General features: G+C 63.4%; 108 protein-coding genes and 3 tRNA genes (2 of these 111 only partly in view). 77 read left to right on the top strand and 34 right to left on the bottom strand.

The features are described from left to right. The 3 genes in view from ASD04_RS02175 to ASD04_RS02165 are tightly spaced (at most 44 nt apart) and all read left to right on the top strand, a layout consistent with a single transcriptional unit that may run on beyond the window. Positions 1–2888, top strand: the 3' portion of a protein-coding gene (locus tag ASD04_RS02175) for an AsmA-like C-terminal domain-containing protein (protein ID WP_056251837.1). It extends 511 nt beyond the left edge of the window; the window shows 2888 of its 3399 coding nt (coding positions 512–3399); its start codon lies off the left edge, out of view; its stop codon occupies positions 2886–2888. Between the two features lie 44 nt (positions 2889–2932). Further along, positions 2933–3199 (top strand): type II toxin-antitoxin system ParD family antitoxin, encoded by a 267-nt coding sequence (locus ASD04_RS02170; RefSeq protein WP_156461096.1) that lies wholly within the window; start codon positions 2933–2935, stop codon positions 3197–3199. A gap of 2 nt (positions 3200–3201) precedes the next feature. Continuing rightward, positions 3202–3498 carry a type II toxin-antitoxin system RelE/ParE family toxin gene (locus ASD04_RS02165; protein ID WP_056251829.1) on the top strand — a complete coding sequence of 99 codons (297 nt, stop codon included), beginning with the start codon at positions 3202–3204 and terminating at the stop codon, positions 3496–3498. Here the strand turns inward: ASD04_RS02165 and tyrS are convergent. Both tyrS and ASD04_RS02155 read right to left on the bottom strand, forming a co-directional pair. Next, on the bottom strand, positions 3495–4745 hold the full coding sequence (tyrS, locus tag ASD04_RS02160; RefSeq protein ID WP_056251825.1) for a tyrosine--tRNA ligase: 1251 nt from the start codon (positions 4743–4745) through the stop codon (positions 3495–3497). The genes ASD04_RS02165 and tyrS overlap by 4 nt on opposite strands. Positions 4746–4910: 165 nt before the next feature. Beyond that, positions 4911–5573, bottom strand: a complete 663-nt coding sequence (locus ASD04_RS02155) for an alpha/beta hydrolase (RefSeq protein WP_056251822.1) — start codon at positions 5571–5573, stop codon at positions 4911–4913. A 287-nt stretch (positions 5574–5860) separates the two neighbouring features. Here ASD04_RS02155 and ASD04_RS02150 point away from each other — a divergent pair, with 287 nt between their 5' ends. The 8 genes from ASD04_RS02150 (at position 5861) to aroA (ending at position 14295) form a co-directional block, all read left to right on the top strand. Then, complete coding sequence (locus ASD04_RS02150) at positions 5861–7000, top strand: aminotransferase class V-fold PLP-dependent enzyme (protein ID WP_082530967.1); 1140 nt, start codon at positions 5861–5863, stop codon at positions 6998–7000. 68 nt (positions 7001–7068) lie between these two features. Continuing rightward, positions 7069–8568 (top strand): Fe-S cluster assembly protein SufB, encoded by a 1500-nt coding sequence (sufB, locus tag ASD04_RS02145; RefSeq protein ID WP_056251816.1) that lies wholly within the window; start codon positions 7069–7071, stop codon positions 8566–8568. 215 nt (positions 8569–8783) lie between these two features. Then, complete coding sequence (sufC, locus tag ASD04_RS02140; RefSeq protein WP_056252810.1) at positions 8784–9533, top strand: Fe-S cluster assembly ATPase SufC; 750 nt, start codon at positions 8784–8786, stop codon at positions 9531–9533. Between the two features lie 3 nt (positions 9534–9536). Continuing rightward, positions 9537–10745: a Fe-S cluster assembly protein SufD gene (gene sufD / locus ASD04_RS02135; RefSeq protein WP_056251813.1), complete on the top strand. Its 1209-nt coding sequence runs from the start codon at positions 9537–9539 to the stop codon at positions 10743–10745. Between the two features lie 45 nt (positions 10746–10790). Beyond that, positions 10791–12011, top strand: a complete 1221-nt coding sequence (locus ASD04_RS02130) for a cysteine desulfurase (RefSeq protein ID WP_056251810.1) — start codon at positions 10791–10793, stop codon at positions 12009–12011. A 13-nt stretch (positions 12012–12024) separates the two neighbouring features. Further along, positions 12025–12414 carry an SUF system Fe-S cluster assembly protein gene (locus ASD04_RS02125; RefSeq protein ID WP_056251807.1) on the top strand — a complete coding sequence of 130 codons (390 nt, stop codon included), beginning with the start codon at positions 12025–12027 and terminating at the stop codon, positions 12412–12414. A gap of 51 nt (positions 12415–12465) precedes the next feature. After that, positions 12466–12846 (top strand): iron-sulfur cluster assembly accessory protein, encoded by a 381-nt coding sequence (locus ASD04_RS02120; protein ID WP_244488223.1) that lies wholly within the window; start codon positions 12466–12468, stop codon positions 12844–12846. Between the two features lie 180 nt (positions 12847–13026). Further along, the gene (aroA, locus tag ASD04_RS02115; RefSeq protein WP_056251801.1) at positions 13027–14295 is read left to right on the top strand and encodes a 3-phosphoshikimate 1-carboxyvinyltransferase; all 1269 of its coding nucleotides are present in this window, start codon (positions 13027–13029) and stop codon (positions 14293–14295) included. On the opposite strand, the gene ASD04_RS02110 is transcribed toward aroA, so the two are convergent. From ASD04_RS02110 to parE, 3 genes are all read right to left on the bottom strand, one after another. Next, entirely contained in the window at positions 14292–15362 is a 1071-nt protein-coding gene (locus tag ASD04_RS02110; RefSeq protein WP_056251798.1) for a GGDEF domain-containing protein, read from the bottom strand. The genes aroA and ASD04_RS02110 overlap by 4 nt on opposite strands. A gap of 150 nt (positions 15363–15512) precedes the next feature. Then, on the bottom strand, positions 15513–17033 hold the full coding sequence (locus ASD04_RS02105; protein ID WP_056251796.1) for a DEAD/DEAH box helicase: 1521 nt from the start codon (positions 17031–17033) through the stop codon (positions 15513–15515). A 451-nt stretch (positions 17034–17484) separates the two neighbouring features. Beyond that, entirely contained in the window at positions 17485–19509 is a 2025-nt protein-coding gene (gene parE, locus ASD04_RS02100) for a DNA topoisomerase IV subunit B (protein ID WP_056251793.1), read from the bottom strand. Between the two features lie 194 nt (positions 19510–19703). Here parE and ASD04_RS02095 point away from each other — a divergent pair, with 194 nt between their 5' ends. From ASD04_RS02095 to ASD04_RS02080, 4 genes are all read left to right on the top strand, one after another. Further along, positions 19704–20027: a hypothetical protein gene (locus ASD04_RS02095; protein ID WP_056251790.1), complete on the top strand. Its 324-nt coding sequence runs from the start codon at positions 19704–19706 to the stop codon at positions 20025–20027. Positions 20028–20700: 673 nt separating this feature from the next. Next, complete coding sequence (locus ASD04_RS02090; protein ID WP_056251787.1) at positions 20701–22227, top strand: ATP-binding cassette domain-containing protein; 1527 nt, start codon at positions 20701–20703, stop codon at positions 22225–22227. A 138-nt stretch (positions 22228–22365) separates the two neighbouring features. Beyond that, positions 22366–23013, top strand: a complete 648-nt coding sequence (locus tag ASD04_RS02085) for a PilZ domain-containing protein (RefSeq protein WP_156461095.1) — start codon at positions 22366–22368, stop codon at positions 23011–23013. A 129-nt stretch (positions 23014–23142) separates the two neighbouring features. Next, complete coding sequence (locus ASD04_RS02080; protein WP_056251783.1) at positions 23143–23826, top strand: PilZ domain-containing protein; 684 nt, start codon at positions 23143–23145, stop codon at positions 23824–23826. A gap of 49 nt (positions 23827–23875) precedes the next feature. On the opposite strand, the gene glnA is transcribed toward ASD04_RS02080, so the two are convergent. After that, positions 23876–25285, bottom strand: a complete 1410-nt coding sequence (glnA, locus tag ASD04_RS02075; protein WP_056251779.1) for a type I glutamate--ammonia ligase — start codon at positions 25283–25285, stop codon at positions 23876–23878. A gap of 71 nt (positions 25286–25356) precedes the next feature. Next, positions 25357–25695, bottom strand: a complete 339-nt coding sequence (locus ASD04_RS02070) for a P-II family nitrogen regulator (RefSeq protein WP_035079039.1) — start codon at positions 25693–25695, stop codon at positions 25357–25359. A 349-nt stretch (positions 25696–26044) separates the two neighbouring features. On the opposite strand from ASD04_RS02070, the gene ASD04_RS02065 reads away from it, so the two are divergent. The 3 genes from ASD04_RS02065 to ASD04_RS02055 all read left to right on the top strand — a co-directional run bounded on the left by ASD04_RS02065 (position 26045) and on the right by ASD04_RS02055 (position 29174). Further along, a tRNA-Leu gene (locus ASD04_RS02065) sits at positions 26045–26129 on the top strand. A gap of 37 nt (positions 26130–26166) precedes the next feature. Next, positions 26167–27555, top strand: a complete 1389-nt coding sequence (tig, locus tag ASD04_RS02060) for a trigger factor (protein ID WP_244488222.1) — start codon at positions 26167–26169, stop codon at positions 27553–27555. A gap of 146 nt (positions 27556–27701) precedes the next feature. Further along, complete coding sequence (locus ASD04_RS02055) at positions 27702–29174, top strand: bifunctional ADP-dependent NAD(P)H-hydrate dehydratase/NAD(P)H-hydrate epimerase (protein WP_056251776.1); 1473 nt, start codon at positions 27702–27704, stop codon at positions 29172–29174. Positions 29175–29337: 163 nt separating this feature from the next. On the opposite strand, the gene ASD04_RS02050 is transcribed toward ASD04_RS02055, so the two are convergent. Further along, the gene (locus ASD04_RS02050; RefSeq protein ID WP_056251773.1) at positions 29338–30594 is read right to left on the bottom strand and encodes a cytochrome P450; all 1257 of its coding nucleotides are present in this window, start codon (positions 30592–30594) and stop codon (positions 29338–29340) included. A gap of 127 nt (positions 30595–30721) precedes the next feature. On the opposite strand from ASD04_RS02050, the gene ASD04_RS02045 reads away from it, so the two are divergent. From ASD04_RS02045 to clpX, 3 genes are all read left to right on the top strand, one after another. Then, positions 30722–30964: a hypothetical protein gene (locus ASD04_RS02045; RefSeq protein WP_056251771.1), complete on the top strand. Its 243-nt coding sequence runs from the start codon at positions 30722–30724 to the stop codon at positions 30962–30964. Between the two features lie 376 nt (positions 30965–31340). After that, complete coding sequence (locus tag ASD04_RS02040) at positions 31341–31970, top strand: ATP-dependent Clp protease proteolytic subunit (RefSeq protein ID WP_056234110.1); 630 nt, start codon at positions 31341–31343, stop codon at positions 31968–31970. A gap of 174 nt (positions 31971–32144) precedes the next feature. Further along, complete coding sequence (gene clpX, locus ASD04_RS02035; RefSeq protein WP_056251769.1) at positions 32145–33422, top strand: ATP-dependent Clp protease ATP-binding subunit ClpX; 1278 nt, start codon at positions 32145–32147, stop codon at positions 33420–33422. Between the two features lie 287 nt (positions 33423–33709). On the opposite strand, the gene ASD04_RS02030 is transcribed toward clpX, so the two are convergent. Continuing rightward, positions 33710–34789 carry a citrate synthase/methylcitrate synthase gene (locus tag ASD04_RS02030; RefSeq protein WP_056251767.1) on the bottom strand — a complete coding sequence of 360 codons (1080 nt, stop codon included), beginning with the start codon at positions 34787–34789 and terminating at the stop codon, positions 33710–33712. Between the two features lie 78 nt (positions 34790–34867). On the opposite strand from ASD04_RS02030, the gene ASD04_RS02025 reads away from it, so the two are divergent. Continuing rightward, a complete protein-coding gene (locus ASD04_RS02025) occupies positions 34868–36001 on the top strand; it encodes a citrate synthase (RefSeq protein ID WP_056251764.1) in 1134 nt (377 codons plus the stop codon). 334 nt (positions 36002–36335) lie between these two features. Next, positions 36336–38768, top strand: a complete 2433-nt coding sequence (gene lon / locus ASD04_RS02020; protein ID WP_056251761.1) for an endopeptidase La — start codon at positions 36336–36338, stop codon at positions 38766–38768. 252 nt (positions 38769–39020) lie between these two features. On the opposite strand, the gene ASD04_RS02015 is transcribed toward lon, so the two are convergent. Continuing rightward, complete coding sequence (locus tag ASD04_RS02015; RefSeq protein WP_056251758.1) at positions 39021–39659, bottom strand: TetR/AcrR family transcriptional regulator C-terminal domain-containing protein; 639 nt, start codon at positions 39657–39659, stop codon at positions 39021–39023. Positions 39660–39749: 90 nt separating this feature from the next. Between ASD04_RS02015 and tet the strand changes: the two genes are divergently transcribed. Beyond that, complete coding sequence (gene tet, locus ASD04_RS02010; protein ID WP_056251756.1) at positions 39750–40934, top strand: Tet(A)/Tet(B)/Tet(C) family tetracycline efflux MFS transporter; 1185 nt, start codon at positions 39750–39752, stop codon at positions 40932–40934. 111 nt (positions 40935–41045) lie between these two features. Here the strand turns inward: tet and ASD04_RS02005 are convergent, their stop codons facing one another. Next, positions 41046–41279 (bottom strand): hypothetical protein, encoded by a 234-nt coding sequence (locus ASD04_RS02005; protein WP_056251751.1) that lies wholly within the window; start codon positions 41277–41279, stop codon positions 41046–41048. Between the two features lie 172 nt (positions 41280–41451). Here ASD04_RS02005 and ASD04_RS02000 point away from each other — a divergent pair, with 172 nt between their 5' ends. The 30 genes from ASD04_RS02000 (at position 41452) to ASD04_RS01855 (ending at position 71719) form a co-directional block, all read left to right on the top strand. Further along, the gene (locus ASD04_RS02000) at positions 41452–42651 is read left to right on the top strand and encodes a TCR/Tet family MFS transporter (RefSeq protein WP_056251746.1); all 1200 of its coding nucleotides are present in this window, start codon (positions 41452–41454) and stop codon (positions 42649–42651) included. Between the two features lie 206 nt (positions 42652–42857). After that, entirely contained in the window at positions 42858–43130 is a 273-nt protein-coding gene (locus ASD04_RS01995) for an HU family DNA-binding protein (RefSeq protein WP_056234092.1), read from the top strand. A 149-nt stretch (positions 43131–43279) separates the two neighbouring features. Beyond that, a tRNA-Val gene (locus ASD04_RS01990) sits at positions 43280–43355 on the top strand. 225 nt (positions 43356–43580) lie between these two features. Further along, positions 43581–43657, top strand: a tRNA-Asp gene (locus ASD04_RS01985). Between the two features lie 229 nt (positions 43658–43886). Then, positions 43887–44924 (top strand): LacI family DNA-binding transcriptional regulator, encoded by a 1038-nt coding sequence (locus ASD04_RS01980; RefSeq protein WP_056251744.1) that lies wholly within the window; start codon positions 43887–43889, stop codon positions 44922–44924. After that, positions 44921–46534, top strand: coding sequence for an FAD-dependent oxidoreductase (locus ASD04_RS01975; protein WP_200940212.1), 1614 nt, complete (start codon positions 44921–44923; stop codon positions 46532–46534). Before ASD04_RS01980 ends, ASD04_RS01975 begins: the two co-directional genes overlap by 4 nt. Positions 46535–46559: 25 nt before the next feature. Beyond that, a complete protein-coding gene (locus ASD04_RS01970; RefSeq protein ID WP_056251741.1) occupies positions 46560–47828 on the top strand; it encodes a sugar ABC transporter substrate-binding protein in 1269 nt (422 codons plus the stop codon). A 159-nt stretch (positions 47829–47987) separates the two neighbouring features. Further along, a complete protein-coding gene (locus ASD04_RS01965; RefSeq protein WP_056251738.1) occupies positions 47988–48908 on the top strand; it encodes a sugar ABC transporter permease in 921 nt (306 codons plus the stop codon). Then, the gene (locus ASD04_RS01960; protein ID WP_056251736.1) at positions 48898–49740 is read left to right on the top strand and encodes a carbohydrate ABC transporter permease; all 843 of its coding nucleotides are present in this window, start codon (positions 48898–48900) and stop codon (positions 49738–49740) included. Before ASD04_RS01965 ends, ASD04_RS01960 begins: the two co-directional genes overlap by 11 nt. 4 nt (positions 49741–49744) lie before the next feature. Further along, on the top strand, positions 49745–50791 hold the full coding sequence (gene ugpC / locus ASD04_RS01955) for a sn-glycerol-3-phosphate ABC transporter ATP-binding protein UgpC (RefSeq protein WP_056251733.1): 1047 nt from the start codon (positions 49745–49747) through the stop codon (positions 50789–50791). Between the two features lie 100 nt (positions 50792–50891). Beyond that, entirely contained in the window at positions 50892–51605 is a 714-nt protein-coding gene (gene msrA / locus ASD04_RS01950) for a peptide-methionine (S)-S-oxide reductase MsrA (RefSeq protein WP_056251730.1), read from the top strand. 248 nt (positions 51606–51853) lie between these two features. Then, positions 51854–52405: an outer membrane beta-barrel protein gene (locus ASD04_RS01945; RefSeq protein ID WP_056251728.1), complete on the top strand. Its 552-nt coding sequence runs from the start codon at positions 51854–51856 to the stop codon at positions 52403–52405. A gap of 309 nt (positions 52406–52714) precedes the next feature. Beyond that, the gene (locus ASD04_RS01940) at positions 52715–53296 is read left to right on the top strand and encodes a hypothetical protein (RefSeq protein WP_056251725.1); all 582 of its coding nucleotides are present in this window, start codon (positions 52715–52717) and stop codon (positions 53294–53296) included. Positions 53297–53678: 382 nt separating this feature from the next. Beyond that, on the top strand, positions 53679–54044 hold the full coding sequence (locus tag ASD04_RS01935; protein ID WP_056251722.1) for an NADH-quinone oxidoreductase subunit A: 366 nt from the start codon (positions 53679–53681) through the stop codon (positions 54042–54044). After that, a complete protein-coding gene (locus tag ASD04_RS01930) occupies positions 54035–54616 on the top strand; it encodes an NADH-quinone oxidoreductase subunit B (protein ID WP_056251719.1) in 582 nt (193 codons plus the stop codon). Before ASD04_RS01935 ends, ASD04_RS01930 begins: the two co-directional genes overlap by 10 nt. 11 nt (positions 54617–54627) lie before the next feature. Beyond that, positions 54628–55245: an NADH-quinone oxidoreductase subunit C gene (locus ASD04_RS01925; protein ID WP_056251717.1), complete on the top strand. Its 618-nt coding sequence runs from the start codon at positions 54628–54630 to the stop codon at positions 55243–55245. Beyond that, entirely contained in the window at positions 55242–56435 is a 1194-nt protein-coding gene (locus ASD04_RS01920; protein WP_056251715.1) for an NADH-quinone oxidoreductase subunit D, read from the top strand. Before ASD04_RS01925 ends, ASD04_RS01920 begins: the two co-directional genes overlap by 4 nt. Then, on the top strand, positions 56435–57736 hold the full coding sequence (gene nuoE / locus ASD04_RS01915) for an NADH-quinone oxidoreductase subunit NuoE (protein WP_056251710.1): 1302 nt from the start codon (positions 56435–56437) through the stop codon (positions 57734–57736). The genes ASD04_RS01920 and nuoE overlap by 1 nt, the downstream gene beginning before the upstream one ends. A gap of 11 nt (positions 57737–57747) precedes the next feature. Continuing rightward, positions 57748–59055 carry an NADH-quinone oxidoreductase subunit NuoF gene (gene nuoF, locus ASD04_RS01910; RefSeq protein ID WP_056251708.1) on the top strand — a complete coding sequence of 436 codons (1308 nt, stop codon included), beginning with the start codon at positions 57748–57750 and terminating at the stop codon, positions 59053–59055. Between the two features lie 4 nt (positions 59056–59059). Beyond that, a complete protein-coding gene (gene nuoG, locus ASD04_RS01905; RefSeq protein ID WP_056251703.1) occupies positions 59060–61162 on the top strand; it encodes an NADH-quinone oxidoreductase subunit NuoG in 2103 nt (700 codons plus the stop codon). A 9-nt stretch (positions 61163–61171) separates the two neighbouring features. Further along, a complete protein-coding gene (nuoH, locus tag ASD04_RS01900; protein ID WP_056251700.1) occupies positions 61172–62269 on the top strand; it encodes an NADH-quinone oxidoreductase subunit NuoH in 1098 nt (365 codons plus the stop codon). After that, a complete protein-coding gene (nuoI, locus tag ASD04_RS01895) occupies positions 62269–62757 on the top strand; it encodes an NADH-quinone oxidoreductase subunit NuoI (RefSeq protein ID WP_046170135.1) in 489 nt (162 codons plus the stop codon). The genes nuoH and nuoI overlap by 1 nt, the downstream gene beginning before the upstream one ends. Before the next feature lie 11 nt (positions 62758–62768). After that, positions 62769–63377: an NADH-quinone oxidoreductase subunit J gene (locus ASD04_RS01890; protein WP_056251698.1), complete on the top strand. Its 609-nt coding sequence runs from the start codon at positions 62769–62771 to the stop codon at positions 63375–63377. Positions 63378–63392: 15 nt separating this feature from the next. Continuing rightward, a complete protein-coding gene (nuoK, locus tag ASD04_RS01885; RefSeq protein WP_056252801.1) occupies positions 63393–63701 on the top strand; it encodes an NADH-quinone oxidoreductase subunit NuoK in 309 nt (102 codons plus the stop codon). Positions 63702–63712: 11 nt separating this feature from the next. Beyond that, positions 63713–65764 (top strand): NADH-quinone oxidoreductase subunit L, encoded by a 2052-nt coding sequence (nuoL, locus tag ASD04_RS01880; RefSeq protein WP_056251695.1) that lies wholly within the window; start codon positions 63713–63715, stop codon positions 65762–65764. After that, a complete protein-coding gene (locus ASD04_RS01875; RefSeq protein WP_082530915.1) occupies positions 65764–67338 on the top strand; it encodes an NADH-quinone oxidoreductase subunit M in 1575 nt (524 codons plus the stop codon). Before nuoL ends, ASD04_RS01875 begins: the two co-directional genes overlap by 1 nt. A 12-nt stretch (positions 67339–67350) precedes the next feature. Continuing rightward, positions 67351–68796 carry an NADH-quinone oxidoreductase subunit NuoN gene (nuoN, locus tag ASD04_RS01870; protein WP_056251693.1) on the top strand — a complete coding sequence of 482 codons (1446 nt, stop codon included), beginning with the start codon at positions 67351–67353 and terminating at the stop codon, positions 68794–68796. Continuing rightward, positions 68797–69627: a biotin--[acetyl-CoA-carboxylase] ligase gene (locus tag ASD04_RS01865; RefSeq protein ID WP_056251691.1), complete on the top strand. Its 831-nt coding sequence runs from the start codon at positions 68797–68799 to the stop codon at positions 69625–69627. Between the two features lie 74 nt (positions 69628–69701). Then, positions 69702–71375, top strand: a complete 1674-nt coding sequence (locus ASD04_RS01860; protein WP_056251686.1) for a ribonuclease J — start codon at positions 69702–69704, stop codon at positions 71373–71375. A 95-nt stretch (positions 71376–71470) separates the two neighbouring features. After that, positions 71471–71719 (top strand): DUF1467 family protein, encoded by a 249-nt coding sequence (locus tag ASD04_RS01855; protein WP_056251683.1) that lies wholly within the window; start codon positions 71471–71473, stop codon positions 71717–71719. On the opposite strand, the gene ASD04_RS01850 is transcribed toward ASD04_RS01855, so the two are convergent. Then, the gene (locus ASD04_RS01850) at positions 71682–72056 is read right to left on the bottom strand and encodes an MmcQ/YjbR family DNA-binding protein (RefSeq protein ID WP_056251681.1); all 375 of its coding nucleotides are present in this window, start codon (positions 72054–72056) and stop codon (positions 71682–71684) included. The genes ASD04_RS01855 and ASD04_RS01850 overlap by 38 nt on opposite strands. A gap of 326 nt (positions 72057–72382) precedes the next feature. Here ASD04_RS01850 and proS point away from each other — a divergent pair, with 326 nt between their 5' ends. The 3 genes from proS to ASD04_RS01835 are packed head-to-tail and all read left to right on the top strand — an operon-like array spanning position 72383 to position 75793. Continuing rightward, positions 72383–73732: a proline--tRNA ligase gene (gene proS / locus ASD04_RS01845; protein ID WP_056251678.1), complete on the top strand. Its 1350-nt coding sequence runs from the start codon at positions 72383–72385 to the stop codon at positions 73730–73732. A 59-nt stretch (positions 73733–73791) separates the two neighbouring features. After that, entirely contained in the window at positions 73792–75114 is a 1323-nt protein-coding gene (locus ASD04_RS01840; RefSeq protein WP_082530965.1) for an ABC transporter permease, read from the top strand. Then, the gene (locus tag ASD04_RS01835) at positions 75107–75793 is read left to right on the top strand and encodes an ABC transporter ATP-binding protein (protein ID WP_056251673.1); all 687 of its coding nucleotides are present in this window, start codon (positions 75107–75109) and stop codon (positions 75791–75793) included. The genes ASD04_RS01840 and ASD04_RS01835 overlap by 8 nt, the downstream gene beginning before the upstream one ends. A gap of 10 nt (positions 75794–75803) precedes the next feature. Here ASD04_RS01835 and ASD04_RS01830 read toward each other — a convergent pair whose 3' ends face one another. The 7 genes from ASD04_RS01830 to ASD04_RS19570 all read right to left on the bottom strand — a co-directional run bounded on the left by ASD04_RS01830 (position 75804) and on the right by ASD04_RS19570 (position 81516). Beyond that, a complete protein-coding gene (locus tag ASD04_RS01830; protein ID WP_056251670.1) occupies positions 75804–76220 on the bottom strand; it encodes an HIT family protein in 417 nt (138 codons plus the stop codon). A 4-nt stretch (positions 76221–76224) separates the two neighbouring features. Beyond that, a complete protein-coding gene (locus tag ASD04_RS01825) occupies positions 76225–77349 on the bottom strand; it encodes a hypothetical protein (protein ID WP_056251667.1) in 1125 nt (374 codons plus the stop codon). A gap of 55 nt (positions 77350–77404) precedes the next feature. Then, the gene (locus tag ASD04_RS01820; protein WP_244488240.1) at positions 77405–78532 is read right to left on the bottom strand and encodes a GNAT family N-acetyltransferase; all 1128 of its coding nucleotides are present in this window, start codon (positions 78530–78532) and stop codon (positions 77405–77407) included. Positions 78533–78662: 130 nt separating this feature from the next. Further along, positions 78663–79421, bottom strand: a complete 759-nt coding sequence (locus ASD04_RS01815; protein WP_056251665.1) for a glycerophosphodiester phosphodiesterase family protein — start codon at positions 79419–79421, stop codon at positions 78663–78665. A gap of 62 nt (positions 79422–79483) precedes the next feature. Next, a complete protein-coding gene (locus ASD04_RS01810; protein WP_056234006.1) occupies positions 79484–79942 on the bottom strand; it encodes a RidA family protein in 459 nt (152 codons plus the stop codon). Then, entirely contained in the window at positions 79939–81264 is a 1326-nt protein-coding gene (locus ASD04_RS01805; protein WP_056251662.1) for a DNA polymerase IV, read from the bottom strand. The genes ASD04_RS01810 and ASD04_RS01805 overlap by 4 nt, the downstream gene beginning before the upstream one ends. A 3-nt stretch (positions 81265–81267) precedes the next feature. Continuing rightward, on the bottom strand, positions 81268–81516 hold the full coding sequence (locus ASD04_RS19570) for a DUF3572 family protein (protein WP_162245091.1): 249 nt from the start codon (positions 81514–81516) through the stop codon (positions 81268–81270). A gap of 128 nt (positions 81517–81644) precedes the next feature. Here ASD04_RS19570 and ASD04_RS01795 point away from each other — a divergent pair, with 128 nt between their 5' ends. Together ASD04_RS01795 and ASD04_RS01790 are read left to right on the top strand one after the other, a co-directional pair. Next, the gene (locus ASD04_RS01795) at positions 81645–82016 is read left to right on the top strand and encodes a response regulator (RefSeq protein ID WP_056233995.1); all 372 of its coding nucleotides are present in this window, start codon (positions 81645–81647) and stop codon (positions 82014–82016) included. A gap of 92 nt (positions 82017–82108) precedes the next feature. Further along, positions 82109–83479, top strand: a complete 1371-nt coding sequence (locus tag ASD04_RS01790; RefSeq protein ID WP_056251656.1) for a PleD family two-component system response regulator — start codon at positions 82109–82111, stop codon at positions 83477–83479. 390 nt (positions 83480–83869) lie between these two features. Here ASD04_RS01790 and rpmG read toward each other — a convergent pair whose 3' ends face one another. The 3 genes from rpmG to rnr form a co-directional block, all read right to left on the bottom strand. Further along, positions 83870–84037 carry a 50S ribosomal protein L33 gene (gene rpmG / locus ASD04_RS01785; protein WP_056233989.1) on the bottom strand — a complete coding sequence of 56 codons (168 nt, stop codon included), beginning with the start codon at positions 84035–84037 and terminating at the stop codon, positions 83870–83872. 243 nt (positions 84038–84280) lie between these two features. After that, positions 84281–84670: a DUF983 domain-containing protein gene (locus ASD04_RS01780; RefSeq protein WP_056251652.1), complete on the bottom strand. Its 390-nt coding sequence runs from the start codon at positions 84668–84670 to the stop codon at positions 84281–84283. Between the two features lie 3 nt (positions 84671–84673). Next, positions 84674–86908 carry a ribonuclease R gene (gene rnr / locus ASD04_RS01775; RefSeq protein WP_244488221.1) on the bottom strand — a complete coding sequence of 745 codons (2235 nt, stop codon included), beginning with the start codon at positions 86906–86908 and terminating at the stop codon, positions 84674–84676. 281 nt (positions 86909–87189) lie between these two features. Between rnr and ASD04_RS01770 the strand changes: the two genes are divergently transcribed. Continuing rightward, positions 87190–88230: a dipeptidase gene (locus ASD04_RS01770; protein WP_244488220.1), complete on the top strand. Its 1041-nt coding sequence runs from the start codon at positions 87190–87192 to the stop codon at positions 88228–88230. Between the two features lie 116 nt (positions 88231–88346). Further along, positions 88347–88634, top strand: a complete 288-nt coding sequence (locus ASD04_RS01765; protein WP_056251646.1) for a GIY-YIG nuclease family protein — start codon at positions 88347–88349, stop codon at positions 88632–88634. Between the two features lie 51 nt (positions 88635–88685). Here ASD04_RS01765 and topA read toward each other — a convergent pair whose 3' ends face one another. Next, positions 88686–91280, bottom strand: a complete 2595-nt coding sequence (gene topA / locus ASD04_RS01760) for a type I DNA topoisomerase (protein ID WP_056251644.1) — start codon at positions 91278–91280, stop codon at positions 88686–88688. 275 nt (positions 91281–91555) lie between these two features. Here topA and ASD04_RS01755 point away from each other — a divergent pair, with 275 nt between their 5' ends. After that, entirely contained in the window at positions 91556–92581 is a 1026-nt protein-coding gene (locus ASD04_RS01755) for an aldo/keto reductase (protein ID WP_056251640.1), read from the top strand. Positions 92582–92642: 61 nt separating this feature from the next. Here ASD04_RS01755 and dprA read toward each other — a convergent pair whose 3' ends face one another. From dprA to ruvX, 5 genes are all read right to left on the bottom strand, one after another. Next, positions 92643–93761, bottom strand: a complete 1119-nt coding sequence (dprA, locus tag ASD04_RS01750) for a DNA-processing protein DprA (RefSeq protein ID WP_056251637.1) — start codon at positions 93759–93761, stop codon at positions 92643–92645. Between the two features lie 2 nt (positions 93762–93763). Beyond that, on the bottom strand, positions 93764–94372 hold the full coding sequence (gene plsY, locus ASD04_RS01745; protein WP_156461092.1) for a glycerol-3-phosphate 1-O-acyltransferase PlsY: 609 nt from the start codon (positions 94370–94372) through the stop codon (positions 93764–93766). 257 nt (positions 94373–94629) lie between these two features. Further along, positions 94630–95922, bottom strand: a complete 1293-nt coding sequence (pyrC, locus tag ASD04_RS01740) for a dihydroorotase (RefSeq protein ID WP_056251634.1) — start codon at positions 95920–95922, stop codon at positions 94630–94632. Continuing rightward, on the bottom strand, positions 95919–96917 hold the full coding sequence (locus ASD04_RS01735; RefSeq protein ID WP_056251630.1) for an aspartate carbamoyltransferase catalytic subunit: 999 nt from the start codon (positions 96915–96917) through the stop codon (positions 95919–95921). The genes pyrC and ASD04_RS01735 overlap by 4 nt, the downstream gene beginning before the upstream one ends. A gap of 79 nt (positions 96918–96996) precedes the next feature. Next, complete coding sequence (gene ruvX / locus ASD04_RS01730) at positions 96997–97470, bottom strand: Holliday junction resolvase RuvX (RefSeq protein WP_056251628.1); 474 nt, start codon at positions 97468–97470, stop codon at positions 96997–96999. Between the two features lie 49 nt (positions 97471–97519). Here ruvX and ASD04_RS01725 point away from each other — a divergent pair, with 49 nt between their 5' ends. The 6 genes from ASD04_RS01725 (at position 97520) to ASD04_RS01700 (ending at position 101405) form a co-directional block, all read left to right on the top strand. Then, a complete protein-coding gene (locus ASD04_RS01725; RefSeq protein WP_056251622.1) occupies positions 97520–98053 on the top strand; it encodes a hypothetical protein in 534 nt (177 codons plus the stop codon). 88 nt (positions 98054–98141) lie between these two features. Next, positions 98142–98429: an Asp-tRNA(Asn)/Glu-tRNA(Gln) amidotransferase subunit GatC gene (gene gatC / locus ASD04_RS01720; RefSeq protein ID WP_056251621.1), complete on the top strand. Its 288-nt coding sequence runs from the start codon at positions 98142–98144 to the stop codon at positions 98427–98429. Continuing rightward, positions 98429–98911 (top strand): GNAT family N-acetyltransferase, encoded by a 483-nt coding sequence (locus ASD04_RS01715; RefSeq protein ID WP_056251617.1) that lies wholly within the window; start codon positions 98429–98431, stop codon positions 98909–98911. The genes gatC and ASD04_RS01715 overlap by 1 nt, the downstream gene beginning before the upstream one ends. After that, complete coding sequence (locus ASD04_RS01710) at positions 98908–99363, top strand: hypothetical protein (RefSeq protein ID WP_056251615.1); 456 nt, start codon at positions 98908–98910, stop codon at positions 99361–99363. The genes ASD04_RS01715 and ASD04_RS01710 overlap by 4 nt, the downstream gene beginning before the upstream one ends. Further along, the gene (gene gatA / locus ASD04_RS01705; protein WP_056251611.1) at positions 99356–100840 is read left to right on the top strand and encodes an Asp-tRNA(Asn)/Glu-tRNA(Gln) amidotransferase subunit GatA; all 1485 of its coding nucleotides are present in this window, start codon (positions 99356–99358) and stop codon (positions 100838–100840) included. Before ASD04_RS01710 ends, gatA begins: the two co-directional genes overlap by 8 nt. A 247-nt stretch (positions 100841–101087) precedes the next feature. After that, complete coding sequence (locus tag ASD04_RS01700; protein WP_056251608.1) at positions 101088–101405, top strand: hypothetical protein; 318 nt, start codon at positions 101088–101090, stop codon at positions 101403–101405. Between the two features lie 162 nt (positions 101406–101567). Here the strand turns inward: ASD04_RS01700 and ASD04_RS01695 are convergent, their stop codons facing one another. Continuing rightward, entirely contained in the window at positions 101568–101825 is a 258-nt protein-coding gene (locus ASD04_RS01695) for a YjhX family toxin (protein ID WP_056251604.1), read from the bottom strand. A 250-nt stretch (positions 101826–102075) separates the two neighbouring features. On the opposite strand from ASD04_RS01695, the gene ASD04_RS01690 reads away from it, so the two are divergent. The 4 genes from ASD04_RS01690 (at position 102076) to ASD04_RS01675 (ending at position 105074) form a co-directional block, all read left to right on the top strand. Next, on the top strand, positions 102076–102384 hold the full coding sequence (locus ASD04_RS01690) for a chorismate mutase (protein ID WP_056251603.1): 309 nt from the start codon (positions 102076–102078) through the stop codon (positions 102382–102384). 28 nt (positions 102385–102412) lie between these two features. Continuing rightward, a complete protein-coding gene (locus ASD04_RS01685; protein WP_056251600.1) occupies positions 102413–102925 on the top strand; it encodes a GNAT family N-acetyltransferase in 513 nt (170 codons plus the stop codon). A gap of 239 nt (positions 102926–103164) precedes the next feature. After that, positions 103165–104664 carry an Asp-tRNA(Asn)/Glu-tRNA(Gln) amidotransferase subunit GatB gene (gene gatB / locus ASD04_RS01680; protein ID WP_056251598.1) on the top strand — a complete coding sequence of 500 codons (1500 nt, stop codon included), beginning with the start codon at positions 103165–103167 and terminating at the stop codon, positions 104662–104664. 11 nt (positions 104665–104675) lie between these two features. Then, complete coding sequence (locus ASD04_RS01675) at positions 104676–105074, top strand: OsmC family protein (protein WP_056251595.1); 399 nt, start codon at positions 104676–104678, stop codon at positions 105072–105074. Here ASD04_RS01675 and ASD04_RS01670 read toward each other — a convergent pair. The 4 genes from ASD04_RS01670 to purM all read right to left on the bottom strand — a co-directional run bounded on the left by ASD04_RS01670 (position 105071) and on the right by purM (position 108027). After that, a complete protein-coding gene (locus ASD04_RS01670; protein WP_056251592.1) occupies positions 105071–105265 on the bottom strand; it encodes a hypothetical protein in 195 nt (64 codons plus the stop codon). The genes ASD04_RS01675 and ASD04_RS01670 overlap by 4 nt on opposite strands. 90 nt (positions 105266–105355) lie before the next feature. Further along, the gene (locus ASD04_RS01665) at positions 105356–106246 is read right to left on the bottom strand and encodes a DMT family transporter (protein WP_056251590.1); all 891 of its coding nucleotides are present in this window, start codon (positions 106244–106246) and stop codon (positions 105356–105358) included. 117 nt (positions 106247–106363) lie between these two features. Then, entirely contained in the window at positions 106364–106954 is a 591-nt protein-coding gene (purN, locus tag ASD04_RS01660) for a phosphoribosylglycinamide formyltransferase (protein ID WP_056251587.1), read from the bottom strand. Continuing rightward, the gene (gene purM / locus ASD04_RS01655; RefSeq protein WP_056251585.1) at positions 106951–108027 is read right to left on the bottom strand and encodes a phosphoribosylformylglycinamidine cyclo-ligase; all 1077 of its coding nucleotides are present in this window, start codon (positions 108025–108027) and stop codon (positions 106951–106953) included. Before purM ends, purN begins: the two co-directional genes overlap by 4 nt. 134 nt (positions 108028–108161) lie before the next feature. On the opposite strand from purM, the gene ASD04_RS01650 reads away from it, so the two are divergent. The 4 genes from ASD04_RS01650 to ASD04_RS01635 are packed head-to-tail and all read left to right on the top strand — an operon-like array spanning position 108162 to position 113664. After that, positions 108162–109253 carry an AI-2E family transporter gene (locus ASD04_RS01650; RefSeq protein ID WP_162245090.1) on the top strand — a complete coding sequence of 364 codons (1092 nt, stop codon included), beginning with the start codon at positions 108162–108164 and terminating at the stop codon, positions 109251–109253. Further along, positions 109231–109971, top strand: a complete 741-nt coding sequence (locus ASD04_RS01645; RefSeq protein ID WP_056251581.1) for a hypothetical protein — start codon at positions 109231–109233, stop codon at positions 109969–109971. The genes ASD04_RS01650 and ASD04_RS01645 overlap by 23 nt, the downstream gene beginning before the upstream one ends. Beyond that, positions 109964–112132 carry an RNA degradosome polyphosphate kinase gene (locus ASD04_RS01640; protein WP_056251578.1) on the top strand — a complete coding sequence of 723 codons (2169 nt, stop codon included), beginning with the start codon at positions 109964–109966 and terminating at the stop codon, positions 112130–112132. Before ASD04_RS01645 ends, ASD04_RS01640 begins: the two co-directional genes overlap by 8 nt. Continuing rightward, complete coding sequence (locus ASD04_RS01635; RefSeq protein WP_056251576.1) at positions 112129–113664, top strand: Ppx/GppA phosphatase family protein; 1536 nt, start codon at positions 112129–112131, stop codon at positions 113662–113664. Before ASD04_RS01640 ends, ASD04_RS01635 begins: the two co-directional genes overlap by 4 nt. 141 nt (positions 113665–113805) lie before the next feature. Here the strand turns inward: ASD04_RS01635 and rnd are convergent, their stop codons facing one another. Beyond that, the gene (gene rnd / locus ASD04_RS01630) at positions 113806–114975 is read right to left on the bottom strand and encodes a ribonuclease D (RefSeq protein WP_056251574.1); all 1170 of its coding nucleotides are present in this window, start codon (positions 114973–114975) and stop codon (positions 113806–113808) included. Between the two features lie 188 nt (positions 114976–115163). Between rnd and aspS the strand changes: the two genes are divergently transcribed. Continuing rightward, a protein-coding gene (gene aspS, locus ASD04_RS01625) for an aspartate--tRNA ligase (RefSeq protein WP_056252790.1) crosses the window boundary here: on the top strand, positions 115164–115343 show its 5' portion. The gene runs 1611 nt beyond the window's last position; only the first 180 of its 1791 coding nucleotides appear in the window; it begins with the start codon at positions 115164–115166; its stop codon lies beyond the right edge, outside the window.

The raw sequence follows: 115343 nt of genomic DNA, 5'->3' as shown, positions 1-115343 counted from the left end.
AATGGCTGATCTACAATCTGGAAGCCAGCGAGCAGGGCATTGCCGATATTGTCGATCAGGCGGCTCAGGGGCGCTTTTCCCGGCTCGTCATCCGCGACGGCATCGTGGATATGAACGATTCCGTCTATGGCCTCTTCCGTCGCTTCGAGGCGATCAATCTCGAAATCGGCCCGACACCGGATCGCCGCAACACCAATGGCACCTTCTCGGCCAGCCTGGGCGGACGCACCATGACCGGCAACCTGTCGCGCACGGTCGACGACGCCGGCAATGCCCGGCTCGAAGCCGATGTCACCAATATCGACTTTGCCGCCTTGCTGCCCTTTATCGACGACGCCACCAGTGTTGCCGCCCTGCGCGGCGCCGGGGCGCTGTCCATCGATGTCAATTTCGAACCGGCCGCCGGCAAGCTGGTGGATGGCCGCTTCAAGATCGACCTGACCGGCATCGACCTGCGCATTGCCGACGCCTATTTCCCGGTCGCCAGCTCGATCATGGACATCACCTGGGTTCCCGAGGCGGGGCAATTCATCCTCGACGAGGCGGCTTTGCAGATCGGGCAGAGCAGCGCCTACATTTCGGGCATTTTCGCCATGGGGCTGGACCCGACCTATGGCCCCACGCTGGGCCTCTCGCTGCATGCCCGCGACGTCGTCATTCACCCCAACGACATGGCGGCGCCGGCCGAGCCATTCGAAACCATGGACTTCTCCGGCTGGTCGGCGCCATTATACGGGGCCCTCGGCATCGACCGGTTCCTGGCGCGCAAGGGCGACGCCACGGTGGAAACGACCGGCCGCATCGACATGCTCCGGGCCGGCCTCGGCATCCAGATGACCGTGGCCGGGCAGGGCGTCAGCGCCGACGATCTCAAACGCCTCTGGCCCTATATCATGGGTGGCAGCAGCCGGGACTGGTTCGTCGCCAATGTCACCGACGGCACGGTGGCCAGTTCGCGCATGGATTTCAATTTCCCGGTCGGCAGCCTGGGCCTGGCCGGCGAAGACAAGCCCATCCCCAGGGACAGCATGCGGATCGACATGATTGGCACCGGTGTCGCCATCAAGCCGACGGCAGAGATGGCCCCCATCGCCATCGCCGGGGAAACCCGCCTCCAGGTCGATGACAGCAATGTCACCATCTCGGCCGGCGGCGGCGTGCTGGCGACCGATGCCGGCCAGATCAGCGTCGCCAACCCGGCTTTGGTGATGGACAATTCCAATCCGACCGAAAGCATCATCGAAATTTCCGGCGACATCACCGCGCCGATCCCCGCGCTGCTCGATCTTGTCCGCGCCCAGCAGCCCGAGGCCCTCGCCAATGCGCAGCTCCCGGTCGATCTGGCATCGCTCACCGGCGCGGTCGATCTGGGTCTCGTGGCCACGATCAGCCTTGCCGACGAGGCCAGCGGCCGGCCGATGGATATTGACTATGTCGTCAACGGCACGGTGGCCGATTTCGCCAGTTCCCAGCCGATCCAGGACCGCCGCATCGGCAATGGCCAACTGGCCTTCAGCGCCAGCCAGGAGGGCTACCAGCTCGGTGGCACCGCCGAAATCGACGGCATGCCGGCCGAAATCGAGCTTGCCGGCACGCCAACCACCGACCCGACCTTCCGGCTGTCTTCGACCATCGACGTGGCCGACCTCGCCGATATGGGGTTCGACGCCTCCGAGTTCCTCTCCGGCCGCGTGCGATTCGTCGCCCAGCCACTGGCCAATGGATCGCTGCAGATGGCGGTCGATCTCAAGGGCGCCGCGCTCGATATCAAGGATATCGGCATCCGCAAGGCAGCCGGCACCTCCGGCACGCTGAGCGCCATCATCACGCCGGCGGGCGAGATCACCCAGCTCAACGATATCGACCTGTCATTCGGCACTGTGCGCGCCATCGGCGATATCACTTATCACGCCACCGAAGGCCTGCAGGCGGCCAGCTTCCGGCAGTTCGGGCTCAGCGCCGGGGACAATGCCCAGCTGGACCTGGCGCCCATGGATGGCGGCTATGCCGTGCGTATCAGCGGCAGCCAGCTCGACCTCAAGCCCATGCTGCGCCAGTTCTTCGGCCTCGGCGAGGGGGCGGGCGGGGTGCAATCGACCCAGTTCGACCAGACCATATCGCTCGACGTCAAGCTCGACCGCGCACTCGGCTACTACGCCACCACCGCCTTCAACGTCGATCTCGACCTGCTGCTGCGCGGCAGCGACATGCGCCGGGCCAACCTGACGGCGCAGTTCAGCGACGGCAATGCCATCTCGGTCACCACCAACCCGGCCCCGAAGGGCCGCACGCTTTCGGTGGCCTTCAACGATGCCGGCACCATCCTGCGGCTGCTCGGCGTCTATTCGCAGCTTGCCGGCGGCTCGGGCAGCCTGGTGCTGACCACCGATCGGGATCTCGACGCCGAGGCGGGGCAACTGATCATGCGGGACTTCGCCATTGTCGACGAGGCCAATGTCGCCCAGGTCTTGGGCAATCACACCGATTCCCGCGCCGCCATCGCCCAGCAGAACCGGCTCGATTTCGACGTGGCGCAGGTCGATTTCCAGCGCCGCTCCGACCGGGTGGAAGTCACCAATGCCATGCTGACCGGCGACACGGTCGGCGGCACGGCCCGCGGCTTCATCTATACCGACCGGCGGCAATATGACCTGACGGGCACCTATGTTCCGCTGTTCGGGCTCAACAACGCCTTCCAGCAAATCCCCATCCTCGGCCCGCTGCTCGGCGGCCGCGAAGGCGAAGGCCTGGTCGGCGTGACCTTTGCCGTGCAGGGGCCATTGGACAACCCCCAATTCCGCATCAACCCGTTGTCGATGCTGGTCCCGGGCGCATTCCGGGAGTTGTTCGAGTTCCGGGCGAAGGAACAGCCGCCGGCGCCAGAGTAGAAAGTGCAGTCGGTAGGTGTTAGGCTGAGACCATGAGCAAGAGAGTGACCATAGAACTGCCCGAGGATTTGATCAGCTACGCCGATGAAAAGGTGTCAGTCGGCGAGTTTGCGTCGCTCGACGAGGCTGTTGCTGCGGGAATGCGCGGGCTCAAGGATCACGATGACTTCATTGACCGATGGATTCGGGAAGAGGTCATTCCCTCATACGATAAGTGGGTAGCAGACGGTAAGCCCGTCTTCACCGATGAAGAGGTATGGGAGTCGGTGGAGGCAGCCATCGTTGCCGCTGAGCAGCGCAAAGCCTCATAAGAATGCAACGACGGCGTATCATTTATGCGCCGGATGCGCGCTACGACCGTGTAAGGCTCGCACAGTGGCTAACCCGAAACGCCTCGTCCGCTGTTGCACGCCGCTTTGACCGTCGTATCCAGGACGCAGTCAAGAAGCTGGAATACGCGTCGGAACGCGGAACCGTTCGTCAGGAAGCAATCGGCCTGCGTGTTATCGGCATCCTGCCAACGGTTAGCATCGCGTTCAGCGTAAGCGAGGACGCGGTGACAGTGCATCGCGTCCTCTACAATGGTCAGAACTGGATTCCCCACGACTAAACCGGCTTGATCAGCGCATGGCGCTTCTTGCCGACCGACAGCTTGATGACGCCTTCGGACAGCAGGGCATCCGTGCCAAGGTTCAGCTTGTCATCCTCGACGACCACGTCATTGACCCGCACGGCGCCCGACTGGATATGCCGCCGTGCCTCGCCATTCGAGCCTGCCAGGCCCGCCGCGACGAGCGCATTGAGAATGCCGATCCCCTCCGCCAAGGCCTGCCGACCGACCTCGGTCGTCGGCAGCGACAGGTCGATGCCACCAGCTTCGAACGTATTCGCCGCCGTGGCCGCCGCCTGCTCGGCCGCCGCGCGGCCATGGACGATCGCCGTCACTTCCGTCGCGAGCACCTTCTTGGCCTCGTTGATCTCGTTGCCGCCCAGCGCCGCGAGCTTTGCGATCTCGTCCAGTGGCAGGCGGGTGAAGATCTTGAGGAACTTCACCACATCGGCGTCTTCCGTGTTGCGGAAATACTGCCAGAAATCATAAGGGCTGAAGAGGTCGCCATTGAGCCACACCGCGCCACTGGCCGACTTGCCCATCTTCTCGCCGCTGGCCTTGGTCAGCAGCGGCGTGGTCAGCGCATAAAGCTGCTCGCCGCCCATGCGGTGGTTGAGGTCGACACCGTTGATGATGTTGCCCCACTGGTCCGACCCGCCCATCTGCAACACGGTGCCATAGCGCCGGTTGAGCTCGGTGAAGTCGTAGCCCTGCATGATCATGTAGTTGAATTCGAGGAAGCTCAGCGACTGCTCGCGATCGAGCCGCAGCTTGACCGAGTCGAAGCTCAGCATGCGGTTGACCGAGAAGTGCCGGCCCACATCGCGCAGGAATTCGACATAGTTGAGCTTCAGCAGCCAATCGGCATTGTTGACCATGATGGCCGGGTTCGAGCCGCCATAATCGAGGATATTGCTGTAGACGCGCTTGATGCTCTCGATATTGGTCTCGATCTGTTCCACCGTCAGCAGCTTGCGCTGGTCGTCGCGGAACGAGGGATCGCCCACCATCGAGGTGCCGCCGCCCATCAGGCTGATCGCCTTGTGGCCGGTTTCCTGCAGCCAATACAGCATGGTGACCGATATCAGGTTGCCGATATGGATCGACGTGGCCGTTGCGTCATAGCCGACATAGCCTGATATCGGCCCCTTGAGGGCCAGCGCGTCGAGGCCTTCCGGGTCGGAAATCTGGTGGATGAAACCGCGCTCGTCGAGCACGCGGAGAAAATCGGATTTGAACTTGGTCATCAGGTGCGATCCGGATCAGATATTTTGCTTTGCGCCTTGTTTGCCCGGCGTCATCCCCACGAAAGCGGGGATCTCCCTTGTCCTGCCGAAGTGAGATTCCCGCGGGAATGACGTCGTGGGTGAAACGACGCGTGGTGACGATTGATCGCAGCTATACGCTTGAAACTAGCGTCCGCCGCCGGCGGCGATCTCCTGCCGGCGGCGGTCGAGATAGTCGGCGCAGCGGGTGGTGAGGTCGTCGATCTTGCCTTCGAAGAAGTGGTTGGCGCCATCCACGATCTGCTGCTCGATGGTGATGCCCTTCTGCGTCTTGAGCTTGTCCACCAGCTTCTGCACCGAAGAGGGCGGCGCCACGCGATCCTTGTCGCCATGGATGATCAGGCCCGAGGACGGGCAGGGGGCGAGGAACGAGAAGTCGTAGAGGTTCTCCGGCGGGGCGACCGAGATGAAGCCTTCCACTTCCGGACGGCGCATCAGCAACTGCATGCCGATCCAGGCGCCGAAGGAAAAGCCGGCAATCCAGCAGCCGCGCGACTCGCGGTTGATCACCTGCAGCCAGTCCAGCGCCGCAGCGGCGTCGCTGAGTTCACCGATGCCGTGGTCGAACATGCCCTGGCTGCGGCCCACGCCGCGCGAGTTGAACCGCAGCACGGCAAAGCCACGCTCGGCGAACATGTAGAAGAGATTGTAGACGATCTGGTTGTTCATCGTCCCGCCGAATTGCGGATGCGGATGCAGCACGATCGCGATCGGCGCGTTGGGTTCCTTGCCCGGCTGGTACCGGCCTTCGAGACGCCCTTCGGGGCCGTTGAAGATCACTTCTGGCATGGTCTTGTTCTTCCGGCCGTTCGGCTCTGTTGGTGCGGTTTTGCGGGGGGCCCTGCGGTGGCGTGGCAGCTTGACTAAGCTGGCCCGGCCTCCTAAAACATGGCTCGCAAAATCTAGTTTAGAATTATTCGAAACTCGATTTTCAGCCGCTCTGCGGCCTCTAAGAGCGCCCCTTGTAATGAAGTTGGGCGGCAAATTTCAAGAAGTGTTTGAGCCAACGGGCGCCCGAGCGCCTCGGCCCGGGCATGGAAGGCATGATCGGCGCGCATGCGCCACATGGGAAACCGATGACGAGACCGGCGATCTATCTTGATCATAATGCCGCGTCCCCGCTTCTGCCGGAGGCGCGGTCGGCGCTTGTGGCTGCCCTCGATCTGGTGGGCAATCCCTCGTCGGTGCATGGTCACGGCCGCGCTTTGCGCAACCTCATCGATACCGCCCGCGGCCAGGTGGCGGCCCTTGCCGGCGCCGAGCGCAATCAGGTGGTCTTCACCGGCTCCGCCACCGAAGCCATCACCCAGGCCATCGTTAGCGGCGCGAAGACCTTTGCCTCCACTGCCATCGTCATCAGCGGCGGCGAGCATGCCGCGGTGAGCAAGGCCGCCGAGGCGACCGGCCTGCCTGTCGTCACCACCGGGCTTATGCCCGATGGCAGCATTGATCTCGATCAACTGGCGGGCGTGCTCGCTGCGGCGGAGGGCAATCTGCTGGTCGCCCTCCATTGGGTCAACAACGAGACTGGCGTAGTGCAGGACATTGCCCGCATCAATGCCCTTGTCGGCCCGACGCGCCACACGCTGTTCATCGATGCGGTGCAGGCCTTCGGCAAGCTGCCCCTCGATTTTGCCGCCTCGGCACCCGATATGATGGCGGTGAGCGGCCACAAGATCGGCGCTCCCGCCGGTATCGGCGCGCTGCTGGTCAAGCCCCATGCCGATATCGTCCGGCTCATTCCTGGCGGCGGACAGGAGCAGGGCCGGCGCGGCGGCACCGAAGCCGCGGCATTGATCGCCGCCTTCGGCGCGGCGGCAGCGGCCATCGGCAAACGCTATGCTGCAGCCGGTGTGCCCCGGCTGGTCGGTCGTCTCGAGGCCGATCTCAGGTCGTGCATTTCCGGTGTCGTGGTGTTCGGCACCAACCGGTTGGGCAATGTCGTCAATTTCGCCGTGCCCGGCGTCAAGAATGCCACGGCGATGATGGGACTGGACCTGCTGGGTCTTTCGGTCTCGTCGGGTTCGGCCTGTTCATCCGGCAAGGTCGGGCCGAGCCATGTGCTGGCCGCCATGGGCGTTCCGCCCGAACTGGCCGAGTGTGCCCTGCGCGTTAGCCTGGGCTGGAATTCCACGGTCGACGACGTCAATGCGTTCGTCACCGGTTACCGATCGGTTCTTGAACGCCAGCGGGCGCGGCAGGGGCAGGCGGCCTGACGGTCGCAAGAGTTTTAGACGGCTCGCGGCGACCTTGAATCGCCGCTGGGCAAATAGGAGAAGCCACTATGGCGGACTACGATATCCCGACGCTCAAGGAAGAGATCGATCGCGAAACCGTTGAATCGGTGCTGGCACTCGACGTCGACAAGTACAAATACGGCTTCGAGACCGATATCGAATCAGACATGGCCCCCAAGGGCCTGAGCGAAGATACCGTCCGTTTCATCTCCGCCAAGAAGAACGAACCCCAGTGGATGCTCGACTGGCGGCTGGAGGCCTATCGCCGCTTCCTGACCATGACCGAGCCCACCTGGGCCAAGGTGCATTATCCGCAGATCGACCTGCAGGACATGTATTACTACGCCGCGCCCAAATCCTCGCCGGCCCCCAAGAGCCTGGACGAGGTCGATCCGGCGCTGATCGCCATGTATGACAAGCTGGGCGTGCCGCTCAAGGAGCGCGAAATCCTGGCCGGCGTCGAGCGCCCCAAGGTGGCGGTCGATGCGGTGATGGACTCGGTTTCCGTCGTCACCACCTTCCGCGAGGAACTGGCCAAGGTCGGCATCATCTTCTGCTCGATCTCCGAAGCCATCCGCGAATATCCCGAGCTTGTACAGAAATACCTGGCCTCGGTGGTGCCGGTGTCCGACAACTATTATGCGACGCTGAATTCGGCCGTCTTCACCGACGGGTCCTTCGTCTACATCCCCAAGGGCGTGCGCTGCCCGATGGAGCTCAGCACCTATTTCCGCATCAACGAGAAGAAGACCGGCCAGTTCGAGCGCACGCTGATCATCGCCGAGGCCGATAGCTATGTGAGCTATCTGGAAGGCTGCACCGCCCCCATGCGCGACGAAGCCCAGTTGCACGCCGCCGTGGTGGAACTGGTCGCCCTCGACAATGCCGAGATCAAGTATTCCACCGTCCAGAACTGGTATCCCGGCGACAAGGACGGCAAGGGCGGCATCTACAATTTCGTCACCAAGCGCGGCGATTGCCGCGGCGTGAATTCCAAGATTTCCTGGACACAGGTCGAGACCGGCTCGGCCATCACCTGGAAATACCCGTCCTGCATCCTGCGCGGCGATGGCTCGCGCGGCGAATTCTACTCGATCGCCATTTCCAACGGCTATCAGCAGGTCGATAGCGGCACCAAGATGCTGCATCTGGGCAAGAACACGTCCAGCCGCATCATCGCCAAGGGCATTGCCGCCGGCTTCTCGGACAATACCTATCGCGGCCAGGTCTCGGCCCATGCCAAGGCCAAGAACGCCCGCAACTTCACCCAGTGCGACAGCCTGCTGATCGGCGACAAATGCGGGGCCCATACGGTGCCCTACATCGAAAGCCGCAACGGCACGGCCGTCTTCGAGCACGAAGCCACCACGTCCAAGATTTCCGACGACCAGATGTTCTACTGCCAGCAGCGCGGCCTTTCCGAAGAGGATGCCGTGGCGCTGATCGTCAACGGCTTCGTCCGCGACGTGCTGCAGCACCTGCCCATGGAATTCATGGTCGAAACCCAGAAGCTGATCTCGATCAGCCTCGAAGGCAGCGTGGGATGATAAGCGCGATAGTGTCCATTTTCCACGGTGTCACCCCGGCGAAGGCCGGGGTCCATCCTGAGATGGTTGAACGTGGCGCGACCTCAGGATGGATTCCGGCCTTCGCCGGAATGACATCGGGGGCAGGCCAAACCTACTAGCGAACAAAACCACCTGCCGGTCGGCGCTGAATGCGACACCGCATCGAAATTGGAGACCGAACGATGACCACCCCGATCCTTGAAATCCGCAACCTGCATGCCCGCATCGAAGAGCGCGAAATCCTCAAGGGCGTGAACCTCACCATTCCGGCCGGCCAGGTCCATGCCATCATGGGCCGCAATGGCTCGGGCAAGTCCACGCTGAGCTATGTGCTGGCCGGCAAGGAAGACTACGAGATCACCGAGGGCGAAATCCTGCTCAATGGCGAGAATATCCTCGAGATGGACCCGGCCGAGCGCGCCGTCGCCGGCATTTTCCTGGCCTTCCAGTACCCGATCGAAATCCCCGGCGTCGCCACCATGACCTTCCTCAAGGCGGCCATGAACGCCCAGCGCAAGGCGCGTGGCGAGAGTGAACTGTCGACGCCCGATTTCATGCGCGCCGTCAAGGAAGCCGGTGCGCAGCTCAATATCGACAGCGATATGCTCAAGCGGCCGCTGAATGTCGGCTTCTCCGGTGGGGAGAAGAAGCGCGCCGAAATCCTGCAGATGGCCTTGCTCAAGCCCGCGCTCTGCGTGCTCGACGAGACCGATTCCGGTCTCGATATCGATGCGCTCCAGGTCGTGTCCAAGGGCGTCAACGCCCTGCGTGACGCCAACCGCTCCATGCTGGTCATCACCCACTATCAGCGCCTGCTGAACCATATCGTGCCCGACGTGGTGCATGTGTTCTCCGATGGCAGGATCGTTGAGAGCGGCGACAAGGATCTGGCGCTTCAGCTCGAAGCCAAGGGCTATGCCGACTTCGACGCGACGGCGGCCTGACCCATGCGCCAGACCATGCCCGTCCGGCTCGGAGCAGCCGAAGATACATTGATCGCCCAGCTCAAGAGCGTGGGGGCCGACGCGACCGCCGAACGGATCACCGTTGCCGGCCTGCCGACGCGCCGCGTCGAAAGCTATCACTATACCGACCTCAAGACCCTGCTGCGGGCTATCCCGCCGCTAGCCCAGGCCGCCAATGAAGCCAGCGCCCCGGCTTTGCGCGTTCCCGGCGCCTATCAGCTCATGATCGCCAACGGCGTCATCCAGTCCGCCTCCACGGCCCCGGCCGGCGTCATCGTCGGCAAGGCCGCCGGCGGTGTGCTCACCACGCGCGACGACGTGCTGGTCCATCTCAATGGCGCCTTTGCCAAGGAGAGCCTGACGCTGACGCTGGAAAGCAGCGTCGATCCGGTGATCCAGATCGACCGTCGCAGCGAAGGCGAAGCCGCCCATGTCGCCGATTCGCTCAAGGTCTTCGTTGCCGACGGCGCTTCTGCCGTCATCCTCGAAACCTTCTCGGGTTCCAATGCGGCCCATGTCGGCAACCACGCCACCTATATGGCGCTCGGCAAGAATGCCGTGGTGACCCATATCACCGTGGATCTGTCGCCCCGCGCCGCCGCCCACTTCGCCAGCAACGAATATCACATCGGCGAGGGCGCCAAGCTGCGCACCCTGGTCATTCATGCCGGAGCGGGCCTCAGCCGCACCCAGCTGTTCCCGCGCTATGAAGGCGCGGGCGCTCATGGCGACATTACCGGCCTCAACCTGGTGGTCGATGGCCAGCATGCCGACATCACCATGGATGCCAGCCACGCCGTGCCGCATACCAGCTCGCAGCCCCTGTTCAAGTCGGTTGCCCGCGGCCGCGGCAAGGCCGTGGTGCAGGGCAAGCTGGTGGTGGCCCGCGACGCCCAGAAGACCGATGCCAAGTTCATGCACCAGGGCCTGATGCTCTCGGACGAAGCCGAAATCCTCTCCAAGCCGGAGCTGGAGATTTATGCCGACGACGTCGTCTGCGGCCACGGCTCCACGTGCGGCAAGCTGGACGAGGATTCCATGTTCTACCTCACCAGCCGCGGCATCCCCAAGGAGCAGGCCGAAACCATGCTGGTCCGTGGCTTCATCGAAGAACTGGTGGATCCGATCGAGGATGAGGCCCTGGCGGAAGCCCTGCACGGCATCGTGGATGGTTGGCTGCTGGGGAAATGAGCCTCTTCACCTCTCCCTTCGGGGGAGAGGTAAGGAAGAGAACCAATGACCTTCGACCTCGAAAAAGTCCGCGCCGATTTCCCGATCCTCTCCGAGGTCATCCACGGGAACCGGCTGGTCTATCTCGATAGCGGCGCCTCGGCCCAGAAGCCGGTGCAGGTGCTCGACCGCATGGACCATGCCTTCCGGCACGAATATGCCAATGTCCATCGGGGCCTCCATACGCTCGCCAATCGCGCCACCGAGGCCTACGAAGGCGGCCGCCAAGCGGCACAGAAATTCCTCAATGCGTCGCGTCCCGAAGAAATCGTCTTCACCAAATCTGCCACCGAGGCGATCAACCTGGTCGCATCCTCCTTTGCCGGCCCGCGCATCGGGGCAGGGGACGAGATCGTCACCACGATCATGGAGCACCACTCCAATATCGTGCCTTGGCATTTCCACCGCGAGCGCAAGGGCGCGGTCATCAAATGGGTCGATGTCCGCGACGATGGCAGCTTCGACCTCGACGCCTTCGCCGCCGCGCTGACCGACCGCACGCGTATGGTTGCGGTTACCCATATGTCCAACGTGCTGGGCACGGTGACCCCGATCAAGCAGGTCATCGAGATCGCCCACGCGAAAAATATCCCGGTGCTGATCGACGGCAGCCAGGGCGCGGTTCACGAGACGGTGGATGTCCAGGATCTCGACGCCGATTTCTATGTCATGACCGGCCACAAGCTCTATGGCCCCACCGGCATCGGCGTGCTCTATGGCAAATACGATCTCCTCGCCGAAATGCAGCCCTATCAGGGCGGCGGCGAGATGATCGATATGGTGACCATGGAGACGGTCACCTATAACGAGCCGCCCCACCGTTTCGAGGCCGGCACGCCCCCCATCGTCCAGGCCATCGGCCTCGGCGCGGCGCTGAGCTATATGGAAAGCCTTGGCCGCGACGCCGTCGCCGCCCATGAGCGCGACGTGGCCGAATATGCCCATGACCGCCTCAGCCGCATCAATTCGCTGCGCCTCATCGGCACGGCACCGGGCAAGGGCGGCATTTTCTCCTTCGAAATGGCGGGCGCCCACGCCCACGACGTCGCCACCATTCTCGATCGCTACGGCATTGCCGTCCGCGCCGGCACGCATTGTGCCATGCCGCTGCTCAAACGTTTCGGTGTCACCTCTACCTGCCGCGCCAGCCTCGCCCTATATAATGGCAAGGACGATGTGGACGCGCTGGTGGACGGCATCACCCGCGCCCAGAAATTTTTCGCCTGAACTGGTGGATACTATGACCGACGAAATCGCACCCGCTCCGACCATTCCCGAGAACCGGATCACCCCCAACGTGTCCGGCACGATGCCGGAGGCCGAGGTGGAACGCATCACTTCCGACCTGATCGGCGCGCTCAAGACGGTCTATGATCCGGAAATTCCGGTCGACATCTACGAGCTGGGCCTCATCTACAAGGTCGATCTCGATGACGACCGCAAGCTCACCATCGACATGACGCTGACCGCGCCGGGCTGCCCGGTGGCCGGGGAAATGCCCGGCTGGGTGGAGAATGCCGCCCGCGCCGTGGAAGGCATCCAGGATGTGGAAGTCAACATGGTGTTCGATCCCCCCTGGGATGCCTCGCGCATGAGCGAAGAAGCCCAGGTGGCCCTCAACTGGTGGTAATCCGGCGCGGTTCACGCTATATATCGTGAAATGCCGATAGAAAGTTCACCGATGGCCTTCAAGATCATGTCGCTGACCGATGCCGCCGCCGAGCGCATCACCGAGATCATGGAAGATTCCGACAAGCCGGTGATCGGCGTCCGCGTCGGCGTCAAGAATGCCGGTTGCGCCGGCATGGCCTATACGCTCGATTACGTGGCCGAGCCGGTCAAGGGCGACGACCATGTCAGCGACAAGGGCGTCGAAGTCTATATCGAGCCCAAGGCCACCATGTTCCTGCTTGGCACCGTCATGGATTTCGAACAGTCCAAGATGAGCTCCGGCTTCACCTTCAAGAACCCCAACCAGACCGGCGAATGCGGCTGCGGGGAAAGCGTGCAACTCAAGCCGGCGGATTTGAAGGCCATCGCCGAGGCCAGGGCAGGGGCCTGAGTGCCACGCCCTCGTGGTTCGAGGGTCGCTATGCTCCCACCTCACCATGAGGGCTACTGATCACCGAGCTCAAAGTAGCCCTCATGGTGAGGTGCGAGCCCTTCGCGAGCCTCGAACCACGAGGGCGTGGCACGATCTACCCAGTTGCACGGCGCGCCACCATGAGGCATCTATCCCGCCATGCTGAGCCCCCTCCCGCCCGCCCTCACCATCGTCCCGCCCGATCGCCCGCTTGTCGGCCGCGTCTCGCCGCCGGGCAGCAAATCCATCACCAATCGCGCTCTCCTGCTGGCCGCGCTCGCCAACGGCACCAGCCGCCTCACCGGCGCGCTCAAGAGCAAGGATACGACCCTGATGGCCGCCGCGTTGCGGCAGATGGGCGTCACCGTGGACGAGCCCGACGCGACGAGCTTTGTCGTCACCAGCACCGGCCGCCTGCAGCAGCCCACTGGCCCGCTCTTCCTCGGCAATGCCGGCACCGCCACCCGCTTTCTCACGGCGGCCGTTGCCACCGTCGATGGGGCTGTCATCGTCGATGGCGACGAGGAAATGCGCCTGCGCCCCATCGGCCCGCTGGTCACGGCGCTCCGCTCGCTCGGCATCGACGCCATCTGCGCCACCGGTTGCCCGCCGGTGACCATTCACGGCAATGGCAGCTTCGGCTCCGGCCGCGTCGAGATCGATGGAGGCCTCTCCAGCCAGTATGTCTCGGCCCTGCTGATGGCCGCGCCGCTGGGCCATGGCGCCATCACGGTCGCCCTGACGGGCAAGGAGATCGGCGCCCGCGGCTATGTCGACCTGACGCTGGCCGCCATGCGCAGCTTCGGCGCCGAAGTGGAACAGCTCGACGCCGGCACCTGGCGGGTCCAGCCATCAGGCTACACCGCCACCGGCTTCCGCATCGAGCCCGACGCCTCGGCCGCCACCTATCTCTGGGGGATCGAGGCGCTGACCGGTGGCCGGATCGATCTCGGCGTCGCCGCCGACGCCTTCACCCAACCCGACGCCGCTGCCCAGGCTGTCATCGCGCAATTTCCCAATATGCCTGCCGTCATCGATGGCTCGCAGATGCAGGACGCCGTCCCCACCCTGGCCGTGCTGGCCGCCTTCAACAACCACCCGGTGCGTTTCGTCGGTATCGCCAACCTGCGCGTCAAGGAAACCGACCGCATCCGCGCCGTTGCCAACGAGCTCAACCGCATCCTGCCGGGGCTTGGGACGGAGGAGGGGGATGATCTGCTGGTGGCCTCTGACCCCGAGCTGGCGGCACACAGCCGCCCCGCCCGCATCGAGACCTATCACGATCACCGCATCGCCATGAGCTTTGCCCTGGCGGGCCTGAAACTGCCCGGCATCACCATCCTCGACCCCGCCTGCACCGGCAAGACCTATCCGGACTATTGGGACATGCTGGCAGGCCTGGGCGTGCAATTGCAGCCGGCGACTTAAGCTGCCGACACGCCCGGCGCTTCGGCCTCTGCCTGCATCGTCTCCAGGTCCGTCTCGCTGACGACGCGGTTACGGCCGGCATGCTTGGCGGCATACAGGCAGCGGTCGGCGCGCTCGATCAGCATGGCCGCCGTGTCGTCTGCCCTATAGGCGGCGACGCCGAACGAGGCGGTGATGCGGCCCAGCTTCTCGTTGGTGGAACGCTTCAGCAGTTCCTTGGCCTGGATCGCCCTGCGGATATTCTCGGCCACGATCACGGCGCCCTCCATATCGGTCGAGGGCAGGATAGCGACGAATTCCTCGCCGCCATAGCGCGCCGCCAGGTCCTTGCCCTTGATATTGGATTTGAGCGTCATCGCCACCAGCCGCAACACCTGGTCGCCCGTCTGGTGGCCATAAGTGTCGTTGAAGTTCTTGAAGTGATCGATGTCGATGATCATCAGGCAGAGCGGCAGGTTATTTTCCGCCGCCTCGGCGATGGCCGCTTCCATACCCTCGTCGAAGCTCTTGCGGTTGGCAATCTTGGTCAGCGGGTCCAGCAGGGATTCGCGCCGGACATCGTCGAGATCGCGCTGCAGCGAAGCAATGTCGTCGCGGGAGGCTTCGAGCTTCTGCTCGAGCGCGCGATTGGTCTCCTGCATGCGCCGGGTCTCCGACAGCAGGCGCTCGGCCAGATCCTTCATCGCCACCGGCGAAATCTCGCGTTCCAGATCCCCGCTCGCCGATTGCAGCGAGCCGGAATAGGCATTCGCCGTCGTCATGGCGGAATCGATGGCCTCGTGCACCGCCTCGATGCGCGCATGCATGCGCTCCGAGACGTTGGACATGCGGTCGTTGACGTCAGATTTGAGGAATTCGTTGTAGAGCGTTTCCGCCAGGTTGGCCGATGGCGTGTCGCCACTGCGGAAGATGGCGTTGATTCGGTTGTTCAGCGTCGGATTGACGCCCGTCGCATAGGTGTAGAGCAGCTCATAGAACTGCGGATAGGGCGGAATCCCGCTGCGCTTGAGCAGGTCGAATGCCGAGTTGGCATAGCCGAGCGCGCGTTTGAATTCCTGTTCGGACACAGCTTCCCTCGCGCGTCGTTGCGCCGGACCCGGCCGCGCCTGAACCCCTCACGGGGCCGAGTCATCGATGATAACTATCGCGCTGGTATCAATGAATACAACTGGTGCGCCACAATAAAACGCCAGCTTACACAATGAAATAGCGCCCAACTAGCCGTCGGCGCGGGTGGGACGCAGCAAAAATGCCGGAATCGGACCGTCATTACCGAAAGGCGAGCTGCCATTGCCTGAATCCGAATCGTTTTCTTCGGCTTCCGGCCGCTGCCGGCCCCGGCCACGCTGCTGCCGCTGGCTACCGCGCGCCGCCTTGGCAGGCTCGGTGCGCGCGTCTTCCGTTACTGCAGCCGCCGCCTCGGCGGGCGCTGCCTTGGGCCGCGACCGATCCGGCTTGGGCCGCGCGGCAGCGGTCTTTTCGACGGGCGCCTTGGCCTCGGCCGGGGGCTGGGCGGCCTCCGCCTCGGCGCGGGTGCGCGGGCCACCGCGACGCGAGCGGGCCGGGCGCACCGGGCGCTCTTCGCTATCTTCGACAGGGGCCGCCTTTGCGCCGGTGTCGAGATACTCGATCGGCTTCTGCGTCAGCTTCAGGATCGCTTCGAGATGCTTGCCATCGGCCGGCGCCACCAGTGTATAGGCAACGCCCGAGCGTCCGGCGCGGCCGGTGCGGCCAATCCGGTGCACATAGTCTTCGGCATGCACCGGCACGTCGAAGTTGAACACATGGCTCACCGCCGGGATGTCGAGCCCGCGCGCCGCCACGTCGCTGGCGACCAAAAGGGTCAGCCGGTTGTTCTTGAACGCATCGAGTGTTTCCATGCGGCTCTTCTGGTCCATGTCGCCATGCAGCGCCCCGGCCGAAAAGCCATGCCGCTCCAGCGAGCGGGCGAGGGTCGCCACATCGCGCTTGCGATTGCAGAAGATGATGGCATTGGTCAGCCCGTCGGCGGCGCGGATACGGTCACGCAAGGCGGCGCGCTTGTCTTCCGGCTTGGACGAGACCTTGATCAGCTTCTGGTCGATCGTGTCGGCCGTCGATGCCGCGCGCGATACCTGCACATGCACCGGATCCTTGAGGAACTTCTTGGTCAGCTTCTCGATCTGGCCATCCATCGTGGCCGAGAACAGCATGGTCTGCCGGCGGGGCGGGAGGCGCGAGCAGATCTTTTCGATATCGTCGATGAAGCCCATGTCGAGCATGCGGTCGGCCTCGTCGATGACGAGGATTTCAACGCCGTTCAGCATGATCTTGCCGCGATCGATCTGGTCGAGCAGACGGCCCGGCGTGGCGATCAGCACGTCGACGCCGCGATCGAGCTTCTTGTTCTGGTCTTCGAACGACACGCCGCCGATGATCAGCGCCATCGTCAGCCGGTGGTTCTTGCCGTATTTCTCGAAATTCTCGCTTACCTGCGCCGCGAGTTCGCGCGTCGGTTCGAGAATGAGCGTGCGGGGCATGCGGGCGCGGGCGCGGCCGTTTTCCAGCAGCGTCAGCATGGGCAGCACGAAGCTCGCCGTCTTGCCGGTGCCGGTCTGGGCGATACCGATCAGGTCCTTCTTCTGCAGAAGGTGCGGGATGGCCTGCGCCTGGATTTCGGTTGGCTTGGTATAGCCGGCAGCCGTAACCGCGTCGGTGACTTTGGTGGACAGGCCCAGCCCGGAAAAATCGTCAGTCAAATCAGGTAATTCCACTCAGAAATGTGGCCCGGGGCCAGGTCCAGTCCGAGACATTCGAACGGTGCGCCGGGGTCTTCAGCAGTGGACCTGGAAAAGCAAGTTACGCGAACGCGTCCACGACTGGATCGGCCACCGAACGGGATTGCAGCAAGTGCAGCGACGAAGTGGCCCTGAGGCAGCTTGGCAGAGGCGGGTAATGTCGCGATGACAAACCGTCAAGCCAGAAATGCGCCAGCGGCGCGGACCATAGCGCAAAGCCCTTGCCTGTCAACGGCTTTGCAGACGTTAGGATTAATTGAGGCGGAAGCCACCGTGCCACGCCCTCGTGGTTCGAGGGGTGTGAAGAACGCGCACCTCACCATGAAGGCTACTGCAAACACGATGCTTCAACAGCCCTCATGGTGAGGTGGGAGCGCAGCGACCCTCGAACCACGAGGGCGTGGCACGATTCCTAAACATCCAGATCCGTCACAAATGCCGCATTCTCCTGGATGAAGTCGAACCGCGCTTCCGGCTTGGTGCCCATCAGCCGGTCGACGCTGATCCGGGTAGCATCGAGATCGTCGCGCACCTTCACCTGCAGCAGGGTCCGCGATTTCGGAGACATCGTCGTCTCGCGCAGATGCGCGAACGGCATTTCGCCCAGGCCCTTGAAGCGGGTCATGTCGACCTTGCCCTTGCCGGTGAACTCGGTCTCCATCAATTCGGCCTTGTGGGCGTCGTCGCGGGCATAGAGCGTCTTGCCGCCCTGGCTGATGCGATAGAGCGGGGGTAGCGCCAGGTAGAGGTGCCCGCCATCGATGAGCTTCGGCATTTCCTGAAAGAAAAACGTGATCAGCAGCGAGGCGATATGGGCGCCGTCGACATCGGCATCGGTCATCACGATGATCTTGTCGTAGCGCAGGTCGTCCTCGCGATAGCGGTCCCGCGTGCCGCAGCCCAGTGCCTGGATCAGGTCGGCGATAAGCTGGCTCGCCTGCATTTTCTCGCGGCTGGCCCCGGCCACGTTGAGAATCTTGCCGCGCAAGGGCAGCACCGCCTGGCTCATGCGGTTGCGCGCCTGCTTGGCCGAACCACCGGCCGAGTCACCCTCGACGATGAACAGTTCCGCCCCCTGCGCCGCGGTCTGCGTGCAGTCGGCCAGCTTGCCGGGCAGGCGCAGCTTGCGCGTAGCGCTGGCCCGGTCGATTTCCTTTTCCTTGCGCCGGCGCAGCCGTTCCTCGGCGCGCTCGATGGCCCAGTCGAGCAGCTTCCCCGCCTGGTTGGGCGAGGCGGCCAGCCAGTGGTCGAAGGCATCGCGCAGGGCGGTATCGACAATGCGCGTCGCCTCGCCCGAAGCCAGCTTATCCTTGGTCTGCCCGACGAATTCGGGCTCGCGCACGAAGACCGACAGCATGGCGCTGCAATGGGCAAAGATGTCCTCGGCCGTGAGGATGGCCGCGCCCTTGTTCTTGGTCAGCTCGGCATAGTTCTTGAGGCCGCGGAGCAGGGCGGTGCGCAGGCCCGCTTCATGCGTGCCGCCATCGGGCGTCGGCACGGTGTTGCAATAGGACGAAACCCCGCCATCGCCCAAAGTCCAGGCAATGGCCCATTCCACCGCGCCATGCGTGCCGGCCTTGCCGTGGACGCCGGCGAACAGGTCGTCGACAATGCGCGTCTCGCCCTCGATGCGGGCGGCCATGAAGTCCTTGAGGCCGTTGGGATAGTGGAACACCGCCTTGGCGGGCGCGTCCTCGGTCACCAGCGACTCGTCGCAGCTCCAGCGCAGTTCCACGCCCGCGAAAAGGTACGCCTTGGCGCGCGTCATGCGGTAGAGGCGGGCAGCCGAAAAATGCGCGTGATCGCCGAAGATTTGCGGATCGGGATGGAAGCGCGTCGTGGTGCCGCGACGATTCTGCACCCGGCCCAGGGCCTCGATCTCGCCCAGCGGCTTGCCGCGTGAAAAGGCCAGCCGGTGCAGCTGCTGCTCGCGCGCCACCTCGACGATGAGGCTGTCGCTGAGCGCATTGACCACCGAAACGCCGACGCCATGCAGGCCGCCCGAGGTCTCATAGGCCTTGGAATCGAATTTGCCGCCGGCATGGAGCACCGTGTGGACGATTTCCAGCGTCGAGCGGCCGGGATATTTCGGATGGTTCTCGACCGGAATACCACGGCCGTTGTCGGAGACGGTGATGAAGCCGTCCTCGCCCAGATGCACCTCGATGCGGGTCGCATGGCCGGCAATAGCCTCGTCCATCGAATTGTCGATGACTTCGGCAAACAGGTGATGCAGCGCATTGGCGTCGGTGCCGCCGATATACATGCCCGGCCGGCGTCGCACCGGCTCCAGCCCTTCCAGCACCTCGATATCGGCAGCCGAATACGAACCCGCGGCGGGCGCGGACTTGGGCGCGGACTCGGGCGCCGGCTTGGCTGGTTCGGGCAGGCGCTCGGGGTCGTCCCCGCCGCCGAAAAGGTCTTCTGCTTGCGACATGCACATTCCGTCTTTGCGCCCGAATCGGGCGATTCCGCCTTTTAGCATATCCCAGCCGGCCGCCCGACCATGCTGGAACCACTTGCCGTCCAGGGCTTTGTCCACAAAGCTGAACGCCGGATGAACGGCCGGTTCCGCCTGGGTTCAAGCTGGAACCGCTTTTGTGTCAGATCGCACCAGCCAGGAGGCTATTCATGACCAGGTCCATTGCCATCGCCCTGACCGCACTGCTGCTCGCCGCGGGCCTGGCCGCTCCGGCCCAGGCGCAGTCTTTCCGCTTCGGCATCTTCTTTGGTGACGAGGCGTCGGACTTCTATCCCGAGCGCATCACCTGCATGAGCGACTATCAGATCCGCCAGGCGGTAGCCCATCGCGGCTACACCAACATCTACCTCAACGTCATGATGGAAAAGCATGTCGAGGTGCGCGCCACCCGCGACGGCTGGGTCTACCTGCTCGATTTCAACTACTGCACCGGCCGCATCGAGGGCCGCACCCAGCTGCGCCCGGCCGGGTAGGCCTTTCTTGCGAAGCAAGGCGGGTGAGGGGGCCTTCCCCACGCACCTCACCCAGTAAAGGCCCCCTCACCCGGCGCTGCGCGCCGACCTCTCCCTCGAAGGGAGAGGTAAGAATCCCAACTCCATACAAATCCGTCCCAAGATCGGCCGGCTGGTTTACGTTCCGTTTGCTTCTTGAAAGCACTTTCTTAAAGGCGCGCTGCTACAACCACTTCATACGGTTTTGTCTGGAGTTGCCGTATGCGAACCGACCGGGATCCTCGTTCTGCGTACCAGGTCTCTGCTGGTTCGGTTATATCAGGTGTTTGGCCGCAAGCCGGGTTTTCAGGTATTGCGTACCGGCTGGCCAAGCTCACCGCCCCGCGTTCCGGGGTCGTCGCGCTGGTCGCGGCCATGTTCTATTTCCTTTGATCGCCGTCGATTGATTTCCGCCGCCCGCGCGGCTATTGATCGCTCTACGCTGCAATACCGTCAGGGGAGGGCGCAATGACTTTCATGTTCGAGCACCGCTCCCGTGGCCCTGTTCACGCCCTGTGGCATCAGCTGCAGGGCTGACCGGTACTGGTACGGACTTCCTCCCTGTCTCTCCCATTCTGGTTTGCCCTTCGTGGCGGTTCCTGACCGCCTGACAGGATTTTGGCGCTCGCTAGCGCCGCACCAGTGAGACAAGACAATGGGCTCCATCAGCCTCCGCAATGCCGGCCTCGTGGCCACGGACACTCTCTTTTCCAACCTCAATTTCGTCATCGGTGACGGCGATCGCGTCGGCCTCGTCGCCGGCAATGGCCGCGGCAAGACCACGCTGCTGCGCGCCATGGCCGGGCAGGGCGAACTGACCGCGGGCGATATCGTCCGCTCGCGCGGCCTCACCGTTGGCTATGTCGAGCAGGACATGCCTTCAGCCAGCATGGGCCTCACCCTCTACGGGGCGGTGCTGGAAGCCCTGCCGCCCGCTGACCGCGATACCGATAGCTGGCGGGTCGATGTGGTGCTCGACGAATTCGAGACCCCCGACGCCATGCGTAACCGTAAGCTGACCGAATTGAGCGGCGGCTGGCAGCGCATCGCGCTGATCGCCCGCTGCTGGGTGCTGCAACCCGACGCCATGCTGCTGGATGAGCCGACCAACCATCTCGATCTCGGCAAGCTGTTCCAACTCGAAAACTGGATCAACCGGGCGGCCCGCAACATTCCCGTGGTCATTGCCAGCCATGACCGGCAGTTCCTCGACGCCACCACCAACCGCACGCTGTTCCTGCGACCCGATGCCAGCCACTATTTCGCGCTGCCCTACAGCAAGGCCCGGCTGGCCCTCGCCGAAGCCGACGAGGCCGCCGAGGCGAAACGCGAAAAGGATCTCAAGGAGGTCAGCCGCCTGCGCAAGCAGGCCGCCAAGCTCACCAATATCGGCATAAATTCGGGCAGCGACCTGCTGACGGTGAAATCGAAATACCTGCGCGAGCGCGCTGAGAAGATCGAGAATGCCGTGCTGTCGCTGCACAAGGAGCGCAGCGGCGAGATCCGGCTGGGCAATAGCGGCGCCCAGGCCAGGGTCATGCTCGCCGTTGAAAATGTCGATGTCACCAGCCCCGTCGGCGACAAGCTGTTTCATATCGACAAGCTGCATGTGTTCCAGGGCGATCGGCTGGTCATCCTGGGCCGCAACGGCACCGGCAAGTCCCAGTTTATCGGCCTCGTCCACCGCGCCATGACCGGGGCTGAAACAGCAGGCACCCGGGTCAGTCCGCAAGTGGTGCCCGGCTATGTCGACCAGGCCATGAGCTTTCTGCCGGCGCGGCAATCCCCGCTCGCCTACATTACCGGCCAGTTCGACCAGGGCGACCAGCGCAGCAAGAGCCTGCTGGCGGCGGCCGGCTTCGCCGTCGAAAAGCAGGAACGGCCCATTGCCGAAATGTCCTTCGGCCAGCGCGCCCGGTTGGGCCTGTTGGCCATTCGCCTGCTGGAGCCCAATTTCTACCTGCTCGACGAGCCCACCAACCATGTGGACATTCCGGGGCAGGAGCGGCTGGAGGACGAAATCCTCACCCATGGCGCCACCTGCATCCTGGTTTCGCACGATCGCAGCTTTGTGCGCGGACTCGGTAACCGGTTCCTGGTGATCGAAAATCGCCGGCTGCGGGAAGTCGACAGTCCCGAGGCCCATTTTGCAGCTATGGCGCAGGAGGCATCCTGGCCTTAGGGCGTCGCTAACCATGCGATAAATTGATGCTGGCCTACGCCCGGCGAGGGGCCAAACTCGCCGGTAAATTGGGAGAAGTCCTTAAGAACTACGACTTATGGTTTCTCTGGAATCGGAACTATTGGGGATGAGGGACCCATGTTTCAAAGCGCTGATGGTGGTAGCACACCGTCACGATCGCATTTTGACTGGCACGACGTCCGTTTTATCGGCGCCGTAGCGGGTCGGTATGCACTCTCCGACAGGCGGGTTGGCGACGATGGCAAGGTGTCGGTCTATGCGTGCCGCCTCTGCTCGATCTCGACCCGCCTGGCCGTGGTCGTCGGGCCGGTGGTCGGTCGCGAAGGCGAATCCGTGACTGCCCATTTCGACGAGTTCGGCATTCTGCGTGGCAAGATCAGCCGCAAGCTTCCCTCCGGCTTCGTCATGGAATTGATGCTGAACGACACCGATCGCAACAAGCTGGGCGGCAAGATCGTCTGGCAGAAGAAGCGGGTGCACGAGCAGGTTCCCGACAAGCGCGACCATAAGCGCATCCTGCCGCGCGATCCCCGCACCGTCCTGACCCTGGGCGACGGCACACAGATGCCCTGTTTCGTCATCGATATTTCGCAGTCCGGCATCGCGGTTTCGGCCGATATCTGGCCCGGCCTCGGCACGCCCATGGCCATCGGCAAGCTCGTCGGGCGCGTCGTGCGCTATCTCGACGTCGGTTTCGCCCTGCAATTCATCCAGCTCCAGGAGATCGACCAACTCGAAATCCTCATGGCTCCGCCGGTCGAATGAGGGCCTCCTGCCACCCCCGGCAGGATGAAGTTTTGCTTACTCCGATCACGAAAGCTGCAGACCAGAGGTGAACACCGCCTTCACCGCCGCCCCGTATCATCCCTGAACGAGTCATCACCGGGAGGCGTCATGCCGGCGACAGAGATCGACCACAGCCTGCACAACATCAGCACCGTGGCCGGGCGCTACGGTCTTGGCCGGCAGCCCCTGAGGCCGGGCATCAACATCTTCGCCTGCCGCCTGCGGACCATCTCGCCCACCGGTTTCGTTGTCGCGGCGCCGGTCATCGGCGCGATAGGCGAGTGCGTCTCGGCCAGCTTCGCGCCGTTCGGCAATCTGCATGGGCACATCGCACGCCATGTCGCCGATGGCTTCGCGGTCGATCTCGACAATGCCGAGCCCGGCCTTGCCGATCGCATCGAAGCCTTCCGCCACAAGCCCTGGCACGGCCTTGCCGACAAGCGGGCCGAAAAGCGCTTCATGCCCGCCGAGCCCCGCTCGGTCATCATTCTCGAAGGCGGCGACGTGCTGCCCTGCCTCGTCGTCGATTATTCCGCCTCGGGCGCCGCCATTTCTGCTGATACCACGCCGGCCGTCGGCGCGCCGGTGACCATCGGCCATGTGCCCGCCCGCGTGGTGCGCCTGTTCGACGTGGGCTTTGCCGTCCATTTCGACACGCGCCAGCCGCAAGACGAAATCGAGGGCCTGCTCGAAGCCCCGCTCGAATGGCGCCGCGCCGTAACCGTGCTGCAGCCGCGCCATATCGACACCAGCGAGCCCGGCGACACGGACGAAGGCTACGGCTACGACTGACAAAGCAAAAGGGCCCCTGTCGGGGCCCTTTCTCATTCAGTCACCAGCCTTAGGCCGAGTAGTACATTTCATACTCGACCGGATGCGGGGTCTGCTCGAACTTGACGACTTCGGTCATCTTCAGCTCGATGTAGCTCTCGATCTGGTCGTTGTCGAACACGCCGCCGGCCAGCAGGAACTCGCGGTCCTTGTCGAGGCTGGCAAGCGCTTCACGCAGCGAACCGCAGACATGGGGGATCTGCATCAGTTCCTGGCGCGGCAGCTCGTACAGGTCCTTGTCCATCGGATCGCCGGGGTGGATCTTGTTCTTGATGCCGTCGAGGCCGGCCATCAGCATGGCCGAGAAGGCCAGGTACGGGTTGGCCAGCGGATCGGGGAAGCGGATTTCGATGCGCTTGGACTTCGGCGACTGGCCGAAGGGAATACGGCACGAGGCCGAACGGTTACGGGCCGAATAGGCCAGCAGCACGGGGGCTTCGAAGCCGGGCACCAGGCGCTTGTAGCTGTTGGTGGTCGGGTTGGTGAAGGCGTTGATCGCCTTGGCATGCTTGATGATGCCGCCGATGTAATACAGCGCTTCCATGCTGAGGCCGGCATACTGGTCGCCGGCAAACAGCGGCTTGCCGTCCTTCCAGATCGACTGGTGGCAATGCATGCCCGAGCCGTTATCGCCGAAGATCGGCTTGGGCATGAAGGTCACGGTCTTGCCATAGGCATTGGCGACCTGGTGGATGACATATTTGTAGATCTGCACGTCGTCGGCAGCCTTGATCATCGGCGCGAACTTGATGCCGAGCTCATGCTGGGCCGAAGCCACTTCGTGGTGGTGCTTTTCGACGACCACGCCCATGTCGGCCATGGCCGCCAGCATCTCGCCGCGGATATCCTGCGCGCTGTCCAGCGGCGGCACCGGGAAATAGCCCTTCTTGAGACCGATATGGTGGCCGGTATTGCCGGCTTCATAGGCGGTGTCGTTGTTGGACGGCAGTTCGGGATGGTCGACTTCAAAACCCACCTTGTAGGAGGTGTTGGAATATTTGACGTCATCGAACAGGAAGAATTCGGGCTCGGCGCCGAAAACCACGGTGTCGCCGATGCCGGACGCCTTGAGGAACGCCTCGGCCTTCTTGGCCGTGGTGCGCGGGTCGCGGCTATAGGGCTGGTAGGTCAGCGGTTCGAGAATGTCGCAGTTCACCACCAGCGTAGAGGCGCCGAAGAAGGGATCCATATAGTGCGAGTTCGGATCGGGCATGAGAACCATGTCGGACTCGTTGATGGCCTTCCAGCCACCGATCGAGGAACCGTCGAACATGGTGCCTTCTTCGAACAGGTCTTCATCGACGATGGAAACGTCGAGCGTGACATGCTGCAGCTTGCCGCGCGGGTCGGTGAAGCGCAGGTCGAGATACTTGATGTTCTCGTCTTTGATGCGCTTGAGGAGGTCAGCTCCGGTGGTCATTTAGGTATTCCCCTGTCTAAACGGAATGCTTTGTTTGTCATCACGGCGAGCCGCGCCCGGGGTGGAGGCCCCTAGAGCGCGTCGTCGCCGAATTCTCCGGTACGGATTCGAATGGCCTGCTCGATCGAGTAGACGAAAATCTTGCCGTCGCCGATGCGACCGGTTTGCGCCGCATTGCGGATCGCCTCGATGGCCTTTTCGGCCAGCTCGTCGGGGCACACGACTTCCACTTTCACCTTGGGCAGGAAATCGACGACATATTCGGCGCCGCGGTAAAGTTCGGTATGGCCCTTCTGGCGCCCGAAGCCCTTGGCCTCGGTCACGGTGATGCCTTGCAGGCCCACTTCCTGAAGCGCCTCTTTGACTTCGTCGAGCTTGAACGGCTTTACGATAGCCTCGATCTTTTTCATGTGAGCCTCCGGTGTCGTATGCGGCAGTTACCGCAAGCCCGTATGCACGGCCTGTGCCAGCCCGCCAGGAAGCCAAAAATGCTTGTCCGGAGAAGGACTTACAGGGATAGTCCGATGCTGGTGACCGTGCAGGGCGAGGGGTGGTTGTTCAAAACATCGGCAACATGCACAAGTTTTGTGCAATCGTCCAGCAATTGGCACCTCATTGCTGGCACGATAGCGCGCATAATGATGCTTATGGCGCCAGTTCGCGGCGGGGCCTCCATTCCCACCAAATCCCCACTCTAGGCTTTGACGGGCTTTCCATCTTCATATAGATGCAACGCCAACCCGGCCAACGGGTCCTTTTGCGGGTGTGGCGGAACTGGTAGACGCACTGGATTTAGGTTCCAGCGCCGCAAGGCGTGGAGGTTCGAGTCCTCTCACCCGCACCATCTAGGGACCAGGCCCTGACATTAATGAATACGGGACATGAACCGAATGCAGGTTACCGAAACCCTCAATGAAGGCCTGAAGCGCAAGCTGAGCGTTACTATTCCGGCCGCCGCCCTCAATGAGCGCCTTGGCGCCAAGCTCGAAGAGCTCAAGGGCCAGGCCAACATCAAGGGCTTCCGTCCCGGCAAGGTGCCGCTGGCCCATATCAAGAAGATGTTCGGCCGCTCGGCCATGTCGGAAGTCATGACCGACGCCATCAATTCCACCGTCTCCGACACGCTCGACGAGCGCAAGGAACGCGCGGCCGCCCAGCCCAAGGTCGATCTGCCCGACGATCAGGCCGTCATCAACGACGTGCTCGATGGCAAGGCCGACCTGGCTTTCGAAGTCGAATATGAAGTGCTGCCGCCCGTCACGCTGATGAAGCTCGACGGCATCAAGCTCGACAGGCCGGTGATCGACATCACCGACGAGGAAGTCACCGCCGAAGTGAACCGCGTCTTCGCCCAGAACCGCGGCTATACCGACAAGGGTGACGAAGGCGTCGTCGAGACCGGCGACCGCCTCGGCCTCTCCTTCGTCGGCAAGATCAAGGGCAAGCCCTTCGATGGCGGCACGTCCGATCATGCCCACCTGACCGTCGGCGCCGGCGAATTCATCCCCGGCTTCGAAGAGCAGCTTGTCGGCATGAAGAAGGGCGAGACCCGCGAAATCGAAGTGACCTTCCCTAAGGATTACCAGAGCGACGAACTCGCCGGTAAGAAGGCCCAGTTCGAAGTCACTATCCTCCATGTCGACGGCCCCAACCAGGGCGATCTCGACGACGACTTCGCCAAGCGCCTCGGCGTCGAAAATGTCGAAGCCATGCGTGAAGCCGTCAAGACGCAGATGGAAGCCGCTCTCGCCTCGATGAGCCGCCAGCATGTCAAGCGCCAGATCCTCGACGCCCTGGACGATGGCCATAAGTTCGATGTCCCGGCCCAGCTCGTGGATGCCGAGTTCAACACCATCTGGCAGCGCGTCCAGCATGAAGTAGAAAGCCACGGCCGCTCCTTCGAGGATGAAGGCACCACCGAGGAAGCCGCCCGCGAGCAGTATCGCACCATCGCCGAGCGCCGCGTGCGCCTGGGTCTGGTCGTCGCCGAAATCGGCAACCAGAACGAAGTCGAGGTCACCGAGGAAGAGCACCAGCAGGCGCTCATCGCCGAAGTGCGCCGCTTCCCCGGCCAGGAACAGCAGGTTTACGACTACTACCGCAAGAACCCGCAGGCTCTCGCCGGTCTCCGCGCCCCCGTCTTCGAAAACAAGGTCGTCGACTTTGTCGCCGAAAAGGGCACGATCACCGACAAGAAGATGACCCGCACCGAACTGGCCAAGCTGATCCAGGCCGACGAGGACGAGGTTCCCGAAGAGCACCACCACTAAGCTCTGACCCATCAAATTCAAAGCCGTCCAGAAATGGGCGGCTTTTTGTTTTGTGGTAATGCCTTCTGCCTCAACCAACACCGTGTCGCGATATTGATGAAATCAGGCTAAAAAGCACGCAACTGTGCCCCGCGTCAGGACCACCCATGACCATCGCCCCCGCCGATATCCTGCTCACACCGCGCCAGATGGCCGAGGCCGACCGCCTCGCCATCCAGTCCGGCATCAAGTCGCAGAAGCTCATGGAGGCCGCCGGCAAGGCCGTGGCCGAGGCCATTGTGGAACGCTATTACCAGCGCTCGGTGCTGGTCCTGTGCGGCCCCGGCAACAATGGCGGCGATGGGTTCGTGGTGGCCCGCCTGCTCAAGCAGAAGGGCTGGCCGGTCCAGCTCCGCCTCATCGGCGCCCGCGACGCCCTCAAGGGCGATGCCGCCGCCATGGCCGGCCAGTGGACCGGCCGCATCGAGGCGCCCACGGCAAAGGATATCGAAGGCGCCGACCTCATCGTCGATGCGCTGCTGGGGGCTGGGCTCGATCGCGATGTGGAAGGCGACTTCGCCGCCATCATCGCGGCCGTCAACGCCAGCACGCGCCCGGTGGTCAGCGTCGACATGCCCAGCGGCGTCGATGGCGCCACCGGCGCCGTGTCCGGCACGGCCATGATAGCGGACATGACCGTCACCTTCTTCCGCCTCAAGCCCGGCCATCTGCTGCAACCGGGCCGCGAGTGCTGTGGCGAAGTGGTGCTGGCCGACATCGGCATCCCCGAAACCACCCTCGACCCGATCGCCGCCACCGCCTGGCAGAATACACCCAGCCTCTGGTCTATCCCGCCGGCCGGCAATGCGGGCAACAAGTTCGACCGTGGCCATGTCGTCGTCATCTCGGGCGGCCCCTTGCAGACCGGCGCCGCGCGCCTTGCCGCCATGGCCGCCTTTCGCGTCGGGGCCGGCCTGGTTTCGCTTGCCGGCTCGGAAGCGGCACTCATGGTCCACGCCGCCCATGTCACCGCCGTCATGCTCAGGCCCGCCGAAAACACCGCGGCGCTGGCCGACCTGCTGGCCGACAAGCGCATCAACGCCGTCGTCATCGGCCCGGCCGCCGGCATCGGCGCGCAAACCCGCGACAGCGTACTCGCCGTTCTGGCGTCCGGCCCCGCCACCGTGCTCGACGCCGACGCTCTCACCAGCTTCGCCGGCAATGCCGATGCACTCTTCGCCGCCATCAAGGCCGGCAGCCGCCCTGTCGTCATGACTCCGCATGAGGGCGAGTTCCAGCGCCTCTTCGGCGACGTGCCCGGCGGCAAGCTGGAAAAGGCCCGCGCCGCTGCCACCCATTCCGGCGCCATTGTCGTCCTCAAGGGCAGCGACACCGTCATCGCCAGCCCCGACGGCCGCGCCGCCATCAACGCCAACGCCCCCGCCTGGCTCGGCACGGCCGGTTCGGGCGACGTCCTGGCCGGCATGGTCGCCGGCCTGATAGGGCAGGGCATGGACGGCTGGGAAGCGGCCTGCGCGGCGGTATGGCTGCATGCCGAAGCGGCGAACAGGTTCGGTGGACCGGGATTGATCAGCGAGGATTTGCCATTGCTGGTGCCGGGGGTATTGGCGAGCTTGTAGATCTCGCCACGCCCTCGTGGTTCGAGGGTCGCTTAGCTCCCGCCTCAGCATGAGGGCTACTGGAATCCTGCACCAAGAGTAGCCCTCATGCTGAGGTGCGAGTTCTTCACGAGCCTCGAACCACCCTCATCCTGAGCCTGTCGAAGGAGGGCCTGGCAGCAGCCTATCGCCAGCTCACCATCAGTTTCTGCAACCCATGGAAATGATACACATCATTGTACCGCGGCTTCTCGGCAATCCTTAGCGCCGGCAGCCGCCGGAACAGCTCGCTGAACGCCACCTGCAGCTCGATCCGTGCCAGTGGCGCCCCGATGCAGAAGTGAATCCCCGCGCCAAAGCTCACATTGGCCCCATCCGTGCGGAATGGGTCGAATGTATTGGCATTGGCGAAGCGTCGGGGGTCGCGATTGGCCGCCCCGAGCATCAGCCCGACCACGTCGCCCTTGCGCAGTTGCAGCCCCTCATACTCCAGGTCATCGAGCGCATAGCGGGTGAACAGGTGCAGCGGCGCATCGAACCGCAGGCATTCCTCCACCGTCGCTGCCGTCTGCGCCTCGCTCGAAAAAAGCGTAACCGGATCGATACCGCTTTCGAGGATCGACTTCACGCCGTTGCCCGTGGTGTGGACCGTCGCCTCATGCCCGGCATTGAGCAGCAGGATGGCCGTGGACATCACTTCTTCATCGCTCAGTACGTCGCCGTCGCGGTCCGAGGTCAGCATGTGGCTCAGCAAATCTTCGCGCGGCTGCTTGCGCCGCTCGGCGATGGAGGCTGCGAGGAAATCCATGAAATCCTGCGATGCCTTGTTGGCGTCGAGCTCGGTCTCGTGGCTCACCCCGAACATGTACATGGCCACCATGCGATTGGACCAGGCCAGCAATTGCGGCGCGCTTTCCGCCGGCAGCCCGATCATCTCGGCAATGATGATGGCCGGGATCGGCGCCGCGAAGGCCTTGATCAGGTCGATTGAGTCCTGCCCCTCGAACCCATCGATCATCTCGTTGGCCAGCCGGACGATGCGCGGCCGCAATTGCTCCACATGCCGGGACACGAAGGCCCGGTTGACCAGCGTGCGCAGCCGCGTATGCGCCGGCGGCTCCAGGTTGAGCAGCGAGTGTTTCTCGGTGAGGTCGAACGCCGCCGTATGCGGCTGGGGCGCGGGCATGCCCAGTTCCTCGCGCGTCGCCACATGCAGGATTTCGCGTCCGAAGCGCTTGTCGCGGAGCAGGGCGCTCACATCCCTGAAGCCGGCAAAGCACCAATGCCCATACTGTTCCCAGAAAAAGGCGGGCTCGCCCGCTTGCAGCCGGTCATAGAAGGCATAGGGGTTCTGGTAGAATACCGGATCGCGCGGCTCGGCACTGGCGCGAAGGTGATCGGGAACATCGGTAATCGGCTTGAGCTGGACAATGGCGGCCATGGGCGAAAAGGAAACCGGAGCGGAAACGGGACGCCCGACATTACGATGTCGCACCTCCAATGCAATCGACAGCTTGCCCTCGCCGCAAAAATCGCTAGTCAGTGCGCAACGCAATTGAGGACAAGCCATGAGCGACCAGACCAGCGACCTGACCCTGGCCCAGGCCATCGACAACATCTATGCCTCGATCAAGGCCGACAACGACGACCTCGATACCCATATCATGGCCCTCAAGGCCGCCATGGCCCGCGAAGGCGCCAAGGAAGCCATATTCGAGCCCTCCAAGCTGGCCCAGTCCAACCGCCAGGGCCGCAAGCTGATGCAGGCCTATTTCCGCAAGAAGGGCGTGACGGTTGGTTTTTCGGCTTAGGCGCCACGCCCTCGTGGTTCGAGGCTCGCGAAGGGCTCGCACCTCACCATGAGGGCTACTGGAACACTGAGCTATAAGTAGCCCTCATGGTGAGGTGCGCCTTCTTCGGCGCCTCGAACCACGAGGGCGTGGCAGCAAGCGGCCATTCACCCTTCCGTCACATCGGCGCCAAACCCTATTGAAGCTCGCCCCATTGCCGCCTATCTGTGCCTTTACCCGCTCTTAAGGCGGCATAGTCTGCAATCACCCGTCGCGTCGATTCGATTTCAGGCATGATCCCCGGACCCCCGATGTCCGAGTTCGGGACGGGATCGTGTTCCATCTAAGCTAATCTGCCAGCCCGGTCCGCGACCCGGCACGGCAAAAGGGGCATCACATGCGGGATCCGCACGATATCTACATGAACACGCTCGTTCCCATGGTGGTCGAGCAGTCGAACCGCGGCGAACGCGCCTTCGACATCTATTCGCGTCTCTTGCGCGAGCGCATCATCTTCGTGACCGGCGTGGTCGAGGACAACATGGCCTCGCTCATCGTGGCACAGCTGCTGTTCCTCGAATCGGAGAACCCGAAAAAGGAAATCGCGCTCTATATCAACTCCCCCGGCGGCGTCGTCACGGCTGGTCTCAGCATTTACGACACCATGCAGTTCATCCGCCCGGCCGTCGCCACCATGGTCATGGGCCAGGCCGCGTCCATGGGTTCGCTCCTGCTCACCGCCGGCGAAAAGGGCATGCGCACCTCGCTGCCGAACTCGCGCATCATGGTCCACCAGCCCTCCGGCGGCTATCAGGGCCAGGTCACCGACATCCTGATTCATGCCAAGGAAGTCGAGGGTTTGAAGCGGCGTCTTAATCAGATTTATGAGAAGCACACCGGCCGTACCTACGATGAAATCGAGCGGGCCCTCGAGCGCGACAATTTCCTCTCCCCTGAGGAAGCGCAGGCCTTCGGCATCATCGACAGCGTCATGGAAAAGCGCATCGTTCCGGATGCCGCAAGCTGATTGACCTGCGTTAAGCACAATGCCGATGCGCCGTGGACTGTGATCCATGCGCAATTGCACCGAGCCGGAACGGTCTTTAGGATCGTTTCGGCTTAGACTTTGTTTATGCCTTCGGCGTTACGGTTTCCGATAACGCTGAGTTTTGGGGGCGCTCTGCCCCCGGGAGTGACCAGGATGTCCAAAGAGACAACGAACGGCGAAACCTCGAAGAACACGCTTTACTGCTCGTTCTGCGGGAAATCCCAGCACGAGGTTCGCAAGCTGATCGCCGGTCCGACTGTGTTCATCTGTGATGAATGCGTCGAGCTGTGCATGGACATCATCCGCGAAGAGAACAAGACCAGTATGGTCAAGTCCTCCGATGGCGTGCCGACCCCTGCCGAGATTTGCAAGGTGCTCGACGACTACGTCATCGGCCAGTTCCGCGCCAAGCGCGTACTCTCCGTGGCCGTCCACAACCACTACAAGCGCCTGCACCACGCGTCCAAGAACCAGGATGTGGAACTCTCCAAGTCCAACATCCTGCTGATCGGCCCCACCGGTTCGGGCAAGACGCTGCTGGCCCAGACGCTGGCCCGCATCCTCGACGTGCCCTTCACCATGGCCGATGCCACCACGCTGACCGAAGCCGGCTATGTCGGCGAGGACGTGGAAAACATCATCCTCAAGCTGTTGCAGTCGGCCGACTACAATGTGGAAAAGGCCCAGCGCGGCATCGTCTATATCGACGAAGTCGACAAGATTTCCCGCAAGTCCGACAACCCGTCCATCACCCGCGACGTGTCGGGCGAAGGCGTGCAGCAGGCTCTGCTCAAGATCATGGAAGGCACCGTGGCTTCGGTTCCGCCCCAGGGCGGCCGCAAGCATCCGCAGCAGGAATTCCTGCAGGTGGACACGACCAATATCCTGTTCATCTGCGGCGGCGCCTTTGCCGGCCTCGAAAAGATCATCTCGGCCCGCGGCGAAGGCTCGGGCATCGGCTTCTCGGCCACCGTCAAGGATCCGAATGACCGCCGCGTCGGCCAGATTCTCGCTGACGTCGCGCCGGAAGACCTGGTGCGCTTCGGCCTGATCCCGGAATTCATCGGCCGTCTGCCCGTGCTGGCGACCCTCGAAGACCTCGACATCGCCGCCCTGATCGAAATCCTCACCGCCCCCAAGAACGCCCTGGTGCGCCAGTACCAGCGCCTGTTCCAGATGGAGGAAGTGGAACTCACCTTCCACGAGGACGCCCTCAAGGCGATCGCCGAAAAGGCCATCGAGCGCAAGACCGGCGCCCGCGGCCTCCGCTCGATCATGGAAGCCATCCTGCTCGACACCATGTACGACCTGCCCTCGCTGGAAGGCGTGGAAGAAGTGGTGATCAGCGAGGAAGTGGTGCGCGGCAAGGACGTGCGGCCGCTCTACATCTATTCCGAACGCAAGAAGGACGAAGAGCCGGCCACGGCGTGAGGTTCTTAGCTGAAAACAAAAACGCCGGGCCAAGTGCCCGGCGTTTTTGTTTTAGGCGGTTGATGTACCCAATGCAGGGTGTCATCCCGGCGAAGGCCGGGGACGAAGCGCGGTCTCAACACATCCACCGCGCGGCTCCCTCCCCCTTGCGGGGAGGGCAGCGCAGCTTGGCGCGCAGCGCCTAGCGTAGCTGGGTGGGGGGTGGATAGCCCCGATATCCAGGCTCTCCCACCCCCACCCTTGATCCCTCCGCAAGGGGGAGGGAGACGACTGACAGTCCACGCCTCCTAAGCCGCCACCTGTGGCACCGGCCCTACATAAACCGACATCGGCCGGATCAGCCGCCCCTCCAGCGCCTGCTCCCGCGCATGGGCGATCCACCCCGCCACCCGCCCCATGGCAAACACGCAGGTAAACGCCTCGCGCGGGAATCCCAGCGCTTCCAGCAGCAATGCCGTATAGAATTCCACATTGGTATCGAGCGGCCGGTCCGGCTTCCTGTGCTTGAGCAGGTCCAGCGCCGCCGCTTCCACGGCCTCGGCCAAAGCCAGCCGCGCCGGGTCGATGGCGCCCGAACCCGCCAGCATCCGCACCGCGCCCTTGAGCGCATCGGCGCGCGGATCGCGCACCCGATAGACGCGGTGACCGAACCCCATCAGCCGGTCGCCATTGGCCAGCGCGGCCTCGAGCCAGCGGCCCGCATTGCCAGGCGTGCCAACCCCATCCAGCATGTCGAGCACCGGCCCCGGCGCGCCCCCATGCAGCGGCCCCTTGAGGGCGCTGAGCGCTGCCAGCACCGACGAGGTCAGCCCCGCCTGCGTCGAGGCCACCACCCGCGCCGCGAAAGTCGAGGCATTGAGGCCATGGTCAGCCACCGTCACCAGATAGCGATCGAGCGCCCCGACCTGTTCGGCAGCCGGCGCGGCGCCATGAAGCATGCGCAGGGCATCGGCGGCCTGTGACAGGTCCGGATCGGGCGCTATGGGCGCCAATCCGGCCCGGAGGCGCACCAGCCCCGCGGTGAATACGGCCGGCGCCGCGACCAGTTGCAGCGCCGTCGGCATATCGTCGCCATCGGCCAGCCGCGCCATGAGCGCCCGCAGACCCTCCACCGGAGACAGATCCTTCAATCCCACCGCGCCGGCAAGATGGCGGAACACCGTGACCCTTGCCGCACCCAGCGCCGCGCGCAGGTCCGCCGGGCCCGGCAGGAAGCCATCGAACAGCAGCGCCGCCACATCCTCGTAGCGGCTGGSGGCGACCAGTTCGTCCAATGACACGCCGCGCACGATCAGCCGCCCATTGTTGCCGTCGACGTCAGACAGCACGGTTTCGGCGGCAATGACGTCTTCGAGACCACTCTTCATGATGCTCTCCTGTGGTTGTTGCCGCGCAGGGTAGGCGTGTTAATATTGACGTCAATCTTGACCAATTGGATCAATGTCATGGACTGGCTGTCCGCCACCGAAGCGCTGACCCTGCTGGGCACCCAAAAGCAGACGCTTTACGCCAATGTCAGCCGCGGCCGCATCAAGGCCCGGCCTGATCCCGCCGACAGCCGCCGCAGCCTCTATCGCGGCGACGATGTGCGCCGGCTGGCCCAGCGCGCCGCCGGTCGCCGCCGGCAGGAAGTCGTGGCCACCGAAGCCATGCACTGGGGCGAGCCGGTGCTGCGCACGGCCATTTCGACGGTCGAGGGCGGACGGCTGCTCTATCGCGGAGAGGATGCCTGCGACCTGTCCCACGCTGCATCGCTTGAGGATATCGCCACGCTGCTGTGGCAGGCGCCGGCACGGCCGGCCACCGCCGGACAAGGTGCGGGGCAGGGGCTGGCGGCGGCATTCGCCGCCCTGGCGGCACGAGCCGCGCAACCGGTGGTGATGGGCCAATCTGCCGCCCTGCTGGTGCACGAGGCCAATCTCGTGCTGGGCACCCTGGCCCAGGCGCTGACCGGAGACGGCAATGCCGACGCACCCCTGCATATGCGCCTGGCTTTCCATTGGGGCCGTGCGGAGGCCGCCGATGCCATCCGGCGCGCTCTGGTGCTCCTGGCCGATCACGAACTCAATGCGTCCACCTTCGCGGCCCGCGTGACCGTATCGACCGGGGCATCGCTCTGGGCCGGAACGCTGGCGGGCCTGGCGGCGCTGAGCGGCCCGCGCCATGGTCTGGCGTCGCGGGGCATCGCCGCCTTGGTCGACGATATAGGCGACCTGCCCGACGCAGCGGCTGAGCCGGCTTTGCGCGATTGGCTGGGCGAGGGCAGGGACGTGCCCGGCATGGGCCACCCGCTCTATCCCCACGGCGATCCCCGCTGCCAGGCGCTGCTCGCCAGCTTCGCGCCGATGCCGGCCTTCCAGACCTACCGCATGGCCGCCCAATCGCTGACCGGCGACCTGCCCAATATCGACTTCGCCCTGGCGGCCCTCACAGCGCGGTTCGACCTGCCCGCCGATGCGGGCCTCGTTTTGTTCGCCATGGGCCGCTCCGTGGGGTGGCTGGCGCATATGATGGAACAGATCGGCAGCGGCCAGTCCATTCGCCCCAGAGCGCGGTATGTAGGACCGGCAGCGCGATAGAAAGCGACATTCTCCCGGTGAAAATAGCAGGGTTGCGCAACTCCCTGAGCGACCTCCGCCACCTTCCGCACCGCCCCCACCAATTCGCCGTGGAATAGGCACTTTCTTCCCGCTTCCCCAAGGAGGGGTAAGCCACACCGCTGTTCCTGCCCGCGCCCGCATATCTCCTGTGCGTTCACGTCTTAACCGTCACAAAAGCACAAAGCTTGACTTGCGGTCCCCATGGGCAACCCTATTTATTAACCGGAATCAGCCCAGCCTCGAATGCTTGGAGCTGTCTATAACGGGCGCGCACCTCTCTCCTTCCTCCCGCGCGCCCCGGAAAGGATACGAGATGACGGACGTCACCCCCGCCACTGGCGAATTCAGCCGGGACCGGGTTTACCCAGTTCTTCCCCTGCGTGATATCGTCGTTTTCCCCGGCATGATCGTGCCGCTGTTCGTCGGCCGCGAGAAATCCGTCAAGGCGCTTGAAGAAGTCATGCGCGACGACAAGCACATCCTGGTCGTGACCCAGAAAAACGCGCAGGACGACGATCCGGCTCCGGACCAGATCTATGCCACCGGCACTATCGCCACCGTGCTGCAGCTGCTCAAGCTCCCCGACGGCACGGTCAAGGTGCTGGTGGAAGGCCTGAACCGCGCCACCATTGATCGCTACCTGCAGACAGAGGACTATTTCGAGGCCGAAGCCTCGGTGCTCCCCGAGCCGGTGGAAGATGCCACCGAGATCGAGGCCCTTAGCCGTTCGGCCACCACCGAATTCGAGAGCTATGTGAAGCTCAACAAGAAGATTTCGGCCGAGGTCGTCGCTGCCGTCGGCCAGATCGAGAACCACAGTAAGCTCGCCGATACCATTGCCAGCCACCTCGTCATCAAGATCAACGAGAAGGAAGACCTGCTCTCCACCGTTTCGGTCGCCGAGCGCTTCCAGAAGATTCTCGGCCTGATGGAAGGCGAGATCGGCGTGTTGCAGGTGGAAAAGCGCATCCGCTCCCGCGTCAAGCGGCAGATGGAGAAGACGCAGCGCGAATACTACCTCAACGAGCAGATGAAGGCGATCCAGAAGGAACTGGGCGACGGCGAGGAAGGCTCCAACGAGATCCAGGAGATCGAGGAGCGCATCGCCAAGACCCGCCTTTCCAAGGAAGCCCGCACCAAGGCCGAGGCGGAACTGAAAAAGCTCAAGTCCATGAGCCCTATGTCGGCCGAAGCCACCGTGGTCCGCAACTATCTCGATACCCTGCTCGGCCTGCCCTGGGGCAAGAAGAGCAAGGTCAAGCGCGATCTGATCCTGGCTGAAAAAGTGCTGGACGAGGACCATTACGGCCTCGAAAAGGTCAAGGAACGCATCCTCGAATATCTGGCCGTGCAGGGCCGCACCGGCACCCTCAAGGGGCCGATCCTCTGCCTCGTCGGCCCTCCGGGCGTCGGCAAGACCTCTTTGGGCAAGTCGATCGCCAAGGCGACCGGCCGCGAATTCGTGCGCATGGCCCTTGGCGGCGTGCGGGACGAAGCCGAAATCCGCGGCCATCGCCGCACCTATATCGGCTCCATGCCCGGCAAGGTCATCCAGTCGCTCAAGAAAGTGGGCAAATCCAACCCGCTCTTCCTGCTCGACGAGATCGACAAGATGGGCCAGGACTTCCGCGGCGATCCCAGCTCGGCACTGCTGGAAGTGCTCGATCCCGAGCAGAACCACACCTTTGCCGATCACTATCTCGAGGTCGATTATGACCTGAGCGACGTGATGTTCGTCACCACCTCGAACACGCTCAACATCCCCGGCCCGCTGATGGACCGCATGGAGATCATTCGCCTCAGCGGTTACACCGAGCAGGAGAAGCACGCGATCGCCAAGCAGCACCTCATCCCGGAGACGCTCAAGGAAAACGGCCTCGCCCACGGCGAATTCGTGCTCTCCGACGAGATGCTGACTGCCCTGATCCAGCGCTATACCCGTGAAGCGGGCGTGCGTAACCTCAAGCGCGAAATCGGCAAGCTGATGCGCAAGGCCGTGACCGAGATCGTCAAGACCAAGGTCAAGACGGTGGTTATCGATGAAGAGAAGCTGACCAAGTTCCTCGGCGCCGATATCTACAAGCATGGCGAGATCGAAGCCGAGGCCCAGGTCGGCCTGGTAACGGGCCTCGCCTGGACGTCCGTCGGCGGCGAGCTGCTGACCATTGAAGGCGTGATGACGCCGGGCAAGGGTCGGATGACCGTGACCGGCAACATCAAGGAAGTGATGAAGGAATCGCTGACCGCGGCGACGGCCTATGTCCGCTCACGCTCCATCGATTTCGGCATCAAGCCGCCGATGTTCGACACGCGCGACATCCACGTCCACCTGCCCGAAGGCGCCACCCCCAAGGATGGTCCGTCGGCCGGTATCGGCCTGGCCACTGCCATCGTCTCTGTGATGACCGGCATTGCGGTTCGCAATGACGTCGCCATGACCGGCGAGATCACGCTGCGGGGCAGGGTGCTGCCCATCGGCGGCCTCAAGGAAAAGCTGCTGGCGGCCCTGCGCGGCGGCATCAAGACCGTGCTGATCCCCGAGGAAAATGTCCGCGACCTCGCCGAGATCCCCGACATCGTCAAGGAAGGCATGGAAATCGTCCCGGTCTCCCGCATGGACCAGGTCATCGAGCGCGCTCTGGTGCGCAAGCCCGAGCCCATCGAATGGAACTTCGAGGAAGCCGCCCCGGCCGTCTCGACCACGGTGGATACGGGCGAAGACGCCACGACCGGCCTGCCGCACTGAGCGGGATGGAATGAATGAGAAAACGGCGGTCCCCAGGGGCCGCCGTTTTGTTTTCCCGGCTGGGAATGGAGCCAGCCCTCGCCCCTTGTGGAGAGGGTGGTTCTTCCGCGTTCAGCGGAAAAACCGGGCGAGGGGTGCTGCGCCCGCCCATGCCTCAATGCTCGTGGACAGCGCGGTAGCCCCCTCATCCGCCCTTCGGGCACCTTCTCCCACGAGGGGAGAAGGGGACGGAGCAGGCACTACCGCCCTCGATCAACCCTTCGCGGCCAGCCGTGCGCGCGTTCCCTCGACCATGTCCCCAAGCCCGCTTTCAAATGCCTTTTCGGTATTGATCGTGCCGGCATTCACCAGCGACTCGAACGCTTCGGCCAGAATCGGAAATGCTGCAAGTTCCGCGCCGAGATCGTCGTTCTCATCGGTGTCCTCATCGTTCCGCTCGCGTTCGCCCTGTTCTTCGAGCACATAGCCGACGACGTAACGCGCCAGTGAAATCGAGATGTTCAGCGCTTCTTCGGCCGAAAAGCCCGCATCGACGTAAAGCTTCAGCACTCTCTCGGTATCGGCGAATTCGCTCGTCGATGGCCGCGTGCCGGCCGTGAGTCGCGCGCCGTCGCGCACCGACAGCAAGGTCTTCCGCATGCTGCGGGCATTGGCGAATGTAAAATCGATCCAGTCCTCGCCCGGCGCGGGCAGGCGGTGCGTATGGAAGCGCGCCAGCATCTCGGTATTGACCGCGTCCAGCAGCGCCGACTTGTTGCGGAAGTGCCAGTAGAGCGCCGGCTGCTGGACGCCCAGCCGTTCCGCCAGCTTGCGCGTGGTCAGCTTGTCGATGCCCACCTCGTTGAGCAGCAGCAATGCCTCTCCCACGATCCGGTCGCGATCGATTGCCATGCAAAAATCCTCTTGACTTATCACTGATAAGCGAGCTTATCGCCGATAAATAACTTATCACCGATAAATTAGTAACCCGGAAGCGCTGCCATGAACAAGGCCCTGATCGTTATCCTTGCCACTGTTGCCCTCGATGCCATCGGCGGCGGGCTGATCTTTCCCATCCTGCCCGAGCTGCTGAAGCAAATGACCGCGGCTGATGACATCTCGCTGATCTATGGCCTGCTCATCGGCATCTATGCCCTGATGCAATTCGTGCTGTCGCCGGTGCTGGGGTCGCTGAGCGACCGGTTCGGGCGGCGGCCGGTCCTGCTGCTGTCGCTTGCCGGGGCGATGGTGGATTACCTGATCATGGCCTTCTCGCCCTTCTTCTGGGTCCTGGCCATCGGCCGCGTGATTGCCGGCATTACCAGCGCCAGCATGGCTGTTGCCTCGGCCTATATGACCGACATCACCCCCGAAGAGCACCGCGCCCAGCGCTTCGGCCTGCTGGGCGCGGTGATGGGCGTCGGCTTCATCATCGGGCCGGTGCTGGGCGGGTTGCTGGGCATCTGGTGGCTGCGGGCGCCGTTTCTGGCGGCAGCCATCCTCAATGGGCTCAACCTGCTTATGGCCCTGTTCGTGCTGCCCGAAAGCCACGCCACCAAGCCGGACAGGTTTGCTCTCAAGTCGCTCAACCCGGTGGCGCCGCTGGTCTGGCTGTGGAATTTCCGGCCTCTGCTGCCGCTGATCGTGGTGGCTGTGGTGTTCGGCGTGATCGCCAGCGTACCGGGCACCATCTGGGTGCTGTATGGCGCCGACCGGTTCGGCTGGGATTCGATGACCATCGGCCTTTCCCTTTCGGTCTTCGGCGTCAGCTTGGCCATATCGCAGGCGGTGCTGACCGGCCCCATCGTCAAACGCTTCGGCGACCGGGGCACGCTGATGATCGGCGTTGCCTTCGACGGGGTGGCCTATGTGCTGATGGGCTTTGCCGATCAGGGCTGGATGGGCTTTGCGCTGACGCCGCTATTCGCCCTGGGTGGCATCGCCATGCCCGCGCTGCAATCCCTGCTGACCAGCCGGGTCAGCCAGGACCAGCAGGGCCAGTTGCAGGGCGTCATGGCAAGCCTGATGAGCCTGGCCGGGGTCGTGGGACCACTGGCCGGCGCCGGCTTCTATTTCTACACCAGGGACGTCTGGATGGGCTCCGTCTGGATCGCCGGTGCCGTGCTCTATCTGGCCGCCGCCCCGCTCTTCGCCACCATCAGGCAGCCCAAACCCGTGGCAGCCTGATGCCATTGACGCAGGGCCGGGGACCTGCTTCTCCCTTCCCCGCCAACCATGGTCATCCTCGGGTCGGGCCCGAGGGTGACGATCCAGCGTGTGACGGCGTTTCCCGCTTGCCTATTCCGGCAGCCCCGGCGGCAGGTCTCCCAGCCGCAGCAGCACTTGCGGCTCATCGTATATGTCCGTCTCGACATCGACTGCCTGCGAGAATGCAAACACGCCGGCACGCGTCGTCGCCATGCGCTCGGCCAGTTCCACCGCCGCCTCCGCTGTCTTGGCCGTTCTCGGCTGGTCCGGGGTCAGCTTGCGTCCCCGCAATTGAAAGCCCTGCACGATATAGGCGACCACCATGGGTTCCTCGCGGTTCAGGCACACGGCCTATCACGTTCCCTCCGAATGACCGCACCCCAAATGCTGCTGTCGAAAACTGTCAGCACCAATCGTCATAAGGGTGCCAGGCTTGTAACGCGTCCGTGAACGCCCTACGTCCATCTGCCGGCCGGCGGAGCAACAGGAGCATCCCTTGAACAAGGCCCTCGTCGTCATTCTCGCCGCCGTCACGCTCGATTCCATCGGCATCGGCCTGATCTTTCCCATCCTGCCGGCTTTGTTGCGCGATGTCGGGCATATGTCCGAGGTTGCCACGCTGCTCGGCATCATGCTGGCGCTCTATTCGGCCTGTCAGTTCCTGTTCTCGCCCATTCTGGGCGTACTCAGCGATCGCTTCGGCCGCCGTCCGGTCCTGCTGGTCTCGCTGGCCGGCGCGGCCATCGACTATCTCGTCATGGCCTTCGCGCCAGAACTCTGGATGCTGGTGCTTGGCCGGGCCATTTCCGGCGTCACCAGCGCCAACATGGCGGTGGCCACGGCCTACATCACCGACATTTCGACCGAGGAGGAACGCGCCAGGCGCTTCGGCCTCTTCCACGCCATGTTCGGCATCGGCTTCATCATCGGGCCGGTACTCGGCGGTGTGCTGGGCGACTACTGGGTGCGCGCCCCCTTCATCGCGGCGGCCGTACTCAATGGCATCAACTTCGCCCTGGCCCTCTTCGTGCTGCCCGAATCGCGCAAGGGCATGCCGGGGGCGAAATTCGACTGGGATACGCTCAACCCGTTCAAGCCGCTCAAATGGGCCTTCGAATTCAAGGCCCTGATTCCGCTGATGGCCATTTTCGTCATCATGAATTTCGTCGGCACCATCTACGGCACGATGTGGGCGCTGTTCGGCGAGGACGCCTTCCACTTCGATGGCTTCATGATCGGCCTGTCCCTCGGCGCTTACGGCATCTTCCATGCCGGCGCCCAGGCATTCCTCACCGGTCCCGCCGTGGCGCGGCTGGGCGAACGCTGGGCGCTGGTGGTCGGCATGGCCTGCGAACTCACCGCGCTCAGCATCATGGGGATCGCGACCCAGGGCTGGATCGTCTTCGCCCTGGCGCCGCTTTTCGCGCTCGGGGGCATCGGCATGCCGGCCCTGCAATCGCTCACCACGACTCAGGTGGGCCCCGACAAGCAGGGGCAGTTGCAGGGCGTGCTGGCCAGCCTGGTCAGCCTCGCGGCGGTCTTCGGCCCGCTGTTTTTCAGCTTCACCTATTTCGCCATCCGCGGCACCTGGCCGGGGCTGATCTGGATCATCGGGGCTGGAATTTACCTGTTGGCACTACCCCTTATGCTGGGAATCCGGCGCCGGCCCATGCCGGCACCCGCGGTCGGCGAATAGGCTCGGAACACGCAGGAAAGCCCGGAAAACCGGCGAAAACCAACAATCCGGACTTGCGAGCCCGAAGTTTCCGGTCCATTAACAGCGTTGCACCGTCCGGCCTCGTGAAAAGCCCGGAAATCCTTGCCTTTCGTACAGAATCGACCAAGGGTTGCCGCGTTTTAGGTTCGCCAGCGAGGGCGGGCAATTCACTGTGAGGAAACGCTATGAACAAGAACGATCTGGTTGGCGTCGTCGCCGACAAAGCGACGATCACCAAGGCACAGGCCGCTGAAGCTGTGGACGCAGTGTTCGAGGCAATCACGGGCTCGCTGAAGTCCGGTGAAGAAGTCCGCCTCGTTGGTTTCGGCACCTTTGCCGTTTCGCAGCGCAAGGCTTCGACCGGTCGCAACCCGGCCACCGGCGCCGAGATCAAGATCCCGGCCTCGAACCAGGCCAAGTTCAAGCCCGGCAAGGGCCTGAAGGACGCGATCAACTAAGATCGTCAAGGGGCCGGCAGGACCGGCCCCGGATCGGCATACCGATCGGCCCCGAGCGCTTCGCGCCGGGGCCATTTCATTTTTGCCGGTTGACGCTGGCGGGCAGGGGCCCTAATCAGGGCCACCTTCGCGGACCCCTCCGGTCCTGCGGGCGATTAGCTCAGTTGGTAGAGCGCTTCGTTTACACCGAAGATGTCGGCGGTTCGAGCCCGTCATCGCCCACCACCCCCTCTCGTCAACGCTAACAGTCTGCTAACGAATTCGCTCGCCGCGCGAATCTCACCTTACGCTTCAGGCAATGGCCGCTAGCGCCTGTGTCACAGGCACTTTTCCACATCCGTCGTCGACATTCATGAAAATGTCGCTTCGATCCCAACTTGCTCGCTTGACTTGGGGCAAGGTGCTGGGTAAACGGACGCCACGTTGCGTGAACGACCAGTTCGCCGCGCTGCGGGAGTAGCTCAGTTGGTTAGAGCGCCGGCCTGTCACGCCGGAGGTCGCGGGTTCGAGCCCCGTCTCTCGCGCCACCCTTTCTCTTTGAAATTGCCAGAGACGTACAAGGGTGGTGCCTGACGGCCTCGCCTGGGTCCGGACATCAAGCAATCTGACGAAAAATGCCCCCGTTTCCGGGCGCCATAGAGCCAAGCACGCTCCACCAATCTACCACCATCATGGATCTCTCCACCCCGCTTGACAGGCGGATCGCTTGCTAATACGCATAACTGCTAATACGCATTAGCGGATCGGGAGAAATCCATGGCGGCCGCCAAACGCCTGACACAACGCGATATCGCCCGGCTGGCCGGAGTGAGCCAGGCTACCGTATCGCTGGTGCTGAATAGCGCTGATGGCAATGACGGCCGCATCCCCGCCGAAACCCGCAACCGGGTGAACAAGGTCATCCGCGACACCGGCTACGTCGCCGATCCGGTGGCCCGCCGCATGGTCAAGGGCCTCAACCGCATTCTCGGCGTCTTCACCTACGAACCCGCCTTTCCCTCGGCGCAGGCCGACTTCTTCACCCCCTTCCTGCTCGGCATTGAAGAGGCGGCGCAGGAACTGGGCTATGACCTGCTGCTGCTCACCGGCGCCGGCACCAGGCGCAAGATTTTCGGCGACAATGTCCGCCTGCGCCTTGCCGATGGCTGCATCATCCTGGGCCGCCAGTTCGATCCGGCGGAGCTGGAACGGCTGGTGACCGGCGACTTCCCCTTCGTCGCCGTCGGCCGCCGCGACGATGCCGGCGGTCCCGTGCCCTATGTGGGCGGCGACTATGCCCCCGCGACCTCGGCCCTGGTCCACCGCGCCCGCGACCTCGGCCACCACCGCATCGCCTATGTCGGCCTCAACCAGGGCGCCGAATCCTCCGAAGACCGTTGGCAGGGCTTCCAGGACGCCATTGGCGGGGCTGACCTCGTCACCAATATCAACGCCGTTGGCCGTCCGGCTGCCGAAGTGCTCGACATCCTGCTTGCGGCCGACGCCACCTGCGTCTTCTTCACCGAACTGGCCGACGCCATCGCCGTCGAGGCGCTGGCGCGCACCCGCGGGCTGTCCATTCCCGGCGATCTCTCCATCGTGGTGATCGGCAATCATATCCGGGCCGAGCAGGCCACCGGCACCCGGTTCACCTCCTTTGCCATTCCGCGCGAGGCCATGGCCCGCGCCGCCACGCAGATGCTGGTGCGTCGCGTTGAAGACGATGCACCCGTCGAGCAATTGCTACTGCCCTGCGAACCCGTCGAGGGCGAAACCCTCGGCCCTGTTTCCACCCAGACCATCCGGATCAAATGACCAAAGAATTGCGCGCCGATATCCTCATCACTGGCGGCGGACTAGGCGGCGTTGCCGCCGCGCTCGGCGCCCTGCGCTCGGGCCGTACCGTCATCATGAGCGAGGAATATGACTGGCTGGGCGGCCAACTCACCAGCCAGGCCGTGCCGCCCGACGAGCACAGCTGGGTCGAGCAGTTCGGCGTTACCCGCACCTATCGCCAGTTGCGCAACGGCATCCGCCAATACTATCGCGACCACTATCCGCTGACGGCGGAAAGCCGTGCCTGGGGCGATCTCAATCCCGGCGCCGGCTGGGTCAGCCGCCTCTGCGCCGAGCCGCGCGTCGGCGTCGCCGTCATCGAGGCCATGCTGGCGCCCTGGCGCGGCGGCGGCCAGCTCAGGGTCCTGCAGCCCTACCGGCCCGTGGCCGCCGATATCGATGGCGACACCGTCCGCTCGATCACCCTGCAGCATCGCGACAGCGGCGAGCGTATCGAGGTTTCCGCCCACTATATGGTGGACGCCACCGAACTCGGCGACCTGCTGCCGCTGACCTCAACCGAATATGCCAAGGGCTTCGAAGCCCAGTCCGACACCGGAGAGCCCAGCGCCCCCGCCATTGCCCAGCCCGACAATGTGCAGGCTGTCTCGGTGTGTTTTGCCATCGACCATGTCGATGGCGACCAGACGATCGACAAGCCGGACAATTATGACTTCTGGCGCCAGTACCAGCCCGAATTCTGGGGCGGTCCGCTGCTCGGCTTCAAGGCGCCGCATCCGCGCACGCTCGAGATTGTCGAGCGCAGCTTCACCCCCAATCCGGACGACGATCCACTGCAGGTCGATGCCGATCAGCGCCGCAATCCAGGCGACGGGAACCTCTGGACCTTCCGCCGCATCGCCGCCCGCCGCAACTTCGTGCCTGGCGCCTATGGCTCGGACATCTGCCTCGTGAACTGGCCGATGATCGACTATATGGAACACACCATCATCGATGTGTCCGAGGACGAGAAGGCGCGCCATCTCAAGGCGGCGACAGATTTGTCATATTCGGTCTTCTACTGGCTGCAGACCGAGGCCCCGCGCGTCGATGGCGGCGTCGGCTTTCCCGGCCTGCGCCTGCGCGGCGACATCACCGGCACCGATCATGGCCTTGCCATGGCGCCCTATATCCGCGAAAGCCGCCGCATCCTGCCCGTCACCCGCATCGTCGAGCAAGATGTGTCGATGGCCGTCCACGGCAACGCCCTGTCCAAGCAATATCGCGACAGCATCGGCGTCGGCATGTACCGCATCGATCTCCACCCTTCGACGGGCGGCGACAACTATGTCGATGTGGAATCGGCGCCCTTTGAAATCCCGCTCGGCGCCTTGCTGCCGCGCCGGGTGAAGAACCTGCTGCCGGCCGGCAAGAATATCGGCACCACCCACATCACCAACGGCTGCTACCGGCTGCATCCGGTCGAGTGGAATGTCGGCGAAGTCGCCGGCCTGCTCGCCGCGCACTGTCTCAACCACGGGCTCACACCGCATCAGGTGCAGGAAAACCAGGCCCGGCTCACCGACTTCCAGGCACGTCTCCATGGCGAGGGGATCGAAATCCACTGGCCCGACGTGCGCGGATATTGAACGACCCAACAGGAGGAACAAACAAATGAAGATCACCCAACTCAAAGCCTCGGCGGCCATCGCCGGAATCCTGCTGCCCCTGGCCTGGTCCGGTACCGTTTGGGCCCAGGACGCGGTCAACCTGCGCATGACCATCTGGAGCGCCAACGAGGCGCATCTGGCCATGTTCAACGAGATCGCCGAAGGCTTCAAGGCGACCCACCCCAATGTGACGGTCAGCTTCGAGCCGCTGCCGTTCGACAGCTATACCACGACGCTCACCACCCAGATCGCCGGTGGCAATCCGCCGGACCTGGCCTGGATTCTCGAAACCACCGCCGCCGATTTCGTCAATTCCGGCGCGCTTGCCCCGCTGACCGACGCCTTCAAAGCCACCGAGGGCTATGACATTGCCGATGTCAGCGAGCAGGCCACCGCGCTCTGGACAAAGGACGGTCAGCTCTACGCCTATCCCTTCTCGACCTCGCCCTTCGCCATCTTCGTCAACAATGACGTCATCAAGGCCGCCGGCGCCAAGACCCCGGCCGAACTGATCGCCGAGGGCGCCTGGACCTGGGACAATGCCTTTGCCACGGCGGCCACCGTCGGCCAGTCCGGCAAGACCGGCCTCGTCCTGCGCGATTTCAAGTATCAGGTCTGGCAGAACATGGCCTCGATCTGGAACGGCTGGGGCGCCTCCCCGTGGTCGCCCGATGGCAAGACCTGCACCTTCACGGACCCGGCAATGATCGATGCCATGACCGCCATCCACAAGGCGATCTTCGTCGACAAGGCCATGCCCGGACCGGGCGAGGATATCGACTTCTTTGCCGGCGAAACCGGCATGACCATCACCCAGATCAGCCGCGCCTCGCTGCTGCCCAAGGAAAACCCGTTCGATTGGGATCTGGTGCCTCTGCCCGCTGGTCCGGTCGGCAACTACGCCGTTGTCGGTCAGGCCGGCGTTGGCGCCTTTGCTGCCAGCCCCAATGCCGCTACGGCCGTCGAATTCCTGGCCTATATGACCAACCCGGAAAACAGCCAGAAGCTGGCCCAGTTCTTCCCGCCGGCCCGCGCCAGCCTGCTCAACGCCGAAACGCTGGCCTCGACCAATCCTCTGCTCTCCGCCGAGCAGATCGACAATGTGGTGATTGATGGCATCTCCACCGGCACCGTGCTGCCGGGTCATACCAACTTCGCCCAGATCCAACAGACCGTCCGTTCGTCCCTCGACAGCCTCTGGGTTGCCGATGCGGATATCCCGGCCGTACTGCAATCGGTCTGCGACAGCGTCGGCCCGTTGCTGGCGCGGTAGGTCGGGATCGCGATTCCACCCCAAGCTCGATGTCACCCCGGCGAAGGCCGGGGTCCATCCTGAGATCGACCAACGCTCACCAAGTGTGGAATCATCTCAGGATGGATTCGGCCTTCGCCGGAATGACATTGTGGGCGTCACTCAACCCAGGACGAACCCATGACTATCGCGGCAGGCACCCCACGAAGAAAGCGTCCGTTCTGGACCATAGAGCGCCGCGATGCCGCTGCGGGCTATCTGTTCATCGCGCCGCAGCTCATCGGCATCGTCACCTTTGTCTTGTTCCCACTGGGCCTGGTTTTCTACTATTCGCTGCACGAATGGAACGTGCTGGCCAATACGTTCAACTTTGTCGGCGCCGCCAATTATCAGATGCTGCTTGCCGACAAGGCGCTGCCACAGGTCCTTTTGTCCTCGGCCATCTTCTCGGCGGGCCTGGTGATCCTCAACATGAGCCTGGCCCTGCTGCTGGCCGTGCTGCTCGACCAGAAACTCAAGGGCATCACCGTCTTTCGCACGCTGTTCTTCTCGCCAGTCGTCGTGTCCCTCGTCGCCTGGACCATCGTCTGGAGCTTCCTGCTGCAGAACAATGGCGGCATCAACGGCCTGCTGCAATTGATCGGCGTCGAAGGCCCCAACTGGCTGCGCACCCCGGCCACCGCGATGATTTCGGTCGTCGTCGTGCAGGTGTTCAAGAATGTCGGGCTCAACATGATCCTGTTTCTCGCCGCGCTGCAAGGCGTGCCCAAGGAGCTCTACGAGGCCGCGCGGGTCGATGGGGCAGGGCGCTTCAAGCAGTTCCGCCGTATCACCCTGCCGCTGATCTCGCCTACCATCCTGCTGACCTCGATCATCACCATTGTCGGCTCGCTCCAGGTGTTTGCGCAGATCGCTGTGCTGACCCAGGGCGGCCCCGGCATGACGACGACCGTGCTGGTCTACTACCTCTACCAGCAGGCCTTCCAGTTCCACTTCTTCGGCTACGGCTCGACGCTGTCGATCCTGCTCTTCGTCATCGTCGCGCTGCTCACCTTCGTCCAGTGGCAGATGCGCAAGCGGATCGTCTTCTATGAAAACTGATCTCTCTCCCCGCATGAAAGTCGCGCTCTATGGGCTGATGTGCGTGCTGCTCATCCCCTTTGTCTTCCCGACGTGGTGGATGCTCACTTCGTCGGTGAAGCCGATCAGCGACATCTTCGCCTTTCCGCCCGACCTGTGGCCGCGCCGCTTCGATTTCACCACCTATGCCAGGGTGTTCGAGCTGCAGCCCTTTGCCCGGCAATATTGGAACTCGGCCTATATCGCCGCCCTCGTCACCATCGGCACCATGATCGTGTCGTCAATGGCCGGCTATGCTTTCGCGCGGATCAAATTCCCCTTCAGCAATGCCATCTTCATGATCGTGCTGCTGGGCCTGCTGATCCCGTCGGAAGTGACCATCGTGCCGCTGTTCCAGATGTTCCTCAAATGGGGGATGATCAACACCCACTGGCCGCTGATCCTCGTTCCCATCTTTGGCGCCCCTTCGGTCTTTGCGACCTTCGTCATGCGCCAGTTCTTCATCGCCCTGCCGGGCGAGCTGGAAGAGGCGGCGCGGGTCGATGGCCTGGGGCGCTTCAAGATTTTCTGGCTCATTGCCCTGCCGCTGGCCAAGCCGGCGCTGGGCGCCGTGGCTATCTTCACCTTCCTCCATTCCTGGAATCTCTATCTCGAACCCATCGTATTCCTCTCCTCGACGCAGATGTTCACCCTGCCGCAGGCGCTCACCCAGTTCACCGACGCCTATGGCGGGGCCATGTGGAACATCCAGCTTGCCGCCGCGACCATGACGGCCATTCCGGTCCTGCTGGTCTTCATCGTGGCGCAGAAGCAGTTCGTCGAAGGGCTGGCCCATACCGGGCTGAAAGGCTGACTTCATGGCTCCCGTTACCCTCAAATCCATCACCAAGAGCTACGGCACGACGCCGGTACTGCATGGCATCGACATCGACATAGCCGATGGCGAGTTCGTGGTGCTTGTCGGCCCGTCCGGCTGCGGCAAATCCACTTTGCTGCGCATGATTGCCGGCCTCGAAACCATCACCGGCGGCGACATTTCCATCGGCAGTCGGGTCGTCAACGACCTTGAGCCCAAGGATCGCGACATTGCCATGGTGTTTCAGAACTATGCGCTCTATCCGCATATGACGGTCGCCGCCAATATGGGCTTCTCGCTGGAGCATCGTGGTGCCAGCAAGGCCGAGATATCGGAGCGGGTGAACTGGGCGGCCGACATTCTGGGCCTCAGGCCGCTGCTCGACCGCTATCCGCGCCAGCTTTCCGGCGGCCAGCGCCAGCGCGTCGCCATGGGGCGGGCCATCGTGCGCAATCCGCAGGTCTTCCTGTTCGACGAACCGTTGTCCAACCTCGATGCCAAGCTGCGCGTCGTCATGCGCGGCGAGATCAAGGGATTGCACCAGCGCCTCGGCGTCACCACCGTCTATGTCACCCATGACCAGGTCGAAGCCATGACCATGGCCGACAAGATCGTGGTGATGAATGGGGGCCGGGTCGAGCAGGTCGGCGCGCCGCTCGATCTCTATGATCGCCCGGCCAACCTGTTCGTGGCCGGGTTCATCGGTTCCCCGGCCATGAACACGCTCGGTGGCCGGATCACGCCCGACGGCTTTGTCGCAGCGGGCGCCACGCTGCCGCTGCCGCCGGGCCTCACTCCCGCGGCAAATGCCGTGTATGGCATCCGCCCCGAACACCTGTCGCTGGCCGACACCGGCATCCCTGCCATCGTGAAACTGGTCGAACCCATGGGCTCGGAAACGCAGGTCACCATGACCGTCGGCGAACACACTGTCATCGGCGTCTTCCGCGAACGGCTCAAGGCCAAACCCGGCGAGACCGTTCACCTCCGGCCCGACCTGGAGGCCCTGCATCTGTTCGATGCCGCCACCGGCGGCCGCCTCAACTGACAGGATGCTTCATTTCGCCGTGATGCGGATGATCCACTGTAACCGGAGGCGCATATAGGACGAACTGACCAGCACGTTGCTCCAACCAAGGTTTTGCAAAATGCCCAGTTCCTTGTCGACCGGCCGCCGTGCCGTTCTGGCCGCGCTGCTCGTGCTGCCTGCGCTGACGTTCATTCCGTGGAATCAGCCGACTGCCGCGCAGGAAGCGCCCGTCGAGATTCCGGCGCCGGCCACGGACCTCGCCGATACCGGCACATCGGCCACGGCTGTTTTCGCCGGTGGCTGCTTCTGGGGCGTGCAGGGGGTGTTCCAGCACGTGACCGGCGTTACCCGCGCCGTCTCGGGCTATTCCGGCGGCGCGGCGGAGACCGCAACCTACGAGCAGACCGGCAGCGGCAGCACAGGCCACGCCGAAACCGTGGAAGTCACCTATGACCCCTCGGTCGTGAGCTATGGCAAGCTGCTGCAGATCTATTTCTCGGTCGCCCACAACCCGACCCAGCTCAACTACCAGGGCCCCGACCACGGCACGCAGTATCGTTCGACCATCTTCCCGGTGAATGACCAGCAGGCCGATATCGCCAGGGCCTATATCGCCCAGCTCGATGAAACCGGGCTTTTCGAGGGGCCCATCGTCACCACGATCGAACCGTTCAAGGCCTTCTATCCGGCCGAGCAATACCATCAGGACTTCCTGACGCTGAACCCGACCTGGCCCTATATCGCCTTTCACGACCTGCCCAAGATCGCCGCACTCAAGGCGCTGTTCCCGGATGCCTATCGCGACGATCCGGTGCTGGTAGGCACGCTCTAGCATCCGCCGAATATCGTTGCCGATCGAGACTGTGACCGATCGGCAACGCATCGGCGCTGCCCTATTTTGGCCGTCTGAGCGACGGCTTTTCGCCCGCAAACCCAAGCAAAACCGGTGCTGTCGGCTGTTCCCGAAACCCGGAATCATCGGGTCGCATTCCGGGAAAAGCCCCCATGACCCAAGGCGGAACCGGCGCGAGAGCGCCGCGTTCATCAAGTCCGGACGGTCCAGTAGCAAGGAGAACAGCAATGAGTCTGTTCAACAAAATGGCGCTTGCGGCGCTCGCCACCACCATCACGATGGGCAACGTTTTTGCGGCAGACCTGATCACGGTCCCCACCAGCACCCCCGCCGAGATGCCCGTCTACGAGGAACCCGGCTTTGACTGGAGCGGCTTTTACGCCGGCGTCTATGGTGGCGCTCAGAATGGCAATACCAGCGGCACGCAATATGGGCTTGGCGTCCAGGCGGGCGTGAATGCCCAGTTCGACTTCTACCTTCTGGGTGCCGAAGTCGCGGTGCACGGGCTGTCCGGCGGCAGCGTCGGCGAAACCACCTATGGCCAGATTCTCGGCCGGGCCGGTCTGGTGGTCAGCGACGACGTGCTGGTTTACGCGGCCGGCGGCTATGGCATCGACCTCGGCCCGCCCGATGAGCAGGACGTTCTGCTGGGCGGCGGCGTGGAACTGGCAGTCACCGACAGCATCACCGTCGAAGCGCAGTATCTGCACGGCTTCCCGCTCAATGACGGAACCAATGCCAAAGATCAGTTCACCGTCGGCGCGAACTTTCACTTCTAGGTTCGAATCGATCGTCGGAATTGCGGCCCCGCCCCAGGCGGGGCCGTTTCATTTTGGGCCATGACAGACGCTTGACGGAACGACTCAGTCAGGTCCAGATTGCGACACCTCGTCGCCATGTCGGTCCGCCCAGTAGATCAAATTTGTCTCAAATTGGGCCAATTGCGCGGCATTGGCGCAACACCCGCCCTCAAATGGTCATCTGGCGTTATCCGCATTGCCTAATTTGAGCGACCAAAGGGTTGTCACGCGCGTTACCCTGATGCATCTAGTCGGTCGACTACGGTTAACTCTATGGGAGTGCAAGATATGTTTGTACGTTCGCTTTCTATCGGTGTGGCTGCTGCCGCGCTGCTCGCTGGTGGTGCTCAGGCCGCCGACCTCATCATCCCGACCACCCCGCAGCCGATCTATGAAGCTGCCGGTTTCGATTGGGAAGGTCTCTATGCAGGCGTTCGCGCTGGTGGCCAGTTCACCGGCTCCGACGCCAGCACCTATGCTACCGTTCCCGTCAACACGACCTCGGGCGTGCTCGGCGCTGCCCTCGGCGTGAACTTCATCCCGGTCGATCCCTTCCTGATCGGCGCTGAAGTCACCGGCGACTACCTCTGGAACAGCAGCGCCACCAACAGCAGCGAATTCTTCGCTAACCTGCGCGCTGGTGCTGTCGTGACCGATTCGGTTCTCGTCTATGCCATCGGTGGTCTCGGCACCCATAACCGTGGTGCCGTGAATACCGGCGTGTACCAGCTCGGTGGCGGTGTTGAACTGGCCGTGACCGATGCGATCACCGTTCGCGGTGAAATCGTTGGCCAGGGCGACTTCGACGGTGCTGCTGACTCCTTCTTCGAAGGCGCCAAGGCAACCGTTGGCGTGTTCTACCACTTCTAAGTTTTGCAATCGGGCAGGGCGGTTCACCGCCCTCTCGACCTAGCGTCTTGCAAACCCAATTCGGCGAACCGCTCACGCGGTTCGCCGTTTTGGTTTTTGCCCTGCCGCATAGATGTTTTGCGGCGGCTCACGCCTCGGGCCCGTTCTAAAATGCCCTCGAATCCGGGCACGCCGTTGCTGCCCGCATGGCGCCCGGAATGCAGACGTTGCGGGCTGTTGCCTCCAGCATATATGATTGTACTAGTCATATTTTCTTTCCCTTGAAACCGGATAGCCAAAGGTCTAAGCCCAAGCCATCAACGTTTGCGTTGGTTCGCTCGCCCCAATTGCCTGCGCAACCCTCGCACCCGGTCGCCCGGCCGGACTAGAAACAGGCTGCCGCATGACTGACTTGCTCAGCGACTATCTGCCGATTGTCATCTTCCTTGCCGTGGCCGGCCTTATCGGCCTTGCCTTGCTGGTTGCTCCTTTCATCGTGGCCGTGAAGAACCCCGATCCCGAGAAGGTTTCGGCGTTCGAGGCGGGCTTCGATGCCTTCGATGATGCGCGCATGAAATTCGACGTGCGATTCTATCTCGTCTGCATTCTTTTCATCATCTTCGACCTCGAAGTCGCATTCCTGTTCCCATGGGCCGTGGCCTTCCGCGATGTCGGCTGGTTCGGCTTCTGGTCGATGATGATCTTCCTGGGCGTCCTGACCGTTGGCTTTATTTATGAATGGCGGAAAGGGGCCCTGGAATGGGATTGAGTGAATCAACCGGCACGCTGGTCGCGCCGCGCCCCACCGGCCTCGTCGATCCGCGCACGGGCAAGACTGCAGGCGCGACGGATCCCTTTTTCACCGACGTCACCGATGAGCTGGCCGATAAGGGTTTCCTCGTCTCGACCGTATCGCAGTTGGTCAACTGGGCCCGTACTGGCTCGCTGATGTGGATGCAGACGGGCCTGGCCTGCTGCGCTGTCGAGATGATGCAGATGTCGATGCCGCGCTACGACATCGAGCGTTTCGGCACCGCGCCGCGCGCCTCGCCGCGCCAGTCCGACGTGCTGATCGTTGCCGGCACCCTGACCAACAAGATGGCTCCCGCCCTCCGCAAGGTCTACGACCAGATGCCGGAGCCGCGCTACGTCATTTCCATGGGTAGCTGCGCCAATGGCGGTGGGTACTATCACTATTCCTATTCGGTCGTGCGGGGGTGCGATCGCGTTTTGCCGGTGGACATCTATGTCCCGGGCTGCCCGCCCACGGCTGAAGCGCTTCTTTACGGCATCCTGTTGCTGCAAAAGAAAATCCGCCGCACCGGCACCATCGAACGCTAGGGTCACCCAGAATGGATGAAACGATCCAGGTCGATCCGCTTGTGGACCTTGGCGAGCACATTGCGCGCTCCCTCGGCCCGGCGATCCTGTCCCAGGAAGTTGCCTTTGGCGAACTCACCCTGACGGCCGAAAGAGACGCGATTGTGGCGGTGGCCACTTTCCTGCGCGACGATCCGCGCTGCCGTTTTATCAGCTTTATCGACGTCTGCGGCGCCGACTATCCGGCGCGCGACGAGCGGTTCGATGTCGTCTATCACTTCATGAGCCCGCATCTGAACCAGCGCATCCGCGTCAAGGTTTCGGCTGACGACGTGACGCCGGTTCCGAGCATCACCGGCGTCTTCAAGGGTGCCGAGTGGTTCGAGCGCGAGGCCTATGACCTTTACGGCATGCTGTTCTCGGGCCATGGCGACCTGCGCCGCATCCTGACCGATTATGGCTTTGACGGCCATCCGCTGCGCAAGGACTTCCCGACCACCGGGTTCGTCGAGGTGCGCTATGACGAGGAGCGCAAGCGCGTCGTCTACGAGCCGGTCAAGCTGATGCAGGAATACCGTTCGTTCGACTATCTGTCGCCTTGGGAGGGTACGGATTACGTGCTGCCCGGTGACGAGAAGGCCAAGCAATGACCGTTGAAGCCGAAGTCAGAAACTTCACCATCAATTTCGGGCCGGTCCACCCATCGGCTCACGGCGTGCTGCGCCTGATTCTGGAGCTGGACGGCGAAGTCGTCGAGCGTGTCGATCCGCATATCGGCCTGCTGCATCGCGGCACCGAAAAGCTGATCGAGTCCAAGACCTATCTGCAGGCCGTGCCCTATTTCGACCGCCTCGACTATGTGGCGCCGATGAACCAGGAGCATGCCTTTGCCCTGGCCGTCGAGAAACTGCTCGGCCTCGAAGTGCCGCGCCGCGGCCAGCTTATCCGCGTGCTCTATTCGGAAATCGGGCGCCTGCTTGCCCACCTGATGAACGTGACCACGCAAGCCATGGACGTGGGTGCCCTGACGCCGCCGCTTTGGGGCTTCGAGCAGCGCGAAAAGCTGATGGTGTTCTATGAGCGCGCCTCGGGCGCCCGCATGCACGCCGCCTATTTCCGCCCCGGTGGCGTCCACCAGGACCTGCCGCAGGCGCTGATCGATGACATCGATACCTTCTGCACCACCTTCCCCAAGGCGCTTGCCGATATCGACAAGCTCCTGACCGAGAACCGCATCTTCAAGCAGCGCAATGTCGATATCGGCGTGGTTGATCTCGAAGATGCCTGGAATATGGGCTTTTCGGGCGTGATGGTGCGCGGTTCGGGCGCGGCCTGGGACCTGCGAAAGAGCCAGCCCTACGAATGCTATGCCGAGATGGATTTCGACGTTCCGATCGGAAAGAACGGCGATTGCTACGACCGCTATCTCATCCGCATGGAAGAAATGCGCCAGTCGACCCGCATCATGAAGCAGTGCGTTGACAAGCTGAATGCCGCCGACGGCAAGGGCCCGGTGTCCTCGCTTGATGGCAAGGTCGTTCCGCCCTCGCGCGGCGAGATGAAGAGGTCGATGGAAGCCCTGATCCATCACTTCAAGCTCTATACCGAGGGCTACAAGGTTCCCGCCGGCGAGGTCTATGCCGCCGTGGAAGCGCCCAAGGGCGAATTCGGCGTCTATCTGGTCAGCGATGGCACCAACAAGCCTTATCGCTGCAAGATCCGCGCACCGGGTTTCGCACATTTGTCGGCCATGGATTTCCTGTGCCGCGGCCACATGCTGGCCGACGTCTCGGCCATCCTTGGCTCGCTCGATATCGTGTTCGGAGAGGTTGATCGCTAATGGTTGCGCGTCGCCTTGCGGATGAGTCGGTTCAGCCGGCAACGTTCGCCTTTACTGCTGACAACGCCAAATGGGCGGAATGGAAGATCGGGCTCTACCCGGCCGGCCGTCAGCAGTCCGCCGTCATCCCGCTGCTCATGCGGGCGCAGGATCAGGATGGCTGGGTCAGCCGCGCCACGATCGAGGCGATCGCTGATATGCTCGGCATGGCCTATATCCGCGTGCTGGAAGTGGCCACTTTCTATACCCAGTTCCAGTTGCAGCCGGTCGGCAGCCGCGCCCATATCCAGGTCTGCGGCACCACGCCCTGCATGCTGCGTGGCGCGGGTGACCTGATCGACATCTGCAAGTCCAAGATCCACCACGATCCGCACCATCTCAATGCCGATGGCACCATGAGCTGGGAAGAGGTTGAATGTGCCGGCGCCTGCGTGAATGCGCCCATGGTGACGATCTATCACGACACCTATGAGGACCTGACGCCTGCGCGTTTCGAAGAGATCGTCGATGCCTTCGCTTCCGGGAAGGGCGACACGATCAAGCCGGGTCCGCAGATCGACCGGCTCACTTCGGCGGCCGAGGGCGGGCGCACCACGCTGCTGGAAAAGCCGAGTGCCAAGCGCACCAAATTCGTGCCGCCCCCGCCGCCAGCTGATGCTGGCACGCCCGCTGCTGCCCCGGCTGCGCCCACCACGGCCGCCAAGCCTAAGGATGTGAGCGAGGAAGCCGCGCCCGTCCTCAAGGGTACGCCAAAATCCGCCAAGGTTTCCGAAGCCAAGGCCGAAGGCGAGCGCGAGGCCGCGAACGCTTCTGCCAAGGCCAATGGCAAGCCTAACAAGGCCATGCGCGAAGACGCGACCGGCGCCGAATCCAAGGCACCCAAGGTCGATGGCGGCAAGGCACCAGGCAAGAACGTCGTCTCCGAGCCCGCCGACGGCGCAAGCGCGACCAGCACGAAGAAATCCCGGACCATCATCGCGCCAAAAGCCAATCCGGCCGAAGTGAATCCGGTTGCCGAGAAGGGTGGCTCCGCACCGCTGTTCAAGGCGCCCGAGGGTGTGCCTGACGATCTCAAGTTGATTTCGGGTATCGGCCCGGTGCTAGAAGCGCGGCTCAATGCCTTGGGTATCACCAAGTGGAGCCAGGTGGCCAAGTTTACCGCGGACGATATCGCCAAGGTCGAGGACTCACTGAGCTTCAAGGGCCGTGTTTCCCGCGATAACTGGCTTGCCCAGGCCGCCGCGCTCGCCGAGGGTGGCGAGGCCGAATATATCCGCGTCTTCGGCAAGAAGCCGCGTTAGGAGTATGAAGAGTGCTCGCTGACAAGGATCGCATTTTCACCAATCTCTACGGCCAGGGCGACTGGACGCTCGAAGGTGCGCGTGCGCGCGGCGCCTGGGTAGGGACCAAGGAATTCATCGATGCCGGCCGCGATTGGATCACCAACGAGGTGAAGGCCTCCGGCCTGCGCGGCCGTGGTGGCGCCGGTTTCCCAACCGCGCTCAAATGGACCTTCATGCCCAAGGTCAATGACGGGCGCCCGCATTACCTGCTGGTCAACGCGGACGAATCCGAGCCGGGCACCTGCAAGGACCGCGATATCCTGCGGCATGATCCCCATCATCTGGTGGAAGGCTGCCTGCTGGCTGCCCGCGCCATGGATGCGCATCTCGCCTTCATCTATGTGCGCGGAGAATTCATCCGCGAGCGTCAGCGGCTCGAAGCCGCCGTCGAGCAGGCCTATGAAGCCAAGCTGATCGGCAAGGACAATATCCACGGCTGGGACCTGGACATTATCGTCCATCACGGCGCCGGCGCCTATATCTGCGGCGAAGAAACCGCGCTGATGGAATCGCTGGAAGGCAAGAAGGGCCAGCCGCGCCTGAAGCCGCCGTTCCCGGCCGGCATGGGCGTCTATGGCAACCCGACCACCGTCAACAACGTCGAATCCATCGCCGTCGTGCCGGAAATCCTGCGTCGTTCAGGCGCCTGGTTTGCCTCGATCGGGCGCGCCAACAATACCGGCACCAAGCTGATGTGCGTCTCCGGCCATGTGAACAAGCCGGCGACCTTCGAGGAAGCCATGGGCGTCACCTTCGAGGAAATCATTGAAAAGCATTGTGGCGGCATCCGTGGCGGCTGGGACAACCTGCTCGCCGTGATCCCCGGCGGCGCTTCGGTACCCTGCGTGCCAGGCGAGAAAATGCGCAATGCGGTTATGGATTTCGACGGGCTTCGTGAAGTTGGCTCTTCGCTTGGCACCGCCGCTGTGATCGTCATGGACAAGCAGACTGACATCATCAAGGCCATCTGGCGCCTCTCGGCTTTCTACAAGCATGAGAGCTGCGGCCAGTGCACGCCATGCCGCGAAGGCACCGGCTGGGTGATGCGCGTCATGGAGCGCATGGTTGAAGGCCGCGCCCAGAAGCGCGAAATCGACATGCTGTTCGAAGTGACCAAGCAGATCGAAGGCCACACCATCTGCGCGCTCGGCGATGCCGCCGCGTGGCCGATCCAGGGCCTGATCCGCAATTTCCGCCACGTCATCGAAGAGCGGATCGACCAGTATACGTATTCGTCCACCAGCGACGGCGCCGTGCCGTCGATCGCTGCGGAGTAGGGCCATGGCAACCATCAAGGTCGACGGCCAGCTCGTCGAAGTTCCCGACTATTACACGCTGATGCAGGCGGCCGAAGCGGCCGGCGCGGAAATTCCGCGCTTCTGCTATCACGAGCGCCTGTCGGTGGCGGGCAATTGCCGCATGTGCCTGGTCGAGGTGAAGGGTGGGCCGCCCAAGCCGCAGGCGAGCTGCGCCATGTCGGTCAAGGACCTGCGGCCCGGCCCCAATGGCGAGCCGCCCGAAATGTTCACCAACACGCCGATGGTCAAGAAGGCCCGCGAAGGCGTGATGGAATTCCTGCTGATCAACCACCCGCTCGATTGCCCGATCTGCGACCAGGGCGGCGAATGCGACTTGCAGGACCAGGCCATGGCCTATGGCGTGGACAAGAACCGCTTTGCCGAGAACAAGCGCGCCGTCGAGGACAAGTATATTGGCCCGCTGGTCAAGACCTCGATGAACCGCTGCATCCACTGCACGCGCTGTGTCCGCTTCACCACCGAAGTCGCTGGTATCGCCGAAATGGGCCTGCTGGGCCGCGGCGAAGATGCCGAGATCACGACTTACCTGGAACAGGCGCTGACCAGCGAGCTGCAGGGCAATGTCATCGACCTTTGTCCGGTTGGTGCGCTGACCAGCAAGCCCTACGCCTTCAACGCCCGACCGTGGGAATTGGTCAAGACCGAGAGCATCGACGTGATGGATGCCGTCGGCTCAGCCATCCGCGTCGACAGCCGCGGCCGCGAAGTGATGCGCATTCTGCCGCGTATCAACGAGGCCATCAACGAAGAGTGGATTTCCGACAAGACCCGCTTCATCTGGGACGGTCTCAAGAGCCAGCGGCTCGATCGCCCCTATGTGCGCAAGAACGGCAAGCTGCAGCCCGCAAGCTGGGAAGAAGCGCTGTCCGCCGTCGCCCCCCGCATCAAGAAGGCCGGCAACAAGGTCGGCGCCATTGCCGGCGATCTGGCTGCCGTTGAAGAAATGTACGCGCTCAAGGCACTGCTGGCCTCTGTCGGTTCGGGCATGACCGATGTGCGTCCGGCCATGTCGGGGATCGACCCGTCCATGCCGCGCTCGGCCTATATCTTCAATCCCACTATTGCCGGGATCGAGCAGGCCGACGCCATCCTCATCATCGGCGCCAATCCGCGCAAGGAAGCGTCGCTGATCAATGCGCGCATTCGCAAGACCTGGCGCGCCAAGGGCCTGCCGATTGCCGTGATCGGCGAACAGGCCGACCTGACCTACACCTATTCCTATCTCGGGGAAGGCTTCGAGTCGCTGGCCGATCTGGTGGCAGGCAAAGGTTCGTTCGCGGAAATCCTGGCCAATGCCAAGAACCCGCTTGTCATCGTCGGTGAAGGCGCTGTCTCCCATGCCAAGCTCGGCAAGCAGGCTGGCCGCGACACCATCGCGCTGGCCGCGAAGCTGGCCAGCGGCGCCAATGTCGCCGAAGGCTGGAATGGCTTCGCGCTGCTGCACAATGCCGCCAGCCGCGTCGGCGGCATCGACATCGGCTTCGTGCCGCATGACGGTGGTGTGTGCTCGGCCGACCAGATCGGTCTGGCCGGCAAGGGCGAACTGGACGTGCTGTTCCTGCTCGGCGCCGACGAATATGACATGTCGGCCATGGGCAAGGCCTTCGTCGTCTATATCGGCAGCCATGGCGATGCCGGTGCGCACCGTGCCGATGTCATCCTGCCGGGCGCGACCTATACCGAGAAGTCCGGCACTTACGTCAATACCGAGGGCCGCGTGCAGGTGACCAACCGCGCCGTGTTCCCACCGGGCGATGCCAAGGAAGACTGGGCAATCATCCGCGCGCTCAGCGGCGCCATGGGCAAGCCGCTGCCGTTCAACTCGTTGACCCAGCTGCGCGCCGCCATCTACGCCGAATTCCCGCATCTGGCGCGTATTGACCAGATCGCGGCCGGTTCGGCTGCCGATGTGGCCAAGCTCGCCAAGGCTGCCATCAAGACCAAGTCGGCGCCGTTCGGCTCGGCCGTGTCCGATTTCTATCTCAGCAATTCGATTGCCCGCGCGTCAGCCGTCATGGGCGAATGTGCCGCCATGGCAGCCGGCCTGCGGCAGGCAGCGGAGTAGGGGAGACCAATGGACTTTATTCTCTCCGCACTCGACTATCTACTCGGCATCCCGGTCCTCGGCTGGGGTGTGCAGGTCGGTCTGGTCTACAAGACCCTGCTGCTGCTGGTTGGCCTGTTGATCTTCACGGCCTTCATCCTGCTGGCCGACCGCAAGGTCTGGGCCGCAGTGCAGATGCGGCGTGGCCCTAACGTGGTGGGCCCGTTCGGCCTGCTGCAGAGCTTTGCCGACCTGCTGAAATTCGCCCTCAAGGAGGCCGTCATTCCCGGCGGTGCCGACAAGGTGCTGTTCCTGCTGGCGCCCTTGATCACCGCGACGCTGGCGCTTGCTGGCTGGGCCGTGATCCCGGTCGATGCGGGGCTCGCCATTGCCAATATCAACCTGGGCATTCTCTACCTGCTCGCCATTTCCTCGCTCGGCGTCTATGGCGTCATCATCGGCGGCTGGGCGTCCAACTCGAAGTACCCGTTCCTCGGCTCGCTCCGTTCCGCCGCGCAGATGGTGTCCTACGAAGTCTCCATTGGCCTCGTCATCATCACCGTGCTGCTCTGCGTGGGTTCGTTGAATCTCAGCGACATTGTCGTGGCGCAGCAGGAAATGGGCCTCGCCTATATGCTTGGCGTGCCGTGGCTCAGCTTCCTCAACTGGTTCTGGCTGCCGCTGTTCCCGATGTTCATCGTGTTCTACATCTCGGCCCTGGCCGAGACGAACCGGCCGCCATTCGACCTGGTGGAGGGTGAATCCGAACTGGTTGCCGGATTCATGACCGAATATTCGGCGACGCCCTACCTGCTGTTCATGCTGGGCGAGTACATCTCGATCCTGCTGATGTGCGCCATGACCACCGTGCTGTTCCTGGGTGGCTGGGCTTCGCCGATCGATCTGCCGCCGTTCACCTGGATTCCGGGCCTCATCTGGTTCTTCATCAAGGTCAGCGTGGTCTTCTTCTTCTTCGCCATGGCCAAGGCCATCGTGCCGCGCTACCGCTACGACCAGTTGATGCGCATCGGCTGGAAGCTATTCCTGCCGCTGTCGCTCGCCATGGTCATCATTGTCGCTTTCGTTCTTCAGCTCACCGGCTGGGGCTGGCATGGAGGGATGGCCTGATGCGCGCCGCCCAGTTCGTCAACACGCTGCTGCTCACGGAGCTGGTGAAAGCCTTCTTCCTGACCATGCGCTATTTCTTCTCGCCCAAGCCGACCATCAACTACCCCTTCGAAAAGGGGCATGTGAGCCCGCGCTTCCGGGGTGAGCATGCCTTGCGCCGCTATCCCAATGGCGAAGAGCGCTGCATCGCCTGCAAGCTGTGCGAGGCCATCTGCCCGGCCCAGGCCATCACCATCGAAGCCGGTCCGCGCCAGAATGACGGCACCCGCCGCACGGTGCGTTACGACATCGACATGGTGAAGTGCATCTATTGCGGCTTCTGCCAGGAAGCCTGCCCGGTCGATGCTATCGTGGAAGGCCCGAACTTCGAATTTGCAACCGAAACGCGCGAAGAGCTCTATTTCTCGAAAGAAAAGCTCCTCGCCAACGGCGATCGTTGGGAGCGCGAGATCGCGGCCAACCTCAGCGCCGACGCACCGTATCGCTGAGAGGGAAGAGCATGACCCTTCCACTATTCTTCTTCTACCTGTTCTCGGCGATTGCCATCGTCTCGGCCGTGATGGTCATTTCGGCGCGCAATCCTGTGCATGCCGTACTGTTCCTGATCCTGGCCTTCTTCAACGCCTCGGGCCTGTTCATGCTGGCCGGCGCGGAATTCCTGGCGCTGCTGCTGATCGTCGTCTATGTGGGCGCCGTCGCGGTCCTGTTCCTGTTCGTCGTCATGATGCTCGACGTGGATTTCGCTTCGATGCGCCAGGGGTTCCTGCAATATGCGCCGGTCGGCGTCATTGTCGGCATCGTGCTGCTGCTCGAATTGCTGCTGCTGGCCGGCAGCTTCGTCGTTTCGCCGGAAGCGGCGGGCGGCTCGGCGCTGCCAATCGACGGCACGGTCGATAATATGCGGGCCATCGGGCAGGTGCTCTATACGCGCTATGTCTTCCTGTTCCAGGGGGCGGCGGCGGTGCTGCTGGTCGCCATGATCGGCGCCATCGTGCTGACCCTCAAGCACAAGAGCAATGTGAAGCGTCAAAACCCGGTCGATCAGGTCGCTCGCCGGGCTTCGGAAACGCTCGAAGTCGTCAAAGTCAAAAGCGGTCAAGGGTTGTAGGAGGCAAAAATGGGCTTGGGTATCGGGCTCGGTCACTACCTGACCGTAGCAGCAATCCTGTTCACGCTCGGCGTGTTCGGCATCTTCATCAACCGCAAGAACGTCATCGTCATCCTGATGTCGGTCGAGCTGCTGCTGCTGGCAGTCAATCTCAACATGGTGGCGTTCAGCGCGCAGCTCAATGATCTGCAGGGGCAGATCTTCGCGCTGTTGATCCTTACCGTGGCTGCCGCCGAGGCCGCCATCGGCCTTGCCATCCTGGTAATTTTCTACCGCAACCGCGGCTCCATCGCGGTTGAAGACGTCAACATGATGAAGGGCTAAGAACCACCGCTATGATTCAGGCGATTGTTTTCCTGCCCCTTATCGGCGCGCTGATCGCGGGGCTGCTGGGCCGTACCATCGGCCACCGTCCGAGTGAGTATATCACCACAGGCCTGCTGCTCATTTCGGCCGTGCTGAGCTGGGTCGTCTTCCTGCCGGTCGCCTTTGGCGGCGGGCTGGTGGGCGCCGAGGTCGACGGCCATACCGCCGTGCTCAAGGTTGAGGTCATGCGCTGGATCCAGGTCGGTGACATGGACCTGCGCTGGGTGCTGCGCGTCGATACGCTGACCGCCATCATGCTGGTCGTGGTCAACACCGTGTCGAGCCTGGTCCACGTTTATTCCATTGGCTACATGGCCGACGATCCGCATCGCAGCCGGTTCTTCGCCTATCTGTCGCTCTTCACCTTCGCCATGTTGATGCTGGTGACGGCCGACAACTTCCTGCAGATGTTCTTCGGCTGGGAAGGCGTGGGCCTGGCGTCCTACCTGCTGATCGGCTTCTGGTACACCAAGCCCTCGGCCAATGCCGCGGCGATGAAGGCCTTCATCGTCAACCGCGTCGGCGACTTCGGCTTTGCCCTCGGCATTTTCGGCGCCTTCATGGTGCTGGGTCATATCGACTTCGACGGCGCTTTCCACGCTGCCGGCGAATTCGCCACGAGCGGCCTGCCGGTGATGCAGTTCCTCGGCTGGCAGCTCGACGCCATGACGGTGGTCTGCCTGCTGCTGTTCATGGGCGCCATGGGCAAGTCGGCACAGTTCCTGCTGCACACCTGGCTGCCGGACGCCATGGAAGGCCCGACCCCGGTCTCGGCGCTCATCCATGCCGCGACCATGGTGACCGCGGGCGTCTTCATGGTGGCGCGCCTGTCGCCGCTGTTCGAAACCTCACCCATCGCACTGACGGTCGTCCTGATCATCGGCGCCATCACCGCTTTCTTCGCGGCGACGGTGGGCCTGGTGCAGAACGACATCAAGCGCGTCATCGCCTATTCGACCTGTTCGCAGCTCGGCTACATGTTCGTGGCGCTCGGGGCAGGGGCCTATTCGGCCGGCATTTTCCACCTGTTCACCCACGCTTTCTTCAAGGCGCTGCTGTTCCTGGGCGCCGGCGCGGTCATCCACGCCATGCACCATGAGCAGGACATGCGGAACATGGGCGGCCTGCGCAAGAAGATCCCGATCACCTATGCCATGATGATGATCGGCACGCTGGCGCTGACCGGCGTCGGCATTCCGGGCTCGGATATCCTGGGCTTTGCCGGCTTCTTCTCCAAGGACTCGATCATCGAGGCGGCCTATGCCGTTGGCGGCAATACCGGCATGTTCGCCTTCTGGCTGCTGGTCATCGCCGCCTTGTTCACCAGCTTCTACTCCTGGCGCCTGGTCCACCTGACCTTCCACGGCGCTCCGCGTCCGGCCGCTCATGGCCACCACGACGATCATGCGGCCCATGACGATCATGGCCATGATCACGGCTCGGCCTATGACCATGCCCATGAGGCGCCCAATGTGATGCTGGTGCCGCTCTATGTGCTCGGCGCCGGTGCGGTACTGGCGGGTGCGGTGTTCTACGGCATGTTCTTCCACGATGTGGAGCACATCCAGCACTTCTTCGCCGGCTCGATCGTCGTCGACCACGAACTCATCGAGGCCGCGCACCACGTCCCGCTCTGGGCCAAGTGGAGCGCCACGGTCGCCATGATCATTGGCTTCGTCGCCGCCTACATCATGTATATCCGTCGTCCGGAACTACCTGGCCGCCTGGCCGCGCAAAACCCGGGGCTCTACCAGTTCCTGCTCAACAAATGGTACTTCGACGAGCTCTATGACACAATCTTCGTCAAGCCGGCTCTGTGGATCGGACGTGCCTTCTGGAAGGGCTTCGATGACTGGCTGATCGACGACAAGATCACCGAGGGCCTCGGCCGCCGGGTGCAGAACGTGACCTCCTGGGTCACCAGGCTCCAGTCGGGCTATGTCTACCACTATGCCTTCGCCATGCTGATCGGCGTGGCGGCGCTGCTGACCTGGGCCATCGCGGCCGGGGGACTGATCTGATGACCTTCACCAATACCATCCTCACAGTCCTCACCTGGCTGCCCTTCGTGGGTGCGGCGGTACTGCTGTGCACGCCCAAGACCGCGCTCAGCGCCATCCGCTGGATGGCCTTGATCGTGACAGTCATCACCTTCGTCCTGTCGCTGGCCATGTGGCAGACATTCGATCCGTCCAATGCGGGCTTCCAGTTCGTCGTGAACTATGCCTGGATCGGCGACACCATCGGCTATCGCGTCGGCGTCGACGGCATCTCGGTGTTGTTCGTGGTGCTGACGGCACTGCTGATGCCCTTTGCCATCCTGGCGAGCTGGGAGTCGGTGACGATGCGCGTCAAGGAATACATGATCGTATTCCTGGTGCTGGAGACGCTGATGATCGGCGTGTTCACTACGCTCGACCTGGCCATGTTCTATGTCTTCTTCGAAGGCACGCTGCTGCCGATGTTCCTCATCATCGGCATCTGGGGCGGCGCCGCGCGCATCCAGGCCAGCTACAAGTTCTTCTTCTATACCTTCATCGGCTCGGTGCTGATGCTGCTGGCCATCATGGCCATGTACTGGAATGGCGGCACCACCGACATTGCCAAGCTCCTCACCCACGAATTTCCCAAATCCTGGCAGCCCTGGCTGTGGTGGGCCTTCTTCGCTTCGCTCGCCGTCAAGATGCCGATGTGGCCATTCCATCGCTGGCTGCCGGAAGCCCACGTGCAGGCGCCGACCGCCGGTTCGGTCATCCTGGCCGCCATCCTGCTGAAACTGGGCGGCTACGGCTTCCTGCGCTTCAGCCTGCCGATGTTCCCCGATGCTTCGGCGCAATTCGCCAACATCATCTTCTTCCTCTCCGTCGCCGCCATCATCGTGACCTCGCTGGTCGCCCTGGTACAGACCGACATGAAGAAACTGATCGCCTATTCGTCGGTCGCCCATATGGGCTTCGTGACCATGGGCATCTTTGCCGGCAATGCCCTGGGCATCCAGGGCGCCATGTTCCAGATGATCTCGCACGGCATCGTGTCTGGCGCGCTCTTCCTTTGCGTCGGCGTCATCTATGACCGGATGCATACCCGCGACATCGCCGCCTATGGTGGCCTGGTCGAGCGCATGCCGCGCTATGCCTTCGCCTTCATGGTATTCACCATGGCCAATGTGGGCCTGCCGGGCACGTCGGGCTTCGTCGGCGAATTCCTCACCATGATCGGTGTGTTCCAGGTCAACACCTGGGTCGCCTTCGGCGCTGCGTTCGGCGTGATCTTCTCTGCCGGCTACGCGCTCTGGCTCTATCGCCGGATCATTTTCGGCGCGCTGACCAAGGAAAGCCTCAAGGGCATCCTCGATCTCGACCTGCGCGAAAAGATCATCCTCTATCCGCTGATCATGCTGACCATCGTGTTCGGTTTCTATCCGGCCCCGATTCTCGACACGACCGCCGCGGCTGTCGACAATCTGGTGTCGCACTATGCCACCTCGATCGGGCTCGACCCGGCCGTGTCACTGGCCGACGCGCAGGCGCCGCTTGTCCATGCCGAACCGGTTGCTGCCGAAGAGCCGGCTGCGGCCGAGCCTGCGGCTCACTAGGAGTAAAGCCCCGTGAACTCAGACGTTATCGATTTCGCGAGCCTGGCTCCCGCCTATCCGGAAATGCTTCTGGCCCTGGGTGCGGTGGTCCTGCTGATGGGCGGCGTGGCGATCAACAAGGAACGCTCGATCCTTGTTTCCTATGCCTCCGTGCTGCTGCTGCTCGCCGTCGCCGCCCTGATCCTGTTCGCGCCATCGGAGGGCGTGCTGTTCAACGGCGTCTTCATCGGGGACAGCTTTGCCCGCTACATGAAGGTGCTGGTGCTGGGCGGCTCGGCCTTCTCGCTGCTGCTGGCTTTGCCGCGCGCCGAGGAACACGGCACGCACAAGTTCGAATATGCCATTCTCGTGCTGCTGGCGACACTTGGCATGATGGCCATGGTGTCGGCCAATGACCTGATGAGCCTCTATGTCGGCCTCGAATTGCAATCGCTGTCGCTCTATGTCCTCGCCGCCATCAAGCGCGATGACAGCAAGGCGACCGAAGCGGGCCTCAAATATTTCGTGCTCGGCGCCCTCAGCTCCGGCATGCTGCTCTATGGCGCCTCGCTGATCTATGGCTTTACCGGCCATACCAACCTGCAGGAAATCGTACTCGCCATCGCCAGCGAAGGTCGTTCCATTGGCCTGATCTTCGGCGTGGTCTTCCTGCTCGCCGGTGTCGCATTCAAGATTTCGGCCGTGCCGTTCCACATGTGGACGCCAGACGTCTATGAAGGCGCCCCGACCCCGGTCACCGCCTTCTTCGCCACGGCGCCAAAGGTTGCCGCGATGGCGCTGATGGTACGGCTGGTGATGGACACGTTCCAGGGCATCAGCCACGATTGGCAGCAGATCGTCATCTTCCTCTCCATCGCCTCCATGGTGCTGGCGGCCTTCGCGGCCATCGGCCAGAAGTCGATCAAGCGCCTGATTGCCTATTCCTCCATTGGCCATGTCGGCTTCGCGCTGGTTGGCCTGTCGTCGGGGACGCAGGTCGGCGTCGAGGGTGTCGCCATCTACATGGCCATCTACGTGACCATGACGGTGGGGCTGTTCGCCTGCATCCTGTCGCTGCGGACCGAAGCCGGCTATGTGGAAAACATCAGCGACCTGGCCGGCGCCGCCCAGACTCGGCCCTTCGTTGCCGCCATCATGGCGATCATCATGTTCTCGCTGATCGGCATGCCGCCGCTCGCGGGGTTCTTCGCCAAGTGGCACGCTTTCCTGGCCGCCATCGACGCGCAGCTCTACGTGCTGGCGGTTATCGGTGTGCTGGCTTCGGCCGTCAGCGCCTTCTACTACCTGCGCGTGATCAAGATCATGTATTTCGACGAACCGGTCGCCAAGTTCGAGGCCGTGCCCGCCGAACTCAACATCATCATGGGCCTGAGTGGTTTCCTCCTCGTCACCTACTATTTTACCGTCGGCAGTCCCTTGGCCAGCTTTGCCCATACTGCCGCCGGAAGCCTGTTCTAGGTGACGGATTTCGCCCTCGGACCCATAGCGCGCGCGGCCGGCTACCGGCTGCGCGGCTATGATGCTGTCGGCTCCACCAATTCCGAAGCGATCGAAGCGGCCAATGCCGGCGATCCCGGCGGTATCTGGTTCGCAGCGCGCCAGCAGACGGCGGGCAGGGGGCGCCGCGGCCGACAATGGGAAAGTCCGCATGGCAACCTGGCGGCCACGCTCTTGATTGTGCCCGAGGCCGATCCCACCTTGGCGGCAACGCTGGGTTTCGTGGCCGGCGTATCCCTCAATCGCGCGCTCTCGGCCATGTTGCCGGAGGGCCTGGTCAAGATCGGCATCGATGGTGCAGACGCGCTCGGCGGCAATTCCCGCATCGCGCTCAAATGGCCCAATGACGTGCTGGCCGACGGCGCCAAGCTGGCCGGGATACTGCTTGAGGCCAGCAAGCTACCCGATGGCCGCCATGCCGTGGCAATCGGTTTCGGCGTCAATGTCGTGGCCGCGCCACAGGGCCTGCCCTATCCCGCGACGAGCCTTGCCGAACTCGGCGTCACCAGAACGGCGGAAGACGTCTTCGAGGCGCTTGGTGATGCCTGGGTGGAAACCTTCGGCATGTGGAATGATGGCCGCGGCATTGGCGACGTCCTGACCCATTGGCGTGCCTCGGCGGCCGGCATTGGCGCACCGGTCGCCGTCAACCAGAACGGCGACGTGCTGCGCGGAATTTTTGAAACCATCGACGACGCGGGGCGCCTGATCGTCCGCGCCGACGACAACCGTCGCATCGCCATCACGGCGGGCGATGTACATTTTGGGGCAACGGCCAGCGCCCGGAGCTGACCACAACACTTGCGCAGGCGACCGGCGACCAATGATCGCTCCGGCGGCTGCGCGCGAAAGGACTGAACTGACCCATGGCTAAAAACCAAAGGGATGAACTCGTCTTCGTACCGCTTGGCGGCGTCGGCGAAATCGGCATGAATATGGGCGCCTACGGCTTCGGGCCGGAACGCTCGCGCAAATGGATCGTGGTCGATTGCGGCGTGACCTTCGGGGGGCCGGACCTGCCGGGCATCGAGCTCATCATGGCCAACCCGGAATTCCTCGAGGAACGCGCCGACGACGTGCTTGGCCTGATCCTCACCCACAGCCACGAAGACCATTACGGCGCCGTGCTCGACCTGTGGCCGGGCTTTGAAAAGCCGGTCTTCTGCACCCCGTTCACATCAGCCATGCTGGCCGCCAAGCGGGCAGGGGATGGCATCGTCGAAAATGTCGACATCACCATCATGCGCCCGGGCAAGCCGTTCTCGGTCGGCCCCTTCACCATCGAGGCGATCAACGTCGCTCACTCGATCCCCGAATCCAACGCCCTGCTGATCACCACGCCAATCGGTCGCGTGCTGCATACCGGCGACTGGAAGCTCGACCCGACTCCCGTCGGCAATGCCCCGACCGACGTGGCGCGGCTGCAGAAGATCGGCGAAGACACCTCCACGCCGCTGGCACTGGTCTGCGACTCGACCAATGCGCTCAAGGACGGCGAAAGCCCCAGCGAAGCCGAAGTCGCGGCCAACCTCGCCGCGATGATCGCCGAGTCACCCAACCGCGTGGCGGTTACCACCTTCGCCTCCAATGTCGGTCGCGTCATCTCCATCGTCCGGGCCGCCGAAAAGGCAGGCCGCCAGGTGGTGATGTCCGGCCGCTCGCTGCACCGCATCATGGGCATTGCCCGCGAGCTCGGCATGCTCGAAGGCCTGCCGCCGCTGCTCGACCAGGACGCCTACAAGACCATCGCGCGCAACAAGATCGTGCTGATCTGCACCGGCAGCCAGGGCGAAGCCCGCGCCGCCATCGCCCGCATTGCGCGCGGCGAGCATCCGGTGATCGATCTCAATGCCGGGGACCGCATGATCTTCTCGTCCTGGGCCATTCCCGGCAATGAGCGCGAAGTCATCGATATCCAGAACCGGCTGATCGACAAGGGCGTCGAGGTCATCACCCAGAATGACGGCCTCGTTCACGTCACCGGCCATCCGCGCCGCGATGAGCTGCGCAAGCTCTATGGCTGGGTAAAGCCCGAAGTGCTGGTGCCGGTGCATGGCGAAGCGGTGCATCTGGAGGCCCATGCCAAGCTGGGTCGCGATTGCGGCATCCCCACCGTGTGCGAGACCCGCAACGGCGATCTGGTGCGCCTGTTCCCCGAACCGATGGCCTTCCCGGCCGAAGTGCGCACCGGCGAGCTCTATCTCGACGGCCTGGTGCTCTGCACCCCCGAAGAGTCCGGCGTCAAAGGCCGCCGCCGCCTGTCTTTCGGCGGCCATGTCGTGGTCAGCCTTGCCGTCAATGGCGGCGGCCAGGTCGTCTCGGGCCCCGATCTCGTCATCGAGGGCCTGCCCGAGACCGAGGATGAATCGCTGAGCGAACTGGTGGAGGACACCATTGCCGGCGTGCTCAAATCGATGCCGCCCAAGCGCCGCAGCGATACCGAAGTGCTGAACTCGGCTTTGTTCAAGGCCATCCGCAACGAGGTCAACGCCTATTGGGGCCGCAAGCCCAACGTTTCGGTCTTCGTGCATCGGGTCTGATCGCCGGACGGCTGCGGCAATAGGAACCGGACTTCCCGCTTTCGTGGGAGGTCCGCGGGGCGTATTGAGGGATGCAGCTTTAGCGAGGAACGCCCATGCAGATCGGCTCCATCATCGCCGTCTTCTTCGTCATCTGGTGGCTGAGCTTTGTCGCTGTTCTGCCGATCGGCAATCGCAGCCAGATCGAGGTGGGCAAGGTCACGGCCGGCACCGAGCCCGCCGCACCCGCCACGCCACACCTGCTGCGCCGGGCGCTGATCGCCACCGGCATCGCCATCGTCATGACGGCCCTGCTGCTGTGGGGGCTCACCAACGAGACTCTGCACCACTACTGGAACCGCTGACGAGACCGTCCGAGCGCTTCCGCTTGGGCTTGCCCACGGCGTGAGCGTGGGCCATTTCCAGCGCCGCCTGCAGGTCATCCGGGGTTGCCTCGGCCAGCATGGCCGTCGTCCAGCCCTGACGGCCCCAGCCGTTGTCGATGGGTTTAAAGACTTCAGGCGCGAGCTGGCATTTGAATTCCTGCTCATCGGGAGTGAACTTGAAGTTTGCCGTCCGCTCGCTGGAATCGAGCGTGACGAAGATGCGGTCCGCCTTGAAGGCCGCGCGGTCGAAATGCGGGGCCTCGGTTGTGCCGGGCAGGGCCAGAGCCATGCGCCTGAGATCGGCTCCATCAGCCATGCCCAACCTCCTCGAAATACCCACGCCAGCTTATCTTCGCCATCGGAAACAAAAAAGCGGGGCACAAGGCCCCGCTGAAAAGAGTTTGTTCGACAATACGTTGGTCTTAGGCACGCTACTTAAGCGGCAGCCAACGCTCCTCCCTTGACGTTGTCGACGTCCGGCGGTTTGAGCCACCTTTGTTTTATTGTGAGGGACCCTAACAACAAGATTTCGCCCTGTCACGCAGATTCTGCATGCCTTCCATGCTTGCATCGGATGGACGAGTAGGATTTGAGTGGGCATCAACAAAAGCCTTGAGTCGATGGACGTTTTCGGGAGTTCACATGCGCCTGTCCCGCTATTTTTTGCCAGTGCTGCGCGACGTTCCCAAGGAAGCCGAAATCGTTTCGCACCGCCTGATGCTGCGTGCCGGCATGATCCGCCAGCAGGCCTCCGGCCTCTATTCCTGGTTGCCGCTGGGCTACAAGGTACTGATGAAGGTGCAGAAGATCATCGAGGAGGAGCAGAACCGCTCCGGCGCGGTGCAATTGCTGATGCCCACCATCCAGTCGGCCGACCTGTGGCGTGAAAGCGGGCGCTACGACGCCTATGGCAAGGAAATGCTGCGCATCGAGGACCGGCACGAGCGCGAATTCCTTTACGGCCCGACCAATGAGGAGATGATCACCGACATCTTCCGGGCCTATGTAAAATCCTACAAGGACCTGCCGCTGAACCTCTACCACATCCAGTGGAAGTTCCGCGACGAGGTGCGCCCGCGCTTTGGTACGATGCGGTCCAGGGAATTCCTGATGAAGGACGCTTATTCCTTCGACCTCAACAAGGAAGACGCGGTGAAGGCCTATGAACGGATGTTCGTGGCCTATATGCGCACCTATGCCCGCATGGGGCTGACGGCCATTCCGATGCGCGCCGATACTGGCCCCATTGGCGGCGATCTCAGCCATGAATGGATCGTGCTGGCCAATACGGGTGAAAGCGCCGTGTTCTGCGACAAGCGCCTGCTCGACAAGCCCATTCCCGGGCCCGATACCGATTTCCGTGGCGATCTCAGGCCGATCTTTGAGGACTGGACTTCGCTCTATGCCGCGACCGAGGAAATGGTCGATACGGGCGAATATGAAGCGGCGGTGCCCGAAGAATTCCGGGTTTCGGCGCGCGGGATCGAAGTCGGCCATATTTTCTACTTCGGCACCAAGTATTCCGAGCCCATGAAGGCGACCGTGACCGGTCTCGATGGCAAGGAAATCACCGTGCATATGGGTTCCTATGGTATCGGGCTGACCCGCCTGGTTGCGGCGCTGATCGAAGCGTTCCATGACGATGCCGGCATCGTCTGGCCGGTTTCGGTGGCGCCCTTCGAGGCCGTACTGATCAACCTCAAGGCGGGCGACGCAGCCTGTGACGCCGCTTGTGGCAAGCTCTATGACGAGCTGAACGCAGCCGGTATCGACATGCTCTACGATGACCGCGACCAGGGCGCCGGGGCCAAGTTCACCACGGCGGACCTGATCGGCATTCCCTATCAAATCATCCTGGGGCCGCGCGGCCTGGCCTCCGGCGAGGCCGAGATCAAGCATCGCAAGACCGGCGAGCGCGAGGCGCTGCCGATCGCCGATGCCGTGGCGCGGCTCAAGAGCCTCATCGAACCGCAGCGAAAGACCGACATTTGACCGATACGGCGCCGCCTCTGCTGAACAAAGGCACGCGCGCCTTTTCGCGCTTCGAATGGATGATCGCCGGTCGCTATCTGCGCGCCCGCCGCAAGGAGGCGTTCATCTCGGTGATCGCCAGCCTGACCATGGTTGGTGTCGCCATCGGCGTTGCCACGCTGATTGTCGTCATGTCGGTGATGAACGGCTTCCGCGCCGAGCTGCTGACCAAGATACTAGGCCTCAACGGCCACTTCACCGCCTATCCGATCGAGCGTGAATTCACCGACTACAAGGAGACGGTGGCGGCGCTCGAGCAGATCGATGGCGTGAGCTTTGCCGTCTATTTCGTCGAGGGCCAGGTGTTGGCCTCGGGGCAGGGCAGTTCCACCGGCGTCACGGTGCGCGGCATGGACGAGGAAAATCTCAAGAAGCTCAAGCTGCTCTACAATGCCGCCGAGCAGGGCGGCTGGGACGAATGGGACGAGAGCAAGGGCATCGCCATCGGTTACCGGCTGGCGCAGACCCTGGGCGTGTCGCTGGGCGACCAGGTGCAGATCATCAATCCGGACGGGGCGATGACGCCATTCGGCTCGACGCCACAGATCCGGTCCTATCCGGTCAATGTCATCTTCGAACTGGGCATGGTCGAGTTCGACAGCTTCTTCATGTATATGCCGCTCGAGCCGGCGCAGGATTATTTCAAGCTGACCAAAGAGGTGCTGAAGCCGGGCGTGGAACTGCCCAGGGCCGGCCCGCTTGACCCGCCGCTGACCAATGAGCAGCTCGAGCAATATTATGACCGGGTCGGGCAGGCGACCGCTGCGGAAATCTTCATCACCGACCCCGACAATATCGCGGTGATGCGCCAGCGGCTGCAGGCCGATCCATCGACCCGCCCGCTGATCCTGACCGATTGGCAGCAGCGCAACGAGACCTTCTTCTCGGCTCTGCAGGTGGAGCGGGTGGTGATGTTCACCATCCTGTCCATGATCATCCTGGTGGCGGCGTTCAACATCATTTCCAGCCTGATCATGCTGGTGAAGGACAAGAGCAGCGACATCGCTGTCCTGCGCACCATGGGCGCCACGCGCGGTTCCATCATGCGCATCTTCTCGATCACCGGCACCACCATCGGCTTTATCGGCACGCTGAGTGGCCTGGTGCTCGGACTGATCGTCGCTGCCAATGCCGAGCCGTTGCGGGCCTTCGTATCGAACACGCTCGGCGTGGCGATCTTCCCGCCCGAAGTGTTCTTCCTGTCCTCGCTGCCCTCCAAGACCGACCCGGTGGAAGTAACGGTGGTGGTGTGCCTGGCGCTGGGCCTGAGTTTCCTGGCGACGCTCTATCCGGCCTGGCGCGCCGCCCAATACGATCCAGTCGAGGCCCTGCGTTATGAATAAGCCGCATCTGGTTCTGACCGACGTTCACCGCCACTACGGGCAGGGCGAAAGCATCGTCCGCGTGCTGGAAGCGGCCAACCTCACGGTCAACAGCGGCGAGCTGGTGGCGCTGGTGGCGCCATCTGGGGCCGGCAAGTCGACCCTGCTGCACCTGTCGGGCCTGCTGGAAAGCCCGCAGAGCGGCGAAGTGGCGATCATGGGCATTCCCACCAGCAAGCTCGGCGATCGCGGCCGTACCCAGTTGCGCCGCTCGACCGTGGGCTATGTCTATCAGTTCCATCACCTGCTGCCCGAATTCACGGCGCTCGAAAACGTCACCATGCCGCAGCTCATCGCGGGCAAGTCATCGGCCGAGGCCCATAAGCGCGCGATGGAACTGCTGGATCTGCTGGGCGTGGCGCCGCGCGCCAGCCACCGGCCGGCCGAACTGTCCGGCGGCGAGCAGCAGCGCATCGCCATCGCCCGCGCCGCCGCCAATCATCCCAAGGTGATCCTCGCCGACGAGCCTACGGGCAATCTCGATCCGGAAACCAGCGAAGTGGTCTTCGCCGCGCTGGCTGGCCTGATCAAGAACGAAGGCGCGGCCGCACTCATCGCCACGCATAACCACGACCTGGCGCGGCGGGCCGACCGGATCGTGACGTTGAGGGGTGGGTTGGTGGTCGACCACACTTTGTGATCGACGGTGCCTAGAGTGCCGCTGCAATATCCCTTGCCAGCGCCGCCAGCTCGGCATCGTCGGCCTTGCCACCGCCATGGGCGCCGAGAGCAACGCCCTCGTAAACCGGAATGACGTGGAAATGCAGATGGAACACCGTCTGCCCGGCCGGCGCTTCGTTGAACTGGGCGAGCCGGATGCCATCGGCGCCGGTCGCTGCCCTCACCGCCTTGGCCACCTTCTGCACCAGCGGCATCACCGCCGACAGCGTCGCCGGATCGGCATCGAGCAGGTTGCGTGACGGCGCCTTGGGAATGACCAGGCAATGTCCGCGCGACTGCGGGAAAATGTCCATCATCACCAGTACCGTATCGTCCTCATAGACCCGGTGTGCGGGAATTTCGCCGCGCAGGATCTTGCCGAAAATGTTGGACGGATCGTAGCTCATGGGGTCATTCCGCCGGCTGGGACAGGTCCGGCTGGTCCTTCTGGAAAAATCGGAAACGGAAGTAGTTGAGTACCGCAAGCCCTGTGAGCGTCACCGGCACGTAGCGGAAGCCGCGGCGGATGAAGAACAGCGCGATATTGACCGCCGTTGCGGCGCTCATCGCCCCCTTGCCCATGGCCGAGGTGAAGGAGGATGGCACGATGTGGCGGTAGATCAGCGCGTCGGAGCGGTAATAGTCCCGTGCGCGCAGGGCATAGGCGCGCTTGGAGGCCGAATAGGCCTTGAGCTCGTCCATACCCATGTCGCCATGGAATTCCACCTCCGAGCCCAGCGCCCATACTTCGGGCGGGGCGAGGCGGGTCTTGCCGATCTCGGTGAAAAGCTCGGCCAGCTCGCGGAAGGTGATGTTGTTGGCATTCCAGCAATCGTCGGTCTTGGCACCATGGGCCAGCACCAGCACATCGGCCCGCTGCAGCTTCTCACGCATGGCGGCGTAGTTGCCCGGCATGAAATCCAGGCCCGACTTGGCGGTTTCGACGACGCCACCCAGTTGCGTCAGCCTGTCCGCCATGGCCGAGCCAAAGGCGCCGCTGGCCCCGGTGATGAGGAAATGCCGGCCCTTGATCTGACAGGTGGTGCCGAAGACCAGGTCGAACACATTGGCGAAGGATGAGAAGAAGTTGTGCGGATAGACGTGGTGCATGGCGTGGTAGTTGTTGTCCACCCAGAGCAGGCCCTGCTGGCCACCGACGCGATCCATCGACATATGGTTGTAGTCGAGCCCTTCCTCGCGCAGCGTCATCACCAGCATTGCGGTACGGATTGCGGCGACGGCAGCGATCGGGGGCCACGGAAAAACCAGCAGGAATATCAGCGTTCCCGCCAAGGAGGTCAGGTATTCGGGCAGGATATGGAACCAGATATTGGCCCGGGCATAGGCCGGGTTGATCTGCATATCGAGGCCGAGGAACTTGTGATGCACCCAGTGCCAGGACGAGAAGGTCCGCAGCAGCGGGATGTTGGACCCTTCCCATTTGTGCAGCGTCCAGTGGAGCGCGTCGAACAGCGCCGTCGACACGATGAAGACGAGGGCGGCTTGCAGCACGAATACGAGAATGTCCCAGATCATGGGATCCTGTTTAATGTGGAAGCACGCGGTGGGGAAGTGGCGATCGTGGCGCGCCTCATGAGTCCGTCCGCTCGCCCTTGCGGAACGGGGTGAACTGCTCGAGCAGTTCCTGGTTATGCTCGACCGATGCCCGCTCGTGTTCGAGGAAATCGGCCACCGCGTCGCGCAGGCCGGGATGGGCGATCCAGTGGACCGAATAGGTCGTGGCCGGCGCATAGCCGCGCGCCAGCTTGTGTTCACCCTGTGCCCCGGCCTCCACCACGTCCAGATTATGGGCGATGGCATAGTCGATGGCCTGGTAGTAGCAGAGCTCGAAATGCAGGAACGGCACCTCGCGCGTGCAGCCCCAGTTGCGGCCATAGATGCGGTCCTTGCCGAGGAAATTGATCGCCCCGGCAACGGCTTCGGCCCCGTCATAAGCCAGCATCAGCACGATGCGATCGGCCATGGTCTCGTTGAGCCGCGAGAAGAATTCGCGGTTGAGATAGGGCCGCCCCCATTTGCGGGCACCAGTATCCTCGTAGAAGGCATAGAAGGCGTCCCAATGCTCTTCACGCAGGTCGGCGCCTGAAAGCCACCTGACGGTCAGTCCATCGGCCAGCGCATCGCGCCGCTCGCGGCGGATGGTCTTGCGCTTGCGCGACGACAGGGTTTCGAGGAAATCGTCGAAGCTGGCAAAATTCTGGTTGTGCCAGTGGAACTGCGTGTCGAAGCGCTTGAGCCAGCCATCGGCTTCGATCTCGTTGGCTTCCGCTTCGGGCACGAAGGTCGCGTGGACCGAGGAGGCATTGCGCTGGATGGCCAGTTGCTGGGCCGTCGAGAGCAGGGCGGCCCGGACCGCCGGATCGCCCGAGGGCACCAGCAGCTTGGGAGCAGTTGCGGGCGTGAAGGGCACCGAGCATTGCAGCTTGGGGTAATAGCTGCCGCCGGCCCGCTCCAGCGCGTCGGCCCAGCCGTGATCAAAGACGTATTCACCCATGGAATGGGATTTGAGGAACAGCGGCATGAGGCCGAGCGGCTGGCCGCTGTCGTCGCTCAGCAGGATATGTTGCGGCTGCCAGCCGGTGCGCCGCGTGGCGCAGCCGGATTCTTCCAGCGCCAGAAAAAAGGCATGGTCGAGGAATGGGTTATCCGGCCGCCCCTCGGTCGAGGGTACGAGGCTGTTCCACGCGGCGGCAGGAATACTCGCCGTGCTGGGATGGATGGTGGCGCGAAAAGTGGGCTGGTCTGCCAAGGGAAATCCCGGCGGGAGTCAATGGTCGGCTAAAGATAGGCGTTTTCGCCGACCATTGTAAGGTTTGTGCCGCGCCGGATCACGCGGATTTGGGTGCGAAGCCTTCGAAGACGATCTGGTCGGCAAAGGGCCGTGCCGCATCCGCCTCGGCCTGCGAGCGGATGGTCCAGCCGGTCACCGGCTTGCCCAGCGCCCGCCAGAAGCTGATGGCCGGGAGCTGCAGGGCGTTCCTGTCGCAGGAAATGAAATCGAACTGCGTTTCGTGCCAATGCAGCAGGTGCCGCAGGGTGAAGCGCTGCTCCTCGGTCAGGTGGCCGTCCCACTCGTTGGGCTCATAGTCATAGGTGATGATGCCGCGCGGGCCGGCAAAACCGAACTGGCGGATGGCCGTGAGCAGGTGGGGATCGAACGATTCCACCGTTACCGGCCCCTCATAGGATTTGAGCGCCTCGGCCACGGCCCGCGCCAGCAATTGCGTGCCGGCCGGATCGCGCTGATGCTTGAGCTCGATCTGCAACAGCGTCCGCCCGGCGATCTGAGCCAGGAAATCGGTAAACTTCTGTGGACAGTCGCCGGCGGCGCTGTCGAGCAGCTTGGTACTGGTGATCTCGGCCACGGTGCAGTCGGCGATAGCGCCGTCCCTGCCCAGGAGGCGCTTCATGTCATCGTCGTGGAAGATGACCGCCACGCCGTCGCTGCTGAGCTGCACGTCGCATTCGATGGTGAAGCCTGCGATGATGGCGGCTTCGAAGGCGCTGGCGCTGTTCTCGATGATGCCGCTGGCCCGGTCATGCAGGCCGCGATGCGCAATCGGATTGGGAAACAGAGGTTCGGTCATGGATGGCCCTCCTCGTGGTTGCAGTGCCTCAATGACACCGGAATGTGACGATGATGTAGCGGTCAGACCTCGACGACCGCTTCGATCTCGACCGCGGCACCGAAGGGCAGGGAGGCGACGCCGAACGCCGCGCGGGCATGCTTGCCCTTGTCGCCCAGCACGCCCACCAGCAGGTTGGAGCAGCCATTGGCCACCAGGTGCTGCTCGGTGAACTCGGGCGTCGAGGCGACCAGCACCGTCACCTTGAGGATGCGCTTGATGTCTTCCAGTTGCACGCCGCCCATGTGGACGATCTGGCTGAGTACGTTGATCGCGGCCAGTTCGGCGGCATTACCGCCCTGCACGACATTCATGGTGTCACCCAGAAGGCCCGTGACCACACCATTCGCATCGGCCGAAATCTGGCCCGAGACGTAGAGGATATTGCCGGTCCGCGTCACCGGGACATAGCTGGCGACCGGGGCCTTGGGCGCGGGCAGTTCGTAGCCATATTCGCGGAGCTTTTCGATCGGACTGGTCATTCTTTCTTGCCTTCGTTCTGGTCGTCATCTGGTTCTGCCGGCAGGGGCGCCGGCTTTTGTCGGTAGAGCTTGCCTCGTACCACGGCCTCCCGGCCGAAACGGTTGCGGACGCGGTCCATGGCCCGCTCCGCGGCCGCCTTGCGGGCAATAGCGGGCTCCAGCAAATCGGCCGGATCGCTGCCGTCGGCCGTATCGATACCCGAAACACCGATTCCAATCAGCCGGAAAGCGGTGCCATCCACCTCGCGCTCCAGCAGCGAGCGGCCGGTTTCGTAGATCACATTGGCCAATTGCGTCGGGATCATCAAATGCCGGGCGCGTGTGCGCAAGCGGAAACCTGCCGATTTGAGCTTGAGCGTCACCGTGTCGCCAACCACGCCCTTGGCCTTGAGGCGTTCGGACAGGCGCTCGGTGACATTGAGCAATTCGGTAGAAAGCTGATCCAGATCACTGATATCGCTGTGAAAGGTCGTTTCCGACGAAATGGTTTTCATCTCGCCGTCGGGCGAAATGCGACGGCTGTCTTCGCCACGGGCCAGCCGGGCGAGGCGGGCGCCGGTTTCGCCATAGCGGCGCATCAGCTTTTCCGGAGGCTCGTCCTGCAGCTGGCCGATGGTGGTGAGGCCGTCCTTGCGCAGGGTTTCGGCGAAGACCTTGCCGACGCCGTAGATCAGGCTGATGGGTCTGGGCGCCAGGAAAGACAGGGTCTCGGCCTGGCCAATGACAGCGAAGCCGCGCGGCTTGTCGAGGTCGGAGGCCACCTTGGCGAGGAACTTGTTGTGGCTGAGCCCGACCGAAATGGTGACGCCGATCTCAGTTTCGATGGCGCGGGCAAAGCGGGCCAGCACCAGAGCGGGCGGGGCCTTGTGCAGGGCCTGGGTGCCCGAGAGGTCGAGGAAGGCCTCGTCGATGGAAAGCGGTTCGACCAGCGGCGTAAGGGCTTCCATATGCTGGCGAATCTGGCGGCTGACGCCCACATATTTGGCCATGTTTGGCTTGATGATGACTGCATCCGGGCAGAGTTTGCGGGCCTGGAACATCGGCATGGCCGAGCGGACGCCGGATTGGCGGGCGATGTAGCAGCAGGTGGAGACCACGCCGCGCGTGCCGCCGCCGATGATCAGTGGCTTGTCGCGCAGGCTGGGATCGTCGCGCTTTTCCACCGAGGCATAGAAGGCGTCGCAATCGACATGGGCGATGGAGAGCCTGAACAGTTCCTCATGGCTGCGCAGGCGCGGCGAGCCGCAGGCCGGGCAGCGGGCGGGGACGGCAGCGCTGGAACCGTAGTGTAGACAATCGCGACAGAGCCAGTCGAGGGCCACGGATCACCCCGAGGGGTTGAGCCGATGCCATACCCGCATGAACTGTTCGGGCGACATGCCGGAATTTGCGCAGAGGGCGAGCAGAATCGGTTCGTTTGATGCAAAATAGTCGACGAGGCCACGCTGAAGGGCGGACGTCCCGACGGAACGGCGAAGGGCGCCGGGGTCGAGCCCGGCGAATTGCATGAAAGCCAGCAGTTCCTCTGGGTTTTCCGCAAGGTAGCCGAGGCAGGAATCGGCCAGCGTGGCCAAGGAAGTTTCGACTGTCTCGGAACGCGGCACCGAAGCCTCATTTGGTGTTTTGTAAGAGATTGCATGGTAGCTCAACAGGGCGGCAAAGCGAAGCGCCGCCAGCGCCTTAGCGGCGCGAGGAAGGACCGATGCCAAAGACTGTGATGATCGTTGAGGACAATGAGCTCAACATGAAGCTCTTCAACGATCTGCTGGAATCGCGCGGCTATGCCGTCATCCAGACCCGCAACGGCATGGAGGCGCTCGATCTTGCACGCGCCCACCATCCCGACCTGATCCTCATGGATATCCAACTGCCGGAGGTTTCCGGGCTGGTGGTGACCAAGTGGCTCAAGGACGATGACGACCTGGCCCATATCCCGGTCATCGCCGTCACCGCCTTTGCCATGAAGGGCGACGAAGAGCGGATTCTGCAAGGAGGCTGCGAGGGTTACATCAGCAAACCGATCTCCGTGCCTCACTTTCTGGAAACTATTGCCCGCTACATTGGGCCGGCCTGACCAGCAGAGCCAGCCCGCCTGCCTGCCCGGTCAGCCCGCTCGACGCCGCTGGGGGACGCCTGCGGCCGGCGACAGGTTTCGGGGCTATACCAGTGACTGCACGCGTACTGATCGTTGACGATATCCCCACCAATGTCCGCCTGCTCGAAGCACGGCTGACCGCCGAATACTATGAGGTCTCCACGGCCTCATCTGGCCTCCAAGCCATTGATATTGCTAACAATTCCGACATAGACATCGTTCTTCTCGACGTCATGATGCCCGAAATGGACGGCTTCGAGGTCTGCCGGCGGCTCAAGGCGAATCCGAGGACCCAGCATGTTCCCGTGCTGATGATCACGGCGCTCGACCAGCCCTCCGACCGGGTGAAGGGTCTCGAAGTCGGTGCCGACGACTTCCTGACCAAGCCGGTCGATGACATGCAGCTCATGGCGCGCGTCAAGAGCCTGGTGCGGCTTAAGTCGCTCACCGATGAATTACGCGCCCGCGCCATGACCGGGCAGCAGATCGCCATCGAGGACGCCATGCGGGCGATGGACAAGATCAATACGGCAGGCGGCTCCATTCTCATCGTCGACACCGATCAGCGACATGCCGAACGCATCAAGGGTTATCTCACGCCTGAGCATGACGTGGATATCTTGATCCAGCCGGCCGACGCGGTGTTCCAGGTGACTGGCGCCAATTACGAATTGGCGCTGGTGGCCATGGCCCTTACAGATTTCGACCCGCTGCGGGTCTGCTCGCAGATTCGCACGCTGGAGCATACGCGCAACCTGCCCATCATCCTGATGTCGGAGGAGGCCGACAAGCCCAAGGTGGTGCGGGCGCTCGATCTTGGGGTCAACGACTTCATCTCGCGCCCGGTGGAGCGCAACGAGCTGGCGGCGCGCGTACGCACGCAAATCCGCCGGCATCGCTACGCGCTGGAGCTGCGCCAAAGCGTCAACAATACCATGGCTTTAGCTGTGACCGACGACATGACCGGGCTCTACAACCGCCGCTATTTCGACCGCCATCTCGGCGTCATGCTGGGCAAGGCGCAGAGCCAGGAGCGCGACATGGCGCTGATGATCCTGGATATCGATCACTTCAAGGCGGTCAATGACAGCTATGGCCACGATATCGGCGACGCGGTGCTCAAGGAGTTCGCAGCACGCTTGAAGCGAAACATCAGAGGCGTTGATCTTGCTTGCAGATTCGGCGGCGAGGAATTCGTCGTCCTGATGCCCGACACCGACTACGGCCAGGCCGAACTGGTGGCCGAGCGGGTGCGGCAATCCATTGCCGAGCGCAGTTTCGAGGTCAATGCCGGAAGGCCGCTATCGGTGACGGTATCGGCCGGGGTGACACTCAACGAGAGTGACGCCGATACGCCGGAATCGCTGATCAAGCGGGCCGACGTGGCGCTGTATCGGGCCAAGCGCGAGGGGCGGAATCGCGTGGTGTTCGACGCCGCCTGAACCCGCGTTAGGGTTATCTGTTATAATTAACAGAGCTTTACCAGCCGTTAGGCGCTGGTATTCCTTGAGTTTTCGCCGGCAAGCGGTAGGTTGCCCCAACACAGCGAGTGACCCATTTTGGGACAGTTGCTGAGGGTTCCCTACGGCTTCTCTCAGGTCCGCCGCAACTCCTGAGTCCCGTAGGGCGGTTGGTCCGGATGCGGACAGAGTGGCCTCTTCGACATGCCGCTCCGGACCAGCCACTCTTGCTCCAACAGCCCGCCACACATGGCGCGAATTCGTTAGCACACTGTTAGCACCGACAGCCCGCCTGCGGGAAAACGGGCAGCAAAAAGCCCCGCATTTTCAATGCGGGGCTTTCGCGCTTTTCAGCAGGGAGCAGAGACCAGATTACTTGATCTTGGCTTCCTTGAATTCGACATGCTTGCGCACGACCGGGTCGTACTTGTTGTACGAGAGCTTCTCGGTCTGGGTGCGGGCATTCTTCTTGGTGACGTAGTAGTAGCCAGTATCAGCCGTCGACACGAGCTTGATCTTGACGGAAGCGGCTTTGGCCATTGGTCAGTCCTCACAATAACAAAGGCGCCGCGGATTCCCCGGCGCCGGAATTTGGGCGCAACCTACGGATTTTGGTCCGGAAGTCAAGTCGCAGTGTACTCTTACATTGGTGCCACGCCCTCGTGGTTCGAGGCTCGCGAAGAACTCGCACCTCACCATGAGGGCTACTGGAACACCGCACCAAGAGTAGCCCTCATGGTGAGGCGGGAGCGTAGCGACCCTCGAACCACGAGGGCGTGGCAGTTAGTCCACTTGCCCGGTACCGAACCCATACATGTGGTTGGCCCATTGCAGGCCGACTATAGACCCCTTGACCGAGGGGAGGATAAGCAGCGGCAGGACGATGCCGAGCGGGACCATGGTGTAGAGATAGGTCAGCGGATTGACGTGGTAGGCCATGTCCATATGCAGCATGAGCCCGACCAGCAGATGGCCGACGATCATGATGGCGATATAGGGCGGGAAGTCGTCGGCCCGGTGCAGATTGAGCTGCTCGCCGCAGGCTTCGCACTGGTCGGCCACCTTGAGATAGGCGCGGAACATGCGGCCCTTGCCGCAATGGGGACACTTGCACAGTGTGCCGCGCCACATGGCCTGAGCTACGCTGCGCTCCTCAAGACTTTTCGCACCCATCTATTACCTCTTTCTGCGGCCCCTGGGACCGTAAGACCTAGATGGGCGCTTCTGGCCGCGCCGGCCAGATGACGGATTGCCGCGCGTGCCTTCGGACAGCAGCTCGAAGCGCAGGGCACCGGCGACCGGCGCGGCTTCAAGCAGCCGCACGGTGACGCGGTCGCCCAGGGCGAATTTCTCGCCGCCGCGATCGCCGATCATCGCCTGCTGGTCTTCGACATAGCGATAATAGTCCTCGCCCAGGGTGGAGGCGGGGATGAAGCCGTCGGCGCCGGTTTCGAGCAGGCGGACGAACAGGCCGGAGCGGGTGACGCCGGAAATGCGTCCCTCGAAACGGGCGCCGATCTGTGCCGCCAGGAATTGGGCGAGCAGCCGATCGGCGGTTTCACGCTCGGCCAGCATGGCGCGGCGCTCGGTGGCCGAGATGTGCTGTGCGATGCCTGCCAGGCGCAGGGCTTCGTTTTCGCTGAGACCGTCATCGCCCAGGCCGAGGGCCGTGATCAAAGCGCGGTGGACGATGAGGTCGGCATAACGGCGGATGGGCGAGGTGAAGTGGGCGTAGCGATCGAGGTTGAGGCCGAAATGGCCGAGATTTTCATTGTCGTAGACGGCCTGCGCCTGTGAGCGGAGGACCATTTCGGAAACCTGTTCGACATTGCCGGCCTTGCGGGCCTGGCTGAGGATGCCGTTGAAATCGCTGGCGCGAACGGCGTCAGACTTCTTGATCGAGATGTCCAGCGACCCCAGGAAGTCGCGCAGGGCCTGCAGCTTCTCCGATGAGGGTTCGTCATGGACGCGGTAGAGCAGGGGCGTGCGTTTTTCTTCCAGCGTTTCGGCCGCCGCGACATTGGCGGCGATCATTATTTCCTCGATGAGGCGATGGGCGTCGAGCCGCTCGGGAATACGGATATCCTTCACCATGCCCCTGTCGTCGAGCACGATCTTGCGCTCGGGCAGGTCGAGATCGAGCGGGCCCCTGAGGTCGCGGGCGGTGGCCATGGCGTCGTAAGCCGCGTAGAGCGGGCGCAAGATAGGGTCGAGCAGGGGGCCGGTCTGGTCGTCGGCATTGCCGTCGATGGCGGCCTGGGCCTGCTGGTAGCTGAGCTTGGCGGCCGAACGCATCAGCACGCGATGGAAACTGTGGCGGCGCTTCTTGCCGTCGGCGCCCATGACCATGCGCACGGCCAAGGCGGCTCGCGGTTCGCCCTGCTTCAGCGAACACAGTTCGTTGGAAATGCGCTCGGGCAGCATGGGGACCACACGGTCGGGGAAATAGACCGAATTGCCGCGCAGATAGGCTTCGCGATCAAGCGCGGTGCCGGGACGGACATAGGCGGCGACATCGGCGATGGCGACATAGACGATGTGACCGCCGGGATTGGCGGGATCGGTATCGGGCTGGGCATAGACGGCGTCGTCATGGTCCTTGGCGTCTGACGGGTCGATGGTGATGAGCGGGATATCGCGCCAGTCTTCGCGGCCTTTGAGGGTCGCTTCGCTGGCCTCTTCGGCTTCGCGGATGACGGAGGCGGGGAAATTGTAGGGGATTTCCAGATTGTGGATGGCGATGAGGCTGACCGCGCCTTCCGAGGCCGGATTGCCGATGACCGCTGTCACCTTGGCGCGCGGGATCATCAGGCGGCCGGAGAGCTTGACCTCCACTTCGACGAGATCACCATCCCTGGCATCGAGCAGGTCGCCGAGCGGGATGCGCATTTCCTTCTGCTTGCGATCGACCGGGATGAGGCGGGCGCCGTCCTCGTCCATGCGGACAATGCCGATCTGGCCGCGACGCGGCTTGTCGAGGATTTTCATCGCCTTGGCGGTGTAGTGTGGCACCTCGCCTTCGCCGGCATCGATACGAGCCAGGATGCGGTCGCCGGGGGCGGGGACGATGCGGGCGTCGCGGCCGCCGAGCACGGTGACGCGCGGCTTGTCGCCTTCCTCCTCGTTCCACTGCGCCGGATAGGCGTGGAGATCGTCGGGATCGGCATCGGCGGGAATATCGAGCACGGTGACATGGGGCAGGGCGGCGGTGCGGCGCAAGGCTTTTCGCGTGCGCGTGATGACGCCTTCACCCTCCAACTCGGCCAGCATGGCCTTGAAGGGACGGCGCATGTCGCCGCGGATGCCGAAAACCTTGGCGAGATCGCGCTTGCCCTTGATGTCGGATTGCTGGGCCAGGGCTTCGAGCAGCTGTTCGCGGCTGGGCAATTCGGCTGCGCGCGGGGATGTCACGCGGCGGGGGCCGGAGGTATTGCGGGGTTTTTTGGTGGTTTTTGCGATTTTCATGTTGGGGGATATGTAGGGGATGGCGGGCGGTTCGGCAAATGGGGGGGACGCCTGAAGCACCACCACCCACAGTGTCATCCCGGCGAAGGCCGGGATCCATCCCCAGGTCTTTCAACCGTTGCTGTGCGCGGCGCCATCTCAGGATGGATTCCGGCCTTCGCCGGAATGACATCGTGGTTAGATGCTACGATAGATGACCGGCACACGATTCCATGGACTGCCCGCACATGATTCCCTTTTTCGACGGCCACAATGACACGCTGTTACGCCTGCTGGAGACTGATGGCGCGGACAAGGAGCGGGGGTTCATCGAGGGGAGTCCGGCGGGGCATATCGACCTGCCGCGGGCCAAAGCGGGCGGGATGAAAGGCGGGTTTTTCGCCATGTTTCCGCCGCCGCTGAAGACGGGGCTGGCAGCCGTGAGCGGCAGTGCCGGGCTCAGCCCCAACCTGCCGCCGGAGCTGGCCTGGGGCGATGCGATGGCTTCGACCAGCGGCATGGCCTCCATCCTGCTGCGGCTGGAACGGGCGGGCGCGCTGGCACTGTGCCGCAACGCTGGGGACGTGCGGGCGGCGATGGCGGCGGACACGCTGGCGGCGATTTTCCATATCGAGGGGGCCGAGGCCATCGATACCGACTTCCGCTCGCTGGATGTGCTCCATGCGGCCGGTCTGCGCTCCATCGGCATTGTGTGGAGCCGGGCCAATGCCTTCGGGACCGGGGTGCCGTTCCGGCACGATGCCGACCCCGATATCGGGCCGGGCCTGAGCGATGCGGGCAAGGAACTGGTGCGGGTGTGCAATGGCATGGGGGTGATGATCGACCTCAGCCATCTCAATGCGGCGGGGTTCCGCGATGTGGCCGCCATCAGCAGCCACCCGCTGGTGGCGACCCATTCCAATGTGCATGCCATTTCCCCGCATGCCCGCAACCTGGTGGATTGGCAACTGGCCGCCATTGCCGAGAGCAAGGGCATGGTGGGGCTCAACTATGCCGTGGGCTTCTTGCGGCCGGACGGCAGGTTCATCGCCGATACCGAAATCGAGCTGATGGTGCGCCATGTCGATGCGCTGGTAGAGGCTTTGGGCGAGGACGGCGTGGCGCTGGGCAGCGATTTCGACGGCGCCATGGTGCCGGCGGCTATTGGGGACGTAACCGGCGTGCAGAAGCTGCTGCAGGCGCTGCTGGACAAGGGCTATGGGGAGGAACTGGTGCGCAAGATCGCGCTGGGGAACTGGGTGGGGATGGTGGAAAGGGTCATGGGGTAGGGGGCGACTGCGGCGGATGGCCCTCGGGTCGAGCCCGAGGGCGGTCCCGGGGTCGTTGCTACACACGGGCCGTCCTCGGGCTTGACCCGAGGACCAGTTTCCGCACCCACTGGATTATGGCAGCTTGGGTCTACATTGTGGCGAACAGGAAGTTTGGCGCCATCTATGTGGGGTCGACTTCAAATCTCGTTCGGCGCGTATGGCAGCACAAAAACGAGTTCGTGCCCAGCTTCACTCAGGAACATCATTGCCATCTGCTGGTGCATTTCGAAGAGCACCAGGACATTTATCGCGCAATGCAACGCGAGCGAAACGTCAAGCATTGGATCAGGGACTGGAAGGATGCCCTGATCGAGAAGGACAATCCCGAATGGGATGATCTCTATCACCTGATCACGCGGTGAGTGGCCCTCGGGTCGAGCCCGAGGGCGATACGGTGCTTTGGGAAAGATGGGCTAGAACGGAACGTCTTCCGCCTTCACGGTCTTTTTCGGTGCTGCCTTTTTCGCCGGAGCTTTCTTCGCGGCCGGTTTCTTGGCGGCTGCCTTCTTTGCCGGGGCCTTCTTCTTGCCGCCGCCCGCTTCGATCTTGGCGGCGATCAGGGCGACCGCCTGTTCCAGCGTTACATCCTCGGGCTTGGCATCCTTGGGAATGTTGGCGTAGACCTTGCCCTGATTGGCGTAGGGTCCGAAGCGGCCGATGGCGATCTTGATGGGCCCGCCGTCATGCTCGAAGGTCTTGATTGCCGAGGCACTGGCGCGCTGGAAGCCGCCGGCGGCCTTTTGCGCGATGAGGTCGACGGCGCGGTTGAGGCCGACGGTGAAGACTTCTTCCACTTCGGGCAGGTTGGCATATTTGCCATCATGCAGCACGAAGGGGCCGTAGCGGCCGATGCCGGCGGAGATGGGCAGGCCGGTTTCCGGATGGAGGCCGACTTCGCGCGGCAGCTTGAGCAGGCGCATCGCCGATTCCAGCGTCATGGCAGCAGCGTCCCACCCCTTGGGCAGGGATGAGCGCTTGGGCTCCTTGCCGTCGCCGAGCTGCACATAGGGACCAAAGCGCCCGGACTTGAGGAAGACTTCCTCGCCCGATTCCGGATCGGTGCCCAGAATGCCGTCGCCGGGAGCCGCTTCGCTGGACTGGCCGGAGGCGGCGTCCGAAAGCTGCATCGTGTGCTTGCATTCGGGATAGTTGGAGCAGCCGATAAAGGCGCCGAACTTGCCCAGTTTCAGCGACAGCTGACCGCTGCCGCAGGTGGGGCAACGGCGCGGGTCCGAGCCGTCTTCCTTGGGCGGGAAGATGCGGCTGGCCAGGGCCTCGTTGAGCGCATCGAGCACTTCGGAGACGCGGAGATCCTTGATCTCCTCGGTCGCGGCGGTGAAATCGCGCCAGAAATCGCGCAGTACCTGCTTGTAGTCGAGCTCGCCGGCCGAAATCTCGTCGAGCTGTTCTTCCAACCCGGCGGTGAAGCCGTATTCGACATAGCGGTTGAAGAAGTTTTCGAGGAAGGCGGTGACGATGCGGCCGCGATCCTCGGGATGGAGGGCCTTGCCCTCGAGGCGGACATAGTCGCGGTCCTTGAGAGTGGTGAGGGTCGCGGCATAGGTCGAGGGACGGCCGATGCCGAGCTCTTCCATCTTCTTGATGAGGCTGGCTTCGGTATAGCGGCTGGGCGGCTGGGTGAAATGCTGCTCGATATCGACCTGCTGCAGGCTCGGCTTGTCGCCGACGGCCAGCGGCGGCAATTCGCGGTCATCCTCGTCGTCGGTGTCTTCGTCAGATTTTACTTCGACGCCATAAAGCTTGAGGAAGCCGGGAAAGGTGACGACGGAGCCGACTGCACGCAGTTCCACCGCGCGGCCGGGCACGTTGACCGCGATATCGACGGTTGTGCGGTCGATCTCGGCCGATTTCATCTGGCTGGCGAGGGTGCGGCGCCAGATGAGGCCATAGAGCTTGGCCTGGTCGGCATCGATGCTCAGCTGTTCGGGGCGCTTGAACATATCCGTGGGGCGGATGGCTTCGTGCGCTTCCTGCGCATTCTTGGCCTTGGTCTGGTAGATGCGAGCCTTTTCGGGGAGGTATTCCTCGCCGAAGTATTTGCCGATGACCGAGCGGGCCATGGCGATGCCCTCCGGCGCCATCTGCACGGCGTCGGTTCGCATATAGGTGATGAGGCCGTCTTCGTAGAGGCGCTGGGCGATCTGCATGGTGCGTGACGGCGACAGGCCGAGGCGCGAGGAGGCGTCCTGCTGCAGCGAAGAGGTGGTGAAGGGGGCGTAGGGATTGCGTTTCGTCGGCTTCTTGTCGACGGATGACACGTTGAACTGGCCGGCCTCGATCAGCTTCTTCAGCTCGGCGGCATTCTCGCCGGTCTTGATGTCGAGCTTGTCACTCTTCTTGCCATCCACCGAGAACAGGCGAGCGAGGAAGCTCTTGCCCGACTGGGCCAGCTTGGCTTCGACGGACCAGTATTCGTCGGCCTTGAACTTCTCGATCTCGGCTTCGCGGTCGGAGACGAGGCGCAATGCTACCGACTGCACGCGGCCGGCCGAGCGGGAGCCCGGAAGCTTGCGCCACAGGATGGGCGAGAGGGTGAAGCCGACGAGGTAATCGAGGGCGCGGCGAGCCAGGTAGGCATCGACCAGCGGCATGTCGATTTCGCGCGGCTGGGCCATCGCGGTGGTGACGGCGTCCTTGGTGATGGCGTTGAACACCACGCGCTGGACGGTAGTGTCCTTCTTGAGGGCCTTCTTCTGGCGCAGCACATCCAGCACATGCCAGGAAATGGCTTCGCCTTCGCGATCCGGGTCGGTTGCGAGGATCAGGCCATCGGCGCCCTTGAGGGCGTTTGCGATGTCGGCAAGGCGCTTGCGGGAGGCAGTATCGACCTCCCAGGACATGGCGAAGTCCTCGTCGGGACGCACCGAGCCATCCTTGGCGGGCAAATCACGGACATGGCCGAAGGAGGCCAGGACCTCGTAGCCCGACCCCAGATATTTGTTGATTGTCTTGGCTTTAGCCGGACTTTCAACGACGACGACCTTCATGGATGACCCGTTCCGCAACGCTTTGTAAGAAGTGGCGCAACATGGTGAAGCCGGAACAGCGTGTCAATGCGGGCAAACGCGCCGCGATCGGGCTCTCTCTTAGAGAGAGGATTTTTTGGCCCGATTCCGCCACGCCTTGCATCTGCCATACCAGATATGCAGGAATGGGGATGCGCGTTCTGCGCCACGCCCTCGTTGCATTGCTCCCGATTGACCGGCCCGCGCCGACGCGCGCTGCCGTCCGTGGAGCACAGGGCCATTCTGGAGGATTTGACATGGACTATCGCAAGCTCGGCAATAGCGGCACCGTCGTCACCAAATACTGCCTCGGCACCATGACCTTCGGCGCGGAGGCGGACGAAGCGACCTCGTTCCGGCTGATGGACGACTATGTGGCCGCCGGCGGCAATTTCATCGATACGGCCAATGTCTACAGCGCCGGCGTGTCCGAGGAGATCGTCGGGCGCTGGCTCAAGGGCAAGGCGCTGCGCGATCTGGTGATCACCACCAAGGGGCGGTTCCCCATGGGGGACGGGCCGAACCATCTTGGCCTGTCGCGCAAGAACCTGCGCGAGGCGCTGGATGCGTCGCTGAAGCGGCTCGGGGTAGACCACATCGACCTCTACCAAATGCACGCCTTCGACGCGCTGACGCCGCTGGAGGAAACGCTGCGCTTTCTCGATGACTCAATTCGTAACGGCAAGATTGCCTATTACGGCTTTTCCAATTTCCTGGGCTGGCAGATGACCAAGGCCGTATGGCTGGCCAAAGCCAATGGCTACCAGCCGCCGGTGACGCTGCAGCCGCAATACAATCTGCTGGTGCGCGATATCGAGCACGAAATCGTGCCGGCGGCGCTGGATGCCGGGATCGGCCTGCTGCCGTGGTCGCCGCTGGGTGGCGGCTGGCTGAGCGGCAAATACAAGCGCGACCAGATGCCGTCAGGCGCCACGCGACTGGGCGAACGGCCGGACCGTGGCCAGGAAGCCTATGCCGGCCGCAATGCCAAATCGGCCACCTGGGACATTATCGGCGCACTCGAGGAGACCGCCCGGGCCCGCGGCGTCAGCATGGCGCAAATCGCCCTTGCCTGGGTGGCCGCGCAGCCGGCGGTGACCTCGGTGATCCTGGGTGCGCGGACGACCGAACAGTTGCAGGACAATCTGGGCGCGGTCGATCTGGTGCTGACTGCCGAGGAGATGGAGACGCTGAGCGCCGTCAGCAGGCCGGCCATCGGCGACTATCCTTATGGCGCCAGCGGCATGAACCAGCGCAGCCGCAAGATTGAGGGCGGGCGGTAGGGCCAGCACTTCCTGCTCCCCTTGCGGGAGAAGGTTCACGAAGGGCGTAAGACGGGGTATCTTAATACTTCAGCGCCACCAATTGCCCGCTCGACCACTCGACTTGCCCCGCCAGGTCTAGTTCGAGCAGCAGCATCTGCATGGACGAGGCGGTGAGACCGGACTGGCGGACCAGTTCATCGACATCGATGGGCGTGGCGCTGAGGGCCGAGAGCAGGCGGGAGCGGTCGTCTTCGCTGGGCGGCGGCGTGTCGGGCAGCAGGTCGGGCTCCCAGTCGCGGTCGAACAGGGCGCCACGGGCCGGGTCGGCGCTGCCCAGGGTTTCGATGATATCCGCCGCGCTGGTAATGAGCCGGGCGCCCTGCTGGATGAGGGCATTGCCGCCTTCGGCACGCGGATCGAGCGGGGAGCCGGGGACGGCGAAAACGTCGCGGTTCTGTTCCAGCGCCAGCCGGGCGGTGATGAGCGAGCCGCTGCGCCTGGCGGCTTCGACCACGACGACGCCGAGGGAGAGACCGGAAACCAGCCGGTTACGCCTCGGGAAGTCGCGGGCGCGCGGTTCCCAGCCCAGCGGCATTTCGGTGAGCAGGCACCCGCCATTGTCGAGAATGTCGTGGGCGAGCGGGATGTTCTCGTCGGGATAAATCTTGTCGAAGCCACCGGCGAGGACGGCAATGGTGCCTGTCGTGAGCGTGGCGCGATGGGCCGCCGTGTCGATGCCGCGGGCGAGGCCGGAGACCACGGTATAGCCGCGTTCGCCGAGATCGCCGGCGAGCAGGCGCGTCATCTTGATGCCGGCGGCGGAGGCGTTGCGAGCGCCGACAATGGCGACGGTGCGCAGCCAATCAAGGTTCTGGCCGCCGGCCATAGTGACCAGCGGCGGGGCGGCGGGAATATAGGCGAGAAGCGGCGGATAATCCGCTTCGCCGCTGGCGACGAGGCGGGCGCCATAGCGCGCAAGGCCGGCTATTTCATCTTCGGCTTCGGCTTTTGTAGGCATGCGCAGAGGCTTGCCGGTGCGCCTGAGCAGGCCGGGCAGGGCGTCGAGCGCGCCATCGGCCGAGCCGAAGCGGTTGAGCAACTGGCGGAAGGTGGCGGGGCCGACATTGTCGGTGCGCAGCAGGCGCAGCCAATCGAGACGCTGCGCGTCGGTAAGCGTGGCGGCCTGGCGCGGCGCCAAGCCTAGGAGGCCTTTTTCTCCGAGCCGATCCTGGGCTCGGTGCCGGCCATCAGCCGGGCGATGTTTTCGCGGTGCTGGAAAAAGAGCAGGATGGCCATGGCGGCGACCGCACCCGCGAGCCATTCATTGACCACGACGAAGGCGAAGATGGGCGCGGTGGCAGCGGCGGTGAGGGCGGCGAGCGAGCTCATTTTCTGGGCGAAGGCGATGACCAGCCAGACCGCGCAAAAGATGAGGCCGACCGGCCAGGACAAAGCAAGGAGCGAGCCGATCATCACCGAGACGCCCTTGCCGCCCTTGAAATTGAGCCAGACCGGAAAACAGTGGCCGAGCAGGGCGCCGATGGCGGCCAGCATGGCGGCGTTTTCGCCCCAATAGTAGCGGGCGACGAGAATCGGCAGGGCGGCCTTGGCGGCATCGAGCACCAATGTCGCGGCGGCGACCCAGCGATTGCCGGTGCGCAGCACATTGGTCGCCCCGATATTGCCCGAGCCGATATCGCGAATATCACCCAGGCCCGCAGCGCGGGTCAGCAGCAGGCCGAAGGGAACGGAGCCGCAGAGATAGCCGAGGACGATGGCATAAAGGAGCGGCATCAGGTCGGCTGGCATATGGTGGTCCCCCTCAAATCGTGCGGAAAAATAGCCCCAGCGCGGTGGTTCCCACAAGAGGCTTCCCAAACTCGGTGTCATTCCGGCCTTGAGCCGGGAGTGTTTACAAATTGAGGCTGGGCCTCAATCACGGTGTCATTCCGGCGAAGGCCGGAATCCATCCTGAGATGACTGAGCCATCGCAGCAGGAGGAAAGACCTCAGGATGGATCCCGGCCTTCGCCGGGATGACATCGCGGGGGGGGGTCGGCATTTGGGCTAGTCGACGTGCTCGAACACCGTTTCCCCACCCACGATGGTCCGCATCACCTTGCCGCCCAGCCTTGCACCTTCGAAGCTGGTGTTGCGGGACCGGGAGCGGAGGTCGCGCTCGCTGACCTGCCAGGGGTAGTCGAGATCGACCAGGATCAGGTCGGCCGGTGCGCCCTTGGCGATGCGGCCGGAGGGGAGGCCGAGGATTTCGGCGGGGCGGCTGGTCATGGCGCGGAGAATGGTCATGAGTGCGACATCGCCGGAATGATGCAGGCGCAGGGCGGCGGCGAGCAGGGTTTCGAGGCCGATGGCGCCATCGGAGGCTTCGGCGAAGGGCTGGCGCTTGACCTCGGTATCCTGCGGGTCGTGGTCGGAATGGATGGTGTCGATGGCGCCGCTGCGCAGCCCTTCGATGACGGCCTGCCGGTCATCCTCGGAGCGCAGGGGCGTGCCCAGCTTGAAGAAGGTGCGGTAGCGGCCGATGTCGTTTTCGTTCAGCGCGAGGTTATTGATCGAGACGCCTGACGTAACTGATTTGTTACGCTTCTTGGCCGCTGCCATCAGTTCCACAGAGGCGGCGCAGGAAATCTGGGCGGCGTGGTATGTCGCGCCGGTCAGGGCGGCGAGCTGGAGGTCGCGGGCCAGCGGGATGGTCTCAGCCTCGCGGGGAATACCCTTGAGGCCGAGAATGGTGGCGAAGAGACCTTCATTCATCACGCCGTCGCCGGTGAGGCTCTGGTCGGAGACGTGGTGGACGACCGTCATGCCGTAATTGGCGGCATAGCTCATCACCGTGCGGAGCAGGGCTGACGACTGGATGGACTGGCGGCCATCGGTGAGGCAGACGGCGCCGGCTTCCTTGAGCAGGCCGAATTCGGTCATCTCCTGGCCGGCAAGGCCCTTGGTGATGGCGCCGGCAGGCAGGACGTTGACCTTGCTGGTCGCCTTGGCGCGGCGGATCAGGAAATCCACCAGCGCGCCATCGTCCACGACGGGGGAGGTATCGGGCATCATGACGAAGCTGGTGACGCCGCCGGCAGCGGCGGCTTCGCCGGCCGAGGCGAGGGTTTCGCGATATTCCTTGCCGGGCTCGCCGGTGAAAACGCGCATGTCGATGAGGCCGGGGGCGAGGATGAGGCCCTTGGCATTGATCACTTCGGCACCATCGGGGATGCCGATGGGGGCGCCGAGGGCGATGTCGGAGACGAGACCGTTTTCGATAAGGACCGCGCCCTTGCTATCGGTGCCGGAGGCGGGATTGACGATGCGGGCATTTTCGATGAGCAGGGGCCGGGTCATGCTGCGTTCCCCTCCGAATTCCTGGCCGGGAGGAGCGCATCGAGCACGGCCATGCGCACGGCAACGCCCATTTCCACCTGGTCGGTGATGACCGAGGCGGGGCCGTCGGCAATGGCGGGGTCGATCTCGACGCCGCGATTCATCGGCCCCGGATGCATGACGATGGCGTCGGGTTTGGCGAAGGCGAGCTTTTCGGCGTCGAGGCCATAGAAGCGGTAATATTCGCGGACCGAGGGGATCATGCGGCCATTGGCGCGCTCATGCTGCAGGCGCAGCATCATCACCACGTCGGCATCCTTGAGGCCTTCGCGCATGTCGGTGAAGACCTCGGTGGCGAGGTGTTCGATCCCGGCGGGCAGCAGGTTGCGCGGGGCGATGACGCGGGTGCGGACATTGAGGGCGCCGAGCAGCAGCAGATTGGAGCGGACGACGCGGGAATTGGCGATATCGCCGCAGATGGCGACGGTGAGGCCGGAAATGCGGCCCTTGTGGTTGCGGATGGTGAGCGCATCGAGCAGGGCCTGGGTCGGATGCTCATGGGCGCCGTCGCCGGCATTGATGACGGCGCAGCCGACCTTCTGGCTGAGCAGTTCCACCGCGCCGGCCGCCGAGTGGCGGACGACGATGACGTCGGGGCGCATGGCATTGAGCGTGGCGGCGGTGTCCACGAGGGTTTCGCCCTTGGAGACCGAGGAGGTCTTGACCGACATGTTCATCACCAGCGCGCCGAGACGCTTGCCGGCGATCTCGAACGAGCCCTGGGTGCGCGTAGAAGGCTCGAAGAAGAGGTTGATCTGCGTCTTGCCCGACAGAGTCGGGTGCGATTTTCGCTCCTGCCGGGAGACCGGAACCATGCGCTCGGCGCGGTCGAGCAGATCCACGATCTCGTGTTGCTTGAGATCGGCGATGGAGAGCAGGTGCTTCTGGCTGAAAGGAGGGAAATCGCCGGATGACGCGGCGGACGAGGTGCTTTTGCTGGCGCGAGCTTGGGCCATGCGCTCCGATCCCTGATACTTGCTGCGGTCTAGCCGAGGGGAGCGGGAGGGGCAAGTGGGCGTACGCTTTTAACGTAGATTATCCCCGCCGCAGCCGGTCGAGTGCGCCCTGCAGGATGTAGCTGGCGGCGAGCTTGTCGACGACTTCGGCGCGGCGGTCGCGGCGGAGATCGGCCTCGATCATCATGCGGGTGACCGCGCTGGTGGAGAGGCGCTCATCCCAGAAGGCGATGGGAAGCGCCGTCTTCTGCGCCAGGTTGCGGGCGAAGGCGCGCGTGGACTGGACGCGGGGGCCTTCGGAGCCGTCCATGTTGAGCGGCAGGCCGAGAATGATGGCGGCGATCTGGTTTTCGGCGATCAGCACGAGAATGCGCTCGGCGTCCTGCGTGAATTTAGTACGCTTGATGGTTTCGAGCGGGGTGGCCGAATAGCGCATGCCGTCGGAAATGGCGACGCCGATGGTCTTGGTGCCGAGGTCGAGCGCCATGACGCGGCCGGTCGCCGGGATGGCGGCGAGAGGATTGGCGAAGTCGCTGGAGGGCTCGTCGGTCATGGCTTCGTCCTATAGGCTGCGGCTGGATTTGGCGACAGGAAAGCATTGGATGAAACTCACCTGGTTCGGCGGGACGACGATCCGCGTTCATATCGGCGGTGCGATTCTGGTGGTGGATGCTGCGGGGGCGCCTGAGGGAATCGATGCGGCGGAGTTGGTTTCGGGGGCGGATGTGGTGATTGCCGGGTTCGGCGCGGAGCTGCAAGCCACCGATGCAGCGCGGTGGAGGCCACGCAAGCCGTCGCGGTTGCTGGACGAGGGTGACGCGCCCCCGGCGGTGGAGGCCTGGTCGGCCGGGCCGGGCGCGGTGCTGATCGACGCCGTGGGTGAGCCGCCCTTGCTGCTGGTGGCGGGCGACGTGCCGGTTCTCGGGCGCTGGATGGAAATCGCTGTGGTGACGCTGTTCGGCGATGGCGCCGGGCTGACGGCGCTGGGGCAGGGTGTGCTGGAGGATACGCCGCCGCGGCTATTGGCGCTGGCGGGGGACGAGGCGGCGATCGATTTGGCGATCCCGGCTTTGCGGGATCGGCTGGATGGAAGCGGGCTGGTGGCGCTCGAAGCCGGGATGGCATTGGAAATCTGATCCGGCCCATCAGCCATTTTCATTGTCTTTTGTGGCGGACGGTTGCTAATAACGGCCCAAATCGAGCCGTTCTGTTCTGGAGTTTCCCATGTCTGTCGACGCCGCAACCGTAAAGCGCATCGGGCGCCTGGCGCGCATCCGCATCGAAGAGAGCGAAGTGGCTGCCTACCAGAGCGAGCTCAATGCCATTCTCGGCTTTGTGGAACAGCTGGCCGAAGTCAATGTCGAGGGCGTCGAGCCGATGACCTCGGTGACGCCGATGGTGTTGCGCCGCCGCGACGATGTGATCAGCGATGGCGGCTATCCGGAAAAGATCGTCAGCAATGCGCCGCTGACCGAAGATAATTTCTTCATGGTGCCCAAGGTGATCGAATAATGGCGGTTTCCATCGCCATCGAAACGCCTTTGCAGGACGATGTGCGTGGCCTCGTCGCCCGGCTTAACGATCATCTGCTGCCGCTGTCGCCGCTGGAATTCCAGTTCAAGATGACGGTGGAACAGATGGCCGGCAGCGACACGACGCTGTTCGTGGCGCGGGACGAGACCGGCAAGGCCGTGGGCATGGGAGCGCTCAAGGTGCATTCGGGGGAACTGGGCGAGGTGAAGCGCATGTTCACCGACCCTGATATGCGCGGCAAGCGGATCGGTTCGGCGCTGCTGGAGGCTATCGTGGCGCTGGCGCGCGGGAAGGGCTTGCCCGTGCTGATGCTGGAAACGGGCACCGGACCCGGCATGGCCGAGGCGCATCGGCTTTATACGCGTAGCGGTTTCGTTACCCGTGGTCCGTTTCTCGACTATCCCGACAGCGCGTGGTCGGCCTTTTTCGAGCTGCCGCTCACGGTGGAGGCAAGCGCATGAAGGCGCATCTGATCGCGGGCCTGTTCGTGCTCGCCGCGCCCGTCCTGGCGCAAGAAGACATGGTTATCGACCAGACCAAGCTCTATGTCAGCGACCCCGCCGCCTGCCAGGCGCTGGAAAAGCAGGGCGTCGATGCCTGGATGGACATGGACTTCCTGAGCCTGAGCTTTACCAGTGGCATCCAGTCCATGGAATTTCACTGCAATTTCTATGACATCAAGAGCCGGCCCAATACGCCGCTGCTCTTCGTGGACGCCGTGTGCGAAATGCCCGGCGACCTCTATCCAGACATGATGGCCATCGCGCCAAATGGCGAAGACTCCATCCGTGTCGTTTCCAGCAGCGATACGATACTGGCGCTGGCCAATAGCGACGCGCCACCATCGGACTATCCCGCAGGAACGACCATCTATCACCGCTGCGACAATCTGAGCGAGATCCCTGTTGACTGACCTGACCAAACTGAGCCTGGCCGAAGCACGCAAGGGCCTCAAGGCCAAGAGCTTTACCGCCACCGAACTCACCGGCGCCTATCTTGCGGCGATCGAGAAGGCCAATCCTGCGCTCAACGCCTATGTGGCGGTGACGCCGGAACAGGCGCTCGACATGGCCAGGGCCAGCGACGCCAAGCTGGCGGCCGGGCAGGGCGGGACGCTGGAAGGCATTCCGCTGGGCATCAAGGACCTGTTCGGCACCAAGGGCGTGCATACCCAGGCGGCCAGCCACATCCTAGACGGCTTCAAGCCGGAATATGAATCGACCGTGACCAGCAATCTGTGGCGCGACGGCGCCGTCATGCTGGGCAAGCTGAACATGGATGAATTCGCCATGGGCTCGTCCAACGAGACCAGCTATTACGGCCCCGTCGTCAGCCCGTTCCGGGCCGAAGGCAGCAATGCCAACCTGGTGCCGGGCGGCTCCTCGGGCGGTTCGGCGGCGGCGGTCTCGGCCTGGCTCTGCGCCGGTGCGACGGCCACCGATACCGGCGGCTCCATCCGCCAGCCGGCGGCGTTTACCGGCACAGTCGGCATCAAGCCGACCTATGGCCGCTGCTCGCGCTGGGGCGTGGTGGCCTTCGCCTCCTCGCTCGACCAGGCCGGGCCGATTGCCCGCACCGTGGAAGATGCGGCGATCATGATGACCTCCATGTCGGGGTTCGACCCCAAGGATTCGACCTGTGTCGACCTGGCAGTACCGGACTTTGCCGCCGCGGTGGAACGCGGCGTGAAGGGCCTCACCATCGGCGTGCCCCGCGAATATCGCATGGACGGGATGCCCGGCGAGATCGAAAAACTGTGGAGCCAGGGGCTCGAATGGCTCAAGGCCGAGGGTGCCACGGTCAAGGACATTTCGCTGCCGCATACCAAGTATGCCCTGCCCGCCTATTATATCGTGGCGCCGGCCGAGGCCTCGTCCAACCTGGCCCGCTATGACGGCGTCAAGTATGGCCTGCGCGTTTCGGGCAAGGACATTACCGACATGTATGAACTCACCCGCGCTGCCGGTTTCGGCCGCGAGGTGAAGCGCCGCATCATGATCGGGACCTATGTGCTGTCGGCGGGCTATTTCGACGCCTATTACGTCAAGGCGCAGAAGGTCCGCACGCTGATCAAGAAGGATTTCGAGGACGCGTTCAACGCGGGCGTCGATGCCATCCTGACCCCGGCGACGCCCTCGGCGGCCTTCGGCGTGGGCGATGAAGCACTGGCCGCCGATCCGGTGGCGATGTACCTCAATGACATCTTCACCGTGACGGTGAACATGGCCGGCCTGCCGGGCATTGCCGTGCCAGCCGGCAAGGATGCCAAGGGCCTGCCGCTCGGATTGCAGCTCATCGGCAAGCCGTTCGACGAGGAAACGCTGTTCGCGGCGGGCCGGGTGATCGAGAAGGCTGCGGGTGGGGATTTTGCGCCGAAGCAGTGGTGGTAATATCCTGCCACGCCTCGTGGTTCGAGGCGCTGAAGAAGCGCACCTCACCATGAGGGCTGTTGATACACCGAGTTTCCAGTAGCCCTCATGGTGAGGTGGGAGCTCTTCGCGAGCCTCGAACCACGAGGGCGTGGCAGAGCGCCCACTTGATCCCCGCACCATTCCGCCTTATTTGGCCCCAATGCACAAATTGAAATTGGTTGTGACGCCGCCACGCGTGGCGTCCGGGCCGGCAAGGGTTTCTTCGATGGCCACTGACATCTTCACTTCGCTCGACTGGTCCGAGCCGCCCAAGGATATGAGCAAGCCGCTGCAGGCGCTGTGGTGGCTCAAGAAGGGCGGGCTGCGCGTCGGTCCCGAATGGGAACAGGCGCACAACATCGTCCAGGCCATGGAAGGCGTGCAGGCTTTCGACTGGGTGCATGCGCTGATGCACTGGATCGAGGCCGATATGGGCAATGCCGATTACTGGTATCGCCGTGCCGGCAAGCGCCGCGCCACCGCCAGCGTGGGCAGTGAATGGGAACACATCGCGGCCGCACTGAGCGAGGTTACGCGGCACTAGACGACGTAGGGTGGGGCCACGCTGGACCCAAGGTGCACGATGTCACCCCGGCGAAGGCCGGGGTCCATCCTGAGGTCTATCAACGCTCACCGAATGTGGAGACATCTCAGGATGGATTCCGGCCTTCGCCGGAATGACACCGTGGATGGGTGCGGAGTGCCGCTACCTGTTATCCACCTCGCTCCGCACCAGTTCCAACCCGCGCCGGGTGATGCGGTAGGGTTGGCCGCCGGATGACTTGATGGCCTTGCGGGCCTTGAGTTTCCTGAACAGGACCAGGCTGCAATTGCTCATCAGCCAGCCGTCGCGGTTGAAGAATTCAAGGCCGGTCACCTTGCCGGTTTCGGTCTTGAGCAGCGCGATGCGGCCACCCTGAGCCAGGGCGTGCAGCACCCGCTGTTCGTCTCGTGAAATATCCATGGAAAGTCAGTTGCCTGTAAGCGGCGGATCAGCGATCCGCGAACAAACATAATCTCCCGACGGCATCACGCGCGGCGGGCGACTGGTTCATTCATGCCCCGTCGCGGATGGACGGGGCTTCAGGCGATCTCGGACTGACTAGACATGACGGTTTGATAGCGCCGCCTAGACCAATTGCGCAAGACGGGCGGTTGAAATCCCGGCCGGGGCGGTGCAAACCAGCAACAGCAAAACTGACTGGAAGCCCGCCGTGACCGCACCGAAATCGCCCGAAGCCTGCGAAACCAAGGACGACGTCCGCATCGAGATCGACCGCGTCGACCATGCGCTGCTCAACCTGTTTGCCGAACGGCACCGCTATGTGACGCGCATGGCGCAGATCAAGACCGACCCGCATGAAGCGCGCGACCCCGCCCGCATCGAGGCCGTCATTGCCAAGGTCCGCGACCGCAGTTTGGCTCTTGATCTCGACGAGGATCAGGCCGAACTTGTGTGGCGGACCCTGATCGACTGGAACATCAACTACGAGAAGGGCATCATCGCGGCGCGGCGCCGCTAGGGGCGATCAGTCCCTCAAGGAGGCCACCATGGCGGGTATTTCCATTCGCAAGGCCGAGACATCGGATGCTCGCCGGCTGGCCGATATTGCCTATCGCGCCTGGGAAAGCGGGATTTTTCCGCTGCTGACCGAGCAACCGGGCATGAAGCAGGCCGAGCAGCGCCGGCTGGCGCAGGCGGTGGCGGAAACGCTGAGCCGCATCATCGTTGCCGAGGTGGACGGGATCGTGGTGGCGTGGTGTTCCCGCTCGGCGCGGCGGGCCTATATTCCCTTTCTTTTCGTGATGCCGGAATTGCAGGGTCACGGGCTGGGCTCGACGCTGCTGCGGCGCATGGAGAGCATGCTGGAGCTCGAAGGCGCGGAACGGGTACAGCTCGAAACACCGGCCGACAATGTGCGGGCGGTTCGGTTCTACGAGAAGCAGGGCTATCGGATATTGGCGCTGCGGCCGGATGGGCGGGCGGCGCATGAACCGTTCATGAGCGTGCATCTGGAGAAAAGACTGAGCCCATTCGAGGGTGAGATCGAGGATGAGGACTAGGCTCGCGCCCTTCTCCCTTGTGGGAGAGGGATAGAAAATCCTCGTCCAGAGGATTTTCGAGGGTGAGGGGTGCTGCGTCATCCCATGCTTCGGATCGAGTGGATGGCGCTGCAGCCCCCTCATCCGCCCTTTGGGCACCTTCTCCCACGAGGGGAGAAGGGAAGCCGGTGACTGTTGCAACGCCGAGGCAACACCAGTAATCACATACTACCTTTCGCCTTGCCTCCCAGGACGTTCAATTGACCCTCATCGACACGCGCACGCCCAATCCCAAGAGCTTCATCGCCGGCTCGACCGGCGACTGGGAGGTCATCATCGGCATGGAAGTGCATGCCCAGGTGACATCGGAGAGCAAGCTGTTCTCGGGGTCTTCCACGGAGTTCGGCAATCCGCCCAATTCCAATGTCAGCTTCGTGGATGCGGCCATGCCGGGCATGCTGCCGGTGATCAACGAGGAATGCGTGCGCCAGGCGGTGCGGACTGGGCTTGGCCTGAAGGCCGCGATCAACAAGCGGAGCGTGTTCGACCGGAAGAACTACTTCTATCCGGACCTGCCGCAGGGCTACCAGATATCCCAGTTCAAGGACCCGATCGTGGGCGAGGGCAAGGTGCTGCTCGACATGCCTGAGGGGCAGATCGAGATCGGCATCGAGCGGCTGCATCTGGAACAGGATGCCGGCAAGTCGATCCATGACCAGCATCCGAACATGAGCTTCGTGGATTTGAACCGCTCCGGCGTGGCGCTGATGGAGATCGTGTCGAAGCCGGACCTGCGCTCGTCCGAGGAGGCCAAGGAATATCTGGGCAAGCTGCGCACCATCCTGCGCTATCTGGGCACCTGCGACGGCAATATGGAGCAGGGCTCCATGCGCGCAGACGTCAACGTCTCGGTGCGCAAGCCGGGCGGCGAATTCGGTACGCGCTGCGAGATCAAGAACGTGAACTCGATCCGCTTTGCCGGCCAGGCCATCGAATACGAGGCGCGGCGGCAGATCGACATCCTGGAAGATGGTGGCGTGATCGACCAGGAGACACGGCTGTTCGACCCCAAGCTGGGCGAGACGCGCTCGATGCGGAGCAAGGAAGAGGCGCATGACTATCGCTACTTCCCCGATCCGGACCTGCTGCCGCTGGAATTCGATGATGCGTTCATCGCCATGCTGGCGGAGGGCCTGCCGGAATTGCCGGACGAAAAGAAGGCACGCTTCGTGGGCGACTATGGCGTGACCGCCTATGACGCCATGGTGCTGACGCTGGATCGCGAGACGGCGGACTATTATGAGAGCTGCGTGGCTTTCGGCGGCGGTAAGCGTGACGGCAAGGCCGTGGCCAACCTGCTCAATGCCGACGTTGCAGCCTTTGCCAACAGCCAGGGGCTGGCGGTGTGGGAAACCCACCTCAAGCCGAGCCAGATTGCCGGTATTGTCGACCTCGTCGCGTCGGGGACGATTTCGTCCAAGGGCGCCAAGGACCTGCTGCAGGTGATCATCGCCGAGGAGCCCGAGGGCGAGCCGGCCGAGATCGTCGAGCGCCGCGGCATGAAGCAGGTGACCGATATGGGGGCGATCGAGAAGATCGTCGACGAGATCATCGCCGCCAATCCGGAGCAGGTCGAGAAGGTCAAGGCCAAGCCGACCATGATCGGCTGGTTCGTCGGCCAGGCCATGAAGGCCTCGGGCGGCAAGGCCAATCCGCAGGCACTGAGCGACCTGATGAAGCAGAAGCTCGGGATCGAGTAACGGAGCCGACCATGCCGAACATGAGTGTTTCGCTGCGTAACGTGCCGGACACTCAGGCGGCGATGGGCTGGGCCGGCGGGCATACCGTGATCATCGACCGGGCGGAAGGCCGGGCCGGTGGCATGGGGCTGGGCTTCAATGGCGGGCAGATGATTGCGCTCGCCATCGGCGGCTGCTTCTGCAACGACCTGCGCTATATGGCCGAAACAATGGGCATCAGCATCGACACGATTGCGGTGGACGTGACCATTACCCTGGCAGGCAGTCCGCTGCTGGTGACCGGCGCCGAGATGGTGGTGCGCGTCGAGGGGCAGGGCGACGTGGCGGAACTGATCCGCCGTGCAGCCGCCGACTCTACCGTGGGCAATTCGGTGCAGCGCGGCTTTCCGGTGACCGTTACGCAGGCTTAGGGATTGGGATCATGCCCCGGCTCGGGCGGGAGCTCGGGATTGATGGGTGTGGGATTTTCGATCGGCGGGGTGACCGGCAGCTCCTTTGGGCCGGGCGGCACCGGATCCATGGGTTGTGGCTGGGCCGGCTCGGGCTGGGGCACGATCTCGTCGGGCGATCTGGGGTCGATGTCGGGTCTGGGCTGGTTCATTGTGCGCTCCTTGGTGGAGCAACGGGCGGGCCGTTCTGTCGTTCCCCTGCGAACAGAGGTTTCCGCTTTCGCGGGGGGTGACAGTGCGGTTTAGACGGCCGCCGGCTTCCGACGCCGGACCAGCCTGCCATCCATGAAAATGAGGCCGATGAAAATCACCACGATGCCAACCAGATGGGCGGCTTCGAGGCGCTCATGCAGCACCATGACGCCGAGCAGGATGGCCGAAATGGGGGTGATGAAAGTGTTGAGCGACAGATTGGTGGCGCCGACGCGGGGCAGGAGCCAATAGACCAGCAGGAAGCTGACGCTGGTAGAGAAGGTGCCGATGGCAAAGAGGGCACCCCAGGTCTCGGCGCGGGTGATGACCGGAATGCCGCTGAACAGCAGGGCGATCGGGATCGACAATAGCGCCGCGGCTGTCAGCGAACAGGTGGCAACGGCGGCGGAATCGACATCCTTGAAACGGCGGGCATAGTTGAGCGTGAGGGCGTAGCAGAGCGTGGCACCCATGGCCGCGAGCAGGCCGATGACCTGGGCCGAGGCGCCCGCGCCCAAAGCGGGCAAAGCCAGTATGACCGCACCGACAAAGCCGATGGCGACGCCGGCCACCTTGTTCCAGGTAGCCTTTTCGCCACCCGGCCAAAGCTGGGAGACGATGACCGTGCTCATGGGGGTGAGGCCGTTGATGACCCCGACAATGCCGCTGGCGACAGTCTGTTCCGCAAAGGGGAAGAGCGCGAAGGGAATGGCGTAATTGAGGATGCCGAGCACCAGCAGCTGGGCATAGATGCGCCAGTCATTGGGCAGGGTCTTGCGCATGGCCAGGAAATACACCCAGCAGATGGCAGCGCCGATGGTGACGCGGCCGGCAGAAACCCAAAGCGGGCTGATCTCGCGGATCAGGATGGCGTTGAACAGGAAGGAACAGCCCCAGACGGCGCCGAGCAGGATGATAAGCAGCCAATAGCGCAGGGGCATGAATGTTCTCCGTTTGTCCGTGTTGTAGCGGAGGCGCAGAGTCGCGTCGAACCGATTTTGACGATGGGGCGCATCAAATTCGGTGATGGCCGGAGACCTCATGGTGAGCCAAGAGGTCTACTGATGGACTGCGGCTTTGCCTTCTGCCAGCAGCCTCAACGCTTCAGGGTAGATCCGATGTTCTTCAACGAGAACACGCGCCGCGAGGGTATCGGGCGTGTCGCCGGGGAGGACGGGGACTTCAGCCTGGATTATCGGTGCACCTTCGTCGAGGCCGGGCGTGACGAAGTGGACCGTGCAGCCGTGGACTTTGGCGCCGTCGGCCAGCGCGCGTTCGTGGGTGTGCAGACCCTTGTAGAGCGGGAGCAGGGAGGGGTGGATGTTGATCATCCGGCCCTGCCAGCGGGTGACAAAATCCTCGCCCAGGATGCGCATGAAGCCGGCCAGGCAGACGATGTCGATATTCCAGCTTTCGAGCGTCTGGGTCATGACGTCCTCGAACATGTCGCGGCTGGGAAACTTGCTCTGCGCCAGCGAGGCGGTGGCGATACCCTCGGCCGCGGCGATGGCGAGGCCTGGTGCAGCGGCGCGGTTGGAGAGCACGCCGACGATTTCGGCCGGGTAGTCGGACGCCTTGGCGGCAGCGATCAGCGCCGACATGTTCGAGCCCCGGCCCGAAATCAGGATGGCGACGCGCTTGCGGCTCATAGAGCCAGATGGCCCTGGAAGGTAACCGGCTCGCCGCTGCGGGCAGTGAGCTTGCCGACTATGGCGGCGGTTTCGCCCGCTGCGGTGAGCTGATCGACCAGCTTCTCGGCATCCTCGGGCGTGACGGCCACCAGCATGCCGACGCCGCAATTGAAGGTGCGCAGCATTTCGCGCTCGTTCATGCCGCCGACATGGCTGAGCCAGCCGAAGACCTTGGGCACGGTGAAGGCATTGAGATCGACGTGAGCGGCGAGGTGATCGGGCAGCACGCGCGGAATATTGTCGATGAAGCCGCCACCGGTGATATGGGCCAGCGCCTTGATGCCGATGCCAGCCTTGAGGGCGGCGAGGAGCGGTTTCACATAGATGCGGGTGGGCGTGAGCAGGGCTTCGGACAGCGACTGGCCGGGCGCGAAGGGGGCGTCCATGTACCAATCGATGCCACTCAGTTCGACGATCTTGCGAACCAGCGAATAGCCATTGGAATGGACGCCGGAGGAGGCGATGGCGACCAGGGTGTCGCCTTCGGCGATATCGGGGCGGGGCAGGAGGGTGCCGCGCTCGGCGGCGCCGACGGCAAAGCCGGCCAGATCGTAGTCCTTGCCGTGATACATGCCCGGCATTTCGGCGGTTTCGCCGCCGATCAGGGCGCAACCGGCAATGCGGCAGCCCTCGGCAATGCCGGAGACGATAGCGGTACCCTGTTCCACATCGAGCTTGCCGGTGGCGAAATAGTCGAGGAAGAACAGCGGCTCGGCGCCCTGCACGATGATGTCGTTGACACACATGGCCACCAGGTCCTGCCCAATGGTGGCATGGTTGCCGGTATCGATGGCGATCTTGAGCTTGGTGCCGACGCCGTCATTGGCGGCGACCAGCACCGGGTCGGTGAACCCGGCCGCCTTGAGGTCGAACAATCCGCCGAAGCCGCCGATCTCGCCATCGGCGCCGGGGCGGCGCGTCGAGCGCACAGCGGGCTTGATGGCTTCAACGAGTGCATTGCCGGCATCGATGTCGACGCCCGCCTGCTTGTATGAAAGACCGTTTGATGTCAGGTTTTGCGGATCGGACATTGGCCTCGGGACCGTGTGGGGAAAGCGTGCGCAAAGCCGTTACCGGAAGACCAAGGCGGTTGCCAAGCCCGGAGCCGGAAGCTAGACGGCCTGATAGCTTCTCCACCACCCAGACGCAAGGGCCGCCCGGCGCCATGACACTCCGAAATCAAGTGCTGATCTGGACCACCTTCCTGGTCGTACTGGTACTGCTGCTCTGGCTGTTCCGCGGTATCCTGCTACCCTTCGTTGTCGGCGCGGCCTTGGCCTATCTGCTCAACCCGCTGGTCAATCAGCTCCAGCAGTGGCGATTCAGCCGGGGGTGGGCGACGGCGGTGGTGCTGCTCAGCGTCATCACCATCTTTGTCAGCCTGTTCTTCATGTTCGTGCCGTTGATCGGCCAGCAGATCATCGGGCTGATCCAGCGGCTGCCCGGCTATGTCAGCGACCTGCAGGCGCTGATCACCAAATGGTCGCCGGAAATCAACGAATGGCTGGGCCCGCAGCGCGCCGCGCAATTGCAGGCCGGCATCAACGACATGGCGACCCAGGCACTCGGTTTCATCGCCACTATCCCCGCCGAACTGGTCAATATCGGCCTGACTGGCGCCGGCGTCATCGGCTTCACGCTGCTGACCCCGGTGGTGGCCTTCTACCTGCTGCTCGACTGGGAGGGCATGGTTCGCGGCCTGCAGGGCCTGCTGCCACGCGAGCATCGCCCCGAGATCAACCAGATCCTGGGCGATATCGACAAGTCCATGGCCGGCGTCATCCGGGGGCAGGGCGGTGTGCTGCTGATCGACGCGGCCTATTATGCCACGGCGCTCAGCCTGATCGGGCTCAATTTCGGGCTTGCCGTCGGACTGATCGGCGGGCTGCTCAGCTTTATTCCGTTCGTCGGCTTCGCCATCGGCTTCGCCCTGTCGGTCGGCATCGCCATCGTGCAGTTCTGGCCCAATTACTGGATGGTGGTCGGCGTCTGCGCCATTTTCCTGGGCTGGCAGTTCATCGAGGGCAATATCCTCTATCCCAAGCTCGTGGGCGGCTCGATCAACATCAACCCAGTCTGGCTGATGTTCGCGCTGCTGGCCTTTGGCGCGCTGTTCGGCTTTGTCGGGCTGCTGCTGGCCGTGCCGCTGGCCGCCATTGTGGGCGTGCTGGTCCGCTATGGCGTGGCCAAGTACAAGGCCAGCACCCTCTATCTCGGGCAGAACGGTGGCCCCGATGGCACTCCCGGCCAGCCCTGACGAGCCCAGGGGGCAATTGACGCTCGAACTGGGCCACACGGCTGCCCAGGGGGAGGGCGACTTCCTCGTGGGTGAGGGCAATGCGCTGGCACATGGCCGCATCATGGCCTTTCCGCACTGGCCAGACCCGGTGACGCTGCTGATCGGCCCTGCCAAGTCTGGCAAGTCGCATCTGGCGCGGATTTTCGCCGACCGCAGCGGCGCGCGCTATGCCGGAAAAGGTGATCTCGAGGCGCTGGCGGCCGAGGGCGGCGTGGTGCCTGTTATCGTCGAGGACGTGGACCGGCTGGATTATGACGAGGCGGGACTGTTCCACCTGCTGAACCAGTCGATGCGCGAACAGCGGCCAATCCTGCTGACGGCGCGGGAAGACATTGCGAACTGGCCGCTGGCGACCGATGATGTACGCTCGCGGGCGCGGCGGGCGGCCGCCTATGTGCTGGAACTGACGGACGACATCCAATTGTCACAGATGTTCGTGAAACTGTTCGGGGATCGCCAGGTCAAGGTCGATCCCAGAATCATCTCCTACCTGGTGGCGCGCATGGAGCGCTCCGCCGAAGAAGTGGTGATACTCGCCGACCTCATTGACCGGCTGGCGCTTGCCAAGGGCACGGCCATCACCCGCAGCATCGCCGCCGATGCACTCGACCGCCGCCGGATAGCGGGCGGCGGCGCGAGCCACGAACAGGACTGGGATAACCAAGACGATGAATGAGCTGAGCGAGTTCGCCGATACCGAAGCCTCGGTCCCCGACATAGAGGCGCTGCGCAAGAGCCCGGCGCGCTTCGTCAATCGCGAGGTGAGCTGGCTGCAGTTCAACATGCGCGTGCTGGAGGAAGCAGGGAACGTCAATCACCCGCTACTGGAGCGGCTGCGCTTCGTCTCCATCTCGGCCAACAATCTCGACGAATTCTACATGGTCCGCGTCGCCGGCCTAAAAGGCCAGATGCGGGCAGGGCTCAGCAAACAGAGCGCTGACGGGCTGACCCCGGCCGAGCAGATGGAAGAAATCGCCACGCTCGCCCAGCATCTGCAACTGGAGCAGCAGGACCACTGGCAGAGCCTGCGCGAGGAACTGTTTGCGCAGAATGTGGTGATCCACGAGGCCGACGACCTGACGCCGGACCAGGTGAACTACCTGCAAAAACTGTTCCGCGAGGAAATCTTCCCGGTGCTGACGCCGATCGCCGTCGATCCTGCCCATCCCTTCCCCTTCATCCCCAATCTGGGGCTGGCGCTGGCCTTCGAGCTGAAGCGCCCGGACAATGACCTGCCGCTGACGGCCCTGGTGCGCATCCCCGGCAATCTCGATCGCTTCATCAACCTGCCGACGGGGCTGGTTTCGGATGGGCGCAGCGAGGTCGTGACCATCGACACGCTGGTCAAGCTGTTCTTCCACAAGATGTTCCCCGGCCATGAAGTGGTCGGCTCGGGCGCCTTCCGCGTCATCCGCGACAGCGAAATCGAAATCGACGACGAAGCCGCCGACCTGGTGATCGAGTTCGAGACGGCCTTGCGCCAGCGCCGGCGCGGGCAGGTGATCCGGCTCGAAATCGAAAGCTCGATGCCGCGGGCGCTCAAGCGCCAGATCGGCGAACAGCTCGGCGTCAAGGAAGCCGACGTGTTCGAAGTGCACGGGTTCCTCGGCCTCGCCGACGCGCGAAAAGTCTGTGATGTGGACCGGCCGGACCTCAAATTCGTGCCCTATCATGCCCGTTTCCCCGAGCGCATCCGCGACTATAGCGGCGACAGCTTCGCCGCTATCCGCGCCAAGGACATTCTGGTCCACCACCCGTTCGAGAGTTTCGACGTGGTGGCGCAGTTCCTGATGCAGGCGGCGCGCGACCCCGACGTGGTGGCCATCAAGCAGACGCTGTATCGCACCTCGGCGGACAGCCCGATCATCAAGGCGCTGGTGCTGGCGGCGGAAGCCGGCAAGTCGGTGACGTGCCTGGTGGAACTCAAGGCGCGCTTCGACGAAGAGGCCAATATCCGCTGGGCTCGCGACCTGGAGCGGGCGGGCGCGCAGGTAGTGTTCGGCTTCATCGAGCTCAAGACCCACGCCAAGCTCAGCCAGGTGGTGCGGCGGGAAAAGGGCAAGCTGGTGAGCTATTGCCATATCGGCACCGGCAACTACCACCCGATCACCGCCAAGATCTATACCGACCTCAGCTATTTCACCATCGATCCGGCCATCACCCGCGACGTGGCGCGCGTGTTCAATTTCATCACCGGCTATGCAAGGCCGACCGAGCTCGAAACCATCGCCGTATCGCCGGTCAACCTGCGGCAGACGCTGGTCGACAATATCGCGCGGGAAATCGAATTCGCCCGCAACGGCCAGCCGGCCGGCATCCTGCTCAAGATGAATTCACTGGTGGACCCCGAAATCATCGACGCGCTCTACGACGCCAGCCAGGCCGGCGTAAAGATCGACCTCATCGTTCGCGGCATCTGCTGCCTGCGGCCGGGAATCCCCGGATTCTCGGACAATATCAGGGTGAAATCGGTGGTCGGACGGTTCCTCGAACACAGCCGCATCTATTGCTTCGGCAATGGCGAAACCATGCCGAGCCCGCGCGCCAAGGTCTATATTTCCTCGGCCGACCTGATGGGCCGGAACCTCGACGGACGAGTGGAAGTGATGGTGCCGATCCTCAACAAGACCGTGCATAAGCAAATCCTCGACCGGATTCTGGTTGCCTATCTCAAAGACAACCGGCAGAGCTGGGAAGTGCTGCCGGACGGCAGCTCGCATCGCGTGCGCATTGCCGAAGGAGAAGAACCCTTCAATGCGCATGACTACTTCATGACCAATCCGTCGCTGTCCGGACGCGGCAGCGCCAGCGGTGAAGGTGAAGAGGGCCTGGCTTGAATCAATTCTGGGGCGTCGATGCCGATCCGACAGCACAGGGCCGCATCAAGGGCGCCAAGCCCGTGGCCGTGCTCGACATCGGGTCCAATTCGGTGCGCCTGGTGGTTTATGAGCGCCACGCGCGGGCCCTGACGCCGCTCTACAACGAAAAATCGGCCTGCGCGCTGGGGCGCGGGGTGGGCCAGACCGGCCGGCTGGCCGAGGCCAACATGAAGCAGGCGCTGGGGGCGATCCAGCGCTTTGACCTCGTGGCGCGCATGATGCGGGTCGGCAAGGTGCATGTGCTGGCCACCTCGGCCGTGCGCGATGCCGCCAACCGGCAGGACTTCGTCGATGCCGTCGAGGCGCTGATGGACAGCAAGGTGCAGGTGCTGAGCGGCGAGCAGGAGGCCCATTATGCCGCCCTCGGCGCGGTGGCCGGCATTCCCGGCTTCTCGGGCATCGTCGGCGACCTGGGCGGGGGGAGCCTGGAATTGTCGCGCATCACCGATGGCAGCGATACCGATGGGGCATCGTTCGAGCTGGGCGTCATCCGGCTGCAGGACGACAGCGGCGGCTCGCCCGGCCAGGCCGCAGGCATCGTGCGCGATCGCCTGCAGAAATCCGCATTGCCCAAGGCAGCCAAGGGCGCATCCTTTGCCGCCATCGGCGGCACCTGGCGCTCGCTGGCCAAGCTCCACCAGATCGCGCGCGGCTACCCGCTGCATATGGTACAGAACTATGTCGTGCCGGCCGACGACATGATCCAGTTCTGCCAGGAAATCACCGGCGCCGCTTCGCTCAAGGCCTATGCAGGCGCCGAGCATGTCAGTTCCTCGCGGCGCGAGCTGGTGCCCTTCGGCGCCGCGGTGCTGGCCGAAGTGCTCAGGGTCGGCCAGTTCGCCAATGTGGTATTCTCTGCCCTGGGCGTACGCGAGGGCTATCTCTACGGCATGCTCGACAAGCGCGAACAGGCCATCGACCCGCTGATCCAGGGCGCCGAGGAGCTATCGGTGCTGCGCTCGCGCTCGCCGGCCCATGCCAGCGACCTGGTGGAGTTCACCGGACAATTCCTCGATGTCTCGGGCACGGCCGAAACGCCCGAGCAGCGGCGTTTGCGCATCGTGGCGTGCCTCCTGGCCGATATCGGCTGGCGCGCGCACCCCGACTATCGCGGGCCGCAAAGCGTCGATGCCGTGGCCTATGGCTCGATGACCGGCGTGGATCACCCCGGCCGCTCGTTCCTCGCCCAGGTCATGGCGGTGCGTTATGACGGGCTCAAGAGCAAGGCGGCGGCGCGGCTGGCGGGGCTCGGAACGGCCGACCTGACGGCGCGCGCCAGGCTGATCGGGGCGCTGTTCCGCGTAGCTTACCCGATGACCGCGGCCATGCCCGGCATCCTGCCGCGCATCCGCTTCGAGGTGGCCGGCAACGCTCTGTCGCTGGTGCTGCCGGGTGACCTGGCGTTCCTCGATGGCGAGCATCTGCAGGGCCGACTGGACCAGTTTGCCGGCGTGGCGGGTTTCAAGAATTCCGCGATGCGGGTGGAGTAGCGGCATTGCCACGCCCTCGTGGTTCGAGGCGCTGAAGAAGCGCACCTCACCATGAGGGCTACTTTGAACGCGGCGCTAACAGTAGCCCTCATGGTGAGGTGGGAGCGCAGCGACCCTCGAACCACGAGGGCGTGGCAGCGCCTACTCCGCCGGCGTCGCGTCCTTTACGGCGAATTCCAGCACGCCCTTGCGCGTGGCGACGAGGCCGATGCGGCCGTGCTTGATGTCGAGGGCCTTGTCGCCGAAGAGCTTGCGGCGCCAGCCCTTGAGGGCGGGAACGTCGGCATCGTCGTCGAGCACGAGCGCGTCGATATCGTCTGATGTGGCCAGGATGCGGGCGGCGACGCCGTGTTGTTCGGCGACGGACTTGAGCAGAACGCGGATGAGATCGCCCACCGCGCCCTTGGGCGAGGGGCCGCGATAGCGTTCGGGCATGGCCGGCAGTTCGGCCTTGGTGAGCGCCTCCACGTCCTTGAGCAGCGTGATGATCTCCGACGCGGCCGAGCTGCGGCCAAAGCCGCGTGGCACGGCGCGGAGTTTTTCGAAGGCGTCGGCGGTCAACGGGCGCTGCATGGCCAGTTCGAACAGCACATCGTCCTTAAGCACGCGGCTGCGCGGCTGGTCGCTGTCCTGCGCGCGCTTTTCGCGCCAGGCGGCGAGCTTCTTGAGGGCCGCCAGGTCGCGCGGGCGGTTGATCTTCATCTTGAGCCGTTCCCAGGCCTGCTCGGGCTGGACGACATAGGTATCGATGCTGCGCAGCACGCCCAACTCGTCCTCGACCCAGTCCCAGCGCTTGGTGGCGTCCACCTGCTTGCGCAATTCACGGTAGATGTCGCGCAGATGGGTGACGTCGGCCACCGCATAGAGACGCTGCTTCTCGCTCAGCGGGCGGGCCGACCAATCGGTGAAGCGGGAGGACTTGTCGAGTTCGACATTGGTGATCGAACGCACCAGATTGTCGTAGGAAACGCTGTCGCCGAAGCCGCAGACGCTGGCGGCGATCTGCGTATCGAAGATATTGACCGGCACCTTGCCGGTAAGCTTGACGAAAATCTCGATATCCTGCCTGGCGGCATGGAAGACCTTGGTGATGTTGGGATTGGCCAGCAGATCGAAGAAGCTCGACAAATCCAGGTCCGGCGCCAGCGGGTCGATGAGCACGGCTTCATCGTCGGTCGCAGCCTGGATCAGGCAGAGTTTCGGCCAATAGGTCGTTTCGCGCAGGAACTCGGTATCCACCGTCACAAAATCAAACTTGCCAGCGCGCTCGCAGAAAGCAGCGAGTACGTCTGTGGAAACTATCAGGTCCATACCGGCGTCCGTCTCAAATTCGTCAATATTCTTCCTAGCAGGTGCAGCAGGTCCACTCCATACCGGATTTGTTGAGTGTTCCGGCAGGGTTAGCGCCGCAGCGCCGTCAATGCCCGTGAAACTTGACAAGCGGGGACTCCCATGCGCTTTTCCCGCCCAAGATTCCGGCCTTTTCCCAGAGTTCCGACATGACCACACATCGCTACCGCTCGCATACCTGCGGGGCCCTCACCGCCAAGGAAGCCGGGCAGACCGTGCGCCTCAGCGGCTGGGTGCATCGCATCCGCGACCATGGGGGCCTGCTGTTTATCGACCTGCGCGACCACTATGGCGTGACCCAGGCCGTCATCGACCCTGATTCTCCCGCT

The organism is Devosia sp. Root436 (genome assembly GCF_001426345.1).
GTDB lineage: Bacteria > Pseudomonadota > Alphaproteobacteria > Rhizobiales > Devosiaceae > Devosia.
This window is presented reverse-complemented; position numbering and strand designations above follow the sequence as displayed.

Excerpts from the sequence above, each read along its gene's own strand:
- ASD04_RS02165 (WP_056251829.1), top strand. The coding sequence starts at position 3,202 with ATGCAACGACGGCGTATCATTTATGCGCCGGATGCGCGCTACGACCGT.
- tyrS (WP_056251825.1), bottom strand. The coding sequence starts at position 4,745 with ATGACCAAGTTCAAATCCGATTTTCTCCGCGTGCTCGACGAGCGCGGT.
- ASD04_RS02155 (WP_056251822.1), bottom strand. The coding sequence starts at position 5,573 with ATGCCAGAAGTGATCTTCAACGGCCCCGAAGGGCGTCTCGAAGGCCGG.
- ASD04_RS02150 (WP_082530967.1), top strand. The coding sequence starts at position 5,861 with ATGACGAGACCGGCGATCTATCTTGATCATAATGCCGCGTCCCCGCTT.
- sufB (WP_056251816.1), top strand. The coding sequence starts at position 7,069 with ATGGCGGACTACGATATCCCGACGCTCAAGGAAGAGATCGATCGCGAA.
- sufD (WP_056251813.1), top strand. The coding sequence starts at position 9,537 with ATGCGCCAGACCATGCCCGTCCGGCTCGGAGCAGCCGAAGATACATTG.
- ASD04_RS02130 (WP_056251810.1), top strand. The coding sequence starts at position 10,791 with ATGACCTTCGACCTCGAAAAAGTCCGCGCCGATTTCCCGATCCTCTCC.
- ASD04_RS02125 (WP_056251807.1), top strand. The coding sequence starts at position 12,025 with ATGACCGACGAAATCGCACCCGCTCCGACCATTCCCGAGAACCGGATC.
- ASD04_RS02120 (WP_244488223.1), top strand. The coding sequence starts at position 12,466 with ATGGCCTTCAAGATCATGTCGCTGACCGATGCCGCCGCCGAGCGCATC.
- aroA (WP_056251801.1), top strand. The coding sequence starts at position 13,027 with ATGCTGAGCCCCCTCCCGCCCGCCCTCACCATCGTCCCGCCCGATCGC.
- parE (WP_056251793.1), bottom strand. The coding sequence starts at position 19,509 with ATGTCGCAAGCAGAAGACCTTTTCGGCGGCGGGGACGACCCCGAGCGC.
- ASD04_RS02095 (WP_056251790.1), top strand. The coding sequence starts at position 19,704 with ATGACCAGGTCCATTGCCATCGCCCTGACCGCACTGCTGCTCGCCGCG.
- ASD04_RS02090 (WP_056251787.1), top strand. The coding sequence starts at position 20,701 with ATGGGCTCCATCAGCCTCCGCAATGCCGGCCTCGTGGCCACGGACACT.
- ASD04_RS02085 (WP_156461095.1), top strand. The coding sequence starts at position 22,366 with ATGTTTCAAAGCGCTGATGGTGGTAGCACACCGTCACGATCGCATTTT.
- ASD04_RS02080 (WP_056251783.1), top strand. The coding sequence starts at position 23,143 with ATGCCGGCGACAGAGATCGACCACAGCCTGCACAACATCAGCACCGTG.
- glnA (WP_056251779.1), bottom strand. The coding sequence starts at position 25,285 with ATGACCACCGGAGCTGACCTCCTCAAGCGCATCAAAGACGAGAACATC.
- ASD04_RS02070 (WP_035079039.1), bottom strand. The coding sequence starts at position 25,695 with ATGAAAAAGATCGAGGCTATCGTAAAGCCGTTCAAGCTCGACGAAGTC.
- tig (WP_244488222.1), top strand. The coding sequence starts at position 26,167 with ATGAACCGAATGCAGGTTACCGAAACCCTCAATGAAGGCCTGAAGCGC.
- ASD04_RS02055 (WP_056251776.1), top strand. The coding sequence starts at position 27,702 with ATGACCATCGCCCCCGCCGATATCCTGCTCACACCGCGCCAGATGGCC.
- ASD04_RS02050 (WP_056251773.1), bottom strand. The coding sequence starts at position 30,594 with ATGGCCGCCATTGTCCAGCTCAAGCCGATTACCGATGTTCCCGATCAC.
- ASD04_RS02045 (WP_056251771.1), top strand. The coding sequence starts at position 30,722 with ATGAGCGACCAGACCAGCGACCTGACCCTGGCCCAGGCCATCGACAAC.
- ASD04_RS02040 (WP_056234110.1), top strand. The coding sequence starts at position 31,341 with ATGCGGGATCCGCACGATATCTACATGAACACGCTCGTTCCCATGGTG.
- clpX (WP_056251769.1), top strand. The coding sequence starts at position 32,145 with ATGTCCAAAGAGACAACGAACGGCGAAACCTCGAAGAACACGCTTTAC.
- ASD04_RS02025 (WP_056251764.1), top strand. The coding sequence starts at position 34,868 with ATGGACTGGCTGTCCGCCACCGAAGCGCTGACCCTGCTGGGCACCCAA.
- lon (WP_056251761.1), top strand. The coding sequence starts at position 36,336 with ATGACGGACGTCACCCCCGCCACTGGCGAATTCAGCCGGGACCGGGTT.
- ASD04_RS02015 (WP_056251758.1), bottom strand. The coding sequence starts at position 39,659 with ATGGCAATCGATCGCGACCGGATCGTGGGAGAGGCATTGCTGCTGCTC.
- tet (WP_056251756.1), top strand. The coding sequence starts at position 39,750 with ATGAACAAGGCCCTGATCGTTATCCTTGCCACTGTTGCCCTCGATGCC.
- ASD04_RS02005 (WP_056251751.1), bottom strand. The coding sequence starts at position 41,279 with ATGGTGGTCGCCTATATCGTGCAGGGCTTTCAATTGCGGGGACGCAAG.
- ASD04_RS01995 (WP_056234092.1), top strand. The coding sequence starts at position 42,858 with ATGAACAAGAACGATCTGGTTGGCGTCGTCGCCGACAAAGCGACGATC.
- ASD04_RS01980 (WP_056251744.1), top strand. The coding sequence starts at position 43,887 with ATGGCGGCCGCCAAACGCCTGACACAACGCGATATCGCCCGGCTGGCC.
- ASD04_RS01975 (WP_200940212.1), top strand. The coding sequence starts at position 44,921 with ATGACCAAAGAATTGCGCGCCGATATCCTCATCACTGGCGGCGGACTA.
- ASD04_RS01970 (WP_056251741.1), top strand. The coding sequence starts at position 46,560 with ATGAAGATCACCCAACTCAAAGCCTCGGCGGCCATCGCCGGAATCCTG.
- ASD04_RS01965 (WP_056251738.1), top strand. The coding sequence starts at position 47,988 with ATGACTATCGCGGCAGGCACCCCACGAAGAAAGCGTCCGTTCTGGACC.
- ASD04_RS01960 (WP_056251736.1), top strand. The coding sequence starts at position 48,898 with ATGAAAACTGATCTCTCTCCCCGCATGAAAGTCGCGCTCTATGGGCTG.
- ugpC (WP_056251733.1), top strand. The coding sequence starts at position 49,745 with ATGGCTCCCGTTACCCTCAAATCCATCACCAAGAGCTACGGCACGACG.
- msrA (WP_056251730.1), top strand. The coding sequence starts at position 50,892 with ATGCCCAGTTCCTTGTCGACCGGCCGCCGTGCCGTTCTGGCCGCGCTG.
- ASD04_RS01945 (WP_056251728.1), top strand. The coding sequence starts at position 51,854 with ATGAGTCTGTTCAACAAAATGGCGCTTGCGGCGCTCGCCACCACCATC.
- ASD04_RS01940 (WP_056251725.1), top strand. The coding sequence starts at position 52,715 with ATGTTTGTACGTTCGCTTTCTATCGGTGTGGCTGCTGCCGCGCTGCTC.
- ASD04_RS01935 (WP_056251722.1), top strand. The coding sequence starts at position 53,679 with ATGACTGACTTGCTCAGCGACTATCTGCCGATTGTCATCTTCCTTGCC.
- ASD04_RS01930 (WP_056251719.1), top strand. The coding sequence starts at position 54,035 with ATGGGATTGAGTGAATCAACCGGCACGCTGGTCGCGCCGCGCCCCACC.
- ASD04_RS01925 (WP_056251717.1), top strand. The coding sequence starts at position 54,628 with ATGGATGAAACGATCCAGGTCGATCCGCTTGTGGACCTTGGCGAGCAC.
- ASD04_RS01920 (WP_056251715.1), top strand. The coding sequence starts at position 55,242 with ATGACCGTTGAAGCCGAAGTCAGAAACTTCACCATCAATTTCGGGCCG.
- nuoE (WP_056251710.1), top strand. The coding sequence starts at position 56,435 with ATGGTTGCGCGTCGCCTTGCGGATGAGTCGGTTCAGCCGGCAACGTTC.
- nuoG (WP_056251703.1), top strand. The coding sequence starts at position 59,060 with ATGGCAACCATCAAGGTCGACGGCCAGCTCGTCGAAGTTCCCGACTAT.
- nuoH (WP_056251700.1), top strand. The coding sequence starts at position 61,172 with ATGGACTTTATTCTCTCCGCACTCGACTATCTACTCGGCATCCCGGTC.
- nuoI (WP_046170135.1), top strand. The coding sequence starts at position 62,269 with ATGCGCGCCGCCCAGTTCGTCAACACGCTGCTGCTCACGGAGCTGGTG.
- ASD04_RS01890 (WP_056251698.1), top strand. The coding sequence starts at position 62,769 with ATGACCCTTCCACTATTCTTCTTCTACCTGTTCTCGGCGATTGCCATC.
- nuoL (WP_056251695.1), top strand. The coding sequence starts at position 63,713 with ATGATTCAGGCGATTGTTTTCCTGCCCCTTATCGGCGCGCTGATCGCG.
- ASD04_RS01875 (WP_082530915.1), top strand. The coding sequence starts at position 65,764 with ATGACCTTCACCAATACCATCCTCACAGTCCTCACCTGGCTGCCCTTC.
- ASD04_RS01860 (WP_056251686.1), top strand. The coding sequence starts at position 69,702 with ATGGCTAAAAACCAAAGGGATGAACTCGTCTTCGTACCGCTTGGCGGC.
- ASD04_RS01855 (WP_056251683.1), top strand. The coding sequence starts at position 71,471 with ATGCAGATCGGCTCCATCATCGCCGTCTTCTTCGTCATCTGGTGGCTG.
- ASD04_RS01850 (WP_056251681.1), bottom strand. The coding sequence starts at position 72,056 with ATGGCTGATGGAGCCGATCTCAGGCGCATGGCTCTGGCCCTGCCCGGC.
- proS (WP_056251678.1), top strand. The coding sequence starts at position 72,383 with ATGCGCCTGTCCCGCTATTTTTTGCCAGTGCTGCGCGACGTTCCCAAG.
- ASD04_RS01840 (WP_082530965.1), top strand. The coding sequence starts at position 73,792 with ATGATCGCCGGTCGCTATCTGCGCGCCCGCCGCAAGGAGGCGTTCATC.
- ASD04_RS01835 (WP_056251673.1), top strand. The coding sequence starts at position 75,107 with ATGAATAAGCCGCATCTGGTTCTGACCGACGTTCACCGCCACTACGGG.
- ASD04_RS01830 (WP_056251670.1), bottom strand. The coding sequence starts at position 76,220 with ATGAGCTACGATCCGTCCAACATTTTCGGCAAGATCCTGCGCGGCGAA.
- ASD04_RS01825 (WP_056251667.1), bottom strand. The coding sequence starts at position 77,349 with ATGATCTGGGACATTCTCGTATTCGTGCTGCAAGCCGCCCTCGTCTTC.
- ASD04_RS01815 (WP_056251665.1), bottom strand. The coding sequence starts at position 79,421 with ATGACCGAACCTCTGTTTCCCAATCCGATTGCGCATCGCGGCCTGCAT.
- ASD04_RS01810 (WP_056234006.1), bottom strand. The coding sequence starts at position 79,942 with ATGACCAGTCCGATCGAAAAGCTCCGCGAATATGGCTACGAACTGCCC.
- ASD04_RS01795 (WP_056233995.1), top strand. The coding sequence starts at position 81,645 with ATGCCAAAGACTGTGATGATCGTTGAGGACAATGAGCTCAACATGAAG.
- rpmG (WP_056233989.1), bottom strand. The coding sequence starts at position 84,037 with ATGGCCAAAGCCGCTTCCGTCAAGATCAAGCTCGTGTCGACGGCTGAT.
- ASD04_RS01780 (WP_056251652.1), bottom strand. The coding sequence starts at position 84,670 with ATGGGTGCGAAAAGTCTTGAGGAGCGCAGCGTAGCTCAGGCCATGTGG.
- ASD04_RS01770 (WP_244488220.1), top strand. The coding sequence starts at position 87,190 with ATGATTCCCTTTTTCGACGGCCACAATGACACGCTGTTACGCCTGCTG.
- ASD04_RS01765 (WP_056251646.1), top strand. The coding sequence starts at position 88,347 with ATGGCAGCTTGGGTCTACATTGTGGCGAACAGGAAGTTTGGCGCCATC.
- topA (WP_056251644.1), bottom strand. The coding sequence starts at position 91,280 with ATGAAGGTCGTCGTCGTTGAAAGTCCGGCTAAAGCCAAGACAATCAAC.
- ASD04_RS01755 (WP_056251640.1), top strand. The coding sequence starts at position 91,556 with ATGGACTATCGCAAGCTCGGCAATAGCGGCACCGTCGTCACCAAATAC.
- plsY (WP_156461092.1), bottom strand. The coding sequence starts at position 94,372 with ATGCCAGCCGACCTGATGCCGCTCCTTTATGCCATCGTCCTCGGCTAT.
- pyrC (WP_056251634.1), bottom strand. The coding sequence starts at position 95,922 with ATGACCCGGCCCCTGCTCATCGAAAATGCCCGCATCGTCAATCCCGCC.
- ASD04_RS01735 (WP_056251630.1), bottom strand. The coding sequence starts at position 96,917 with ATGGCCCAAGCTCGCGCCAGCAAAAGCACCTCGTCCGCCGCGTCATCC.
- ruvX (WP_056251628.1), bottom strand. The coding sequence starts at position 97,470 with ATGACCGACGAGCCCTCCAGCGACTTCGCCAATCCTCTCGCCGCCATC.
- ASD04_RS01725 (WP_056251622.1), top strand. The coding sequence starts at position 97,520 with ATGAAACTCACCTGGTTCGGCGGGACGACGATCCGCGTTCATATCGGC.
- gatC (WP_056251621.1), top strand. The coding sequence starts at position 98,142 with ATGTCTGTCGACGCCGCAACCGTAAAGCGCATCGGGCGCCTGGCGCGC.
- ASD04_RS01715 (WP_056251617.1), top strand. The coding sequence starts at position 98,429 with ATGGCGGTTTCCATCGCCATCGAAACGCCTTTGCAGGACGATGTGCGT.
- ASD04_RS01710 (WP_056251615.1), top strand. The coding sequence starts at position 98,908 with ATGAAGGCGCATCTGATCGCGGGCCTGTTCGTGCTCGCCGCGCCCGTC.
- ASD04_RS01700 (WP_056251608.1), top strand. The coding sequence starts at position 101,088 with ATGGCCACTGACATCTTCACTTCGCTCGACTGGTCCGAGCCGCCCAAG.
- ASD04_RS01695 (WP_056251604.1), bottom strand. The coding sequence starts at position 101,825 with ATGGATATTTCACGAGACGAACAGCGGGTGCTGCACGCCCTGGCTCAG.
- ASD04_RS01685 (WP_056251600.1), top strand. The coding sequence starts at position 102,413 with ATGGCGGGTATTTCCATTCGCAAGGCCGAGACATCGGATGCTCGCCGG.
- ASD04_RS01675 (WP_056251595.1), top strand. The coding sequence starts at position 104,676 with ATGCCGAACATGAGTGTTTCGCTGCGTAACGTGCCGGACACTCAGGCG.
- ASD04_RS01670 (WP_056251592.1), bottom strand. The coding sequence starts at position 105,265 with ATGAACCAGCCCAGACCCGACATCGACCCCAGATCGCCCGACGAGATC.
- ASD04_RS01665 (WP_056251590.1), bottom strand. The coding sequence starts at position 106,246 with ATGCCCCTGCGCTATTGGCTGCTTATCATCCTGCTCGGCGCCGTCTGG.
- purN (WP_056251587.1), bottom strand. The coding sequence starts at position 106,954 with ATGAGCCGCAAGCGCGTCGCCATCCTGATTTCGGGCCGGGGCTCGAAC.
- purM (WP_056251585.1), bottom strand. The coding sequence starts at position 108,027 with ATGTCCGATCCGCAAAACCTGACATCAAACGGTCTTTCATACAAGCAG.
- ASD04_RS01650 (WP_162245090.1), top strand. The coding sequence starts at position 108,162 with ATGACACTCCGAAATCAAGTGCTGATCTGGACCACCTTCCTGGTCGTA.
- ASD04_RS01645 (WP_056251581.1), top strand. The coding sequence starts at position 109,231 with ATGGCACTCCCGGCCAGCCCTGACGAGCCCAGGGGGCAATTGACGCTC.
- ASD04_RS01640 (WP_056251578.1), top strand. The coding sequence starts at position 109,964 with ATGAATGAGCTGAGCGAGTTCGCCGATACCGAAGCCTCGGTCCCCGAC.
- rnd (WP_056251574.1), bottom strand. The coding sequence starts at position 114,975 with ATGGACCTGATAGTTTCCACAGACGTACTCGCTGCTTTCTGCGAGCGC.